The organism is Ruegeria sp. D3 (assembly GCF_056534465.1).
The window spans coordinates 338,061-448,627 of the sequence record NZ_JBQFPK010000001.1 but is presented as its reverse complement, the minus strand read 5'-3'; the positions used below and the strand labels follow the sequence as shown (position 1 = coordinate 448,627).

The window sequence follows — 110,567 nt, the reverse complement described above, 5'->3', positions numbered from 1 at the left end:
AACACCATGCAGGACGCTTCGGCACCTATAACGCATGGACGGGTGCTGAAGATTGCCCTTCCCATCGTGTTGTCAAACGCAACTGTTCCCATTTTGGGCGCGGTCGATACCGGCGTTGTGGGTCAGTTGGGCCAGGCGGCCCCCATCGGAGCGGTCGGTATGGGTGCTGTCATCCTGTCTGCGATCTATTGGATCTTCGGTTTTTTGCGCATGGGCACCACCGGTCTTGCAGCGCAGGCGCGCGGGGCGGGCGACACGGCCGAGACCGGAGCGCTGTTGATGCGCGGCCTGCTTCTGGGCGGTGCGGCGGGTCTTGTCTTTATCGTTACGCAAGTCTGGGTGTTCTGGGGGGCCTTCGCGCTGTCCCCGGCCAGTCCCGAGGTCGAGTCCCTGACCCGCGCATACCTTGAAATTCGTATCTGGGGTGCGCCCGCGACGATTGCGCTTTATGCCGTGACCGGCTGGTTGATTGCTATCGAGCGCACCCGCGGCGTGTTCCTTCTTCAGATCTGGATGAACGGGCTGAACATCCTGTTGGACCTATGGTTCGTTCTTGGGCTAGGCTGGGGTGTCGAAGGTGTCGCTGTTGCGACCCTCATCGCCGAGTGGACCGGTCTGGCGTTGGGTCTATGGCTGTGCCGCAGCGCGTTTTCGGGTCGCCAATGGCGCGATTGGCCCCGGATTTTCGATTCGGCACGCCTGCGTCGGATGGTTCAGGTGAATACAGATATCATGATCCGGTCGGTCCTGTTGACGGGCTCTTTCACCACCTTTCTGTTCGTGGGCTCCGATCTGGGCGATGTCAATCTGGCAGCCAATCAGGTCCTTCTGCAGTTTCTTGAGATTACCGCCTTTGCGCTGGACGGATTCGCCTTTTCAGCCGAGGCGCTGGTGGGTGGCGCAGTGGGTGCGCGGGACCGGTATCAGGTGCGGCGGGCTTCGGTCATGGCGTCGCAGTGGGGGGTAGGGGGTGCTTTCGCGCTGGGCGCGGTATTCTACCTTGCCGGACCTGCGCTGATCGACCTGATGTCTACCTCGCCCGAGGTCCGTCTTGCCGCGCGAGAATACCTGATCTGGGCGGCGCTGGCCCCGGTGATCGGAGTGGCAAGTTGGATGTTCGACGGCATCTATATAGGGGCAACCTGGACGCGGGATATGCGCAACGCGATGATCCAGTCGGTTGCGATCTACGTGGTCGCCCTGTTCTTACTGGTGCCGTCTCTGGGCAACCACGGCCTTTGGGCCGCGTTGATGGTTCTGAACATTGCGCGGGGATTGACCTTGGGATGGCGCTATCCCCGGCTTGAGGCGCAGATCGCTTAAAGCAGGTCCAGTAGGTTCTCGGGCGGGCGTCCGATAGCGGCCTTGTCGCCATTGATCGCCAGAGGGCGCTCGATCAGGATCGGGTGTTTCGCCATGGCCCCGATCAATGCGTCCTCGGACGTGGTTTTGGTCAGCCCGAGTTCCTTGAACTGTTTCTCGCCCGTCCGCATCATGTCGATGGCGGGTACGTTCAAAAGGGCCAGTGTTGCGCGCAACTCATCCGCCGAGGGCGCGTTTTCAAGGTATTTCCGCACCTCGACCTGCGCGCCTTTTTCCTCAAGCAACGCCAGCCCTGCGCGGGATTTCGAACAGCGGGGGTTGTGCCAATATTCGATCATAACCAGTTCTCACGTTTGCTGCCCACGGCTTGCGCGACCGTGTCGAGCCCGTCACGCGCCAGAAGTTTGTCCAACCCTTGCGCGATCTCCGCGGCCAGTGAAATGCCGCCATAAACCATCACCGTGTAGAACTGCACGGCAGAGGCTCCGGCGCAAATCTTGGCATAGGCCTGTTCCGCCGTACTGATCCCACCAACACCGATCAGGGGGATCTGGCCGTCGGTCAACTGGCTCAATCTCGCCAATACGCGGGTGGATTTCTCGAACAGAGGTGCTCCGGACAGACCTCCGGCTTGATCCTTGTGAACACTGCGCAGACCGTCACGGGACAGGGTGGTATTGGTGGCGATCACCGCATCCACGCCGGTTTCGCGAGCGACCTCGGCGATATCCTGCAGCTCGTCTTCGGTCAGATCGGGGGCGATCTTCAGGAACACGGGCAGGGGGCGCAGTAGAGCATCGCGGGTTTCGATCACCCCCGCCAGCAACGCGCTTAGCGCGGCCTTGCCCTGCAGGTCGCGCAGTTTCTCGGTATTGGGGGACGAAACATTGACCGTCGCAAAATCCAGATGCGCTGCGCAATGGGCCAGCACCTTGGCAAAATCGCCGGGGCGGTCGTCGCTGTCCTTGTTCGCACCCAGGTTCAGGCCGATCACCGCGTCTTTGGGACGATCCGCCAGACGTTGGGCCATGACCTCCATGCCTTCGTTGTTGAAGCCAAAGCGGTTGATGGCGGCCTTGTCTTCGCTCAGGCGAAACAGGCGGGGTTTGGGGTTGCCGGGCTGCGGGCGCGGGGTCACGGCGCCGACCTCGATAAACCCGAAGCCCACGCGAGACAGGGGTGTCAGAACCTCGCCGTTCTTGTCGAACCCAGCGGCCAGCCCGACCGGGTTGGGCAGGTCAAGCCCAGCCACCTGCGTGCGCAATCGGGACGAGGTCACAGGGCCGGGCGCAGGGGCAAGGCCCGCTTTCAACGCCTTTATCGACATCCCATGCGCGGCTTCCGGATCCATCCGGTGCAGGGCGGCAAGGCCCAGTTTCTCGGTTAGTTTCATCCGAAGCTCTCTCTGCCCTGGGTCGGAGCGCAACGGATCAGGCGCGACGTGTCCACCGCCGCCTGACGATGCACGACCGCTTTTTGGTAATCCGGGTCTGTGACCATTTCCATGAACGCATGGGCGGTGGGATAGCGGGCGATAAAGACTGCGTTCCAAACCTCGTCCTGCGGGCCGATCAGGGTTGTTTGAAACGCGCCGCTCCAGAGAATATGCGCGCCGATACGAGCGATGATCGGGGCCGTCTCGACCCCGTAGTTGCGATAGGCCTGCGCGCCGGTCAGACCGGCATCGGCCAGATCATGGTCATCCGGGTACGAGGCGTTGGCGCGGAATTTCACCAGATTGAGCATTTCGATCGGATGATCACGGTCCAGATTCTTGAACGCCTCGAACTGAGCGCGCTCGGGGTCGATGTAGCGGGTCATTCCATCTCCTCGGGGAACTGGTGGGCCTGCCCGTCATAGGGCAAAGGTTTAGCCCAAAGCACATCTGTCATCCTGATCTGTCGGTAGAGATGCGGGAACAGCGCGCCACCGCGCGAGACCTCCCACTTCAAGTCGTCGCCCATCGCATCGGCGTCACAAGCCAGCAATGTCAAACCGCCGACCCCGGCGAAGTGCTTGGCGGCTGTCTCGGCCGCCTGTTCCGCTGTCGAGAAATGGACATATCCGTCGGAAACATCAATCGGAGCGCCATCTGTCGCCCCGTTGGATTGCAACGCGGCCCATTCGTCGGACCGGAAAATCTTGTAAATCAGCATAGGGCCGTGATGCCCCGCGCGGCAGGTAGAATCAAGCCGGATTTCCCCCTTTGACTCTTCCCGCAACACGGCGCACCATCACGGCAAATAACAATAGGGAGTTTGAATATGTTCACCCGTTTGCTGACATCGGCCGCCGTTCTGGGCCTGACCGCAGGCATGGCCGCGGCCGAGTACAAGCTGACCATTCTTCACACCAACGATATCCACAGTCGTATCGAATCGATCAACAAATACGATTCAACCTGTGACGCCGAGGACGAAGCCGAGGGTAAGTGCTTTGGCGGTATGGCGCGGTTGAAGACGGCAATTGACGGGCGCCGCGATGCGTTGAACGGACAAAACGTTCTGGTGCTGGATGCAGGCGATCCGTTTCAAGGCTCGCTTTTCTATACCACCTATAAAGGTGCGGCCGAGGCAGAGTTCATGGAGGCCATCGGTTACGACGCGATGGCGGTCGGCAACCACGAATTCGACGATGGCCCCGAAGGTCTGGCGGCTTTCATTGACGCGGTGAGTTTTCCAGTAATTTCCGGCAACCTTGATCTGTCATCTTCGGCAGAGTTGAAAGATCGCGTACAAGGGCATCTGGTTCTGGATGTCGGCGGGCAAAAGGTTGGTATCGTATCCGCTTTGGCAACCGATACCGTAGATACATCCAGCCCCGGCAAGGACGTTCTGTTCCAAGATGAAATCGACAGCCTGACAGCAGATGTAGAGGCGTTGCAGGCCGAAGGTGTCGACATTATCATTGCGCTGAACCACGTCGGTCTGGCCAAGGACATCGAAATTGCCGAGAAGGTCCCGGGGCTTGATTTGGTCGTCGGCGGGCACTCGCATACGTTGCTGTCGAATACGCAGGAAGGGGCCGCCGGATCTTATCCTCTGATGGTAGGTGATGTGCCCGTGGTTCAGGCTTACGCTTATTCCAAGTATCTGGGTGAGGTCACTCTGACTTTTGACGATGATGGAAACCTGGTTTCGGCAGAAGGCGAACCGATCCTGTTGGATGCGTCTGTGACGCCGGATCCGGACATCGCTGCACGAGTCGCCGAGATGGGCGCACCGATTGAAGAGATGAAGAAACGAGTCGTCGCCAGCTCGGCTGCGTCGATCGAAGGCAATCGCGATGTATGCCGGGTTCAGGAATGTGAAATGGGCAACCTCGTTGCAGATGCAATGCTGGCGCGCGTCGCGGATCAGGGTGCCCAGATTGCGATTGCAAACTCCGGTGGCCTGCGCGCGTCAATCGACGAGGGTGAAGTGACCATGGGCGAAGTCCTGACTGTTCTTCCATTCCAGAACACTCTTTCGACTTTCGAGATCAGTGGTCAGGGTGTCATCGATGCGCTGGAAAACGGTGTGAGCCAGGTCGAAGAGGTCAAAGGTCGTTTCCCTCAGGTGGCCGGTATGACCTTTACGTGGGACCCATCGGTTGCGCCTAACGAGGGACGTATCACCGAAGTTATGGTGGCCAAGGATGGCGGCTATGTGCCGATTGATCCGGAAGCGACTTACCTTGTGGTGACCAACAACTATGTTCGCAACGGCGGCGACGGATACAAAATGTTCGAGGGTGACGACAAGAACGCCTATGATTTTGGCCCGGATCTGGCGGATGTAACTGCTGAATATCTTGCGGAAAACGCGCCTTACACGCCGTACGTGGACGGGCGCATCAAGCAGAAGTAACCCGTTATACTATTGGAAAAGGCCGCGCCATGCTGCGCGGCCTTTTTTGGTCAGTCAAAATCGTATTCTGGCCAAAGCTCGGGATCGAGGCCTTGCAACATCGGCTGAAGGTGGTCGGATACACTGCGCCAGCCGCCGATCGACTTAGTTGAAATCTTCTTACGCACCTGATCGATGCTAGCCGTCCTGACCTGCTTGGTGTTTTCCTCCGGATGCATCATCGTCTCGGTCCACTCGAGGTCACAGAACGCAGCAACCTGTTGGCTGTAAGTCTTTGGGTCTTCAACCAGTTTTTCGTATTGGACTGTCAGTATTCGGTCGCCAAACACCGCGTTCCAATGCGTCATGTAGCGTCGATACATATTCGCGGTATGCGCGATCGCCTTTTGGTTCGAGGCATACCGCATTCCACCCGCTGGAAAGCGCCTGATCCATTTTGACAAACCGACGTCCCGCGGATCCCGAAGCATGTTAATGATCTTTGCGTTCGGAAAAGCTGCCAGCAAGAATCCAATTCGCTGGAAATTGTGTGGCATCTTGTCGACAAACGCGACCGATCCTTCTGGGATTGGGGGCATCAGGGCGCGAAAGTCCTGTGCGAACTCGCTTGCATTCTGCGAGCTGAAAGCATGAGACGCCTGCTCAAAATCACGCGAAAGATCGGCGGCCACCGTCAGCTCGCCACATCCTGCAACCCCGGGGGCAGAACTGAGCATCATCTCCATCAAGGTCGTACCCGAACGGGGCTGTCCCAGAACGAAGATTGGTACAGGGCTTTCGCTTATATCAGAGAACGGAAGATCGGTATTTTCACGGAACTGCCCGGTGATCACTTCGAACTTTTGCTCTTCTGCCGCGAAATCGTACGGGATTGTTTCGTGTTGAATTGCGTTCGCGCGCTCGAATTGAGGCAGCGCAGCGTTAAGTCCCTGAGTTTTGGACAGCAAATGTGCCTTCGCAAATTCAAGCTCGGACAGCTTGTGCTCGCTATTTGCAATGGCTGTCTCAACCTTCTCGATTAAGTCGGGCGCACTGTCCTTGTTAGCCATTGTCGACAACTGAAGAAGTGAAAAAACGTGCTCGGGGTTTTGTGCTGTAATCTTACGCAGGATTTCACCGGCGGTTTCCTTGTCGCCGCTCTGGTGCAAATTGATTGCCTTTTGGAACGCGATGCTCTCGTTGTCCGGAGCAAGCTCGAAAGCTCGGGCAATGTCGCGCGTATTTTCTTCAACAAAGCCAATGCGCCCATAAGCTCTGGCGCGAGACGACAACAGGCTGGCATTGTCCGGGTCGCTCTCTAACTTCTTGGTTGCGTTGTCGATGATGGCACGCCAGTTGCTGCCTTTAAGCTCAATTTCGTCAATAACCCGGCTCAACTCTTTGTTATTGGGAAATTTCTGCAGTTTTTGCTCGGCATACTCCAATGCTTTTGGAATTTGCCCGGTCTGCATCAAAGCGTTCGCAAGGTTTTCCGCAAACTGGGGATCGTTTGGCTTTCGTTTGGATGCCTCAACGAAATGCGGAATGGATTTTCGATACTGTTTCAGCTCGGTCAGGACAAACCCGGAAATGGCGTGAAAATCCGTGTCAGCTGGAAATTTCTTCAGACCCAACTGCGCCTTTTTCAGTGCCTGTTGAAGCTTGCCAGCCTCTAAAGCGGCCACAGCCTTGCCTTTTATGGTTTTCGCTGTTTGATTTTGCATGAGACCCCGTGAGAACCTTTGCCCGAACGAAACGAATATTGATGGTTCATCTCCTATGTGCGGACGGTTTGCAATAACTCTTCCAAACGACGCTATGGCGCAGCTGTTTTCAGCGCGGCCCGCGAATACGTTGCCCGCAGTGCCCAACTTTAACGTTTGCCCGACAAATCAAGTGCATGTGGTCCGCTCTGATCAGGCCGGGCGCACCCTTGATCCCTTGCGCTGGGGTTTTATCCCGCACTGGTACAAATCTGAAACGGCCGGGCCGTTGCTAATCAATGCCCGGTCAGAAACCCTGGCTGAAAAACCTGCCTTTCGCGCAGCCTGTCGCGAGAGGCGGTGTCTGATTGTGGCGACAGGGTTTTACGAATGGACGAAAACTCCAAACGGTGACCGCCTGCCATGGTATATTCATCGTCAGGATCACGCGCCGATTGCTTTTGCGGGGGTCTGGCAGAATTGGGGCCCTGACGAGAACCGACAAGGGACATGCGCCATCGTGACCACGCCCGCTAACACGCGTCTTGGGGCCATTCATCACCGTATGCCATTGATCCTTGAACAACAGGACTGGCCACTGTGGCTGGGTGAGACCGGGAAAGGGGCCGCGCGACTTATGACGCCGGGTGCCGAAGATGTCCTGACATACCACCGCGTTGACCCGGTCGTGAATTCGAACCGGGCCAGCGGGTCGTCACTGATCGAGCCTCTGGTCGAATGACGGCTGTCCTTTTCAAGCCCGCTTGCGCAAGATAGATCGTTTGCATGGCTTTGACATTTAACAGTTTGCCCGATCTCTACGCGCACGACTTCGACACTGTGATCGACGTGCGCAGCCCCGCTGAATTCGCCGAGGATCACCTGCCGGGCGCCATAAGCCTTCCGGTTCTGGACAATGATGAGCGCGCTCGGGTCGGTACAATTTACGTGCAGCAAAGCCCATTTCTGGCGCGTAAACTGGGGGCTGCGCTGGTCTTCCGAAATGCCGCAAATCATATCGAAAACAGCCTGTCGCATCACGCAGGCGGTTGGAAGCCGCTGGTCTATTGCTGGCGCGGCGGTCAACGATCCGGGTCGTTTACTTGGATGTTGCAACAGATCGGTTGGCGGGCTGAGGTGGTCGAGGGCGGCTATCGGACATATCGCAGACTGGTGAAGCGGTACCTCTATGATGAACCGTTGCCCCACCGCCTATATGCGCTGGATGGCTATACCGGAACCGCCAAGACGGAGCTGCTTACGCTTCTCAAGGCCCAGGGCGTTCAAGTGCTGGACCTTGAAGGCGTGGCCAATCATCGTGGATCTTTGCTGGGCGAGATGCCCGGAGGACAACCCAGTCAAAAGGCCTTCGAATCCGCGCTGGCCTGTGCTTTGTGCAATCTGGATCCAAGCCGCCCGGTCGTTGTTGAGGCGGAATCGTCTAAAATCGGAACTCTGATCCTGCCGCCTTCGGTCTGGTCTGCATTGCGCAACGCATCGCGCATACTTGTGCGGGCAACGATCGCGGCCCGGTCGGATTATCTTGTGTCCGCCTATGAGGATGTCCTGGCAGATACCGAACGGCTCAAGGATCGCCTGTCGCCATTGCGGTTCCACCGGGGCCATGACGTGGTCGATGGTTGGATCAAACTGATCGAGGCCGGAGACAAGCGTGCTTTGACCAGCGCTTTGATGCAGCAGCACTATGACCCGGCCTATACCAAGTCCAGCCGTACTCGGGTGTCGAATGTGATCGCAAGTATCGATGCTGCGTCATTGGACGCTGTTGGTCTGAGCCATGCAGCGGATCAGATCAAAGCGGTTTTGGACCAGCTATGAAAGCCGCACGCCGGCCGTTTCCGTAATCTGACCGATCACCACAGCTGGATACCCTGCCGCGCGCAGGCGCTCGCAAATTCCATGGGCGTGGTCGGCGGGGACGGCGGCCAATAAGCCTCCGGCGGTTTGTGGATCAAAAAGCAGGTCGGCCTTGCCGCCTTCGGGTAAATCAGGGGTCGCGACGCGATTATCTGCAAACAGGGTCGAGCGCACGCCGGTCCGGGTCAGTTCCAGCGCGCCTTTCATCAAGGGAATTGCGTCCAAATCCAGTGTCGCGCCACACTCCGAGGCCTCGCACATACCCAGCAGATGCCCGGCCAGCCCAAACCCCGTCACATCGGTCATTGCATGGGCGTCGGCCAGAAGCCGGGCGGCCTCACCCTGCGGATGAACCATTTGGTCAAAGGCTTGCGCCACCCATTCACCTTTGGCCATCCCCGCCATTTCCGCGGCCATGATGACACCGCTGCCCAGTGGCTTGGTCAGGATCAAGGCGTCTTGCGTGCGGGCGCCGGACAGAGTGATCGGATCGCGCTCGCACAGCCCTGTCAACGTGAAGCCGATGGTCATTTCATGCCCCATCGAGCTGTGTCCGCCAACGATCTCGGCGCCGGCCTGTCGCATCACTTTATGGGCGGTCGCCATGATCTCGGCCATCGTGCGGTGCTGCAGGTCAGCAGACATACGAGGCAGAATAAGCGTTGCCGTCGCAGCCTGCGGCGCGGCCCCCATCGCCCAGATATCCCCCAACGCGTGAACCGCAGCTATACGGGTCATCATTACCGGATCATCGGTCACAGCCCGCAGGTGATCCGAGGTCATCACCTGGCGCGTGCCACCGGTTGTCAGAACTGCGGCGTCGTCGCCGGGCAGCGATAAGACGTCTGGCCTTTCCCATCGGGGCATCGCCGACAGGGCAGACCGCAATGCGCCACGGCCAACCTTGGCTCCACAACCACCGCACATGGGTTTGTTACCAGCGGTTTCGGCAAGTCCAGCCGCGTGCTGTGCCGGTAGAGCAGTCTGTGCCATTTCAGGCAGGTTGCGGAATTTGTTCATAAAAGACTGGTCGATGTGGTTTTTCCAACGCCACATCAACGGGCCGCTGAACGATGTTCCCAACCTCTCCCCCAGTGCGGATTTTCCGCCCAACGAGATTAGTTTCAAATAGTCTTTTTGGGGTGCATAGCGGCGCATTTTTCCGGCCCCAAGCGCGGCTCGGAGGTTCTTGAACAGGATTGGCGCCTCGCGGACTGCATAAACACCTGCCTTGGGACGGGGGTTTTCGGACAGATGGGCGCAATCCCCGGCCGCAAAAATAGCCGGATCGCTGGATTGCAACTGGCCGTTTACGGAAATAAATCCGTCTTGCAGATCAAGCTCTGTGTCGGCGACCCAGCTGTAAGGGCGTGCGCCTGCTGCGCCGGTTACGAAACCTGCGGGAACTATGCGCCCATCTTTCAGTGCGACATGTTCGTTTGTGATCCTGTCGATTTCGGCGCCTTCAATCACGTCGACGCCAAGCTCAGCCATGGTACGGCGGATAGTGGCGGCTGCCTTTTCCCCAGTCGCGGTCAGAGCTTTCGCATTGTCGATCAGGGTGACCTGCGCCGCTCGGCTTTTGGCCTTTAGGGCGTGGGCCATTGCCATGACCAGTTCTACCCCTGCGACGCCGCCTCCGATCACGGTAACAGCGGCAGGGCCAGTGCCGTCCAGATAGGCCGCCCATTGTGCAGCAAAGGGGCCAAGCGGTTTCGCGGGGATGGCGTGTTCGGCAAAACCGGGCAGTGTCGGCATGTCAGAGGTGATCCCCACATTCACCGACGCCACATCGAACGCGACCGGAGGACGTCCGGGGACATGGACGGTACGGTTTTTGCTGTCGATGCCCTGAACGGCCCCCAATATAACTCGCGCGCCTGCGAAACGGGCCAGTTTAACAAGATCGATATCCAGTTCCCAACGCTCATAGTGACCGGCAACAAACCCCGGCAACATGCCGGAATATGGCGCAGTCGGGCCGGGGTTGATCACGGTGACGCGCGCGCCGGGCAGGGGGTTCATCCCCCACATGCGCAGCAGCAGCGCATGCGTGTGGCCTCCGCCAATGAGAACCAGATCGCGGGTCAGGGGCAGCGGAGGCATGTGCATGGTTATCAGGTCTTGCTGTGGTCCGGGACGTCTTCGACCTGTTCGACCGCGTGGGTGGCCCAAAGCTCATCCTCGCCAGCATCCGGCAGATCGTCAGGCTTTTCATGGCGGTGAATATGCCATTTGGCAATGAACAGGGCCGTGATCGGGGCAGTCAGGAACAAAAACAGAGTGATCAGCAGTTCATGAAGGGACAGCTTGCCTTCCAGAAGTACCGAGTGGCAGATTGAGGCCAGCAAAACGCCGCCCACCCCCAAAGTGGTCGCCTTGGTCGGTGCGTGCAGGCGCGACATCGGGTCTTTTAACTTGATCATCCCAAACGAGCCGACAAATCCAAAGATGCCCGAGATAACCAGAAAGAAGGCGATCAACAGTTCGAAAATGAATGTCATTCCGCCCTCATTCAATAATGTTGCCGCGCAGCATAAAGCGTGCGTAGGCCACGGTTGAGACAAAGCCGAGCATGGCGATGATCATGGCGGCCTCGAAAAAGATCTCGGTGCCGAGATACAGGCCGTAAAGCACAATCAAAGCGATCGTATTGATCACCATCGTATCCAAGGCCAGAACCCGGGTACCCACGCCATCAGCAGTGATGATCCGCCAAAGACACATCATGATTGCGGCCCCGAAACAGACAAAGGCAAATTGTATCGCTAAGTCGATCATTCGAAAATCTCCTTCAGCCGCCGCTCGTAACGTTGTTTGATCTGGTCGCGAACCGCATCCGGGTCCGGCGCATCCAGGCAGTGAACCAGAAGACAGTGACCCTGAGCGGACAGGTCGCTGCTGACGGTTCCGGGCGTCATCGTGATGGTGCCGGCCAGCACAGTGATCGCTTCGGGTGTGCGCAACTCCAGCGGGACACTGATCCAGCACGGTTTCCGGTCCGCGTCACGTTTAAACAGGATGATCATGGCCACTGTGACGTTGGCAACAACGATATCCCACAGCACAATCAGCATATATTCTGCGATCATTGGCCAGTTGCGCAGTTTCGGGCGGTCGGGCCAATAAGGTTGCGTGATGAAGGGTATAATAATTCCCAACAGCAGACCAAACACGACCGAGTTCAACGAACCCGTGTTGGCAAGCAACACCCAGACGACCGTAAGCAGAAACGTCAGGTGCGGGTGGGGGAAAATCCGGCGCAGAAGTCTGATCATTCTTCTCCTCCCAATACAGCTGAGATGTAGGCGTCAGGCGTGTAAAGCTGCTCGGCCGTTTTCGTGGCATAGGTCAGGGCAGGGCCGGCAAAAAGAGTAAGCAGAACCAAACCCAAAACCAGCCCGAAAACCGAGGTCAGAGCAAGAGCAGGATTGGGTTCGGGGGCTGGCTGCTCGGCCACGTCATCCTGGCTGCCATCGCCGATATGCTGCGCGTCGTGGCTTTTCCAGAAGATCAACGTCCCGGCACGGGCCAGTCCGACAATCGTCACGAAGGACCCGATCAGCACGACGGCCCAGATGGCGTTTGCGTCCGGTGCGTCCCGTGCTGCGTCCAGTACCAGCAGCTTGCCGATAAACCCGGACAAGGGCGGCATGCCAGCCAACGCAATCGCACCGACGAAGAACAGGGCCGAGACCAGCCCGCTTTGCGGCATTGGCGCGGTGGGGGCGATCGCCCCGCCGCGACGTTCGACGACCAGATCGGCCACAAGGAACATCAGGGCGGTCGCCAGTGTCGAGTGATAGACGTAGTAGAGAGCCGCGCCAGTTGCCGCTTCGGTGAACAACGAGATAGCGACCAGCAGCGTCCCCATCGAGGCGATGGCGCAGAAGGCCACCATCCGGGCGATGTGCTGCGCGCCAAGGATACCAATCGCTCCGACGGCCAGCGTCACCAGTGCGGCGGGTTGCAACCAAGTCCCGACCAGGCCCTGCGTGGCTTCGACCTCGGGGCCAAAGCCAAGCGTATACATCCGCAGGATCGAATAGGCCCCAACTTTGGTCATGATCGCAAACAAGGCCGCGACCGGCAGTGGCGCATTGGCATAGCTGGCGGGCAGCCAGAAATGCAGGGGCAGAACAGCGGCTTTAATACAGAAGACCAGCAACAGCAGCACCGCGCCCACACGCAACAGAGCAGTATCCTCGGCCGGCAATTCCGCAACGCGCACCGCCATATCCGCCATGTTCAGCGTGCCTGTCACCGCATAAAGCGTGCCCAGCGCGAACAGGAACAGGGTCGAACCCAGCAGGTTATAGGCGACGTATTGTACACCTGCCTTAAGGCGAACCGCGCCGCCGCCATGGGTCATCAGGCCATAGGACGCGATCAGAAGGACCTCGAAGAACACGAACAGGTTGAAAGCATCACCCGTCAGGAAGGCACCACACACGCCCATGAGCTGAAAGTGAAACAACGCATGAAAATGCTTGCCCCTGTCGTCCCAACCTGAGGCGATGGCATATAGCACGATGGGCAGGGCCAGCAGCGCGGTCAGCAGGACCATCATGGCTGACAGCCTGTCCAGCACAAGAACGATACCGAAAGGTGCAGGCCAGTTGCCCAGTTCATAAACCTGGATATCACCGCCTGCAGCTTGCGCCGTGATGGTCAGGGCGATCCCCAGCAGGCCCACCACACCAGCGACCGAGAAGATGCGCTGCAGGTCAAGGTGGTAGCGCAGGACCATGATGATGAATGGGGCCAGGATCGCGGGCAGGACGATCGGCGCTACGATCCAGTGGTTCATGCGTCATCTCCTGCCGGGTCGGTATTGTCTTGCGCGGTCATGTCGATGTGGTCATTTCGCGCCGACAGATAGGCCGATAATGAGATCATTACGATCACCGCTGTCATGCCAAAAGAAATGACGATAGCCGTCAACACCAGCGCCTGCGGCAGTGGGTCGGTGTAAGGGACATCCTCGTATTTGTTCAGCACCGCAGGCGCGTCCAGCGCCAACCGACCAGTGGCAAACAGAAACACGTTCACTGCATAGGTGATCAGCGACAGGCCCAGAATAACCGGGAATGTACGACGACGCAGGATCAGGAAAATCCCGGCAGTGGTCATGACGCCTACGGCAGAGGCAACCAGCGCTTCCATCAGACCTGCTCCTTCTCTTGTTCTTCTTCTGGCGGATCGTCACGCAGCGGGTTGATATCCATCGGGAATTCCTGCGCCATGCCCGGTTGCCACGCAAAACGAGACAGGCTGTCCAGTGCCAGCATGACCGCACCCAAAACCGCCAGGAAAACGCCCGTATCGAACAGGATTGCTGTTGCCCACTCGAACTCTTCGAGCGGGGGCCAGTGAATATAGCCGAAGTCGCTGGTCAGGAACGGGCGTTCATTGAACCAGGCGCCGATGCCTGTTGCCGCAGCGATCAGAACACCCCAACCGATTGTGCCATGGTAGTAGAACCGCTGGCGCTCGATCGCCCAAGTATAGCCGCTGGCCATGTACTGCATCAGGAAGGCGATTGCCACGATCAGGCCGGCGATGAACCCTCCACCAGGCTGGTTGTGGCCGCGGAAAAAGATGTAGGCACCCACCATCAGGGCAATGGGCATCATCATACGCGTCACCACCACCATCATCAAAGGATGCGAATCCCCGGATTGAGGCCAGTGCGGCTTGCGGTTCAGCAGATAGGCCCGAACGTTGGTCGCTAGAACGGATTCCGTCAGCGCAAAGATGATCAAAGCGGCAATGCCCAGCACGATGATCTCTCCGAACGTATCAAACCCTCGGAAGTCCACGAGGATCACGTTGACCACATTGGTTCCCCCGCCACCTTTGTAGGAATTGGCCAGATGGAACTCTGAGATTGTGGGAAAGGCAAAGTCTCGCAACATCAGTGCATAGACCAGAGCGCCTGTACCGATCCCGGCCCCGACCGAGATTGCTGCATCGCGCCACCGCCGCGCCGCGCTGCTATCCCATGGTGTGTCCGTGGGCAGGAAGTTCAGGGACAACAAAAGCAGGATCATTGTCACCACTTCGACCGAGATCTGAGTCAGCGCAAGGTCAGGTGCCGACAGATAGTTGAACGCCATCGAAACAATCAGGCCAACGACGCCGATCAGAACCAGCGACAGCAGGCGGTTGCGGTGGAACCACATGATAGCCAGTGTCGCGGTGACCAGACAGATCCAGCCGACGACCGGAATGATCTCAAGCTTAAGCGGTTCGCGGGTGACCGGACCGATCGTGCCTGTGGCATAGGCATAGTATCCCAAACCCACGGTGAACACGATCAGGATCATGGCATAGCGGCTGATCACGCCATTATGCAGCGAGTCCGTGATGCGGCGGCTAAGCGCAGTCAACGCTGCGATCACAGCTTCAAAGATCACCTTAGCCTCGGGGCGGGGCAGGGCGTTCCAAAGGCTTTCCGCCCGGCGATGCTGCGACAGCAGGAACAAGCCGCCCAGGGTTGCGACGACTGACATGTAAAGTGCAGGCGTGAATCCGTGCCACAGCTTGAGCGAATAGTAAGGCAGTTTTTCGCCGCCAATCACCGCGCTGGAAACCACGGCGACCAGAGCGCCAACAATCGCTGCGGAATACAGGCCGATCAGAACGACCAAAACAATCAAAAACGCAGGGGCCAGCCAAAGACCTACAGGTGGATCATGCGGATGCGCAGGATAGTCGTCGCGTTTTGGACCCAGGAACACATGGCTGACAAAGCGGAAGGAATAGGCGGCCGAAAACAGCGCCGCCAGAAGGGCCAGCCCAGGCACCAGGTAGTGCGAATGCAGCCAGGTGGTGTGGACGGTTTCCTCCAGCATCATTTCTTTCGACAGGAAACCGTTCAACGGTGGCAGACCGGCCATAGACAGGGCCGCTATGGTGCCAATCGTGAAGGTGATTGGCATCAGGTGACGCAACCCGCCCAGCCGCTTTACGTCGCGTGTGCCAGTTTCATGATCGACGATCCCTGCGGTCATGAACAGCGCGGCTTTGAACGTGGCGTGGTTGATGATGTGGAATACGGCAGCCACTGCAGCAAATTTGGTGCCAAAGCCAAGTAGCATGGTGATCAGACCCAGATGCGACACGGTCGAAAAGGCCAGCAACGCCTTTAGGTCATCCTTGAACAGCGCAATCACTGCGCCCATGAGCATCGTCACCAGCCCGGTGGTGGCCACGATATAGAACCACGCATCGGTCCCGGCCAGAACCGGCCACGTCCGCGCCATTAGGAACAGCCCCGCCTTAACCATCGTGGCAGAGTGCAGATAGGCCGAAACAGGCGTCGGGGCGGCCATCGCGTGGGGCAGCCAGAAATGGAACGGGAACTGCGCCGATTTGGTGAAACACCCCAGAAGGATCAGGATCAACGCCGGCAGGTAATAGGGTGAGGCTTGGATCAGCTCTTTGTTCTGAAGGATCACGCTCAGATCATACGACCCGACGATATTACCCAAAATCAGCATCCCGGCGATCATCGCCAGACCGCCCGAACCGGTGACAGCCAATGCCATTCGTGCGCCCTGACGGCCTTCGGGCAGATGTTTCCAATAACCGATCAAAAGGAATGAGCTTAAAGATGTAAGCTCCCAGAAGATAAGCAAAAGAAGAATGTTGTCGGAGAGGACGATTCCGACCATCGCGCCCTGAAACAGCAGCAGATAGGTGTAGAACTGACCCATTGGGTCCTCACGCGAGAGATAGAACCGCGCATAGAGAATGATCAGCAGACCAATGCCAAGAATCAGCAGAGCAAACAGGAAACCAAGCCCATCCAGCATGAAATTCGCGTTCAGGCCCAGAAGGGGTATCCAGTCGAACCGAGCGGATACGACATCCCCGCGCATAACAGACGGAATGTGGATCAGCAGACCAGCAAGGGCCAGAAACGTGGTCAAACCCGCGGCCGAGGCTGCTGCATTTCGTCCTGCCCTGATCAGCAGGGCTGGAAACACAGCGCCGAGAAAGGGAAGGGCCGCGATGAGGAATAGGGACAAGTGCGATACTCCGGTCTTGGCGGTCAATGTATTACTGTTTTTGTAAGGGAAATTTTTCGACTGTCCAGCTATTGCAAGTTTTTCACTTCGTTCTAAAAGCGCAATCAAATGCATTTTTTGAAAAAATCTCTGACAAGAACTTGATCCCTACTCGCAAATTCTGCGCGGAATTGACTGTCTCTGTGTGATAGAACGTCGAAGACCGTTCAGGAGGGTCGGACGTGACAGACAAAACAGTCAAAAACCGCAGGTGGGTATTGGTTGGCGGTGGGGCGCTTGTCGCCACCGGTTTCGCAATCCGGGAATACCGTTTGATCCCGCCCAGCTATGCTGGCGGACATCTCAGTGTCGAAGCCGCGCACCAGCAAGCCCTGTCTGGCGACATTTTACTGCTGGACATCCGAACGCCTCGGGAATGGCAGGCGACGGGCGTGGGCGAAGGGGCCCATCCGCTGGACATGCGTCGTGACGATTTCGTTGCAGCGTTGGATCAATTGACCGACGGGAATAAGAACGCGCCGGTTGCGCTGATTTGCGCGCGCGGAGTGCGGTCTGCGCGGCTCAGCAACAGGCTCAGCGAGGCGGGGTTCACCAATATTATCGACGTGCCGGAAGGTATGTTGGGCTCCGCAGCCGGGCCGGGTTGGGTGCGTGCCGGGCTGCCCGTCGGCGCATATGACGAGGCAGGCCAATGATCCGCGCTGTCGCGATGGCGGTGGCCGCTGTATTTGCGGGGCAGGCCAGTTATGCCGCTTGCGCGGATCAGGATGAGGCGTGTCAGACCGACTCGGGTGCGTATCACATCGAACTGCCCAAAGCAGACAACCCACCTCTGGTCGTGTTTCTGCACGGGTACGGGGGCAGCGGTACTGGCACCATGAAGAACCGCAGTATGGTCAAGCCCCTGCTTGCACGGGGATATGCTGTGATGGCGCCCGAAGGGTTGGAACGACCAAGCCGCCCCGGAATCAAAAGCTGGAATTTCTATCCCGGTTTCGGTGACCGGGACGAGACCGCCTTTCTGACCGAAGTGGTAGATGACGCTGCCGAACGGTTTGGTATCGACAGGGACCGTGTGATTTTGGGCGGATTCTCGGCTGGCGGGTTCATGGTCAATTATCTGGCTTGCGATGCACCCGAGACGTTTTCGGCCTATGTGCCCGTGTCAGGTGGGTTCTGGCGGCCGCATCCCGAAACCTGCGAAGGTCCGGTGCGCCTGTTTCATACTCATGGCTGGATTGACAACGTGGTGCCGCTGGAAGGGCGGCTGTTGGGTGGGGGCCGGTTCCATCAGGGCGATATCTTTGCCGGGCTGGAAATCTGGCGCTTGGCCAATGGCTGCGTTGATACCAAACCCAGCGGTTTTTCGACCACGGGCCCCTTTATGCGCCGCTATTGGAGCGGTTGCGCAGATGGCAGCGCGCTGGAATTTGCGTTGTTCCCAGGCGGACATACCGTACCTAAAGGCTGGTCCGATATGATGGTTGATTGGTATGAGGGCTTGCCCGGCGGGTGATCATTCTGCCGGGGTCATCACGCCTTTGCCCTCGATCACGCGCTTCAACTCGTCTCTGTGACGGCGGGCAGACCGGGTGATCGCGGGTTCCTTGACGTCTTCTCTCATCCCGACCATGCGGCGCGCAGAAGCCGAAGATACCCCGCTGAGCGCAGACAGCGGGATCGCAAAGGCCAGGCTGATCGCTATCGGGGCCAGCCAGATGGACACCAGGCCCGACAGAATGCCCACACTCAACGCAATGCCACTTACCGTTTCCAGTGCGTGACACAGGACCAATGTGCGCAAGCCATAGCTGCCGCCATCGCGCGTCTGCGGAGACCACCCCTTTTGAACACCGAAGGCGGTGCGGAAGACGGCAATCATCTGTTGTACCATCAGGATGGGTGCATAGAGGATTGACAGCACCACTTCGGCAAGAAACGAGGTGACGAATTTCAAGCCACCGCCGAACTCGGCATAGCGCACACCGCTGAGCGGCAGGGCAAGAACGCCCAGCACCTTGGGCGCCAGCAGCATGGCGTACATGACTAGGATGATCAGCACATGGCGGGTTTCCGACATCTCGGGCCATTGCGGGAACAGAGGGTTGTCAGGGCTAAAGTAATACAGGACCGACGCGTCCTCACCCTGACCGATCAGCGCCCACATCACCAGCAGGGCAAACCACAGCGGCGACATCAGATAACCGACTGCGCCGTGGAACATGTGGAAGCGGGACACCGCGCGGAACCCGGTCGAGCCCAGCAATTTCAGGTGTTGCAGGTTGCCCTGACACCAGCGCCGATCCCTCAGCGCGTGGTCGATCAGCGTAGGGGGCGTCTCTTCATACGACCCGCGAATACGGGGTAGGAAGCGCACGGCCCATCCGGCACGGCGCAGCAGGCCTGCTTCGACGAAATCGTGGCTCATGATCAGCTTTTCCTGACCATTGAAAGCGCGCAGCTTAGGCAGACCCGCGCTTGAGGCAAAGGCGCGCGTGCGGATGATGGCGTTGTGGCCCCAATAGTTGCCTTCTTGCCCGCACCAACGGGCCAGGCCTTCGGCAAAGGCGATGCCGTAGACGCCGTTGGCAAATTGCTGCATCCGGGCAAAGACCGATTGCGCGCCGATCAGCTGCGGGTAGCTCTGGATCAGACCGGCTCTGGGGTCACGCGCCAAGGCGTCGGTCAGGCGGGTGATGGCACGACCGGTCATCAGACTGTCAGCATCCAGCACCAGCATGGCGTCCCAATCAGCCCCCCATCGGCTGACCCAATCGGCGATATTGCCAACCTTGCGGTCAGTGTTTTCAGGACGACGGCGGTAATACAGCTCAAGGCCAGGGGCGAGTGTGGTGCGCAGCGCCTCGACGCTGGCCTGTTCCTGTGCGGCGATCTCGGGGTCGCGCGTGTCGGACAGGATGAACATGGCATAGTGATGCTGACCACCGCGCTTACTCAGATCTTCCAGCATGGTGCGGGCATTGCCCAGCACGTTCCATGGCACCTCGTTGTAGACGGGCGTCAAGAGCGCCACGCGCAGGGGCTGAGGGCGGCCTTCGCGTTTCGGCTGTTCCTGCCGAGACAGGGACACCATGCCCAGCAGCACGGTGCAGACAGTGAAAGAAATCCAGAAGAAGTTAAACGAGATCAACGTCAGCAAGATGCCTTCGATCAGGTTGATCCCTTCGGCCCCGAACCAGTCGGACATCACCCAAAGCAGTCCCAGAGTGGCCGCCATCGCAGGCGAAAAGGCCAGCGCACGCCAGAACCCGGCCGAGGCGCGCTTGCCATTCGGCACCTGCGCATCCCGAAACCCGGCGCTGAAATCCTGCGCGGGCATCGCCAGAGGGGCCTCGGGCGGCATGATATGCAGATCGCGGCTCATGTGGTCCAACGGTAGAGCCAAACCTCAGAGGCGGGCTGTTTGTCCTTCAGGAGCTGCGCGCGCAGCTCTACGTGGTTCCGCTCGCCCGGTTGGAACGAGAAGGCTAGCCGCAAGCCGCCGGTATCGGGGTTGCGTTGCAGCACGCCGTCCGAGGTCTCGGCATGGGGCGAGTCAACAAAGATGGTCATCGCATCGGGGTCATCGAACAGGTCCGAGGCCTCAAAATCGATCACTGCCAGACGTCCTTCGCCGAAGGTATTGTCGCCCATCGCGGTGCTGATCACGCGCGGCATGGGCGTGCGCTGGGGTTCTTCGCCCCAGATCAAACGATAGGACATGTCGATCTGGCTGCCGGCGGCATAGGGCTCGGCCGGGCGCCAATAGGCGACGATGTTGTCATATATCTCCTGATCCGCCGGAATCTCGACCAGCGTCACGGTGCCTTTACCCCAATCGCCCTTGGGTTCGACCCACAGGCCGGGGCGCTTGTGATAGTTCGCTTCAAGATCCGCATAGTCCGAGAACTTGCGTTTGCGCTGCATCAGGCCAAAGCCGCGTGGGTTCGTGTCCACGAACGACGAAATCTGCAGGCGGGTGGGATTGGCCAAAGGCCGCCACAGCACCTCGCCCGCGCCATTGCGAACCATTAGGCCATCGCTGTCATGAACGGCGGGGCGGAAATCGTCAAACCGGCTTTGGTTGGTCTGGTCGAACAGGAACATCGAGGTGCCGGGCGCGATGCCCACATGGGGCAGCTCTTCGCGGGGGAAGAGCGTTGCTTCGACATCCATGATGCAGTCGGCCCCGGCGGTGACGTTGAACCGATAGGCCCCGGTCACGCTGGGGCTGTCCATCAGCGCATGCACGACCATGTTTCGCTGGCCGGGTTTGGGGCGTTCCAGCCAGAAGCGGATAAACTCCGGGAACTCCTCCCCATCCGGATCGCCGGTTTTCAGGGCCAGACCACGCGCGGACAGCCCGTAAACCTCGTGCAGACCAATGGCGCGGAAATAGCTGGCGCCTTGCCAGACGCAGAACTCATCGGTCTTACCGGGGCGGTGCATTTCGGTGCGAAGGCGCAAGCCCGAGAACCCCAGCGTGTCGTCGATGGGCAGGGTCGGCACGTCTTCGGATTTGTCGAACATCGACAGATCGAACGTAACCGGGGTGGTCATCCCGTCCTCGACCGTTGAAACCTTAACAGTGCGCGGGAAGTACAGGCCTGGCGTAAAGAAATCTACGTTGAACGGCGTCTGGGTTTCATACCACAGCGCACGGTCCAGCCGGAACCGGATCGAGCGATACTGTTGATACGTCAAGTCCTGCCATTCCTGCGGAACCATTTCACGCTCGGCATAGGGTTGGCTGGCCAGTTCACGGGCCAGCGCGATCACGTCATTGCGGTCAAAGGGGACCTCGCCACTGGCGGCAAAGGTGGCCGGAGCGAAAGCAAGCGCCGAGGTTGAGGCCAGAAATGCGCGACGTGTGAAATTCATTTTTTAGACTTCCAGGGCTGTGACTTGAACCAACCGGCCAGATAGGCCACGCCGATGATCATGGCAAAGCCGATCATGTTGGCGATGAAGACGCTGGCAACATCCCGCCCACTCAGGTCCAGCCCAACGCCGATCAGGCGCGCTGCTGCCATGGAAAAGACGAAGACCGCCAAGGATTGCTGCCCGACCTTGGTGATGACGGTCAGCAGGAACTCCCAAACTTTCGCGGCTGCACCCTGACCGGTTGCGATCAGGCGATGGCCATGCTCACCCGCGACGACCCAGCCCAGATAGGCCAGTGAGAGGAAGTGAACATAGCGCAGCAGGCCAAACTCGGTCTTGCCCCGCAGTTCCGAGGTCAAGGGCCAGCCCTTGCGCAGCACGGCACCTAATTCCGGCGCGGCATTGTTGATCCAGGTGAAGACCTTCCACGATCCAAACGGGGCCGACAGGATCAGGAACAGTACGGCAGCCCAGATCAGGGTTTTCGATACAGGGGGGGCAGGGATCCACCCGCGCATGAAGGCAAAGCCGGTAAAGAACAGCAACTGCCAGCCGAAGGGGTTGAAGAACCACTGACGGTCTGACCAAGGCTCGGCCGGCAGGGCCAGCGCACCGGTTTGTGCGACCAGCCAAATCGCAATCGACGTGGCGGCCACGGCCCAAAACCCGATGCGGTACAGGCCCATGTAAACGGGCATCAGCGCCAGAACCACCAGATACATCGGCAGGATGTCAAAGTAGTTCGGCACGTATGTCAGCGTGAACAGGCCGACCATCTGTGGCGCGGGATCGTTGAAGAAATGCTGGAGGTTCAGCGAGGAAATATATGTTTTCTCGAAGAAACCCGTCTGGTCCAGCGCCGCCATCGACATGGCCACAAAGAAGAACAGGCAGATATGCGCCCAGTAGACCTGCCAGATGCGGAACGCCACGCGAGCCGTCCCCATCCACCAGCCCTTGCGGGCAAAAGCCCCGCCGAACGCGATTGCCGAGGCCATGCCCGAGCAGAACACGAAAATCTCGGTTGCATCCGAATAGCCGAACCGCGCCGGAATCCATCTGGCCCAAGGGTCGTTCGGGATGTGTGCGATCAGGATGATGAACATCGCGATGCCGCGATAGAAATCCAGCCGCGGGTCGCGCACGCGGGCAGGGGCGGCTGCTTGGGCCGCCACAGGCGCAAAATCAGAAGCGGGCGATGCTGTCGCCATACGTGTTCTGTCCTTCTTTGGTCTTTTTTTGTTATTCAGCCGGAACGCTTTGTGCATCCCGGTCATCGCGTGCCGCGTCGATCAATTCGCGGCGCGCAAGGGCGTAATTGTCCTCGCCACCGGCCCGTTTTGCGCGGCGATCATCCAGGATGCGCTCGACCGCATCCAGACGTCCGGCGCGCAGGCCGGAATCAATTGTGATGCGCTCGAATACATCACGTTGCGCGTGACTGCCACCTGCCATCTGCATTCCGTCACGTGCGGTGGTCAGGAAATCAAAGGCTTGACCATATAGTCCGTCACCAAAGGCTTCCAAACCCTTGGCCGCCGCGATGCCCGGATCGGACATGCGGATTGGGGTGTCGCCCTGATTGCGCTGGGCGTCTTTCTGGATGCGTTTCAGCATCTTTCCGGTTGCTTCGTCCCGGTTATCGCCAGTCAGAGCCAGCAAATAGTGCAGGTCGGCAAAGATCAGGCAGCCGTCTTCGGTGCGATTGGCGCTCAGGTCAGCCAGTTCTTCCCAGCGATTGCCGACGTTTACGCCCTCAAGTTCCAAACGGGACAACAACGAGGTCGCGTTCGAGATATCGCGGTAATCGTCGGTTTTGTCCTGACGGATGTAGTTGTCATACAACTCCATCACCTGATCGACCTGGCCCAGATCCAGGTGCATCAGCGCCTTGTGCCACCAGACGTGATAGCGGAAGTTGTTACAATGCGCCCAAGCGTCCTCGCGCCCGGCCAGCCAATCCAGACCCAGCTGTGCGTTGCCGGTCATTTCATGCACGTGGGCCACCGCGTGCAGGCCCCATGCGTCATCTGACACCATCCACAGCGCCTGACGGCCTGCAATCTCGGCCTTCTCATAGGCACCGGTTTCTTCTAGCGCGAAAGAATGGCAGCCCAACAGATATCCACGGCCCGCGTGATCAGGCTCATACGCCGGCATCACACGTTCGATCGAGCGACGCATGCCTTCGGCGTCGCCCAGAACAAAGCGGGTGGCATGGCTAAGCTTCATCGCCAGCGAGTCTTGCGGATGGGCGCGCAGGATTTCCTCGAACTTCTGAACGGCTTGCGAGGGCAGATCGGACAGATACAGCTCCAGCGCTTGTACATAAAGGCGTTCGCGTGCGGTTACCGGTTGACGCTCCATCGCGGCATTGGCAGCGGCCAGAGCATCGACGGCGACTGGCATCATCTCGCGGCGGCCCAGCAGAACCATGAACAGACCTTTGATCGCATGGCCCAGGGCAAAATCCGGCTCGAGCTCCAAGACTTTTCCCAGATGCTGAGGCGTCACCGCCGCATGCGCCATGAACCCGAGCAGCACGCCATCCCATGCCTCGGCGCTTGCCGAATGGCTCAGGGTGTTCATCTGTCCGAAAACGTCTTGTTTCATGCTCGTGGTCCGATCCGTTGAGAATTAGTACATTATTCGACTTATCAGAGACTCTAGCGGGGTCGTATCAGTATCGACCGACCTCTCGAATTGGTGAAATGCTGTGTGTGCAAAACGTGAAAAAAACCGCCGATTCAACGGCATGTTTCAGCAACATGCCGCCGAATTAGGCATTGTGTTTCAGTCTTCAAACGGGTTTTCGGCGTTCAGAACGGCCTGAGTGTCCGCGCCAAAGGTTGGTGGAGCACTGCGATATGTTACAGGCGTTTTGGACAGTTTCAGTGGATTTCCGATCAGATTCACCTGTGCCGGGTCGGCTTGCATGGCGATCTGCATCTGCCTTGCGGCGACCTGATCGGTGGCAAAAATCTGATCCAACGTCTGCACCGGGCCCACAGGCACTTTGCGCGCCTCAAGCTCGGCAATGACGGTTTCAGTGTCATGGTTTTGCACGGCTGGGCGCAGAATTGCATTCAGCGCATCACGATGTTCCAGACGTGATGGGTTGGTCGCAAAACGGGGATCGTCCGCCAAGTCAGGCTGTCCGACGAAGTCACAGAACCGTCTGAACTGACTGTCATTGCCAACGGCCAGGATCACGTGCCCGTCCGCCGTTTGATAGACGTCATAGGGCACAATATTCGGATGCCCGTTTCCACGCCGCTGGGGTACATGACCCGAGGTCAGGTAATTCACACCCTCATTGATCAGCCACGCAATTTGCGCGTCAACCAGCGCAAGGTCGATCTGCTGGCCCTCGCCTGTTTGATCCCGATGGCGTAGCGCGGCCAGAATACCGACGGTCGCGTACATGCCGCACATCACGTCAGCGATGCCAACGCCCACTTTCATGGGCGCGCCCTCGGGATCACCGGTCAGAGACATGATCCCGCCGTAACCTTGTGCCATCAGGTCATATCCGGGCTTCGACGCGTTTGGTCCGTCCTGTCCGTAGCCTGAGATCGAGCAATAAACGAGGCTGGGAAATTCCTGCGACAGAGTTGCATAGTCCAGCCCATACTTCGCCAACCCGCCGGGTTTGAAATTCTCGATCAGGATATCGGCATGCGAGGCGAGACGTCGGATTGCCGCCTGACCCTCGGCTGTTGTGATGTCGATTGCCACAGATTTCTTGTTACGGTTGGCCGACATGAAATAAGCGCTCAGGTCCGATGCATTCCCGTCCGCGTCCGTCACATACGGAGGGCCCCATTGCCGCGTGTCATCGCCGCCGGTTGCTGGGTTTTCGATCTTGATCACGTTTGCGCCCAGATCGCCCAGCAATTGCGTGCAGGTCGGTCCTGCCAGAATGCGGGACAGGTCCAGAACCTTGATGCCCTTCAGCGGCCCCTCAGATCCGGCCATCATAGCCTCCACGGTCGATCTCGGCGGCGATGACGGTAAAGCCGTCGGCCTTGACCGCCGCATCCAGCGCCGCGCGCAGTTCTTCGCGGTTGCGCACCGTGTGGCCGTTACCGCCGAACGCGCGGCCCATGGCGGCAAAGTCGTGGCGGTCGAAATCCACGCCTGTGTTGCCCATCTGGCGCTGGCGCTGTTTCAGCTCAATCAGCGCAAGGCTGGCATCGACAAAAACCAGAAAGATTGGGTTGCCGCCCATCTCGGCGGCGGTCGACAGCTCTCCGGCGACCATCAGGAACCCGGCGTCACCCGAGAAGCTGATCACTGGGCGGTCGGGTTCGGCCAGTTTCAGGCCAATCGCCATCGGCACGGCACAGCCCATGGTACACAGGGCCGAGGATTGGATCAGCCCGCGTTCCTCGGAGCAGTCCCACATCTGGCTCAGCAAAATACGATGCGCGCCGCTGTCGGCGGTCGCCAGCGTGTTGGCGGGCAGGGCAGCGCGGGTTTCGGCGATCACCGCCGCGGGCCCCCAGTCGTCATCAGTGGGAAACGCCTGCGCCAAAGCGGCTTTGACTTGCGCGGGTTCGCCACCCAGCCATGTCTTGCGCGACGGGGTGCCTTTGGCGATGGCCTCCAGCGTCTCGCCGGTATGTGCCACCAAATTCAGCCCCGCCTGATGCATGTAATGGTCATTGGGCACAGCCGAGACGTCGATCACGCGCTTTTCCGCTGGGTCCCAGATCTCACGCCAGCCGGGGCGCATTTCGATCGGGTCATAGCCCAGACACAGCACCAGATCAGCCTGTTCGACCAGCGGAACCAGATGTTTGTCAGCCAGCGGCGAAAGGCCCGCGCCACCTAGGCACAGAGGATGATCCTCAGGCACGACGCCCTTGGCCTTGTATGTCGTCACGAAGGGGATGTCGAAATGCTCCAGAAATGCCTGCACCACGTTGCGCGAGTCGTCATAGAGAACATCCAGCCCGACAATTGCGATGGGCCGTTCGGCCTGCGACACCCATCGGCGGGCTTTCTCGACGCAGTCGCCCGCAGGGGATACAGAGGCAATCTTGGCGCGGCGGCGCGGTTTTACGCCCGACACGCGGGTATCCGCGACCGAGATCGGCACGTCGATATGCACGGGACCGGGGCGCGGCTGATTGGCCAACGTAACCGCCTTATCGGCAATAATGTCTGCGCCTTTGGCGGTCAGTGTAAACGTCCCTTTGGTGATCGAGCGATAGACCTGCGCGTGATCCATCACCTGATGGGTATAGGTCAGCGCCTCATCCGCATCGACGCAGCCGGTCAGCACGATCATCGGCACCCGGTCTTGCAAGGCATTGGCGACCACGTTGATCCCGTTCATCGCACCGGGGCCAAGGGTGGCGACCAGAATGGCAGGCGCGCCATCGCGGTGATGCACGGCCTCGGCCATGAAACCGGCGGCGTTTTCATGCTTGGTCAGATGAAAGGTGATTCCGGCCTGTTCCAGCGCATCGACAAGGGTCAGAACCTCACCACCGGGCATTCCAAAGGCGTGGCGACATCCGGCCTCGTACAAACGTTGGGCCAGAAGGTCCGCTGCGCGGGGCGAGAGGTCTTGCATAAGTCATGCTCCGAAAAACTGTTTCACAGCAGATTGCGGAGGACGGCCCCAGACGCAAGGCGGATCACGCCAGTGTGACTATTTGACTGCTGTTTCAGCGACAGCTTGAAACTTGCCATCTAGTTCCTCGGCGATCTCACGTAAGGGGGCTCCGCCCTCAGAAACGTAGGGCGCAAAGACAAAACTGGGAGTCTTGTAAGACAGGGTGGCGGTGCCGTCCTCATTCTCGGTGACATAAAAGCGGATCGGCGCCTCGATCATCGCGTTCACCGAGGTTTCCAGCACGCGCACGGCGTAGTCGTTATTGAAGGCGCCGATAACCCGATTGCCGGGGATGGTGATCCCGCGCGATGCAGCGGCCTTGGTCGGGCCTGCCTGCGTGACCACGATCAGACCATTGGCCTTGATGGCATCCTTGGTGTCGGCAACCAACGCGTCATAACTTTTGTCGGTTGCGTAGCTGGCCCAGCCCGAGAGGGGCTCGTCTGCCAAAGCAGGGGTCGCTAACAGGGTTATCGCAGTCCAAAGGGCTTTCATCGGGGCCTCCTGTTACGGGGTTGAGACTGTGATGCCAGAAAGCGGTACAGGGCGCATTCACAATCTTGTGCGTTTTCCCGATTGCGCCTGTGGCCGGAAACCCCCAGAAACAGGCAAATGCCACCCGATGAGGTCCGAATTGGATCAGATGCGCCTGTTGATATGTTCGTCCTGTGCCGGTTCCCGCGATTGCGGGGCTGAGGTCAAAGCTGTCGAATTCGCTCTGACTCGCGCGGGGATTGAGGGAAGGGTTTCGGTCGATCAGCACGCCTGTTTCAGCGGATGCTCTGAACCCGTGGCCATCGCGCTGCAGGCCGATGGCGGGGCGTCATATGTGTTTTCAGGGGTCGATGTCGCTTCGGACGCCGATGATATCGTGGCGACCTGCCGGACCTATCTGGAAAGCCCCAAAGGCTGGATCGAAGACGCCCGGCCTTGCGGGCGGCTCCGAATGTGCTTGCGGGCGCGTATCCCGGCGCTTTAGTCGACCTGTAGTGTGACCGCCGCGCTGACGGGGATGTTGTCGACCGTCAGCGGGCTGTGGCCGTTTGCGTTCAGAGAGACCGAGACTTCGACCTCGCCCTGCGGCAGATGGTCGATATGCATCCAGTTACCGTACAGCCGGGCCAGTTTCTCTCCATTTACGTAGACATGTGCATGCCCCTCGCCGTCGACATCGGTCTTTGAGGCATTTTGTGGTGAGAACCGAAAGTTCTGCGGCATGACATGCAGGTTCCAGCCCGCCATAGGATCGGGCGTAAGAGCGATCTCAAGCCCCGGAGCATCAGCGCCAGCAGGCAGGTTGATGGCAGTCGAATGATCGTGTGCGGCTGCCTCGGCGTGAGATGGACTGTGATGTGCAGGATCGCCATGGTCATGGCCGTCGAAAGTGACGCCATTTGCAGCCGCAACCACAAATCCTGCACCACTTCCAAAAACTATGCCGATTGCAAACAGGGCAAGTGAGCGTGCCATTTTATGTTCCTTGATGGTAGTAGAAACACGCCGAGCTGGTCTCGGCGTGTTCATAAGCGTGCTTGTCAGGCCGCAGCTTCGGCACGCTGGCTTTCATGTCGCCAGAAGCACCCGGCGAATGCCCCGACCAGAACCCAGGCTACCAGTCCGATGCCAAAAGCGCGCGCGGCAAACAGCGCGCCGATCTCGGTCGGAACGGGGCCGGTGAACACGTCCGGCTCGGGCGCGCCGATCAGATGTGGGGCCAACAGCAGGGCGGCTGCGATCACATAGCTGATCAGAGTGCCGCCAAAAGCAATCAGCCACATGGCAACACCTGCTGCTGCGACGGTCGCAAACCACCAGATTTGACGCGCAGCGACATCGGCTGCTGCCACGCCGGGCACTTCTGGCGCGAGCGAGAATCCGGGTGCGAGGTGTACGGCAATGAACCCCGCAAGCCCCCACAAAACGCCGGTGCGCCCGTCAATCTTATGGCCGTTGCCCTCAGCCACGGACATCAGCGCAATCATCATCAGCGCATAACCGGTATAGATAAGCATCGTGAAAATGACGCTCAGCGCATCGCGGAACAGGTCCGAGAACATTCCCGGTAGCTCGGGGTGAGCACTTACGACGTCACCGCCGAAATGGATCAATTCGCCCGATTCATACAGTTCCGCGTGCAGCAACACAGGTTGCACAAAGACCAACTGCAGCAAGGCGGCAATCAGCCCCGCTGCAGCACCAGCGAACAACGCGCTGGTCAGGATACGGCTAAACATGGGTTTAGTGGCAGGGGAAGCCGGTCGCGTGGCGCACATCGTGGGCTGCGTCATGCAGGGCCGCGGCCTGAACGTGGCCGGTCAACGTGATGACGCCAAGGCCCAGAACCACAGCGAACATAACCGGCAGGATACCAACGCGTGAGGTCGATGCGGTTGTTGCTTGAGTTGCCATTTTTAGTTCTCCTTTACCGTCGCACCCGACGGTTGGTGTTTTCATTCGTGCCTGGCAGGTCTCCTGGCTGGCGGGTCGATGCCTCTGTTCGCCTTCCCCCTGAAACTTAGGAGTGGCTGGTTGAACAGGGCTCACCGCTTACAGTCGCGGGGGCGGCTGTGGATTCGATCGCGCGCGGTCTCACCACATTCCCTCTTAGCTTGCCGGTATTGCCGACAGGACCAGACAGGTTCATTTAGCCGTTACATCTGCTGTCGCGCAATCGCCATTTGCGACGTTTTAGGTCAGATCACGCGCTTTTTGAGAAGATAAATATCCATGATCCACCCATGATCAGCGCGCGCAGTCGCTCGGGTGTCCAGAATCGACTGTGCAACATCGCTCAGAGGGCCGTTGATCAGGATTTCTTCAGTCATGCCCACATAAGCCCCCCACCAGATGTCATAATCTGCCATCTGAAGATGTTGGAACGAGCACTCACCATCCAACATGACCGCCACGTTTGATGCACCGTCTGGCCACCCTTCGTCGCGAATCCGCCGCCCCGTGGTCACGATGTAGGGGGCACCCAGATCGTTGATCGGAATCGCGTGGGCCGCCGTCAACGCCTGCAGCGCTGTGATGCCAGGGATCACCCGCGTCGTCGGTTGAGGGTCCAACCGCGCCGCGATTCGCAGTGAGCTGTCGTATAGCGACGGATCGCCCCAGATCAGTAGCGCCACGTGCTGTGCGCCGGGATGGGCGGTAATCGCCTCGCGCCAGCGCAGCGCAATCGCGTCGTGCCATTCGTCCACCCCGCGCAGATACCCGTCTTCCGAGCGGCGCTTGGGGATGTCGAAATAGGCGATCTGCGGCGGCGTGTCGGTCACCTGCGCAATGATCTTTTCGCGCAGCCCGGCCAGATCGGCCTTGTTCTCGCCCTTGCGGGGGATCAGGATCAGGTCCGCCGAGCGGATCGCCTGCGCGCCCTGAAAGGTCACGTGGTCAGGGTTCCCGGTTCCAATGCCGATCAAGGTCAGGTCAAACATCGTCAAACTCTGCCAGCGGGCCATAAAGGATCAGCGCCGGGGCGGTGCCTATCTCGTCCGCCAGTTTTTCGGACAGCGCGCCTACAGTACTGCGATGCAGCTTTTGTTCGGGGGTCGAGACGGATTCGGCCATTAGTGCTGGCGTCTCCAGCGGGAGGCCATGGGCGTGCAACGTTTCGACCAGCAGGGGGAAGGTGCGCTTGCCCATGAAGACGACCGTGGTCGCATCGGGGTCGGCCAGCGCAGGCAGGTTCAGGTCCTCAGGCAGTTTGCCGCTGACATCATGACCAGTGACAAACTGTACTCGCCGCGCGGTCAGCCTGCGGGTCAGCGGGATGCCCGCCGCCGCCGCTGCCGCCACGGCCGAGGGGATGCCGGGTATGATCTCGTATTCGATCCCAGCCGCGCGCAGGGCCACCAGTTCTTCTTCCAGACGCCCGAACATGCCGCCATCGCCGGATTTCAACCGCACGACCCGCTGCCCGGTCAGGGCGTAATCCACCAGCAACCGGCTGACATGGTCCTGCTTGGGCGAGGGGCGCCCCGCCCGTTTGCCCACGCCCACCAGATCGGCATCGTCGCGCGCATGGGTCAGGATCGGCCCGCTGCTGAGGTCATCAAACAGCACCGCATCCGCCTTCTGCATCCGGTCCACAGCCTTCAGCGTCAACAGCTCCGGGTCGCCGGGGCCTGAGCCAATGAACGAGACAAACCCACTCATACTGAGGCCTCCGCGATCAGGTGAAAGAACGTGCCGGTCACATTGCCACGCACCGATCCGGTCTGCGGCCCTTCGGCCCCTTCTGCGTCAAACACACGGGCCAAAGGCGCGTCAGGTTGCTCGATGATCGAGGAATAGTGGAACTCATGCCCCCGCAGGCCTGTGCCTACGGCAAAGCCGGGCATCGGGGCCAGCAGTTCGGCGCGGCGATAGCCCAGATTGAACTTGCGCTTTTCATAGGACGTCACCAGCCCCAACAACCCGGCCATCTGGTGCGAGACACCCTCTTTATCGATCAGAGCCTGTCCCAACGCCATATAACCCCCGCACTCCCCATGCACGGGCTTGGTTTGCGCGTGGTTCCGCAACCCTTCCTGAAAGACGGATGCGGCGGCCAGAATGCCTGCATGCAACTCGGGATATCCGCCCGGCAACCAGACCAGATCTGCATCCGCCGCCGGGGCTTCATTCGCCAATGGCGAGAACGGTAACACCTCGGCCCCAGCCGCCCGCCAGCCTTCCAGCAAATGCGGATAGGTGAACGAAAACGCCGCATCGCGGGCCAGCGCGATCCGTTGCGCCGGTGGCCGCGGCAGCGCGGCGGACGATGGCCCATTCGGGCCTGAGGACGCCGCCCGCTTGATCGCCTCAAGATCGACATGTTCGCGCAGAAACGCGGCATAGCCCACAATTGCGCTTTCCAGATCGGGATGTTCAACCGCCTGGATCAGGCCCAGATGCCGCTCGGGCAGGGTCAGGTCTCCACGACGGGGCAGCACGCCCAGAACCGGCAGGCCCGCGCGTTCCATTCCCAACCTCGTCAACCGCTCATGCCGGGGGCTGGCGCAGCGGTTCAGAATCACGCCCGCAAAGGGCAGATCGGGGTTATACATCTTGAACCCCAAAGCCGTCGCCGCCGCCGATTGCGCCTGACCGCCCACATCCAGCACCAGCACCACCGGCCAGCCCATCCGTAACGCGGTTTCCGCACTGGACCCATGACCCAGTTCACCGGGCTTGGCGACGCCGTCGAACAACCCCATCGAACCCTCGGCGACCACAATATCCGCGCCCTCAGCCTGCGCTGAAATCGCGTCCAACAAAGGCTCACCCATGGCCCAGCTGTCCAGATTGAACGAGGCCCGCCCCGCCGCCGCCCGGTGAAAGGCTGGGTCGATATAATCCGGTCCGCTTTTAAAAGGCTGAACGGTCAGACCATCCTCGGCCAGCGCACGTAACAAGCCCAGCATGACCGTGGTCTTGCCCGTTCCCGAGGACGGCGCGGAAATCAAAAGGCCCGGAGGGTTAGTCATCGCGTCATTCATCCTCGGGGCTCCAACTGGACCACGGGCTATCGGCGCTTTGCGGGCGATAGCGGCGGTCGTAATCTTTGGAATAGAGGCAGCTTTCGTCGAACCCTTCGCCCGCCAGCGCTGGGCCGACCATGATCAGGGCGGTACGTGCGATGCTTTCATCCAACACGTCTTTCAGGGTGTCCAAAGTGGCACGGATGATGCGCTCATCGGGCCAACTGGCCCGATAGACCACGGCCACCGGGCAATTAGCCCCATAGGCCGGGGTCAGGTCGGCGATGACCTTGTCCAGATTGCCGATCGAGAGGTGAATGGCCAATGTCGCGCCGGTGCGGGCGAAGTTCTCAAGCGTCTCACCCTCGGGCATCGAAGACGCGCGGCCCGGCGTGCGGGTCAGCACCACCGATTGCGCGAGGCCAGGCAGGGTCAGCTCGGTGCCCAAGGCTGCGGCAGCCGCAGCGAAAGAGGGAACGCCGGGGGTGACGCTGACCGGGATACCCATTTCTTTCAACCGGCGGATTTGCTCACCCATGGCGGACCAGACCGACAAATCGCCTGAATGCAGTCGGGCCACATCTTGACCGGCCTTATGCGCGGCGTCGATCTGGGCCATGATCTGATCCAGATCCATCGGCGCGGTGTTGATGATCTTGGCCCCCTCGGGGCAGTGGCTCAGGATCTCTTCGGGAACCAGCGAACCCGCATAAAGGCACACGGGACAGGACGCGATGATATCGCGCCCGCGCAGGGTCAACAGGTCGGCAGCGCCCGGTCCGGCGCCGATGAAATGAACGGTCATGTCTGTCCTCCGATGGCGATGGCGCAAGTGGCCAGCCGGTCGTCTGATATCTGTCGGGGTGAAAGCAGCCGCGCGCCCAGTCCGGCGGCGGCAAGGGCGGACGCTTCGGCCACGCTGCTGGTGCCGTAACTGGCGCGGCTGCGGGGCGAGCAAGTGAGCGTGCGCTGCCCGGCCAAATCGGCGGGTGCGATGAAATGCAGGGGCAGGGCGGTTTCGGCGGCGAATTCTGCAAGCGCGGCGTGACCTTCCTTGTCCGCGACGGTCGCCAAGGCGCTGACGGGGTGGTCCGCGGCGGCCGCCGTAAAGGCCGCGCGCAGGCTGTCCATGGTGGCGGCGGAGGAAAAGCCAAGGCCCGCGACGATCATAGCGTGACGCTCCACTGCACCACCGGATAGGCAGATTTCCAACCGCGTCGGGGGCCCAAAGGCGCAGCCTGAGCCAGTTCGATCCGCAGAAGGTCGCCGCCTAATGCGTCGTGCCATTGCGCCAGTAACGTTTCGCTTTCCAGCGTCACCGCATTAGCGACCAACCGCGTGCCTTCAGGTAGCGCATCGCGCAACCATGCCAGAAGGTTTGCGTTCAATCCGCCGCCGATAAACACCACATCGGGCAACGCAAGCCCGGTCAGGTCATCAGGGGCAGTGCCGTGGACTACACTCAGCCGATCCTGTCCCAGCGCATCCGCATTGCGGCGAATACGCTCGGCACGATCTGCGCGAGGTTCAATTGTGGTGGCCGTCAGTGTCGGATCACACATCAGCCATTCTATACTGATCGAGCCGGTGCCACCGCCGATATCCCACAAATGCTCGCCGCGCTGTGGGGCCAGCGCAGACAGGGTCAGGGCGCGGATAGGGCGTTTGGTGATCTGTCCATCGGTCTCGAATATCTCATCCGGCTTGCCCGAGGATTTCGGCAGTGCGCGCCCATCACCCGCGACCTCTAGCGCGACGCAGACCGGGTGATCGAACCCGCCCAGCAGCGCCTCGGTCAGGGACACACTGCGGGAACGCTCACGAGGGCCGCCGAGCGCCTCCATCACATGCAGGCGGGTGTCAGCAAAACCGGTCTCGGTCAGGTAAGTCGCCAGTTCCGTCACCGCAGCCCCGTTGCGCAGCAGCAGGATGGCGCGCAGGCCCGGCGACAGGTGTGGGCGCAGCCGGGTCAGAGGGGCGGCGTGCAGGCCAAAAGTCAGTGTTGCCTCCAGCGGCCAGCCCAGCCGGGCGGCGGCCAGCGAAAACGTCGATTGGCCGGGCAGGGCAGTCCATTCCCCGGCTTCGAAATTGCGCGCGATGACAGACCCCGCGCCAAACCAGAACGGATCGCCCGAGGCCAGCACCACGGTGGGCCGCCCCCGGAACCCCGTCAGCACGGGCAGCCCGTCGGCAAAAGGCACCGGCCATTCGACCCGCTGGGCCTGGCTGTCGGGGATCAGCGACAGGTGGCGCGGCGGGCCCATGATGATTTCGGCGCGGTCCAGCACTTGACGGCTTGCAGGCGACAGGCCATCAAGCCCATCCTCACCCAGGCCCAGAACGGTCAGCCACGGAGCTTCATGCATGACACATCTCCTGATCCTTGGCGGCACCACCGAGGCCAACGCCTTGGCCAAAACCGTGGCCGAGTTGGGCATCCCAGCGACCTACTCTTATGCCGGTCGCGTCGGCAACCCGCGCCCGCAGCCGCTGCCGGTGCGCGTAGGCGGGTTCGGGGGCGTTGCCGGTCTGGCCGCCTATCTGCGCGACCATACTGTAACCCATGTGATCGACGCCACGCACCCCTTCGCCGCGCAGATGAGCGCCAACGCGGTGGCCGCCTGCCATCAAAGCGGGGTGCCGCTGGCCGCGCTGACCCGCCCGGCGTGGGTGGAAAAGGACGGAGACCATTGGCAGCACGTTCCGGATATCGACGGCGCGGTGGCCGCCCTGTCCGGTGCGCCGCAGCGGGTGTTTCTGGCCGTGGGCCGGATGCATCTTCAGGAGTTCGCCACACAGCCTCAGCATCGCTACTTGCTGAGGCTGGTCGATGAACCGGGTACTCTGCCGTTGCCTAATTGCGATGTGGTTGTTTCGCGCGGGCCGTTCACTCTGGCCGATGATCAGGCGTTGATGCAGCGTCATGAGATCCAGTTGGTCGTGTCCAAGAACGCAGGCGGCCTTGGCGCGCGCGCCAAGCTGGACGCGGCGCGGGCGCTGGGCCTGCCAGTGCTGATGATCGACCGTCCGGCCCTGCCGCAGCGGGTCGAATTGTCGAGCGTCGCTCAGGTTCTGGACTGGCTGGCTCATTCTGGCGTGAACCTCGGGGTGTAGACGATCGGCGCGCCGTCACGCTCGATCACGCGAGTGCGGGACGAGCCGACGATGACCACCGTCTGCATATCTGCCATCTCGGGTGTGGCGTCGGCCAGTGTCGAAATCCCAATGGCCTCATCCGCGCGCGATACGGCGCGGGCGAACAGGATCAGCCGTTCGGGCTCGCATTCCTCACGCAGGATTTCCAGCGTCTTTACAAAGCCTTCAGGGCGGGACTTCGAGCGCGGATTGTAAAACGCCATCGAGAAATCTGCCTGCGCGGCCAGCCGCAGGCGCTTTTCGATCAAGGACCACGGCTTGAGGTTGTCACTCAGGTTGATGGCGCAGAAATCATGCCCCATTGGCGCGCCCGCACGGGCCGACGCCGCCAACATCGCCGTAATCCCCGGCAGCACGTCAATCTGGATATTACGCCACTCGGACGGGCCATTCTCCAGCGCCTCAAACACTGCCGACGCCATTGCAAACACACCGGGATCGCCCGAGGACACAACGACCACGCGTTTGCCCTCCGCAGCCATCTGCAACGCGTGCTGCGAGCGGTCGATCTCAACCCGGTTGTCACTGGCGTGCGGCGTCAGTCCTTCGCGTTCGGCCACGCGTGCCACGTACGGAATATAGCCGACCACGTCCGTGGCCTCGGCCAAAGCAGCGGTCACCTCGGGCGTCACCAGCGCCTCATCCCCCGGTCCAAGACCGGCGATCTTGACCCAGCCGCTCATGGTCTGCGCCCCTGTCCATGCACGATGATGATCGAGAAATAGGGAGTGATGCCGTCGCAGTTTTCAGACAGCTTGCAGACGCGTTGATTGGGCATCTGGGCATATTCGACGATCCACGCCCGGTCATACAGCCCAGCCGTTTTCAGCGCGCGTTTCACTTTGTCAATATTGCGGCCGATCTTCATCACCACCAGCGCGTCGGTCTGCGCCATCTGTTGGGCCAGAACGTCTTCGGACAACGTGCCTGCCAGAACAGTCAGGATGTCATCGCCCCATGTGATCGGGTCACCTGTCGCTGTCCACGCGCCGGACATGCCAGTGATGGCAGGTACGACTTCAACATCAGTTTTATCGCGCAAGCGATTGTAAAGGTGCATGAAAGAGCCGTAGAAGAACGGATCGCCCTCGCACAGAACCACCACATCCTCGCCATTATCAGACAGCGCCTTCAGATGCGCGGCGCAGTCTTCGTAGAACGCTGCAAGCAGTTCGTTATAGCGCGGATCGGTCAATGGGATTTCGGTCGTGACCGGGTATTCCATCGGGAATTCAACGGCGTTTTCGGGGATCATCCCATTGACGATTTTGCGCGCCTGCCCACTGCGACCGGGCTTGCGGAAAAACGCCACATGGCGCGCATTGCGCAGCAGGCGATCAGCCCGCACGCTCATCAGGTCGGGATCGCCGGGGCCGAGACCCACGCCATAGATGGTACCGCTCATTCCGCGCGGCTCGCGATGGCGTTGATGGCGGCGACGGTGATGGCGCTGCCGCCCAGACGACCCTTCACGATGCAGGACGGTACCGGCTGTGCCTCCCACAAGGCGTCTTTGGATTCGACCGCGCCGACAAAGCCCACGGGACAGCCGATGATCGCGGCGGGGCGTGGGCAGTCGGGGTCTTCCAGCATGTTCAGCAGATGGAACAGCGCGGTGGGTGCGTTGCCGATAGCGACAACGGCACCTTCCAGATGCGGGCGCCACAGCTCCAGCGCAGCAGCCGAGCGTGTGTTGCTCATCTCAGCGGCCAAGGGGCGCACACGTTCGTCATGCAGGGTGCAGATCACCTCATTGTCGGCGGGCAGACGGAACCGGGTCACGCCCTCGCTGACCATGCGCGCGTCACACAGGATCGGCGCGCCGTTTTCCAGTGCGGTGCGGGCAGCGGCCACAAACCCGGGCGAAAAATGAACGAACTCCTCCAACCCAACCATGCCAGCGGCGTGGATCATGCGGACAGCGACCTGTTCCTCATCGGCGTCGAACCGGGCCAGATCGGCCTCGGACCGGATGGTGGCAAAGCTCTCCTTATAGATCGCAGCGCCATCGGTTTCATAAGTATAGGGCATCAGGTGAAGTCCATATTCATAAGTGTTTCTTCGGTCAGGCCGGTCTGGCAGGGCTCATCCCCCGCGCGGCCTTGTTTGACAAGATCAAATCGTCGGGCATTGCCGACCAGGGTTACATCGGCGGGACCCATGCGCGCGCATCCTTTGGCGCAGCCCGAGACATGCAGGCTGCCCGGTACGCGTGCGGCCAAAGCACGGGCGATATCGCGGGTCTCCACTTGCGCTTGCGGGCAATATGGCGCGCCGGGGCAGGCGTCGGTCGTCATAAGCGGGTTGGTGCCATCTGTGACAAAGGCTGGGGCAGGTATCGCCGCCCCGCCCTCCAACAGGATCAGCCGCCAAGGTGTGACCCGCAGGGCATTGGCACCGCTTTGCGCAATCAGCTCTTTCAGGGCACGTGCGGGCAGTTGCCCGAAGGCCGCGCCATAGAGCGTTCCCTGATCGCAGGGACCGGGCTGCAACGGCCTGCCCAAAGGTCCCGGTGCCGTGCCCTGCCACTCTGATGGCAAGTTCGAGACCACGCGCGCCATGCGCCGGCTCTCGGGTGTGTAGGTTTGGGCGAACCATGCGGCTAGGGCGATCAACTGGTCGATGGCCTCGGGTTCTTGGACCAGACGTCCGGTCTCGGCCCCATCGGCGCGCAGGATCAGGCCGTTCGGGGCGGTTTCCAGCCGAATGTCGGCTGAATCCCCAGCTAGCAGGCGCTCAGGTCCGGTGTCGATGGCAAAGCCGAACTTGGCGGGCAGGGCGGGCAGTTCCGCCAGCCGGTCAATAAGTTCTTGCGCCAGCCGAGCGGTCAGGTCTCCGGCTTGGTAAAGAGGTGAGACCAGAATGTTGCGGCGCACCTCGATCCCCGGCTCGGCGTCTAGCAGGTTCAGCGCGGCCAGTTCGGACAGCAGCGATTGATGATCCGTCTCGGATACACCCCGCAGCTGCAGGTTAGCGCGGTTGGTCAGGTCGATGGTGCCATTGCCAAAACGCTCGGCCAGATCACACAGACCCGTGGCCTGCTCAGCTGTCAGTCGTGCCAGCCGAGGCCGCACCCGGACCACCAGCCCATCGCCCGACATCATCGGACGGTGCGCGCCGGGGCACCAGCCCTGTACGACGGGAGCGCTCATCCCAGCCCCTCCAGATCCGCACGGATCGAGTTGCGGCGCGTGTTCCATAACCCCGCCTCAAGCAAAGCGCGGAACCGGTCCTGCATGGCCTGATGGGCCTTCGGGTTGACCTCGGCGAGAAAAGCGTCGACGTCTTCGTTGCCCAACGTGGCATCGTGGTAGAGGTCAAACAGATGCGGCGCGACTGTGCCAGATAGATGCGCGAATGAGGCCATATGATCCAGCGTCGCGGCTATCTCGGCTGCGCCCCGGAACCCGTGGCGTTGCATCCCGGCGATCCAACCCGGATTGGCGGCGCGGGCGTGGACCACGAGGCTGATCTCTTCGGGCAGGGTCCGCGCGCGCGGGGTTTCGGGGTTGGTGTTGTCCAGATGATACAGCTGCGCCGCGCCGCCTGTGATCTTTTTGGCGGCGGCAAATCCGGCTTCATGCGTGGCGTAATCATTGGCCAGTAGCAGGTCGGTCTCGGTCAAATCCTGCAGGTGGACGAAACTGTCGGCATTGGCGACGCGCTGGGTGATGCCGTCCTTGTCCTGCGCGACATGCTCGCCTTCCAACGCGTAAGAGCTGGCATCCAGCCATGCCTCGCCCGCCTGTGTGCGCGCCTCATTGGTATAGATTTCGGACAATTGCGTCATGTTCACGCCATAGCTTCCGGGGGCGGGGCCATAGACGCGGGCGGCGGGTTCCTGACCGGCATAGGGGTTCCAATCGACCGCCTCATCGCGCGCCGACAAGGCCCGGATCGCCTGACCGTACAGCGCCGAAAGCGTCGGGAACACGTCGCGGAACAGGCCCGAGACCCGCAGCGTCACGTCCAGACGCGGGCGGCTGAGGTCGGTGATCGGCAGAACCTCGATGCCCGAGACGCGTTCCGAGCCCTTGTCCCAGACCGGCTTGACGCCCAGCAGATGCAGCGCCATGGCGAATTCCTCACCCGCCGTGCGCATGGTGGCCGAGCCCCAGAGGTCAACGATAAGCCCCTTGGGATAATCGCCTTCCTCTTGCAGGTGTCTCCGTACCAGTTCCTCGGCCAGTTTCACGCCCTGGGTATAGGCAGCGCGGGTCGGGACCGAGCGCGGGTCGGTGGTATAAAGGTTCCGACCCGTCGGCAGCACGTCCGAGCGGCCACGATAAGGCGAACCGGACGGCCCGGCCTCGATCCGTTTTCCGGCCAGCGCATCCAGCAACCCGTTACGTTCGCAATGTGCCGAGGGTCCGGGATCGAAATTACCGGTGACTTCGGGCGCCCGGCCAAAGATGTGCAGACCGTCACCGAACTGGCTTTCCTTGATGTCGCAGACAAAGCGGTCGATGCGAGTGATCGCCTCGGCGGTGCAGGTGGCCTGATCCAGACCCAGATCGCTTTCCAGCCCGATTGCCCGCGCCTCGTCGCGGATATCCTCTTGCAGTCGGTCGCGGCGTTTGGGGTCTAGACCATCGGCGTTCGAGAACTCATCCAGTAGGGATTCCAGCCGGACCATCCGGTCGGGCGTGCCGCTTTCTTTCAGCGCGGGCGGGATGTGCCCCAGCGTGACGGCTCCGATCCGACGCTTGGCTTGCGCGGCCTCGCCGGGATCATTGACGATGAAGGGGTAGATCACGGGCAGGTCGCGGATCAGCGCCTCGGGCCAGCATGTGTTGGACAGGGCGACGGATTTTCCGGGCAGCCATTCCAGTGTGCCATGGGCTCCGATATGGATCAGCGCGTCGGCGTGCAGGCTTTTGCGCAACCACAGGTAGAAGGCGACATAGCTGTGGCGCGGGGTGCGTGACAGGTCGTGATAGTCGTCATCGCGCAGCTCGGGCGTGCCGCGCTCGGGTTGCAGTGCGACCAGAGCTTTGCCCCGGCGCAGCGCGGTGAAGTGGAAGGCACCATCCGCGAAAGCGGGATCACTCTCGGGCGCACCCCAGACGGATTGCAGGTCGATGCGTAGCTGTTCGGGTAGGTCGGCCAGCGCGGCCTGATAGTCGGCAAGGGGCCATGCAATCCGCGCGTCCAACAGCGCGTCAGAAATTGGCTCGGCGGGGGCGGTGTCATAGCCTTCGGCCTGCAGGTCGGACAGCATCGCTTCGGCGGAGGCCAACGCGTCAAGGCCCACCGCATGGGCCATCTGCCAGTCCTTGCCGGGATAGGTGGACAGAACCAGCGCGGGCACCTGATCGGATTTGGGTTTGCCTTGCAAGTTCAGCCAGCCGGTCACACGGTCAAGGATGGCCTCAATCCGTTCCTCCTCGGCCCGGTGGGCAAAGCGGGAATATTCCAGATGCTGGTCGCGCTTGCCCGGCTCCTTGAACGAGGCGATGCCTGCTGAAATCCGCCCGTCCACCTCGGGCAGCACCACATGCATGGCGAGGTCGGCGGGCGAGAGACCGCGTTCCGCTTCGGCCCAGGCTTTGCGGCGCGAGGTGGCCAGTGCGACTTGGAAAACGGGTATATTGGCGGCGTCCAAGGGCGAGGTGCCAGATGCGCCTTTACCCGAGAAGGAGGTGGCGTTGATGATCGCGGATGGGGCCAGAGAAACGATGGTGTCGCGCAGCCAGTCGGCGGCGGTGGGAGCTTTCAGCGAGGGAGCGAATAGGCCCACGGCGTCCAACCCGCGTGCGCGCAGACTGCGGATTAGGGCGGCCACGGGGGCGGTGTCGGCGGATGTCAGATAAGCGCGGTAGAAGGTGACGAGGATGCGTTTCGCATCCCCGGAAAACGCCTGTTCCGCCGGGATCACACCGCGGTCCGGGCACCATGCGCCGCAGTCGGGCAAGGACTTGGCGCCCATCACCGGGCCCGCATACAGACCGGCTGCCAATGCCATCTGCGCCAAAGCGGCTTGTGCTGCAACCTCGCCACCGGTGTCGCAAAGATGCGCCAAGCGGCGCAGGGTGGAGACGGGCAGGGTCGAATAGTCATCCAGCCGCGTATCCTCGCGCCCGTCCGCCGGCAGCACGGCCACAGCAATCCCTTTGGTCTGCGCAAGCGATAGAACCTGCTGCAGTCCGTAGGACCAATAGGGCACCCCGCCGATCAGTCGGATCAGGATGCCCTTGGCGCCCTCCAACGTCTGCTCGACATAGGTATCCACCGAGAGGGGATGTTTCAGCGCCGTCAGATTGGCCAGCCGCAAGGTCGGCATCCGACCCTCGGGTCCGCCGCCACGATGCCAGCCTGCCGCGAAAGCACCAAGGTCGCTGTCCGAGAACGACAGCACCACCAAATCCGCCGGGCTCTGGCCCAGATCGGTTGGGGTTTCGGATTCCTCTAACCCGTGGCTTTCGCGGAAGACGACGTGCATAGTTTACTCGGCAGCCTCGGTGACGCCCACGAGGATGTCGCGAATTTCGGCCTCTTTGATGTCGTCATGCTCGGCAATCACCACCAGACGCGAACGGCGCTCTTCGCCAGGCTGCCACGGACGGTCGTACTGATGACGCACGCGCGCGCCCACAGCCTGAACCAGAAGGCGCATTGGCTTGCCCTGAACAGCGGCATAGCCTTTGACGCGCAGGATGTTCAGTTCTTTGGCAAGACGTTCGATTTTCGCTACCAGATCGGCCGGGTCGGTCTGTTCCGGCAGCTCGACGATGATGCTTTCGAAATCATCGTGCTCGTGATCATGGTGGCCATCGTGATGGCTGGGCCGCGCCTCCATGTCATCCTCAGCGGCAGCCTCAAGACCCAGCACGACGCGCACGTCCACAACGCCTTCGGCCACTTCGACGACCGGCAGAGGGCGCGGGGCCTCTGCGGCGATGATCTCTTTGGCTTTGGCGACACCTTCGGGGCCGGCCAGATCAGGCTTGGTCAGCAGGATGATGTCGGCGCAGGAGATCTGATCCTCGAACACCTCGGACAGAGGCGTTTCGTGGTCGATGGAATCGTCGGCCATGCGCTGGGCATCCACTGCCTCGACATTCGGCGCGAACCGGCCGGCGGCGACCGCCTCGGCATCGGCCAGCGCGATCACGCCGTCCACGGTGATTTTCGACCGAATATCGGGCCAGTCGAACGCTTTCAGCAGCGGTTTCGGCAGCGCCAAACCAGATGTTTCGATCAGGATATGCTCGGGGCGCGGCTCCAGCGCCATCAGCGCCTCGATCGTGGGGATGAAATCATCGGCCACGGTGCAGCAAATGCAGCCGTTTGCCAGTTCCATGATGTTCTCTGCCGGGCAATCGGGGATGGCGCAGGATTTCAGGATATCGCCGTCCACGCCGACATCGCCAAACTCGTTGACCACAACGGCCAGACGCTTGCCCTGCGGGTTCTGCATCAGGTGTCGCACCAGCGTGGTCTTGCCCGAACCCAGAAAGCCGGTGATCACAGTAACGGGGAGTTTTTCCAAAGTGGACATGTCAGGCTCCAATCGGGGGAATGCGCGAGGCGCAGTTTTTGCGGAAATGTTCGGGGCGCTCGCGCCATTTGACCAGACCGTCTTCGGTGGCCAGATACTTGGTGGCACCGTCTACGATCACGTCGACATGATCGACTTCGTTCAGGTTCTCATAAACAAAGGTCCAGCGTTCCGGCCCGCCGCGCAGCACGATGGAACAGCCCTGATCGCAATTCGACAGGCATTCAACAGCCTTCAGCGCCACGCCCTCGGGCAGTTCAGCCTGTTCCAACGCCTTGTGCAGCAACGTGCCGGGGCGTTGGGCGTCATCTTCAATGGGTAGGCCGCGGCGGCAGGTGGTGCAAACCAGCAGCTCGACCGGAGCGGTTTCGGTCATGTCTCTCATCCCCCTAAATCCTCATCGTGGGGGACGGGGTTTCATGCGGGTCGTGCGTGACCCGGCACCGGAACACCCCGTCCGGTTTCAATCGCGGGTGCTGGCAGGTCTCCCGGCTTGCGGATTTCAGGGCGGTTGCCCTGTCGGATGACCCGCCTTCCCGGCCTTGCTGGCCAGTGGCTTGGGCACCCTCTCCGGTCACGGTCGCGGGGGCGGCTGCGTTTGACGGATGACCCGCTGACGCATTCCCTTTTCATCCATCTGCAGATGGACACCAACGGATCGGACATGCGGCACCGGGCAGGCCCTTGTCAAGCGAGTCGCAAACATCTTTCGCACCTCGGGTTAAAAGCGACCTGACAGCGTCGCTGGGCGGCATGACTTTGGGTGGGGCGGCATGGTGCCATGGACAAAACGACGCCAAAAAAGGAGGTGTATCGCATGAAGGTGGGCTTTATCGGCTTGGGCAATGTGGGCGGCAAACTGTCAGGGTCTTTGCTGCGCAACGGGATCGAACTGACGGTACATGATTTGAACTCTGACCTCGTCGACGGTTTCGTGTCACAGGGGGCCAAGGCCGCCGAAAGCCCGGCCCAGCTGATGCGCGATTGCGACGCGGTTATTACCTGCCTGCCATCACCTGCCGCTTCGGACGCGGTGATGCAGGAGATGCTGCCTGAGGTCAGCCCCGGCAAAATCTGGATGGAGATGTCCACCACTGATGAAGCCGAAGTCAAGCGATTGGGCGCTCAGGTGATCGAACGTGGCGGCGCAGCGGTAGACTGTCCTGTGTCGGGTGGCTGTCATCGCGCCGCGACGGGCAATATCTCGATCTTCGCGGGCTGCGACCGGGCCACGTTCGAGCGCATACTGCCCTTTCTGACCACCATGGGCCGACGGGTTCTGCATACCGGTGACCTCGGGACTGCTTCGGTGTTGAAAGTGCTGACCAATTACCTCGCCACCGCCAACCTGATCACCTGCGCGGAAGCACTTGTGACCGCCAAAGCCGCCGGGATGGATCTGAACACCACATATGAGGCAATCAAGATCTCGTCTGGGACATCCTTCGTGCATGAAACCGAAAGCCAAGTCATTCTGAACGGCTCGCGGGACATTTCGTTCACGATGGATTTGGTGAAAAAGGACATTGGCCTGTTTCAGGATGTGGCGGACCGGGCGGGGGTGCCGCTCGAGATCAACCCGGTGATGATGCGTATCTTTGACGACGGCATCGCCCGTTATGGCGACCGAGAGTTTTCCCCTAATATTATCAAGCGGTTGGAAGAGGCCACCGGGCTGGATATCACAGCCCCCGGCTTCCCGTCCGAAATGGAAGACTACGAGCCGGAAGCGTCCGGATTCGAGGTTATTCCTCAGGGACGTCGGGCCGAATGACGCAATTACACTGCGCGAAAACGCTTTGACCAGCTTGGAAAAGAGGCGGCGAGTATTGGGCTCGCTGCCACTTTGTCAGGCCACTGAACTACCTGAACCAACGGGGCAAGAGTCAATTTGTGTGCGGATAGACCCAAGTATGGTGAATAGCCAAACCCTAGGAAAACCTGTTCGAAGACTTCAAATACTAAGTGCCAATCATGTCGCAAGTTACGAGCTTGCATTCCCGCGAGCCGCCCGTTTTCCGTAGATCCGGTACTGCCCGCTTGGTTCATGCCTATGCGTTCAGTAGGATTTCGCCTGCTTATTTCGCGACCACAAGGTCGTGCTAGCATGAATGCCAAGTTGCTTTTTTCCAGTCGCACATCCAAAAACGCCTGTGTCCTGGTGAACATCAGCGTCCTTTGTCAGATCAAGGACCGTATTTGTGACTTTCGCTTGAAAGCGGTAAGCCTAACATCAACAGGCGCACGCCAACGCCGCGCAGTGTTGCCCTGAGTTCAATGGCGCACTCGGCTATCCAGACTGTCACTCATGGTTTCTTAATCCATTCCGGAGGGCGTGGGCGTTGCATAGGGCAACGCAGTAGTATTCGCTCAAGCAACGATATTCTTACAGATGTTCTCTTTTGCTCATAAGACGGAGGGATAGGCCAACGGAAGTAATAAATACCGTGTCTTGAGAGGCTTAAATAGGATGACAGTATCATTGCAGGTGTGTCCCACTTTGTGTCACACCCGAGCACCACAGGGCTAAGTCAATGATTTAGAATAAAATGGAGGCGAGTACCGGAATCGAACCGGTGTACACGGATTTGCAATCCGCTGCGTCACCACTCCGCCAACTCGCCTTTTCAAGTAAAATCAAATACTTGTCGTGGTGTGATCGGCGTTTTAGCAGCTTTCGTCTGGGGCGTCCAGAGGGGTGGGCGCAAATTTCAGTCTGCTTATTTGTCACAGCAGTGCTCTTGTCCTGAATTATTGCCTGATATCGTAAGTTTGAAGGCACTGAGGCGTTGCCGGTTTCTTCTGGATATGGCACAAGCCACGCACACTAGGGAACAGAACGAGCGATCCAATGACAGATTTCGCAGCCCGTCGCCGTACAATGGTTGACACGCAAATCCGACCCTCTGACGTCACGAAATTTCCTATCATCGACGCGATGCTTACCGTCCGGCGCGAGAATTTCGTCCCGGATTCGCAGCGCGAGGCGGCTTATGTCGAGGAGCTGATCGACCTCGGGAACGGTCGCTGTATGCTTGAACCCAGAACTCTGGCTAAGATGCTGGACGTGTTGAATATTTCTAATGATGAAGCCGTGTTGGATATTGCTCCGGCCATGGGGTATTCGACAGCAATTGCAGCGCGAATGGCCGAATTGGTCGTGGCCGTGGAAGACGACGAAGACCTGGCAGCAGAGGCTCAGACCATACTTATGGATGCAGACGCCGACAATGCCATCGTCCATGTCGGGCCGCTCGAGCAAGGCGCGACCGAGCATGGGCCATACGATGTGATCATGGTGCAAGGAGGGGTCGAGCAGATTCCGGACAAGCTGATTGATCAGTTGAAAGACCACGGTCGAATTGCGTGCGTGTTCATGGAAGGTGCACTGGGCACCGTTCGGATCGGTCATAAGTCGAATGGCCGTGTGACCTGGCGTCATGCGTTCAACGCCAATGCGCCGGTTTTGGCAGCATTTTCCACAGAAAGTGTATTTTCGCTATAATTCCGTGATAGTTTTTTCTGTCGCCTTGATTAGTTGAAAACAAACGCGCAAACTGTCGACAGGGCAGCGTAATTTTTGATTTGAGAGGATTTCGTGATGAGTTCCAAAGCGGGAGGTAAACTGGTCAAGGCGATGGCGCTGACGGCCGGAATTGCGCTTAGTGTTTTACCCGGGCGGTTCGCCTGGGCGGATAATCTGACGGATGCGTTCATCGGGGCATACAATACGAGCGGGTTGCTCGAGCAGAACCGGGCTTTGCTGCGTGCGGCTGACGAAGACGTTGCGATTGCGCTGGCAGCTTTGCGGCCGATCATCAACTGGACCGTGCAAATCAGTCAAGACTACACTCGCTCGACTGTTGATGACGTTGTGAACCGTCAGGAACCGACTAACTTCTTTACCGGCCTGACGTTGAGCCAATTGATCTATGATGGTGGTTTTTCGGTACTGGGCAAACAGTCTGCGCAAGAAATCGTTCTGTCCACGCGTCAAAATCTGATTGATATCGAACAAGCCGTTTTGTTCCGGGCTGTGAACGCTTATCTGGATGTAGTTCTTCAAGAAGAAACTGTCCAAATTCAGTTGAACGATGTCGAAGTCTCGGCCGAAGAACTGCGTGCGTCGCAGGACCGATTTGACGTTGGTGAAGTGACTCGTACTGACGTGGCGCTGTCCGAAGCACAGCTTGCTAGTGCACAGGCAGAACTGGCGGTCGCGCGCGGTAACCTCAGCACCGCGCAGGCCGAATATGTAAACGCTGTTGGTAAAGCCCCCGGCGCTACGGCGGGTCAGCCCAGTTTGCCGAGCCTTCCCAATTCAGAATCTGAGGCCATTGCTTTTGCGCAACGCAACCACCCGGCGATCCTGTCATCGCAGCACGAAGTGCGCGCTTTTGATCTGCTGGTTCAGCAGCAAAGGGCCAATTTGGGTCCGAACGTGTCGCTGAACGCCGATGCAGGTATCACCGAGAGCTTTGACAATGATGATGACCTCGAAGATGCAACGATCGCGTTGAACTTCAACCAACCTATTTACGCCGGCGGTGCGTTGGCCGCTCAGGTTCGTCGCGCTATGGCGACACGTGATGCATCCCGCGCCAACTTGCTAAACGTCCAAAAGGACATCACTCAGGGTGTTTCGGCATCTTATGCCAACTTTCAGGCCGCAGCGGCTAGTCTCCGGGCCTCGACAGAACAGGTTCGGGCCTCGCAAGTTGCCTTTGATGGCATCCGCGAAGAAGCAACATTGGGTGCACGGACCACGCTGGACGTGCTCAATGCGCAGCAGGATCTGCTGGATGCGCAGTTGAACGAAGTTGCTTCGCGCACTGAACGGTCGCGGGCGGCATACCAGCTGCTGCAAGCGCAAGGCTTGCTTACCGCTGAACGCCTGGGTCTTGCGGTGCAGATTTATGATCCGACGCTTTACTACAATCTGGTGAAGAAAGCCCCAGCTCAGGTTAGCAGGCAGAGCAAGGATCTGGATCGCGTCCTCAAAGCATTGCGGCGTGATTAAACGCCGCGACTATCTGTTGTGAGGTTGAAAGTGTTTGGCTACACTCAATCCTGAGGAAAGAGTGGTATTCAAGAATGTCGGACAATGTCGCAAACGGGAATGTAGAGGACGTCCTGTCCTCTATTAAGCGGTTGGTAAGCGAAGAAGGCCGCAAAATCCCGGATATCATGCAATCCACTCGTGCGCGTAAGCCTGGCCGGTTGGTTCTGACCGATTCCTTACGCGTAAGCGAATCCCAAGGTGATAAGGAAACTCCGTCTGATGCGAACGTATCAGGCTATGCGGCCGAGGTCTCTGTGAAGCCCATGGTTCTGCGGGCGTCCGACGCAGTGAAAGAAAACGAGCCACGCATTGAAGAGCCAATAGAACGCGTAAACGATCCTGTTGAAAGCCTGAGCTCGAAGATCGAAGCGCTGGAGGCGGCGATCGCCAAGACAGAGGATCAGTGGGAACCCGACGGTGAAGGTCAAGATGCCTATGCTGGGACCTTGACTCAGTCGTTGAGTTGGCAGGCCGAGGCTGACGAAGACGAAGCAGACGCCGCTGACGCACCGCTCGTCTCGGAAACCAAAGCCACTTTCATCCGCGATCCGAAGGTGACGGCGAAGGCTGACCCGGTGCAAGACGTTAAAACGGAGCGCACACCGCTGGATGAAGACGCGCTCCGGGACTTGATCGCACAGGTGGTTCGCGAAGAACTGCAGGGCGTATTGGGTGAGCGGATCACGCGCAACGTTCGCAAACTGGTGCGGCGCGAAATCTACCGCGCGCTGGCTGAACACAAGCCCGACTAACGCTCATGCCCTATGGGGTGTTTCGGCCAGCGAAAGTAGTCGGTCCAAGTCCATGTTCTGTTCCAAATGATCGGCCAACGCGTTCAATGTCTTGTCGACACCGTCCTCATAGGACAGATCGGAAGTTACGCCTAGTTCCAACAAATACCGCGCGCGGAACGCATCCGATGCGAATATGCCGTGCAGGTAGCTGCCGCGGATGCGTCCGGTTGTATCGGTGGCACCTTCGGCGCGACCTGCAACCTCGAGCCAGGCGCGCGCGCAATCGGGGCCATCCGTGCGACCCATGTGGATTTCGTATCCAGTTACCGGCTCGTGACCCGGTAGGGCGCGCGCCGTTCGGAGTGTCACTTTTTTCTGTCCGACCATGACGGTCTCAACATTCAAAAGACCCAACCCTTCGACAGTACCGGGTCGCCCATCCACACCCTCGGGGTCAGAGATGGTCTTGCCAAGCATCTGGTAGCCGCCGCACAGACCCAGCACATGTCCTCCGCGCCGCACATGGGCATAAAGGTCAACGTCCCAACCCTGTGCGCGGAAATAGGTCAGATCACCGATGGTGGATTTGCTGCCGGGCAAAAGCACGAGGTTCGCGTCACCGGGTAGGGGGCGACCGGCTGGAATGACCTCGACCGTGACGCCGGGCTCGGCAGACAGCGGGTCCAGATCGTCGAAGTTTGCCATGCGTTCTAGTTGCGGGACTACAACTTTGCATGCCCCACCGGTGTGAGAGCGGATGTCCATCATGTCTTCGGCGGGCAGCTTCCAGGCGTCTTGGAACCACGGCACGATGCCCAGGCATGGCCAGCCGGTACGTGCGGCGATGTCATCGCGCCCCTCGTCGAACAGGGACACATCGCCCTTGAAACGGTTCACTGCAAAGCCCTTGATCATCGTAAGGTCACGGGCATCCAGCACAGCCTGCGTGCCCACGATCTGCGCGATCACGCCGCCGCGGTGAATGTCGCCGACCAGCACTACGGGTACGCCTGCAGCGCAAGCAAATCCCATATTGGCAATATCACCCTTGCGCAGGTTGGTTTCAGCCGGACTGCCTGCGCCCTCGACCAGGACAAGGTCGGCATCACCGCACAAACGGTCAAAGCTTTCCAGCGCGGCGCTCAACAGCTTGGATTTGTCCTTGCGGTAGTCACCCGCCTTCATCGTGCCGGCCCTTTGACCCTGAACGATGATTTGAGCACCTGTATCGGTCTCGGGCTTCAGCAGGATCGGGTTCATGTCGGTGTGAGTTGGCCTGTTCGCAGCCCACGCCTGCAGCGCCTGAGCACGCCCGATCTCGCCTCCGTTTTCGGTTACGGCTGCGTTGTTCGACATGTTCTGCGGCTTGAACGGAGCCACTCTAAGCCCGCGCCGTGAATAAGCGCGTGCCAGGCCGGCCACGAGAACCGATTTGCCCACATTGCTGCCAGTACCTTGAATCATGATGGCGCGAACCATGATTGATCTCCTATAACCTGACGGGCACATGACCCGATTTGACGGCAGAGGAAAAGACCGGATGAACACACCCGCCCATCTTTTGATCGGAGCCGCCGTCTTTGCCCGCCCGCCGCAAGGGCGCATTCTGCGCGCGGTGTTGATCGGATCAGTTTTGCCGGATCTGTCCCTTTACCTGATGGCTGGTGTGTCGCTGTTCATTCTGGGTATCCCCGAGCAGGTGGTCTTCGGGCGACTGTACTATTCCGATGCATGGCAAACAGTGTTCGCCATCGACAATTCGTTTCTGGTTTGGGGGTTGGCTTTAGTCGTGGCGCTGTGGGTGGGCGCGCGGCCTGTGGTCCTTGGGGCCTCGGCCGGGTTACTGCATTTGATAACCGACTTTGTATTGCATGCCGGGGATGGGCGGCCGCAGTTTTGGCCGATAAGCAACTGGGTCTTTCATAGCCCGGTCAGCTATTGGGACAGTGCGCATCATGCGCAATGGGTTGTTCCCGTCTCGATCACGGCGTGTGCGGCATCCTACGTGATACTCTGGCGGCGCGGGTTAGACGCTTCGACCAAGATGTTCTTTGGGGTGTTGCTTGGAGCGGAAATATGGGTCGCGCGGCAATGGCTGATGTTTTTCTGAGATAGCCACTGTCCAAAAGAAAAGCGCGCTCTGCAATGCACGAGCGCGCTTTTTCTTGGAAACAGCGGCTTAGGTCAGGCGGCTTCGGCCTGCTGAGCAGCGTTACGGCGTTCGCTTTCTTCACGCGACAGTGCAACCGAGGTGCGCACACCACGACCAACGAAATCCATTAAGCCGCTCACAACCCGTTCGTTCGGGTCGATACCGGCGCAGGACAGCACTTCGCGGCCGTCGCGCGAACGTGCCCAGCGGGCAATTTGTTCGGGGCCATTGCCATATTTCTTGTCATCGGCAATAGCATCATCCAGCGCAGCCAACACAACGGCTGCAAAAAGTTTGCGCGCACGGTTGCCTTGTTCGTTGTTAAAGGCGGTGCCGTCAACGAAATCTCTCATCTCGTCTTCCTTGTTGTTCTTGCTCTTGCATTTTCGGCGTGACGGTCCTTATGACCGATAAAGTGTGATTCGGATACAGCTAATATGCATAGTTGCGTTGCGTCATCTGCATGGCTCGCTGCGCCTGCAACACAAGGTTTCGTTGTCTTGCCACGTGTTGCCACGCCAGATATAGGAAGCGCAACTGACGCATCAACCGTTTGTGAAGGATTTATGTCATGCCCAAGATAAATGGGAACGAAATTCGCCCCGGCAATGTGCTTGAGCATAATGACGGTCTTTGGGCCGCTGTCAAAGTTGATCACGTAAAGCCCGGAAAAGGCGGCGCTTTTGCTCAGGTCGAACTGCGCAACCTGCGCAATGGGTCGAAACTGAACGAACGGTTCCGCTCGGCGGACAAGGTGGAGCGGGTGCGGCTGGAACAGAAGGATCAGCAGTTCCTCTACGAATCCGACGGGATGCTGGTGTTCATGGACTCCGAGACCTATGAGCAGATCGAACTGCCATCGGACCTGTTGGGTGAGCGTCGCCCTTTTCTGCAGGACGGCATGACAATTGTGGTCGAGTTCTACGAATCCGAGGCGCTGAACGCCTCGTTGCCCCAAAAGGTGACCTGCAAGATCGTTGAAACCGAACCGGTCGTAAAAGGTCAGACCGCGGCGAACTCGTTCAAGCCGGCCATTCTGGACAATGGCATCAAGGTCATGGTTCCCCCCTTTGTTGGTCAGGATGAGATGATCGTGGTGAACACTGAAACCATGGAATATTCCGAACGCGCCTGATCCGCGTTGAAATCACCAAGAGGCCGCGTCAGCAACGATACGCGGCCTTTTTTATGTGCGGCGCTTGATGCGGCGGTATTGCTCGGGGTTGGAGCCGAACAGTTCCAACATCAGCTCGTACTTGATGCGGTTGGCGCTGACCTGTCGGTAGAAGGCGATCAGAAACGCGGTCGGTCCCTGTATCCGGGCCAACCCGCTTGTCGCAGCGACCACAGTGCCAACATCTGTGCGGCCTTCTAGGACCAGCCAGCCACCCAGCATCAATATGCCAACAGTACCTGCGCCATTGATGACGCTCAGCAGGAATTTGGCGGATAGTTTCCAGATGAACATTTTGCGCCGGGTTTCATAGATTGAATCGAATTCAGTCTCGATCTCGCGCGAGGTTTCCTCGATCTGCTCAGTGGTCAGTCGGTCGGTCGCATTGCGCAGGATGCGGACTCGTTCGGCGACAAAGACGTTCACCTTGCGCTGTGAAACCAGCACGATGACGATCTGCGGAACGATCATCGAGAACGCGATCAGCCCCAGTCCCGGTTGCGTCGATGAGATATAGCCGATCACGCTGATCAACGTCCCGATCTGCACGACGGGGTCAGAAAAGGCACCACCTGCGAATTTGCCAAGCTCTTCGGCCTCGGCGGAAATGGCGGTGGTCATGGTGCCCTTACGTACATCTTCGCCGGTTTCATTCAGATCGGCCGAACGCAACAACAGCCGTTGGCGGATCAGGCGGACCATGTCTTCGCCCAGTGTTCCGGCGCGATAACCCAGAACCCATTTCAGGCCGAGGCTTAGAAGAATGACCGCCATCATACCGGCCCCTAGCCATAACAGGCGGTCAGCCTGCACATCGTCGGTTGTAAGGTGATTGATAATGTCGCGCTGAAATTCAAGCGGTACAGCCGCCAAAGCGGCCACGGCGATCGAAAGAATGATAAGGATGATCTGCCGTCCGGCACTGGCACGCCAGATTGCCCTATATAGTTTGAACATGCCCGCACCCGTCTTGTGACCTGCCCGTATTGTGACAGGGCCAGGGTAGGGGGTGCAATCTATACGCGCTGTGCCGCAGTTCAGCCGTGCCGCTTGCGCAACAATTCAATCGCTTAGACCAACGTTGGCCAGATCGGCCTGCATATCCCCTGTGGCGCGATCCAGTCGCAGATAGGCAATTCCGGCACCGCCAGATTGGGTGAACAAGGTTCCCACTGGCTTGCCGTTTGCAAAGATTTCAGTCCCGACCGGGGCGCTTCCATCTACCGTCACGCGGCGCAGTCCCTTACGCAGCTCGGTTTTGTGCTTCATCCGAGCTGTAACCTCTTGCCCGACATAGCAGCCTTTCTTGAAATCGACACCGTTCAGCAGTTCGAACCCGGATTCAAGGATATAGCTGTCCGACGTCAGTTCGATTCCTGTTTCCGGGATGCAATGGCGAACGCGGATGTCATCCCAATCGGAGCCATCATCACTTTCGGGAGCTGCGGTGTAGGCCCGCCAGCCCATGTCAACGTGACGCGGATCAGGTAAGGCACCTTGTGGTGCCGGGCCGGTGCCTCGCTGCAAGTTCAGCCCACTTTCCTCGATGGTGACGTCTGCACGCAGCTTGTACATCCCAAGACGTTTGACCAGCCCTTCGGCCAAAATCTCGGCCACATCCAGCAGAACAGCATCGTCCTCGCGTTTGAGGAAGAAATCGGCAAGATATTTGCCTTGCGGAGTCAAAAGCGCAGCATAGACCAGGCCATCCTCAAGCCCGCCGATGTCATTTGTCACCAGCCCTTGCAGAAAACTGTCAGTGTCTGCGCCGCTTAGGCGCAGGATGCGGCGATTGGGCATGGGGGTATCCTCGTGCTTTCCCTCGGTCCCGTGATATAGGAGTTCGCGCCGACAAGACCAGAGGGTAATCCACGTGCCAGCACCGATCTCGATTGTCATTCCGACTTTGAACGCGGCTGAGACCTTGCCTGCGACCCTTCAGGCATTGATGGAAGGACTGCACACCGGGCTGATCCGCGAATTGATCGTTACGGATGGCGGATCCACCGACCAAACTCTGGAGATTGCGGATGAGGCCGGGGCCGAGATCGTCACCGGCGCCGCGTCGCGTGGCGGGCAGTTGCGTCGCGGGTGCAAACAGGCGAGAGGCGAGTGGCTGCTGGTTCTGCATGCCGACACGGTTCTCGAGGATGGTTGGACCAAAGCTGTCGGCGATCACCTTCGATCAGGCAAGCCAGCGGTTTTCCGACTGGCGTTTCGCGCTGTGGGATTTGCGCCCGGTTGGGTTGCTGGATGGGCCAATCTGCGCAGCCGGGTGTTGGGGTTACCCTATGGGGATCAGGGGTTGCTGATCCCGCGACGGACTTATGAACAGGCCGGAGGGTTTCCGGATCAACCCCTCATGGAAGACGTTGCACTTATGCGCCGGGTGCGGGGCGTCGCGTTATTGCCTTCTCGTGCGTTTACGAGCGCGGATCGATACCAGAAGGCGGGGTGGATGCGCCGAGGGGCGCGGAATCTGTGGACTCTGTTGCGGTATTTTCTGGGGGCAGATCCTGCAAAACTGGCGCGGGCGTATCGGCGCTGAAGGCAGTGCGCAATTCTACGATCGACTTGCCCAATCGGAACGGGGCGGCGAAGCTGACAAGGCACAAAGCGATAATCTGCAGCACCAGGATATGTGCGTTGGCCTGCAGGTATTCCCATTCGTCTTTCAACTTCCCGACTTGCGCAATCAGATCCTCATAGCTTCGGGCAAGGATCAGATAGTCACCGGCAATCGCGGGCACCTTGCGGCGCATGTTGTCGATGGCAATCTGGGTCTTGTCGTCTACGGTCGTAAAGACAAGAAACTGGTCAATGTCGAAAGCGTTGGCCTTTGCGGCCATCGCGCGTGCGTCGTCCATATCGTCTTTTGCCTGACGTCCGAATAGGAAGTGCAACCCTTGCAGCGGCGCGACTTCGTTGGTCACGGCGATAAACAGGGGCAGGTCAGCGTTGCTGGCGGTTGAGGCTGATAGGAACTCCACCTTTTCGCACAGAACACCAATGTCATCATCATAGGCCGGGTCGCAAAACCGCAGGCGAAAGCGGGCAGCGTCTCGGTCAAAGGCCAGGGTTGCGGCATAGGCTACGTCGATCTGCCGGTCCAGCCGAGAACTGTCGGCGGTGTAAAGACCGGCCAAAACGGCAACCAACGCACCGATACCGCCCAACACGACCCAGACCAGATCGGCCAGTTTCCACGCCCGATGCCCCGCAGGTTTGCGGAACAGAAACCCGGTGCCCACGAGTCCGACCAGAAAGAACAGGATCAGAAGCGGCAGTTGGTTGTCGGCGATAAAGCTCATGCCCATAAAGTGAACGCACGGCCCCGAAGTGGCAACACTGATCACGGGCAGTTGTAAATTATAGCAATTTCAGATGTTAAGAACTCGAGCTTTGGCCGAATTTACGGAACAGCTTGGTGCGGTCAAAGGCGGCCTCAAGCTCGTCGGTGCGGTTCTTGACTGAGTCCCAAAGGCGTTCCTGAACCTCGGCGATGGCGCATTCCATCAGTGTCAGGATCGACGCCATCGAATCCCAAGCGGACGGCACCGCGATCCGTGCGGCAAAGGTATGTTTGGCCAGCCGGTGAATGGGGGAACGCCACTGGTCTGTGAACAGCACAATCTCGGCCTCGCGTTCCTGGCAGAGCTGCCCGATAAGCATGGTCGAGTTTTCATACCGTCGCACGTCCAGCGCGATCAGGACATCATCTTTGCGCACATCCAGCAGATCATGGGTCCATGACGCAGCCACCGGTAGCATTCGGACGTCGGGACGGATCATTTGCAAATGCAGGTACAGGTACTGCGCCATTGTACCCGTGATGCGCCCCCCAGTGATGAAAATGCGCCGATCGGGATCAGATAACAGGTTGCAAAAACTATCGAATTCTTCCGGGTCAACCTCATCAATCGTGCGCTTTTGATTGGCGAGGGATTGCTGGGAGTAGCGGTTGAGTATGTGTTCCTCGGGCAAGTCGTTTTGCCAGACGTCGCGCTTGGCGATGGGCCCCGAGATCATCTCTTTCACTTCGCCCCGCAGGGCGGCCTGAAATTGCGGATAGCCGTCAAACCCGGTCTTTTGCAACATCCGCGCAACTGTGGTGGTCGAAACCGAGGCGGTGCTGGCCAGTTCGGTAATGCTGCCCAGCCCGGCCATTGGATAGTCATCCAGCAGAACACTGACCAGTTGCCGTTCCGAAGGCGTCATCTTGTCCCGATGGGCCAGCAGCCTGTCCGTCACCCGCACTGAACGATCCTCCTTTATGCGACAAAGGCATAATGTGAGTAATTTTTCATCAAGATCAAGTGTGGAGAAAATTATACAGGAAAATTATTGACAGGTGATCGGACTGTGTGGAAATTTTTCCGCAATGAGGATTTTGGGAATCGCAGGGCAGTAGGTTGGATTTCGGAACAGTCGTTCACACGGATATGGCAGACGGTGCGCCAAAGGTCGTTCTTGTCTGCGAGCACGCGTCGAACCGGATCCCGGCGTTTCTGGGGGATATGGGGCTAAATGCTGAGGCACGTGAAAGCCACATCGCATGGGATCCCGGAGCTTTGGCGGTGGCCAAGCGGATGTCGGTGCAAATGGCTGCACCGCTGGTACATGGTGGTGTGTCGCGGTTGGTCTATGATTGCAACCGGCCGCCCGAGGCAAAAGGCGCTATGCCGTCGCGCAGTGAAGATATCGACATACCCGCAAATACTCGGATGACGCAGGATCAACGGCAGGCGCGGATTGAGGGCGTCTACGAACCTTTTCGCCAAGCCCTCTCCAAGCTGATCCTGCAGCACCGGGGAACGCTTGAGCTGATGGTGACGGTCCACAGTTTCACTCCGGTCTATTTGGGCAAGCGCCGACAGGTCGAACTGGGTATCCTGCACGGTGCCGATGACCGGTTTGCAGCAGCGATGATGGCGCATAAGGCGGTTGAAAACCCTTATGTTACCATGTTGAACGAGCCATACTCGGCGGCTGATGGTGTTGCACACACTCTGGATGCGCAGGCTTTGCCGAATGGTTTGCTGAACGTGATGATCGAGGTTCGAAACGATCTGATCCGCACGACCGAGCAGCAAAATGCGGTCGCGGGCTGCCTTGTTGCTTGGATATCGCGAACCCTTTCGGGGTTTGAAGAAAGGGCGGCAGAATGATCCGGGCCATGCGCGTATATGTCCGTGTTGTTGACGCGGTCAATTACAGGATCGGACGGGTGATGATGTGGGGTCTGTTCGTTATGATGGGCATCCTGCTGTGGTCGTCGATCTCGAAAACCTTCTTCCTGCCATCGCTATGGACTTTGGAAATGGCGCAGTTTGCCATGGTGACCTATTACATTATGGGCGGGCCGTACTCGATCCAGCTGGGCTCGAACGTGCGGATGGACCTGTTCTATCACAACTGGAGCCACAAGAAAAAAGCGTGGTTCGACGCCTTCACCGTTCTGCTGTTGATCCTGTATTTGGGCGTGCTGTTTTACGGCGGGCTGGGGTCCACCGCCTATAGCCTTGGATATTGGGGGGATTCTCCGATCTCGTACTTCACTGGTCTGTTGACCGGCAGTGAAGAGATCGGGCGGCTGGAACGCTCTTCCACCGCATGGCGGCCTTACATCTGGCCTATCAAGGCGATCATGGTGCTGGGCTTCTTCCTGATGCTGCTGCAGGCAATTTCGGAATTCTTCAAAGACATAGCCCGGATCAACGGGCAGGAAATCGGGGTCGCTCGAGCATGAGCCAGGAATACATCGCCATTTTCATGTTCGCGTCGATGATGCTGATGCTGTTCACAGGTCAGCGTGTGTTTGGCGCGATTGGGGCGGTCGCCACTGTTGCGGCGCTGGCCCTGTGGGGCACAGGCGGGCAGGACATCACGTTCTCGGCCGCGATGAAGCTGATGAAATGGTATCCGCTGCTGACGCTGCCGATGTTCATCTTCATGGGCTATGTGTTGTCAGAAAGCCGTCTGGCCGATGATCTGTATCGGATGTTCCATGTCTGGATGGGTCCGGTGAATGGCGGGCTCGCGATTGGCACGATTGGCCTGATGGTGCTGGTATCGGCCATGAACGGGCTGAGCGTCGCGGGGATGGCCATTGGCGCGACCATTGCGCTGCCGGAACTGCTACGGCGGGGCTATGACAAGACGATGGTCACGGGTGTCATTCAGGCGGGGTCCAGTCTGGGCATCCTTGTACCGCCCTCGGTCGTGCTGGTTCTCTATGCGATGATTGCGCGGCAACCGGTGGGGCAACTGTGGCTGGCGGGGATCGTGCCGGGGCTGCTGATGGCGGGTATGTTCATCCTCTATATCTGGATCCGTTGTCGCATTCAGCCCGAGCTTGGCCCCGCGATGAAAGACGCCCATGAAGTGCCACGCGCGGAAAAGCTGCGGCTGCTAGGCGCGGGCGCACTGCCGCTGATCATCTTTGCCGCTATGATGGTGCCCTTTGTGAATGGCTGGACCTCGCTGGTGGAAAGCTCGGCCATCGGGGCGCTGACGGCGCTGGTGGTGTCAGTCGTGAAACGCCGCATGACGTGGAAGATTTTCGAAGACTGCACCAAGCAGACACTGGCGATTTCGTGCATGTTTATGTGGATCATCCTTGCGGCTCTTGGCTTTGGCGCGGTGTTCGACGGGCTGGGTGCGGTGAAAGCCATCGACAACCTGTTCACCGAACAGCTTGGCCTGTCGCCCTGGGTGATCCTGATCCTGATGCAGCTCAGCTTTATCGTCATGGGTACGTTTCTGGACGACACAGCAATGCTGGTCATCGTGGCGCCGCTCTATGTGCCTTTGGTGGGCGTGCTCGGATTTGACCTGATCTGGTACGGGGTGCTTTATACGATCACCACCCAGATCGCCTATATGACGCCGCCCTTCGGCTATAACCTGTTCCTGATGCGCGCGATGGCCCCGCCCGAGATCACGCTGCGCGACATCTATCGCTCGATCTTCCCGTTTGTGGCGGTGATGGTGCTGGCGCTGACGATAATCATGATCTTCCCGGAACTGGCCCTGTGGCTGCCCGGATATGTCTACGGAAATTAACAAGAATGCCCGCTCAAGAGGCACGCAAACCTGCAACAGAGAGGAAATGACATGACAACAAGACGTAAGTTTCTGAAAACAGCCGGGGTCGGCGTTGCCGCTGCCCCTCTGGCCGCGCCGGCATTGGCGCAAAGCACGATCACATGGCGGATGCAAACCTATGCCGGTCCTGCGCTTGCTGCTCATGTGATCGACCCCGCGATCGAGATGTTCAACAAGATCGCTGGTGACCGGATGCAGATCGAGCTGTTCTATGCTGATCAGCTGGTTCCCACCGGAGAACTGTTCCGCGCCATGCAGAAGGGCACGATTGATGCGGTTCAGTCAGATGACGACTCGATGGCGTCGCCCACCGATGTGACCGTGTTCGGCGGCTATTTCCCATTTGCCTCGCGCTACTCGCTGGACGTGCCGGTGCTGTTCAACCAATACGGCTTGAACGAGATCTGGGATGAGGAATATTCCAAGGTCGGCGTCAAGCACATCAGCGCGGGTGCTTGGGATCCGTGCCACTTTGCCACCAAAGATCCGATCAACAGCCTGGCCGACCTGCAGGGCAAGCGCGTCTTCACCTTCCCGACAGCGGGCCGCTTCCTGTCGCAGTTCGGTGTTGTGCCAGTCACTCTGCCGTGGGAAGACATCGAGGTCGCAGTGCAAACCGGCGAGTTGGACGGCATCGCGTGGTCGGGCATCACCGAGGATTACACCGTGGGTTGGGCCGATGTGACCAACTATTTCCTGACTAACAATATCTCAGGTGCATGGGCCGGGTCGTTCTTTGCCAATATGGACCGCTGGAACGAGCTGCCCGAAGACCTGCAGATCCTGTTCCGCGTTTGCTGTGACCAGTCGCACTACTATCGTCAGTGGTGGTATTGGGGTGGCGAGGCCAGCCTGCGTGTCAATGGCGACAAGATGCAGCTGACCACGATCCCCGATGAAGAATGGGCGCAGGTCGAAGAGGCTGCCGTTGCCTTCTGGGATGAGATCGCGGCTGAATCCGAAACCAAGGCCAAGGTTGTCGAGATATTCAAGCAGTATAACGCCGACATGCTCAAGGCCGGACGGCCTTATCGCTACGGCTAAATTCCATACAATTTCGGCGCGCGGCCTCGGTCGCGTGCCGGTATTGGACCTCTGGACCCCCGACCTCCGATGCTAGGCTTGCCTCTGATACAGACAAGAACACGCTGGTCGCGCTTTGGCGTGAACCGGGCGAGGGGGGTATAGGCCAATGGCGATAGCTGGGTTCCTGATCGAGATTTTTGCGGCGACCATGTTGCTGCTGTTTGCGGTGCGGCTGGTCCGTACGGGCATCGAAAGACGTTTTGGCGCATTGTTCCAGTCGCTGTTGACGCGTCATTCCAACACGTTTGTTGCCGGTGGGGCCGGCATGGTTCTGGCAACGATCCTGCAAAGCTCGGCTGCGGTTACAGTTTTGCTGACCGGTTTTGCGGCGGCAGGCATGGTCAGCTTTGGCCTTGCATTGGCCGGGGTGCTGGGCGCGGATCTGGGTGCAGCGCTTGTCATTCAGGTTCTGTCTTATGATCTGGGCTGGCTGCAGCCCGTGCTGCTGGCGCTGGGCGGGTGGCTGTACCTCAAGTCCGACCGCGCCAATGTGCGGCTGATCGGGCGCATTGTTCTGGGCATCGCGTTCATTCTGGTTTCATTGCAGTTCTTGCGCGATGCGGTTGATCCGATCCGCGAGAGCGCCTTTTTGCCCGCCATCGCGGGCTATCTGGAAAGCGACTATTTCAGCGCCTTTATCGTGGGCGCGGTACTGGCCTTTATCATGCACAGTTCGGTTGCGACGATCCTGATGTGCGTGACACTGGTTCAGATCGGAGCTATCCCTTTTGCTGCCGGGCTGTCGCTGGTTCTTGGGGCCAATCTGGGCTCGGCCTTTATTCCGATCTGGCTGACCCGTGACTTGACGGTTTCCGCGCGTCGTATTCCACTGGCCAACCTTCTGCTACGCGGCAGCGCGGCGCTGGTGATGCTGATTGTGGTCAACGTGACCGGCACGCATCAGACGTTGATGGTCGCGGGGGCAGGGCAGTCGTTGATCCTGGCTCATATCGGATTCAACCTCGCCGTTTTTGTGCTGGCCACAGGGTTCGTGAACTGGATGGAGCGACCGATGGCGCTGCTGCTGCCCGAGCCCGAGGTTAAGGCGCACGCGATGGACCACTTCTCGGACGCGCTTAGCCCACTGAATGATCCCAGCGCTTCGGGGGCGAATGTTGCGATGTCCTCGGTCCGGCATGAGCTGTTGCAGATGGTCACACAGGTTGAGCGCATGTTCCGCCCGGTTCTGGATATCTATGAGCAGGATGACAGCGATGCGATCTCGGCCCTGTGGCAGCAGGATGAGAGGGTGAACGCGCAGCTGACCGAAATCCGACGCTTTGTTGCCCGACTGCCGCGCCAGAACATGAACAAAGCGCAGATCAAGGCGGCGCGCGGCCTGGTCGAATACGCGATCCGGCTTGAGGCGGCGGGCGACGTGGTGTCGAACCGCATGACCCGAACCGCGCAGATCAAACACACCGAACGCACCGATTTTTCGGCACAGGGCTGGAAAGAACTCAAGGATTTGCACGCGGCGGTGCTGGCCAGTTTCTCTCTGGCTCGTCATGTGCTGCTGGTGGATGACATGGATTGCGCCCGGCGTCTGGTGCTGGACAAAGCCGAGGTTAAGCGCCTGTCGCGGAACAGCCGAAAGGCGCATTTGAAGCGGCTTGAGAGGGGGCAGACCGAAAGCTTTGCCTCAAGCGATCTGCATCTTGAGACGTTGCGCGCCATGCGCGACCTGCACGGGCATATCGCCGCCATCGCCTATCCGATCCTCTACCAAAGCGGGCAGGTTCTGGAGACACGTCTGGTGATGGAAATGGATAACGAAACGGTCGAGGACTAAGGCCGAGGGCAAGAGCTTGGGACAACAGTCCCGGAAAGTGACAAAGGATGAACGGGATGGGCAATGAAGCACGTTTGAACGACCTGAAAACCAAGGTCGAAGCCGGTGAGGTCGATACCGTGCTGGTCTGCATGGTCGACATGCAGGGGCGTCTGATGGGCAAGCGGTTCCACGCGGGGCATTTCGTGGCCGGTGCGTGGGAAGAAACCCATTGCTGCAACTACCTGCTGGCAACCGATCTTGAGATGGCGACACCCGATGGCTATGCCGCAACCAGTTGGGAGCGCGGCTACGGCGATTATGTGATGAAGCCCGACCTGAGCACTCTGCGCCCGATTCCGTGGCTTGAAGGCACCGCCATGGTTATGTGCGATGTGCTGGATCACCACACGCATGAGGAAGTACCCCACGCACCTCGGTCCATCCTGAAAAAGCAGGTGAACCGGCTGAAGGCCATGGGCTATGACGCCATGTGCGCTACCGAGCTGGAGTTTTTCCTGTTCGAGAAGAGCTTTGACCAGATCCGCAAGGAAGGGTTTCGCGATCTGGAGCCGATATCGGGCTATAACGAAGACTATCACATCCTGCAGACCACCAAGGAAGAGCATGTGATGCGCCCGATCCGCAATCATCTGTGGAACGCGGGGATTCCGGTCGAGAACTCCAAAGGTGAGGCTGAGACCGGGCAGGAAGAGCTGAACATCAAATACGCCCTCGCGATGGAGACGGCCGAGTATCACTCGATTGCCAAGAACGCAGTGAAAGAGATCGCGTGGCAGCATGGCCATGCCGCGACATTCCTTCCGAAATGGCATCATGAGAAAGTCGGTAGCTCGTCCCACGTGCATCAGTCGCTTTGGGCGGATGGGGTGCCAGCCTTTTTCGATGAAAAAGATCCGCTCGGGATGTCGGGTATTATGAAAAGCTATATGGCGGGTTTGCTGAAATACGCCGCTGATTACACCTATTTCATGGCCCCCTATATCAACAGCTACAAGCGGTTCATGAAGGGCACGTTTGCGCCAACGCGGATCATCTGGTCGGTGGACAACCGCACGGCGGGCTTCCGTCTGTGCGGGGATGGCACCAAGGCAGTTCGGGTGGAGTGCCGGATTCCGGGCTCGGACATGAACCCCTATTTGGCGATGGCGGGGATGCTGGCTGCTGGGATTGCCGGGATCGAGGAAGCGCTGGAATTGCAGCCTCCGACACAGGGCGACGTCTACCAGGGGGAAACGGGCATGATCCCTGGCAATCTGGGTGCGGCGCGTGATGCGTTGCATGGGTCGGCCATGTTGCGCGCGGCCCTGGGGGATGACGTGGTCGATCACTACGCCCGCGCGGCAGAAGTCGAGATTGAAGAGTTCGAGCGTGTGGTGACCGATTGGGAAATCGCGCGCGGGTTTGAGCGGGCTTAGAGGTGGAAGCGAGGGGCCAGCCCCTCGCGCTCCCCGAGGTATTTTTGGCCAGATGAAGCAGGGATCCTGTTTCTTTCGGAAATGGAGTGAAGATGGGGCAGATGTTGAAATGTGTCTCGCCGATTGATGGATCGGTTTATGCAGAGCGTGAAGTGCTGTCGGCTGAGGCGGCATTTGAGGTCGCCGCGCGGGCACGTACCGCGCAGGCGGAATGGGCAGCGCGGCCATTGCAGGAGCGGGTTGATCTTGTGATGGCAGGTGTGGCTGCAGTGGGCGCGATGAATGATGAGATCGTGCCAGAGCTTGCGCATATGATGGGCCGACCGGTGCGCTATGGCGGTGAGTTTGGCGGGTTCAATGAGCGCGCGAGTCATATGGCCGAAATTGCCTCAGACGCTCTGGCCGATATCGCCGTGGGTGAGGATGAGACCTTTAAACGCTATATCAAGCGCATCCCGCACGGGGTCGTGTTTGTGGTGGCACCCTGGAATTACCCCTACATGACGGCGATCAACACGGTTGCGCCTGCGCTGATCGCGGGCAATGCGGTGGTGTTGAAACACGCCACGCAGACCTTGCTGGTGGGTGAGCGTATGGCGCAGGCGTTCCATGCGGCGGGTGTGCCCGCAGATGTGTTCCAGAACGTGTTCCTCAGCCATGACGTGACCAATGATCTGATCGCGGGCAAGGCGTTTGATTTCGTGAACTTTACCGGCTCGGTCGGTGGCGGGCAGGCGATGGAGCGCGCGGCGGCGGGCACCTTTACCGGCGTTGGCACCGAACTGGGTGGCAAGGATCCGGGTTATGTCATGGAGGATGCCGATCTGGATGCGGCGGTCGATACGCTGATCGACGGGGCCATGTTCAACTCGGGCCAGTGTTGCTGTGGTATTGAGCGGATTTATGTGCATGAGAGCCTTTATGACGATTTCGTCGCCAAGGCGGTAGAGGTCGTAAGGGGCTATAAGCTGGGCAACCCGCTGGACGAGGAGACGACGATCGGGCCGATGGCCAATGTTCGTTTTGCTGATGAGGTACGCGCGCAGATTTCTGAGGCGGTCGCGGCAGGTGCCGTCGCTCATATCGAGACCTTCGCCGAGGACGATGGCGGTGCCTACCTGACGCCGCAGATCCTGACCAATGTCAGCCATGACATGCGCGTGATGCGGGATGAGAGCTTTGGCCCGGTTGTGGGCATAATTAAAGTGTCCTCGGACGAAGAAGCCATCGCGCTGATGAATGACAGCGAATTTGGCCTGACTGCCAGCCTCTGGACCCGCGATGTGGATCGTGCGGCGCGGGTGGGGGACCAGATCGAAACCGGTACCGTGTTCATGAACCGCGCAGATTACCTGGACCCGGGCCTGTGCTGGACCGGCTGCAAGAATACCGGGCGCGGGGGCGGATTGTCGGTCATCGGCTATCACAACCTCACACGTCCCAAATCCTACCATCTGAAAAAGGTGACATCATGAGCCTTGTTGGAAACTGGTCTTACCCGACCGCGATCAAATTCGGCGCTGGCCGGATCAAGGAATTGCCCGAGGCCTGCGCGGCTGCCGGGATGAAACGCCCTTTGCTGGTGACCGACAAGGGGTTGGCCGATCTGCCGATCACCACCGCCACGCTGGATATCCTCGAGGCTGCTGGGCTGGGACGAGGGCTGTTCAGCGATGTGGACCCGAACCCCAATGAAAAGAACCTCGAAGCCGGGGTTGCCGCCTATAATGCGGGCGGTCACGACGGGGTGATTGCCTTTGGTGGCGGTTCGGGGCTGGATCTTGGCAAGATGGTTGCCTTTATGTGCGGCCAGACCCGCCCTGTGTGGGATTTTGAGGATATCGGCGACTGGTGGACTCGCGCCGATGCTGACGCCATCGCACCGATCATCGCCGTGCCCACCACCGCCGGGACAGGGTCCGAGGTGGGGCGCGCCAGCGTCATCACCAACTCGGAAACGCACGCCAAGAAGATCATCTTCCATCCCAAGGTTCTGCCTGCGGTCGTGATCTGCGACCCCGAACTGACCGTCGGGATGCCCAAGTTCATCACCGCAGGCACGGGTCTGGACGCGTTCGCCCATTGTGTTGAGGCGTTCAGCAGCCCGCATTATCACCCCATGTCGCAGGGTATCGCGCTGGAGGGGATGCGGCTGGTCAAGGACTACCTGCCGCGCGCCTATGCCGATGGCACTGATATCGAAGCCCGGGCCCAGATGATGAGCGCGGCGGCGATGGGGGCGACGGCGTTCCAAAAGGGCCTCGGCGCGATCCATGCCATGAGCCACCCGATTGGCGCGGTGTTCAACACCCACCACGGCACCACAAACGCGGTCTGTATGCCTGCGGTTCTTGACTTCAACTCGCCCGCCATCGCGGACCGGTTCCAGCAGGCCGCGGCCTATTTGGGCATCGAGGGCGGTTTTGACGGCTTCCGAACCTTCGTGCAGGAATTCAACGACAGCTTTGCCATCCCGCGCAAACTGTCCGATCTGGGCGTGACCGAAGCATCGATCCCTGAACTGGTCAAAGGTGCGATCACCGACCCGTCCTGTGGCGGCAACCCGATTGAGCTGACCGAAGACAACCTGACCGCGCTGTTCAAAGCCGCGCTGTAACAGGGTTGCAGACCCGCTCCCTCACCTCGCATACTGTGTGCAGGTGAGGGAGATTTTCATGACCAAAGAGATTGTTCTGATCCACGGGGCCTTTGCCGGGCCGTGGTGTATGGAGGATTACGCGGGTTTCTTGCGCGCGCGCGGTTGGACGGTTCACACCCCCGCGCTGCGCTATCACGGCGGAGACCCAAAGGCCGAGCCCGATCCCGGCCTGACCGACGCCAGCGTTATGGACTACGCCGACGACATAGCCGCGTTCGTGCAGGGGCTGGACAGCAAGCCAGTGCTGCTCGGCCACGCCATCGCGGGGGTTGTGGCGCAGCAGGTGGCGTCTCGCGGGCTGGCCAGCGCCATTGTTCTGATCAACCCGAACGCTGCCTGGGGGACGTTGCCTGAAACCGATGATGAGCGCGCCGTGCCGCGTGCGTTGATGGAGGGCGGGGCGTTCTGGAAACAGCCCATGCGGGTTGATTTCGACCTGATGGCGCCCTTTGCGCTGAATAAAATGCCCGAAGCGCAGCAGCATGAGGTGTTCGACCAACTCGGCCCCGAAAGCGGGCGAGTGATGTTCGAGATGTTCTTTTGGATGTTCGACGACCACCACGCGATGAAGGTGGATATCGACAAGGTCGACTGTCCCGTCCTGATCGTTTCCGGCACCGAGGACCGGGCCGTGAACCCCAACACCTGCCGCGCGTTGGCGAAACTCTACGGCGACCGCGCAACCTTTCTACCCGCCGAGAACCACGCGCATTTTCTGTTTATGGAGCCCGGCTGGGAAGGACCGGCCGGACAGATCGCGGATTGGCTGGATCAGACGCCGGGTGTCACCGACTGATCTGAAAGCTGCTTTGGGGTTTCCAGCTGAGTGAGCCGTCGTCGTTCTTGACACAGCGCAGTAGGTGCTCTTCACGGGTACTGATCGTGTCGGTCACAGTATTGTCGCCGAAGATCACGACAAAAGCGTCCTGTGAATAGGCCATGCCTGCGTAATAGCAAAACCGGGTTTCAGCCCCGTCAGGGATCGGGGATGCGGTGGTCAGGGTTTGCTGCGCGGTCACTTGGCTGGCCAGCAGGGCCAGCGCCAGCCCAAGGGTTACTGTCTTCATGTCGTCCTCCCGTTGATAAATCAGTTGGTCAGATGGGTCGTGGACGCTCGGGAACCTCAAATGTCGTTCTTGAATGACGGGTTGAGGGTAAGTGTGAACGAGATCAACGGGTTAGGCAAGGGGGCGTATTACTATAGTATTGTTAGCTTGCACCCGACGCCCTACTCTTGTGAACTTTTAGAACTGCCGAGGGATTTTCTTGGAATGGAAAAAGCTAACGCTGCGCTTGAGTAAATCAATATCGGCTTCATCCTTTTGTTTGTGTATCATTCGATGACAAGTCGGACAAAGCACTAGGAAGTCCTCTGGAATTTGATACCTGCGCGTCTCACCTTCTGACAGCTCTCTGATGGGCTTTGTATGGTGCACATCCAGCGGAATGTTCTTAATTGGACCTTCGCAGCGATAATGCTCAATTGGCTCTAAACCGCATCCTTCGCATTTCAGCCCGCGACGCTCCAATACGCGCACTCTTACGTTTTTTGCGCGCTCAATTCGCCTTGAAAGAATGTATCTCCTAGTTTCAAGGATATCTGTAGTTCCAGCTTCCTCCATCATGGTGTCGAAAGGCGTTCTGCCTCCTCGGTCTACAAGAGCCTTGTAAGCCGCTAACATCACTTCAAGATCTTCATAGAATTGCTGGGGATCAATTGCATCTGCCTGATAGACTCTTCCGAACGCATGCCCCGCAACATATCCTGTTGGAAGATTTTCGCTCGAACCGAGATCAATGGGGTCAGCAGAAAATTTTTCGGAAAACTCAGGAACCCGCTCCGTCAAGTCGACAGCTCGACGAGCCAGAATTTTCCGCCCTTTATCGTTTTCTCCGAATTCTCGGTAAACCTCTGTTGTGCCCTGATTTAGCGAAAGCACGATCTCTTCAGTTTGTGCATTAATCAAGTAAACGACATAAAACCCACGTGTCGCAGTGTCCGTAATGAGTGGATCAAAGAATGCTAGCCAAGGTACCGCCGCCCAACGAGATTGGCCGACGCTCGCCTTTACCTCGACTTCGTATGGCAGAAACAAAAGTCGCTTTTTGGCTTCTATTGCAATGTCGTGTCGAACGAAGTTTCCGAATTCACTTCCTGAAAAATTTTTTGACCGTTCAAATACGTAGTCACGCGCAAGTCGCGACAAATACTCATGAAGCATTTAGGTTACTCAAACATCCAACTCCTCCACGAACCGCGCGTTCTCCTGAATATATTGGAACCGCAGTTCGGGTTTCTTACCCATCAGACGCTCGACCAGATCGCCGGTCTCGCCGGGTTCGTCCTCGTCAATCGTAACGCGGATCAGTTTGCGCGAGGCCGGGTCCATCGTGGTCTCTTTCAGGTCCTTGGCGTCCATTTCGCCCAGACCTTTGAAACGTGAGACGTCGATCTTGCCCTTGCCGCCCAGACCCTTCTCAAGCCATTCGTCGCGCTCGGCCTCGTCCAGACAATAGACGCGCTTGGCGCCTTGGGTCAGGCGATACAGAGGCGGGCAGGCCAGATACAGGTGGCCCGCGTCGATCATGGGCCGCATCTGGGTGAAGAAGAACGTCATCAGCAAGGACGCAATATGCGCGCCGTCCACATCCGCGTCGGTCATGATGATGACCTTGTCATAGCGTAGGTCGTCGACGTTGAACTTGGTGCCAAGGCCCACACCCAGCGCTTGGGTCAGATCGTTGATCTCGGCATTGGTGCCCAGTTTCGAACTGGCCGCGCCCAGCACGTTCAGGATTTTGCCGCGCAGGGGCAGCAGGGCCTGCGTTTTGCGGTCACGCCCCATTTTGGCCGAGCCACCGGCCGAGTCGCCCTCGACAATGAATAATTCGGTGCCGTCCCGTGTTGAACTACTACAGTCCACCAGCTTGCCGGGAAGACGAAGTTTTTTAGTGGCGGATTTACGTTGTGTCTCTTTCTCGGCTCGTCGGCGCAGACGTTCCTCGGCTCGGAGTATCACAAAGTCGAGGATCGCGCCGGCAGATTTCGTGTCCGCGGCCAGCCAGTTATCGAAATGGTCGCGGACCGAATTCTCAACCAGTCGCTGGGCCTCGACCGTGGCCAGACGGTCTTTGGTCTGGCCGACGAATTCTGGCTCGCGGATAAAGCAGGACACCAGCGCGCAGCCGCCGGTGATCAGGTCTTCGCGGGTGATCTGCGCGGCTTTCTTGTTGTTGATCAGCTCACCATAAGCCTTGATCCCCTTGAGGATCGCGGCCCAGAATCCCGCCACGTGTGTGCCGCCTTCGGGGGTGGGGACGGTGTTACAGTAGGATTGGATGAACCCATCGCGCGAAGGTGTCCAGTTGATCGCCCATTCGACCTTGCCCGGTGTCCCGAACTTCTCGGTGAAGTCCACGGTGCCTGCGAAGGGCTGCTCGGCATAGGTGGACGAGCCGTTCATCGTCTCCTTGAGGTAATCAGACAGGCCGCCGGGGAAATGGAACGTGGCCTCGGTCGGGGTTTCGCCGTCGTCGATGGCGGATTTCCAGCGGATTTCCACGCCTGAGAATAGGTAGGCTTTGGAGCGGATGGATTTGAACAACCGCGCCGGTTTGAACTTGTGGTGGCCAAAGATTTCCGCATCGGCGTGGAATGTCACGGTGGTGCCGCGCCGGTTGGGAGCCGCGCCGATTTTCTCGACCGGTCCCAAGGGGATACCGCGCGAGAAGCGTTGTTCGAACAGCGTCTTGTCCCGCGCCACCTGTACGACCATCGAGTCCGACAGGGCGTTCACCACCGAGGCACCAACCCCATGCAGACCGCCCGAGGTCTGATAGGCCTTGCCCGAGAATTTACCACCCGCGTGCAGGGTACACAGAATGACCTCAAGCGCGGACTTGTCCGGGAATTTCGGATGCGGATCAATTGGGATACCGCGCCCGTTGTCGCGCACGGTCAGCGCGTAATCTGCGTGCAGCTCGACCTCGATCCGGTTGGCGTGACCGGCAACCGCCTCGTCCATCGAGTTGTCGAGGATTTCGGCCACCATGTGATGCAGCGCGCGCTCATCCGTGCCGCCGATATACATGCCGGGGCGTTTGCGAACGGGTTCCAGCCCTTCAAGCACCTCGATCGAGGAGGCGTCATAGGTGGAAGTCGCTTCAGGCGTCAACAGATCGTCGGGCATCGGTGCTGCTCTTGTTTTTGAGTTTTATCCATTATGGCAGGTGATGTGGTCCGGGGGAAGAGGGGCGCGAAGTGTTGTAGAAAAATGCGAGGATCACGCGGGTTTTCGCATATGGCCTGTTTTCGACTAAGATGGGGGCAGTTTGTATTTTCTATCAACTAGGGGCAATTGGATGACGGCAAATTCCGCAGAGTTTATTGGTGACATTCCGACATATTATGACACTGGTCTTGGACCAAATATTTTCGTCGATTACGCACAACACTTGGTCGAGACATGTTGCAGCGAACCCGCTAGCGAAGTGGTCGAACTTGCAGCCGGAACCGGCATAGTCAGCAGAATGCTCCGAGATCAGTTGCCTGCAGCAGCAAACTTGCTGGTCACTGATTTGAACGCGCCGATGTTGGATGTTGCCAAGACTAAGTTTTCTAGCTCGGAAAACGTTCGTTTTGACGTTGTCAACGCGATGGAACTGCCATTCGAAACACCAAAGTTCGATTTGATGGTGTGTCAGTTTGGCGTGATGTTTTTTCCCGACAAAGTCGCCTCGTTCCGTGAGGCCGCGAGAGTGCTGAAACCCCAAGGGCGTTACGTTTTTAATGTCTGGAGTTCTATGGCTGAAAACCCGGTTTCGCAGATGGCTCAGGACGTTGTTGCGCAGGTCTTCCCGGACGACCCTCCGGGCTTTTACCAAGTTCCGTTTCACTACGGAGACCCGCAGGCCGTATTGGCTGACTTGTCCGCCGCCGGTTGGCACAATGTGACATTCCAGACGAAACGGTTGAGTAAAAAGATCCTGGATCCCGCGGCATTCTCGCGCGCTTTGGTGTTCGGAAACCCTTTGGTGGACGAAATAAAAGAGCGGGGCGGTGCCGATCCCGAGGAGGTCGCGGTGGAAATGGCAAAGGCATTGGATCAGCGTTTTGGGTCAGAGGATATGGTGATGCCCTTGTCGGCCACGACTTTTGTCGGACAAATGGATTAACCCCACCTTTGAAATCGAAGCTTGCCTCCTGGGGCATCGCCGGTAACAACTCAATCTGTGATTGACGCGACCAAAATCGTAAGGAAGTGGAATGAGTTGGATCAAGACGGTGCCCTTCGAGCAGGCAACAGGTCGATTGAAGAAACTGTATGAACGGGTCACCGGGCCGGGGAACAACGTTGACAACATCATGATGGTGCATTCCCTGCGCCCGCATTCGATGGAAGGCCACATGGCGTTGTACAAAAACGTGTTGCACCATTCGGCCAACACCATTCCGAAATGGTTTCTCGAGGTTCTGGGCGTCTGGGTCAGTTCGTTGAATCGTTGTGGATACTGTGTCGAGCATCACTTCAGTGGTCTACAGCGTTTGCTGGACGATCCTGCACGCGCAGAAGCTATTCGTGCAGCGATTGAGGCCAAAGCGCCAGATACCGCCCCTTTGGATGCCGCGCAGGTCGCGGGGATGCATTATGCGCGCATGTTGACTCAGGCACCGGCGGATATGACAGAAGCAGATATCGACGCGTTACGCGCGGCGGGGTGGGATGACGGCCAGATACTCGAGATTAATCAGGTCTGCGCCTATTTCTCGTATGCCAACCGCACTGTTCTGGGGCTGGGGTGCGACACCGATGGGGATGTTTTGGGACTATCGCCCAACAACTCCGAGGACCCGGCGGATTGGGGGCATCGCTAGGCCGTCAGGCACCGCTCCAGTCCAGAATTTCCTGCGCCATTGCATCAGGTCGTTGGTGATGCAGCCAGTGATCGGCACCGGGAATGTCGACACGCTTCAGGTCGGGCGCGAAGGTTTCGAGCCCAAAGGTCGCCTCTGGCAGCAGCGCTTTGTCTTCCGGTCCCCAAAGAAGCAGATGCGGGCATCGGACCATCAGGCGCTCTACCGGCAACTCGGGCAGGTCCGTCAAAGGCTCGCCCGGTTTAGCCACCACCAAAGGAGAAGCGCGATACCAGTTCAACATAGCGTTCAACCGACCGGGCCGACCCCATTCGGTGCGATAGTCTTGCATCTGATGATCAGACAACCAATCCAACCCCATGCCGTATCTGAAGAAACGTTCAAGCAGGGCGAAGTTATTGGCTGAAAATCGATCGGCTGCGTCCTCGGCGCGCAGGTCATTGATATATTGCGAGGCCGCGGACTGCGCACCTCCGGCCGCCATGGCGCGCTGAAACGGAACCGGATGAACTCCGTTCGCGATAATCAGGCGGTCGACCAGTTCGGGCCGAAACATAGCCAGGCCATAGGCCACCGAAGCCCCCCAATCGTGACCCAGAACCGTTACAGGCCCGCCCTGCGTTTCGATCAGTGCGGCCATGTCCGTCACCAGGTTGGACAGGGTGTAGTGGCCAACGCTTTCCGGCACCCAGCTTTGCCCGTAACCGCGCTGATCGGGCGCAACACAATGGTAGTGCTGGGCGAGGTGCGGTGCCAGATCGGCCCATGCGCCGCCATATTCTGGAAAGCCGTGCAGCAGCAGCAGCGTGGGCAAATTTGGATCACCCCAGCTGCGTAGAAAAAACGGCTGACCGTTGAGTGTGACAAACCTGCTGTTCATGGGGCTAACCCTATGGTCTGAAATCGAAATACAGAGCACATAAGATACAGCAATTTGACACCAATCAAAGCGCGAAGTGCCGGTCCCTGTTAGCCTTTCATCTAACAAGCTTAGCAAGGAGAAACTGAATGGAAACAGCGGCACAGATAGAAAAGACAGAAACGCCCGTTACTGTGGTGCCTGCCTCTGCAGCGCCCAGTCCCGAGAAAATTCGTCTGGCTTTTGAAAGCGGCAAATACCCCTATGGTCGCAAAATGGCGCGCAGGACGTATGAGGCGCAAAAGGCCGAGTTGCAGGCCGAGTTGCTGAAGGTTCAGCTGTGGGCGCAAGAGACGGGTCAGCGGTTTGTGTTGTTGTTTGAAGGCCGCGACGCTGCTGGAAAGGGTGGTACGATCAAACGGTTCATGGAGCACCTGAACCCGCGTCAGGCCCGTGTGGTCGCGTTGAACAAACCCACCTGGGAAGAAAAGGGTCAGTGGTATTACCAGCGCTATATTCAGGAACTGCCGACCGTGGGCGAAATGGTGTTTTATGACCGCTCCTGGTACAACCGCGCGGGTGTTGAGCGGGTGATGGGCTTTTGTTCGCCCAATGAGTATCTGGAGTTCATGCGCCAGACCCCGGATTTTGAGAGGATGCTGGTGCGCTCGGGCATTCAGCTATACAAATACTGGTTCTCGGTCACGCAGGAAGAGCAACAGCGCCGGTTCAAAAGCCGTGAAACCGACCCGCTTAAACAGTGGAAATTGTCGCCGATCGACAAGGCGAGCCTTAGCAAGTGGGACGACTACACCGAGGCGAAGGAGGCGATGTTCTTCTACACCGACACGGCCGATGCGCCCTGGACGATCATCAAGTCCAACGACAAGAAACGTGCCCGTCTGAACACGATGCGCCACTTCCTGTCGACGCTGGACTATCCCGGTAAGAACCATGACATCGTAAGCGATCCGGATCCGCTGATCGTCGGGCAGGCACATCACGTGATCCATCGGTCCGAGCACATACTGGGTACGTCTCTGCATCCGGACGCTTGAAAGGGCCATTCGAAGCTGATTACCGGCTCTTGATTGAGAGTCTCACCTTGAAATTTCGTTGATCTGGTCTTGTCCCGGCTTCTGGCCGGGCATAAGGCTGGGGCAATGAATAAGGTGATGACATATCGCGGCCACTTCCGGGCCATCGCCGTGCTCGGCCTGCCGTTGGTGGGCGGGCATCTGGCGCAGTTCGCGATCGGCTTGACCGATACAATCATGCTGGGCTGGTACGGGGTCGAGGCTTTGGCTGCTGTAACCTTGGCCAGCAGCTACTATTTCGTGCTGTTTCTGTTCGGGGCCGGGTTCGGCTGGGCCGTTATGCCTATCGTCGCCACGGCCGCTGCGGAAGAGGACGAGACGAGTATTCGCCGCTCGACCCGCATGGGGTTGTGGCTGTCACTGATCTATGCGGCTCTTATGATGCCGTTGCTATGGTGGTCCTACCCGATCCTGATTGCTTTGGATCAAGACCCTGATGTTGCGCGAACGGCTTCCCAGTACCTGCGGGTCGCAGGGTGGGGCCTGTTCCCGGCGCTTATCGTGATGGTCTTGAAGTCTTATCTGGCCGCGTTGGAACGGACCCAGATCGTTCTTTGGATCACGGTAACAGCCGCCGTGGTCAACGGCCTAACTAACTATGCGCTGATCTTCGGGAACTGGGGCGCGCCCGAGATGGGCGTGATCGGCGCCGCCGTCGCCTCGGTGGTTACACAGATCGTTTCGCTGGTCTTTGTGGTGATCTATGCGGTGCGTGTCTTGCCCGAACACAGCCTGTTTCAGCGTTTCTGGCGCCCGGATTGGGAGTTCTTCTTCAGCGTCCTGCGTCTGGGCGTGCCCATCGGATTGACTACTCTGGCCGAGGTTAGCTTGTTTGCGATGTCCGCGATCATGATGGGGTGGCTGGGTCAGGTGCCGCTGGCGGCGCACGGGATCGCGCTGAATTTGGCTTCGGCCACGTTCATGGTGCATCTGGGCCTGTCGAACGCAGCCACGATCCGAGCGGGTAATGCGCTAGGCCGCAAGGACCGGGCGCATCTGGAAAAAGGCGCGATTGCCGTAACGGGCATGTCTTTGGTGATGTCGGTGCTGACGGTCATCCTGTTCCTGACCTGCGCCGAGCCGTTGATCTCGTTGTTTATGGAAACAGACGATCCGCAGCGGTGGGAAATCCTGTTGATTGGCACCGGGTTGCTGGCCATGGCGGCCCTGTTCCAACTGGTGGATGGCGCGCAGGTGATTGCGCTGGGCCTGTTGCGTGGTTTGCAGGACGCCAAAGTGCCGATGGTAATGGCGGGGCTTAGCTATTGGGTCGTGGGCATTCCAGCGTCGTATTACTTTGGTTTTGTCCGGGGGATGGACGGAATTGGAGTCTGGCTGGGTCTTGTTCTGGGGCTGGCTTGTGCGGCGGTGCTTCTGATGGCACGGTTCTGGATGCGATCGGTTCGGTCTGTACCGGTGGCGGCTTAGCCCTTGCTGAGTCGATCCGCCTTTTTGCGCACGAGGACGCTGCGCAGGTCATGCATGGCCATCAACAATCTGTCGGTCACATCCTCAAGCTGATCATCGGTCGCCTTTGACTGTGCCCATTGAGTCGTCAGGTTCAGGTAATCCACGGCCCGGTGGATATCATCAATGTCGCGCTGGGCCAGCAGGGCCTTGCGCGCCTGCATCCAGCGCGCGATTTCGGCTCGGTCGGCTTCGGTCAGGGTGCGCTGGCCTTGCGGTTTGACCTCGCCATTTCGGATGTTGATGACGGCGATCTGGTCCATCTCGATCCGTTGCTGGCGGTTTTCCGTGTCGATCCGGAATACCGCAGCTCCATTCTCGCGGATACGGAAATAGTATTCGGGCAGTTCAGTCGCCATACGGCCTCCGGGCTCAGGTCAGTGCAGCGCAGAAATTTTGGATGCGGGTGCAAGCCTCGGTCAGCGCCTCATCCGATGTAGCATAGCTGACACGGAAATTCGGAGACAAGCCAAACGCGGCACCAAAAACAACGGCAACGTCCGCCTCTTCCAGCAACGCTGTGGCAAACGCCTCGTCTGATGTGATCACGGTACCCGCCGGCGTTGTTTTTCCGATCAGACCCGTGATCGAAGGATAGACGTAAAAAGCACCTTCGGGCGTGGGGCAGGTGATGCCGTCGATCTGATTTAGCATCTTCACCACAAGATCGCGGCGTCGTTTGAATGTCTCGGCATTGGGGGCCAGAAAATCCTGCGTGCCGTTCAGCGCCTCGACCGCAGCCCATTGGCTAACCGAACAAGGGTTCGAGGTCGACTGCGATTGGATCTTGCGCATCGCTGCGATCAACTCGGCCGGGCCTGCGGCATACCCGATCCGCCAGCCGGTCATGGCATAGGCTTTGGACACACCGTTACAGGTTAGTGTGCGCTCATACAGGCCGGGTTCGACCTCAGCCGGGGTGCAGAATTCGAACCCGTCATAGGCGAGATGTTCATACATATCATCAGACATGATCCAAACATGTGGATGACGCATCAGCACATCGGTTAACGCCTTTAGCTCGGCCCGGCTGTAACCCGCACCAGTAGGGTTGGACGGAGAGTTGAAGATGAACCACTTGGTGTTCGGCGTGATCGCGGCCTCAAGCTGTTCGGCCGTCAGCTTGAACTGGTTTTCCAGGGTTGTTTCCACTACGACCGGCGTACCGCCTGCCAGCAGAACCATATCGGGATAGCTGACCCAGTAGGGGGCGGGGATGATCACCTCATCGCCGTCGTTCATGGTGGCCATCAAGGCGTTATACAGCGTCTGCTTGCCGCCGGTACCTACCGAGATCTGGGCGGGCGAATAGTCCAACCCGTGATCACGTTTCATTTTGGCACAAGCCGCCTGTTTCAACTCGGGGATGCCATCGGGCGCGGTGTATTTCGTTTTCCCCGCGGCAATGGCGACGACAGCCGCGTCCTTGATGTTCTGCGGCGTATCGAAATCGGGTTCGCCCGCGCTCAGTCCGATGACGTCGCGCCCTGCGGCCTTCAATTCGGCGGCTTTCGCTGTCATTGCGATGGTCGGTGATGGTTTTACGCGTGACAGTGTCGCAGACAGGAAACTCATGATCGGCCTCGGTTTGTATGTTCAACCTGTCTGTCATAGGGTGCGCCCGAATGACGATCAAGCGATATGCACAGTGGAATTGGAGACGCGAATGAACGACGAAAGCGACTGGTACGGCCCGGAATCAGCAACTTTTGGCGACCGGCTGGCAGGCGCGCGTGAAGCGGCAGGTATGACGCAATCGCAGCTTGCGCGGCGGCTTGGCGTCAAGAAGGCCACGATCGTCGCTTGGGAAAACGACCTGTCTGAGCCGCGCGCCAACCGTTTGTCGATGATGGCTGGAATGATCAATGTCTCGATCATGTGGCTTTTGACTGGCGAGGGTGAGGGCATGGATGCCCCGGTTGAGGTGGTGGAAAACGCGCCTGAGCTTGTTGAAGTCGTGACCGAGTTGCGCGCTATCCGTGGCGAGATGCGGGCCAGCGCCGAGCGGGCCGCCAAGTTGGAGAAACGCGTGCGCCTGATGTTGGAGCGAAATCAATGACCGAGCCGCGTGACGTTCAGATCAAGCGATTGAAAATGCGCTCCATGCGCCGGGGGATCAAGGAAATGGACCTGATCCTGCAGGCGTATGCCGAACGCAATTTGGCGGCGATGGACAGTGCGGGGTTGGAAACCTATGACGCGCTGCTGCACGAAAATGATCAGGACCTGTATCAATGGGTGACTGGGCAGGTCGCCGCCCCAGAGCGGTTCGGGGATCTGATAACTGATATCGCACAAACATTTCAAAAATAAAGAAAAAGACGGTTTAACCGAATTTTCGGTTTTTCGATTCATTCTGCCTGAAACAGCGCGATTGAATCGGAGGATCGGATGAGTATGGAAATGCAGGTCTCCGCGCACGGGGCCAAAGGCTTCATGACCAGTTATCTTGAGGCGCTTGCCCTTGTCGAACGGCTGCACCGTTTGCTTTTGGACGTCATCAAGGACGAGTTCGAACGTGTCGGCGTACTTGAAATCAACGCGGTTCAGGCATTGCTGCTTTTCAACATCGGCGATCATGAAGTCACGGCAGGTGAGCTGAAAAGCCGGGGATACTACCAGGGCAGTAATGTCAGCTATAACCTGAAAAAGCTGGTTGAGATGGGCTATATGCACCACCAGCGTTGCGAGATTGACCGCCGTTCGGTCCGTGTGCGTCTAACGCCGCGTGGACGTGAAATTCGTGACACTGTGTCCGAGCTGTTCGCGCGCCATGCCGATGGGTTGCAGTCACGTGGCGTGTTGGGGCTTGAGGGGATCGAGGACATCACCACCTCTCTCCGTCGGGTTGAACGCTATTGGACTGACCAGATCCGCTACATTTACTGATCAGGGTCGGGTGTATGGCCCGGCGTCGGACAGGACCAAGCCCTCAAGCTCACGGATTAGCTTGCGGGTCATCGCATCCTCATAGGCTTCGAACCCGACGGCAACCTCGACAAAGGCGTCGGGGCCTAGAATGACCCAGGCATTGTAGTAAGCGGATAACTCACTGATCTGTACGTCGCGCTTGTCCCCGACATTGGCGTCATCGGGGCCGATGACTAGTCCGTTGATGGTGATCCCGCTGACTTGCAGTGCTTGTTTCACCTCGCGGGGGTGAGGGCCAATGTTGTGCTTTCCGTCGCCAGAAAGGTCCAGCGTTTGCTTCCAGCACTCGGGCTGTTGGGACAGTAATTCAGCCCCAAACAGCATTGCCGATCCAACTGCTGTCCCCTGAGGCGCCGAGCTGCGCGTTACCGAGTCTAACAGGTTTGAAATGCCAGCTAGTTGTTCGTCGGATCGGATTTCTGTCCAGTCCAGCAGCATGCGCTGATGACTGGCCTCACTCCATTCGAATACGGCGAGCCGCACCGCAGGGCCAAGGCCCGAAAGAAGCAGTTGCTTGACCTTGGGTCGTTGCAGGGCAGCGGCCAGACCACCGAGTTGCAAACTGTATTCGGCGCTATCGACCGAGCCAGAGACATCCAGACCCAATGCCAGAGCCTGTCTGCACTCAGACAGGGCGGGTGTTCCCAAAAAGGCTGCGACAGCGGCAAGGTACCGGATCATTTTGGCGCTTCACCGGACAGAGCGCCGATTTGCAGGCCCTGCAATTCCCTCTCAAGCTTCCGGCGCATGGCGCGCTCGAAGTCTTCGAAACCTTGCGCCACTTCAAGAAAAGCGCCGGGGCCATGCAGGACATTGTTCTCGAAAAACGGGATAAGGAACAGCTCGCCTTCGAAATCAGCAGCGTTGATGACCAGCCCGTTCACCACGACGTCCTGAAACGGAAAGTGGCGGTAGGCCGAATCCGGCCCGTACCCGTCATTGTTCGACCCATCACCAGACAGATCAATGGTCTGGAAAAGGCAGGGCGGGGCTTGCTGCATCAGTGTCGCGCCAAAAGCCAACGCATATCCCATCGCCGTGGCCGATCCGCTGTCGGAACGAACTGATTGCTGTATCGTCGTGGCTGCAGCCAGCAAATCCGCCCGTGTACGGATCATCGACCAGTTCAGAATGACGCGCTGCGTGCTGCGCCCGCTCCATTCATAGACCGCAAGCGCAACGGGCATTGGCGATGAGAAAAACGCTTCGGTCACTTCAGGCGCGACAAGAGCCGCGGCCAGACCCTGCCTTTGCAGTGTGTCTTCAGTGGCGTCCACCGAGGTCGATATGTCCATCGCCAAGGCAAGCGCCAGTCGGCAGGTCTCGGCCCGCAAGGGGCTGGCCAATACGGCCAAGCCCGAGGTTGCCAGCCAGCGGATCACCAATGACCGGTGCTCTCCATGCTGGCCCAGGGTTCGGCGGGGTCCAGCGCTTCGCCGTTTTGCAGCAGCTCGACCGAAATGTTGTCTGGCGAGCGCACAAACGCCATGCGCCCATCGCGCGGCGGCCGGTTGATCACCACGCCATTATCCTGAAGCAGTTGGCACATTTCGTAGATATTATCGACCCCGTAGGCCAAATGACCGAAATGGCGGCTATCGCCAGGTAATCCGTCGTCGCCATCCCAGTTATATGTCAGCTCGATCGGACGATCTTCTTGCCCCGGAGGCGCCATGAAGATCAGCGAAAATCGCCCCTGTTCACTGTCATACCGGCGGGTTTCTTGTAGCCCCAGCAGTTCGTAAAACGCCATGGATTTCTCAAGATCTTTCACACGGACCATGGTGTGGAGGTATGTCAGCCCCATTGCGGTTTCCTTTTTTGTTCAGGTGATGCCATGCACCTTAGCGCGCTAACGTAGTCTGTCGAGGGGCGCAGCGGACACAATTTAGAGTTTGCGCAAGTTAGCGCACATATCGCGGTTCCTGTCGTGGTTTTGCCGATATATAGTGGTCTGCGACTCATTCGCTGGAAAGGAAATTTCATGCCGCTGTCCTCTGACCAACTGACCGAGATCGAAGCGCAACGGGCGCAATCGTATCAAACGCGTCGTGTTGTTGCCCCGGGGATGGAGGATCACCTGTACACCGCGCATCAGGTTCTGGACCACGGTTTTGTGCGTGTGATCGACTATATGGGCGACGACGCGGCGATTTGTCAGGCTGCCCGTGTGTCCTATGGCAAGGGTACCAAATCCGTACAGAATGATGAGGGCCTGATCCGTTACCTGATGCGTCACTGGCACTCGACCCCTTTTGAAATGTGCGAGATCAAGCTGCATGTGAAACTGCCCGTCTTTGTGGCGCGGCAATGGATCCGACATCGGACTGCGAATGTGAATGAATACTCGGCGCGATATTCTATCCTGGACCGCGAGTTCTATATCCCCGCGCCCGACCATGTCGCGGCACAATCCGAGGTGAACAACCAGGGCCGGGGCGACGCGCTGCAGGGCGAAGAAGCCGCGCGCGTACTTGAGATGCTCAAGGCAGACAGTGCCCGGTGCTATGACAATTACGAGGCGATGATCAGTCAGGATGGTCAGCAGGGTCTGGCACGTGAACTGGCGCGGATGAACCTTCCGGCGAATATCTACACTCAATGGTACTGGAAGGTGGACCTGCACAATCTGTTCCACTTCCTGCGGCTGCGAGCGGACCCCCACGCGCAATATGAAATCCGTGTATATGCGGACACGATGTGCAAAATCGTCGCCGACTGGGTTCCTTTCGCTTACAAGGCGTTTGAAGATTACCGTCTTGGCGCGGTGAATCTATCCGCGCAGATGGTCGACTGCCTGCGGCGAATGTTGTCTGGGGAAACCGTTTCTCAGGAAAATTCGGGAATGACCGCCCGCGAGTGGCGCGAGTTTGAGGCCGTCATCCGCGAAAGCTAATCGCATATCGTTTGTCTATACGTTTTGTCGTGAAGCTGTTACATTGGCTTCATGACATGTCTTTCTTACATCCGATTTGCATGCCTCTTTTGCTTGCTTGGCGGCCCGGTTTTCGCCAAGTCTCCGATTGCCGAGGTATTGTGTGAACCGACATCCCGAATGCACGACAAGCTTGAACGTCAGTTCGGCTCGCAGCGCGCGGCCACCGGGGTGCGCAGTCCCGAACAGATCATGGAAGTCTGGACTAGCGAGAAAGGTGATTGGACGATGGTTGTCACTTATTCGACCGGCACGTCCTGCATCGTTGCGATGGGTCAAGACTGGTTCACGCACGCCGACACAGATCCGGCGCGCGGTTAACATTGGTCGAACCATTATTGGTCAACGGCCGGAAATTGGCCGTTGCCCTGCTTTGTCTTCCCGTCGGGAGGGGGCCTTACAACGGTTTCAAATCGGCGGCCATCTGGCGACCGTCGCGTCCGTCCTGCAATTCGTATGAGACTTTCTGATTGTCTGCGAGCCCGGTCAGACCTGACCGTTCAACAGCCGAGATATGTACAAATACGTCCTTGCCACCTTCATCGGGGGCAATAAACCCATAGCCTTTAGTGGTATTAAACCATTTCACGGTGCCAGTTGGCATTTCCCGTGTCTCCTTCTACTTACACGTTGTCCCACAAATTGGTGGGGGAAGTGATTGACGCCACCGCCTTTCATCACCGCCGCGCCCACACGCTTCGGCCCGAATTGCGTATTTCGTCTTTTTCAACATTGCACGGTGAAGTAAAAAATCAAGAATTACCGGAACACCTTGGCGAATTTGCCTAAAATTCACACAAGCATAGGAAGCCCCCTAAAATGCGCCTATATGGACTAAAGAACTGTGATACCTGCCGTAAGGCACTGAAATCATTGGGAGGTGTTGATTTTGTCGACGTGCGAGCGGATGGGGTGCCCGAAACAGTGCTGTCACGGGCATTTACACAATTCGGCGAGGCTTTGTTCAACACCCGGTCCACGACATGGCGGGGCCTAAGCGAAGATGAGCGCGCGCGGGCACCGTTGGAGCTGTTGCACGATCATCCGACCTTGATGAAACGTCCTTTGATCGAGCGTGACGGGCAGTTTTTTCTTGGTTGGACGGCGGCGACGAAGGCTGCTCTTGGCGTCGACTGAGCGGATGCTTATCTGCAAAGGCGCAAGCAAGAGGGCGAAAGATGCGTAACGCAGCGATGATTTTGGGTGTGATTGCCGGGCTAATCGGCATGTTGGTCGGTTTTGTCGGCTATGGATATGTCGAACTGATCGACCGGTTCGGAGAGATCGACGGCCTTGCCGAGCAGGTGGACAACGCGCAGCTTATCCAGGCTATGTCGATCCTGGCACCTTTGCTGGCGATTACCGGAGGGGCTATGGCCAAGGCGAGGGCATTGATTGGCGGGGCATTGTTGCTAATTTCAGCCGGCGGCATGTATTACGCGTTTGGGTTCAATGCCTTTACCATGTTCCCGGTTGCATTTGCCGGGGTGGCAGGGGCCCTTGGGCTGGCCGCAGGTAGACCGGACGAGCCCAAGGCGCATTTCTAACTCACTTTAGACGCAAGATGCGGTCTATTGAAATGGGGCCTGCACCGTTGATCACGATGACCAGGAACAGGAAAGTCCACATGACGCGCTGGTCCATCAAGGTGATGGCATTGTCGAACAGCCCACCCAGTTTCACACCGTGACCGGCGACATCAACGATGGTTTGAACCCATACGAAGCCGATCATGGCCAGGGCCGCGACGCGGGTGAGTAGACCCACCAGCAGCAATGCCGGCAGAACAAACTCGGCCACGGTGCCTAAAAAGATCACGATACGCTGGAAGAAGGTCATCTGGGTGACGTCATACAAAACGGCTTCAGCCGCTTTGGGGAAGATCTGGCCAAAGGCACCGGCTGACGCCGAGAAGATCGACCCGTCAATCTTCAGAGTGGCCGAATTCCAGTAGTAAACAAGCAATACAGCAACAAAAACAAGCCGTGCCAGGGTCGGTGTCAGCCAGTTGGCCGAGCTGTCCAGCCGTCCCAGGACATTGTTGTGAAGAGAGATCAGGGCAGTCATTGTGCCAGCCTTTCGATAGTCACAGAAGTAATGGCGCCACCTTGAAGCAGAGGCGCCAGAGTGGCCCCAAGGTCAAACTCGGGGGTGGTAGCGGATACGCTTTCGAATGCTTGACCGATCGTATGACCAGTCTGCATCTTAGATATCCAATCTGCGCCGCCTGCAGGCAGCAGATGCGGCGCGGGATCAAATTCGGGGCGGGTGACCAGCACGTCTTCAGCACCGGGCTGGGGTTTGGGGGCGTCGTCCATGGTGTTGAATCGCCACAAAGAGAATATTGGCCACTCAGAGCGGACCACCTGCATTGATGGTGCGAATTCCAGCTTGGCCCGCATGACCTGTTCTGGGTCCACGGCCAGTGCGTCACCCGGTGCAGGCGTGCTGTCCGCCGCGTGGTAGGAGCGACGCAGGGCCAGTTCCAACCGGGCAACGTCGGGCAAATATCCCAGGTGCGAAAGCTGCTCCATTCCCGCCAGAAATTCAGGGAACGCTTCGCCGTAGAACATCATCATCGGCGTCGTCGGGGGATGCTGGCGTAGGAAAATTGCCGACAGACCATCCATGTTCTGAGCGCCTAACAGCTTCGCGATTACCGGGAAGGCCTGATGCATTGCCTCGGTCAGTGACACCGCAACATTGTTGCGATAAACGCTGAACCGTCGGCCTGCCGGTTGGGCGCGGGCATCCACCAACCCCTCTGGAACCGCCTCAGACGGGTTCAAAAGGGCAGTGTGAAAGGTGGATTGAGACACGCTCATGCCGGGATGCGGTCCAATGCCGCTTGTGCCCGGTCAGCCTCGGCTCGAAGAACAGGCCAGTCGGGAACATCTGTATCCCATTCGATCAGGACTGGTTTCGGACCCGATCTTTCCAGCACGTAGTCCAGCAAGGCCCAGACGGGGTCCACGACCTCGCGCCCGTGGCTGTCGATCAGCAGGGGGCGACCGTGGTCGTCCTCGTCTTCGTCGTGGCCGCCTAGATGAATTTCGCCAACTTTTTCCAGTGGATAGGCGTCAATGTAGCCCTGTGGTGAAAAGTCCAGGTTGGTGGCCGAGACAAAAACGTTGTTCACGTCTAGCAAAAGGCCGCAGCCAGTGCGGCGCGAGATTTCGCGCAGGAAGTCAGGCTCGGACCACGTACTTTCCTCAAACGCCAGATAGCTGGAAGGGTTTTCCAGTAGCATCTGCCGCCCGACAACCTCTTGCACCTGATCGATGTGTTCGCAAATCCGGGCAAGTGTTACGTCAGTATAGGGCAGAGGCAACAGGTCGTTCAGGAAGTGACTGTCATGGGTTGACCACGCCAGATGCTCGGAGAAACTAGCCGGGTTCAGCCAGCCGACCAGATGTTTCAGACGGGCCAGATGATCGGGGTCCAATGGGCCTTCGCCGCCAATGGACAGGCCGACACCGTGCACAGAAACAGGAAACTGTTCCGACAGGTGGCGCAGCTGCGCCAGCGGGCGTCCGCCATCGCCCATGTAATTCTCGGCATGGATTTCCAGCCATGCCACCGGATGCGCGTGATCCAGAATCTGTTGAAAATGCTGGGGTTTGTATCCGACACCCGGCGCTGCGGGCAGTCTGTTTGATCGAATAGCGTTGTCCAGCATTACAATAGTCTCCGGTTCGCGACAAAGAGGCGGGCGACAAGGCCCGCCCCTTCGGTTTTCCTAAGCGCGGGCTTATGCCGGCAGGTCGCGGTCCAGCGGCTCGAGCGAGCCTTTGCGGTCCGAACCGTCTGCGGTCTGGGGCAGCTCGATATCGGCGCAGGTGCCTGCGTCGACCAGCGTCCATGCGTTACCCTGATAATCAACGGTCGAAGTACCGGCGCAGGTGGTGCCGGGGCCGGCTGCGCAATCGTTTTCACCTGCCAGCGAAACGCCATAGCACTTTTCTTTGGCTTGGGCGGTTGCGGTGGTGGCGGCACCGGATACGGCGGCTGCGACTGCGGTTGCGATAACCAGGGATTTAGCGGTGTTCGACATCTCGGTAATCCTTTTGATGACTGCGTATGTCCGTGTTTGACACTAACAAAGGTAGTAGCTTGCGGGGCAGAGTTGAATTCACGAGCCCGTGTCTCACAACCCCGTCAGGCACTGTCATGCCCTATTGCAAGTTAACACATTGTTTTTGAAATCTAAAAAGGAAAATATTTCAACCCGGCCCCTATCTTGGGGCCGGATCAGCGGTGAATTTTCACCGAATGTTACAGCAGATCGGGCGGAGTTGCCGACTTGGAAAGTTCAATTGTTACAGCCTCAAGTGATTGAACCTGTGTTTGTTTCTCACCCAGACGGCGAACGCTGACGGTGCGTTCCTCAACTTCACGGTGTCCGATGGCCAGAATGACAGGCACTTTGCCGACTGAATGCTCGCGGACCTTGTAGTTGATTTTCTCGTTGCGAATGTCGGCCTCGGCCCGGACACCGGCGGCGCGCAGGGTTTCGACCACTTCGTTGACGTAATCATCCGCCTCAGAGGTGATCGAGGCGACAACCACCTGACGCGGGGCCAGCCAGAAGGGCAGTTTGCCTGCGTGCTCTTCGATCAGAATGCCGATGAAACGCTCGAACGATCCCAGTGTTGCCCGGTGCAGCATGAAGGGGAGATGTTTTGCGCCATCTGCGCCGATAAAGCTGGCATCCAGACGCTCGGGCAGGTTGGGGTCAACCTGCAGCGTGCCGCATTGCCACGTCCGCCCGATCGCGTCGGTCAGGGTGAATTCCAGTTTGGGTCCGTAAAACGCGCCTTCGCCTTCGAGGATCTCATAGTCATACCCGGCGGCTTTACAGGCATCGCCCAAGGCTTTTTCCACCAGATCCCAGCTTTCATCCGACCCGATCCGCTTTTCGGGACGGGTGGACAGTTTGATGGTCCAGTCATGGAAACCCAGATCGGCATAGACCTTTGAGAGGAAGGCGATGAACTTTGCGGTCTCAGATTCGATCTGATCTTCGGCGCAGAAGATATGGCCGTCATCCTGCGTAAAGCCGCGCACCCGCATGATCCCGTGCAGCGCGCCCGAGGGTTCGTAGCGCGCGCAGGAGCCGAACTCGGCCATGCGAAGGGGCAGATCGCGGTAGGATTTCAGGCCCTGATTGAACACCTGAACGTGACAGGGGCAGTTCATCGGTTTCAGGGCGTTGATCGCCTTTTCGCGGGCGTGATCTTCGTCAACCTCGACGATGAACATGTTTTCCTGGTATTTGTCCCAGTGGCCCGAGGCCTCCCACAGCTTACGGTCGACGACCTGAGGCGTGTTCACCTCGACATAGCCGTCACGCTCCTGCATCCGGCGCATATAGTCCTGAAGGGTGGTGTAGATTTTCCAGCCGTTGGGATGCCAGAAGATTTGGCCGGGGGCCTCTTCCTGCATGTGGAACAGGTTCATCTCGCGGCCCAGCTTGCGGTGGTCGCGCTTGGCGGCCTCTTCCAGCATATGCAGGTGGGCTTTCAGCTTTTCCTTGCCGGTAAAGGCCACGCCATAGATGCGTTGCAACATCGCTCGGTCGCTGTCTCCGCGCCAATAGGCACCGGCGATGGACATTAGCTTGAACGCATCGCCGGGTAGTTGGCCGGTGTGCTGCAGGTGCGGGCCGCGGCACAGGTCCTGCCAGTGGCCGTGCCAATACATGCGCAGTGGCTCATCGCCCGGAATGGATTCGATCAACTCGACCTTATAGGGCTCGTTATTGGCCTTGTAGAATTCGATCGCGCGGTCGCGGTCCCAGACCTCGGTGGTGACGGGGTCGCGCTTGTTGATGATCTCTTTCATCTTTTTCTCGATGAGGCCGAGATCTTCGGGCGTGAACGGCTCTTCACGGTCAAAGTCATAGTACCAGCCGTTTTCGATGACGGGGCCGATGGTGACTTTGGTCGCGGGCCAGATTTCCTGCACGGCGCGGGCCATGACATGCGCCAGATCGTGGCGGATCAGCTCATTGGCCTGTTCCTCATCCTTCATTGTGTGGATGGCGATTTGTGCGTCGGCCTCAATAGGCCATTGCAAATCCCAATGCTTGCCATCGACCGTGGCCGAGATTGCCTTTTTGGCCAGCGAGGTCGAGATATCGGCTGCCACCTGCGCAGGTGTGATGCCTGCGTCATAGGATCGTGCATTGCCATCGGGGAAGGTGAGTGAGACGGATTTTGAATCCAAGGCCATGTTGGCTCTCCTCGTCGGTTTGGCGCCCACTGAACGCCCGGTTGCGGGTTATTTGCGTCTGGCTGCTTTGGCAGGTGGGTAAGCGTGTGTCAAGTGTTGGAGCGAGGGGCGCTGCCCCTCGCGCACCCCGAGGTATTTTGGGCCAGATGTAGGGCGGATCAGGGAATTGCGGTTGGGGTTGGGACGTGCATGATGTTGGTAAAGCAAAGAGGGTTTTATGGCAGTGGTTGAATTTATGGACACCGCGCAGGGGCGGCGGTTGGCGTTTCACAAAAGCGAGGGGGTGGGGCCCACTGTCGTTTTTCTGGGCGGGCTGAAGTCGGATATGGAGGGCACCAAGGCGGTGCATCTTGAGGCGTGGGCACAGGAACGCGGGCAGGCGTTTTTACGGTTCGATTACTCTGGGCACGGGGAAAGTTCCGGCACGTTCGAAGAGGGATGCATTGGGGACTGGCATGAGGATACAGTTGCAGCGATTGAGGCGCTGACCGAAGGGCCCTTGGTCGTTGTGGGATCGTCGATGGGCGGATGGCAGGCGTTGCTGTTGGCAAAAGCGATGCCGGAACGGATCGCCGGGATGGTCACAATCGCTGCTGCGCCGGATTTTACCGAGGACGGGTATTGGGCCTCGTTCAGTGATGAGCAGAAGGCAGCGCTGGAGACGGTGGGGCACGTGGAACTGCCTTCGGACTACATGGAGCCTTACGTCATTACCAAGCGGATGATTGAGGACGGACGGCAAAGGCTGGTCTTGCGCGCAGCGCTGAATTTGCCCTTCCCAGTTCGGTTTTTGCAAGGCACTGCGGATACTGCCGTGTCCACTGAAACTGCCGCTCGTCTGCTGGAGCACGCTGACGGGCCGGATATGAGGCTATTGCTGGTCAAAGACGCCGACCATCGATTTTCGGATGGCCATTGTCTTGAGCTGATCGAACAGGCGGTACTTGACGTGATGCCATCACAATGAAGCGCGCATTGGTTTGGACTGGTCTGCTTTTAGTCGCAGTAGGTTTCGGGACCTATTGGTTTGGTACACGCGAACCGGTGGAACTCAACCCCACATTCGAGTCACGCAAGTTCGGGGAAGGTGTTCAGGTCTATTTCGAAAGCACAGAATCGGCATATGACGATATCGTACCCGGTGTCGAAAAGCGCGTGATCTGGCAGGACGGTTTCAAAGAGCAGCGCACACCTGTTTCCATTTTGTATCTCCATGGGTTTTCAGCTTCATCCGAGGAAATCCGCCCGGTCCCTGATATGGTGGCCGATGCGCTTGGGGCCAATCTGGTTTACACTCGGCTTCAAGGTCATGGCCGCAGTGGCGAGGCAATGGCTAAGGGCACGGCCTCGGGTTGGATGCAGGATGTCGCCGAAGGATTGGCCGCAGCCCGCGCCGTTGGGGAAAAGGTTGTAGTGATCTCAACCTCAACCGGCGGGACACTTGCAGCAGCAGCAGCCTTAAACCCTGAGTTTAGCCAAGATGTAGCGGGGATGGTATTCGTGTCACCGAATTTCGGTGTGAATGCGCCGGGGGCTTGGATTCCTGGTCTGCCATGGGCTCGAAGCTGGTTGCCTCTGTTGATGGGTGAAACCCGAGATGTCTCGGGGCCAGACGAAGAAAAGAACACCTATTGGTCCGCGTCCTATCCTTGGGAAGCAGTGGTTCCCATGACTGTATTGGTGGACGTGGTCTATGCGCTTGATTTTTCGGATGCGCAGGTGCCGGCATTATTCTGGTTCTCGGATGACGATCAGGTGGTGCGCCCTGATCTAACCCACAAAGTTGCGCAAGCCTGGGGCGGACCCGCTGTGGTCGAACTGGTGACTATGGGCCCCGAGGATGATCCCGCATCGCATGTCATAGCCGGCCGCCTGATGTCGCCGGGGCAAACCGATGCGACCGTGTCGGGCATTCTGGCATGGCTTAAAACTCTGGGGGTCGAATAACCGTGCGCAAACCGGGCAGCATGTGGAGCCTTGAGACGCTGGGCCGCGTGCGACTGTCCAAACATTTCTACATGCGCGATTTCCTGTATTCCGAGATCGGGAATTTCCATGAAAAACAAAACCTTCCCGACAACCCCAATCTTACCATAGAAACAGGTCAAGCCCTGTGCCAAACCTTGCTGGATCCTATAGAGGAAACCTTTGGGCGTGTCGCCGTACGCTCGGGCTATCGGTCGCCGTCGCTGAACCGGTTCGGCAATGAAAACCGGCTGAATTGCGCGCGCAACGACAATCCATTGGAGTGCCACATCTGGGATCGGGGCGAAGGGGACGCGCGCATAGCGGGGGCTTCGATCGTGGTTCCTTGGTTTGCTGATCAGTATGACGCAGGCCGGGATTGGCGGGATCTGGCGTGGTGGATACACGATCATCTGGACTATTCCGAGATATGGTTTTTTCCCAAACTCTGCGCGTTTAATTTGGTCTGGAGGCCGATCCCCCACAAGCGGATCGACAGTTACATTGCGCCGCGCGGATGCCTGTTGCGACCCGGCGCCGAGCCTGCAGAAAATCAGCATCGACGGCGCGCACGCTATGCAGATTTTCCGCCGTTCAAGGGGATCGCTTATCCCTGAACTTTTGCTTGCCCAGTTCAACAAAACTACGCATCTTACGGAAAACGTAACACAAAGTGGTCGATTTCAAGGAGGCCCTGTGTGATTGAACCGTTGGTATTTCTGCCCGGGTTTATGTGTGATGCAAGGTTGTTCGGCGCCCAGATTTTGCAGATTTCTGGTGCTCGTGCTGTGACGGTCGCCCCGGTATCGGGCGGCGAGCGGATCGAGGAAATAGCCTCGGGGTTGTTGGACCAGTTGCCACATCGCTTTGCGCTCTGCGGGTTTAACATGGGCGGGGTCGTTGCTTTGGAACTTGTCCGTAGGGCTCCTGACCGGGTGACGCGTTTGTGTCTGATGTCTACCGACGCACAGGCCGATACACCCCAGATTGCTGCTGACCGAGAGGAGTTGATCGTAGGGGCCAAATCAGGCCGGTTCGAAGAGGTCATGCAGCGCTTGATTGGAACGGAGACGCTTGCTCCGGGGCCGGGGCGCGTGCCGATTTTGAACGAGGTTATGGCCATGGCAAAGGATCAGGGGCCAGAGCTGTTTGAACGGCAGATGCGGGCGCTGCAGAGGCGCACGGATCAGCAACCTGCGCTTAGGCACATAAACGTGCCGACACTGATCATTTGCGGGGCACATGATCAGCTTACGCCAGTTAAGCGGCACCGGTTCATGGCCGAGTTGATCCCAAGCGCCGAACTGAAGGTTATGGAAGACGCAGGGCACTTGCCCCCTCTAGAGACGCCCGCAGAAGTCACGCAAGCGCTGGAAGAATGGCTGAATATTAGAGTCGGGTTGCCTTACTTATAAAGTGCTGAACGTTCAGCCTTGGTTAGGATAACAGGGGTTCTGATCGGATCACCCGTGCCGATGTCAAAAAACGGAGTGTGCTTCCAGCTTCCTTTCAAAAGAGATTTGAGTACCCGAGAGACAAGCCCGAAAGCCGCGTATCCCAGCTTTTCATGCTCTTGCTTGCCGCCGGGATTTGGAACAAAGCCACGTGTGGTGACAGGGCCGAGGGCGGATGTATCCAACATGCGCGCGACAATGAATCCTGCGAATGGGAATTTCGCTGTGCGTGACGTGGTGGCCAATGGGGCATCACAACAACTGGCGTACCAGCGCAGCATTCCTTTTGGGCTGAGTTGCATCAATGCCAAATGTTCGGCACCGGTTTCGATACGAACTTCTTCGGGCAACATCTGCAGAACTTCGACCGGCCCGGGCGCGGGATCGGGTTGGTTGAAATACAGCTGGGCCGCGCGGCAGTCGTTGCAATAGCAAACGACATGTGTCGAAGACGTTATACCTGCCGCGGTAATATGACCTCGCAGGCAACCACACGAACAGGCAAAGGCTGTATCCACTGCCTTTGCCTTACGCATCTTGGTCAGGCGACCTTGTTTTTATTTGCCGGGCGACGTTGAGGCTTGCGCGTGTTGGCGTTCATGAAATCGATAACCAACGGACGAATATTGTCGCGCCAGCTTCGCCCTGCGAAGATGCCGTAGTGGCCAGCGCCGGGCTCGACGTGGCTGGCTTTTTTCGAAGCGGGCAGGCCGGTGCAAAGTTCAAGCGCTGCGATACACTGGCCAGGCGCAGAGATATCGTCATTCGCGCCTTCAACCGTTTTAACTGCTACGTCAGTGATCTTGCCGATATCTACTTTGTGTCCCGCTACAATGAATTCGTTCTTTGCAATTTCACGGTTCTTAAAGATGCGCTCCACGGTGGACAGGTAGAACTCGGCCGTCATGTCCATCACTGCAAGGTACTCATCGTAAAAGCGGTTATGTGCGTCATGGTCCGACGCCTCACCGCGCATGACGCGCTGAATTTGGTCCGAGAACGCCTTGGAGTGGCGATCCCCATTCATCGACATGAATGAGGCAAGCTGCAGCAGGCCGGGATAGACCATACGCCCGACGCCTTTGTACTTGAAGCCCACGCGTTGAATCATAGTTTCTTCCAACTGCCCCATGGTCACGCGGCGGCCAAAATCGGTGACGTCAGTTGGCGTTGCATCCGGGTCCACTGGTCCTCCGATCAGCGTCAGGGTGCAGGGTTGTGCCTTTGGCTCGACTTCGGCCAAATAGGCTGTCGCGGCCAAGGTCAAAGGAGCAGGTTGGCAGACGGCAACTACATGCGTTTCAGGGCCGAGCTCCTTCATGAAATCAACAAGATATAGCGTATAGTCCTCTACATCGAACTTGCCCTCAGACACAGGGATGTCGCGCGCATTATGCCAATCGGTGACATACACTTCGCAATTTACCAGCAAGCTTTTGACTGTGGACCGCAACAGGGTGGCGTAGTGCCCGGACATGGGCGCAACCAACAGAACCTTGCGAGGTTGTTCTATTCGTCCGTTGACGCGGATGTGGATCAGGTCACCGAAAGGACGCTCCAACACAGGCACGATGTCTACCAAATGGTCTTTACCATCTTCGCAGGTGAAGGTGCGAATGCCCCAGTCGGGTTTAACAATCATTCGCTGAAATGTCCGTTCGGTCACTTCGCCCCAGGCAGCCATCATGCTGAACGCGGGATTGGGTACCATTGCAAACAGCGGGTACGAAGCCATCGCACTTGCTGTCGCGCCCATCCATTGGTTGGTATTGCGCATGGTTTCCATCAGATCGTAGGTCATCATGTAGCGCATGGATTGGGCTCCCTATGAGTGTCAGCCTGTACGTAAGGACTTTTCGTCGCTTTGCCTTATAGTTTCCGCGACGTTATTCTGCATAGCAGAAAATAGTAGGGGGGAATTGTTAAAATGACAACAACCGAAGACCGATCGCCAGAGCTGACCGAGGAACACCTTGAACGGCTTAAAGAAAATATGAACAAAGTCGAAGCTTTGTCGAAGCGGCTGGTTGAAGTCATGGCTGGAAAAACTGCGCATTCCCCCGCGTTAGATGGCCCGAATCAAGATCTTTTTGCAAAAGCAGCAACGGCCTATATGACCGAGGCATGGCAAAATCCTGCCAAGCTGTTGGAGCATCAGATCGAGTTTTGGGGAAAGTCAGTTCTGAACTTTGCCGAAGCGCAGCAGGCTCTTGCGTCCGGAAACCCCGATGCTGCGGAACCCGGCCCGAAGGACAAGCGGTTTTCCAATCCGATGTGGGACACAAACCCCTATTTCCGCTTTGTACGTCAGCAATACCAGACAAACGCCCAAGCGATCGCTCAGGCGGTCGCATCAGTTGACGATATGCCCGAAAAAGACAAGCAACGGCTTCAGTTTTTCTCGCAGCAGATCATCGATATGATGTCCCCTACGAATTTTCTGGCCACAAATCCCGATGCCTTGGAAAAGGCGGTTGAGACCGAAGGTCAATCCTTGATTAAAGGTCTGGAGAATCTCGTCTCAGATCTCGAAGCCAACAATGGCGAGATGGTCGTACGTCTGGCCGATGACAGCGCGTTCGAGATTGGAGGCAATATTGCCACTACACCGGGTGAGGTGGTCTACCGCAATGATTTGATGGAGCTGATCCAGTACAAACCCGCGACCGAGACCGTTTTCGAAACACCGATTATTCTCTTTCCGCCTTGGATCAACAAGTTCTACATTCTGGACCTCAAGGCGCAGAACAGCCTGATCAAGTGGGTGACTGAACAAGGCTATACGCTATTCGTTGTCAGTTGGGCGAACGCGAATGCCTCCCACGCGGATATCGGGATGGGCGACTATATCGAGCAAGGCTATCTGACCGCGATTGAGCAGGTGAAACAGATCTGCAAGGTCAAGCAGGTCAACGCTGTAGGCTATTGTATTGCGGGAACGACGCTTAGCCTGACCTTGTCGCTGCTCAAACAGCGCGGGGACAAGTCGATCAAGTCGGCCACATTCTTCACCACCTTGACCGACTTCGGAGATCAGGGCGAGTTTACCCCGTTCCTCCAGAATGACTTTGTCGACGGGATCGAGGATCAGGTCGGCAAAGACGGTGTTCTCAAAGCCTGGGTGGTTGGGCGGACGATGTCTTTCCTTCGGTCCAATGACCTGATCTATGGTCCTGCAATCCGTAGTTATATGATGGGCGAAACCCCCCCGGCCTTTGATCTGTTGTTCTGGAACGGGGATGGAGCAAACCTGCCCGGTCGAATGGCAATCGAATACCTTCGGGGTCTTTGCCAAAGCAATGATTTCGTCAATGATGGGTTCGAGCTATTGGGGCATAAGCTGCATATCCGCGATGTGGATGTGCCATTGATGGCCATAACATGCGAAACGGATCACATCGCGGCATGGAAAGCCTGCTACCGTGGCGTGCAGCAGATGGGCTCGCGGTCAAAAACGTTTGTTGTCTCGCAATCCGGCCATATCGCGGGGATTGTCAATCCGCCCAGCAAGAAGAAATACGGACACTATACCAATCCCGATCTAAAGGCGGATGCCGATGATTGGATGAAAGAGGCAGATTTCCATGAGGGATCGTGGTGGCCTCTTTGGGAAGCTTGGTTGAAAAAGCGTTCTGGCAAGCAAATCCCAGCGCGTGAACCGGGCGATTCGGACCATCCGTCTTTGTGTCCGGCACCCGGAAGTTATGTTTTGGTCAAGGCAACCGATTGATTTATCAGGGAACCCGAAGTTTTTTCTGCATCGCAGCAAGAAAATTCTTGTAATGCTGCGATGCAGCAATCATATTGTCCTCAAGCTGATGAAAACCGGGGCAGGCCCGGTTCGGCAAAAAGGATTTGGACAATGGCTAAGACACAAGACTTCACCGCTGCTCTGAAAGACATCATGGGCGCGTTTCCCGTTGACACCACCGCACTGGAAGGTGCGTTCAAGTCGACCGCAACCCTGAACGAAAAACTGTCGGGCGTTGCTCTGGAAGCTGCAGAGAAATCGGCAGAAATCTCGAACAAATGGACCAAAGACACTCTGGCCAAACTGACCGAGATGTCGAAAGCAAAAGCAGAGCCTGCTGACTACGCAAAAGCCGCAACCGACTTCGCAAGCGCGTCGGCTGAAGTTGCCGCTGAAAACATGGCTGCTTTCGCTGAAATCGCGAAAAAAGTCCAGAGCGAAACTGTCGAGCTGCTGATGGCTGCCGGTAAAGACGCTGCAGAAGACGCAACTGCTGCTGTCAAGAAAGCCACCAACGAGGTGACTGCTGCTGCCAAGAAAGCAACAGCTGCCAAGTAAGTAAGGCCGCGAGGCGCACCCATCCTCCCATCTGGTGCAATCGCGTCGGGCAGGTCGAAAGACCTGCCCTTTCTTTTTGTTCTGCAGTCGCATAATCTCTGCTGCAACGCATCATCCTTGGGGAGGGTAAACGGTGTCAGAACAAGAAAAACCGTTGTTGATCAAACGCTATGCCAGCCGTCGGCTGTATAACACCGAGACCAGCGACTATGTCACGCTAGAGGATATCGCCGTGTTCATCCGCGATGGACGCGAAGTGCAGATTATCGACCTGAAGACAGGGGATGACCTGACACGCCAATATCTGTTGCAAATCATTGCGGAACACGAAAGCCGGGGCGAAAACGTTCTGCCGGTGAACGTGCTAAACGATCTGGTCCGCAGCTACATGCTGCCGGGCGGGGGTATGATGCCTCAGTTCCTGCAAAGCTCGTTCGAGATGCTGCGCGAAAGCCAGTCGAAGATGATGGAAAACATGAGCGCCATGAACCCGATGTCGCAGATGCCGGGGTTCGAAGCTATGCAGGCGCAGCAACAGGCGTTTTTGAAGGCGATGACCGGTGGACTTTCGGGCAACTGGTCCGGCCCGGACAAAGAAGACCAGCCTGCGACAGAACCCAAAGAGGATCTGGACGAAATCAAGAAACAACTGGCTGAGCTGCAGCAAAAGCTATCCAAGCTGAATTGACGCGACCGGTAATGCTCTGGCTTGTTTTGGGTGTCGCTTTGGCGTGGTCAAGCCCTGCGCTGTCGCAAGGTGTTTATTCGGATGATTGGTCCGAGGTTTGCAGGTTGGGCAGCGCGGCCTCACTCGGTTGCGATGTTGTGCGTGAACGACAGATCCAGGACGCGACGCAAGTGCCCTGGCGCGCAGTCGGGCGGGTCAATTTTGCAGGTCGGGACCAACGATCACATTGCACTGGCACTCTGGTGGCAGAGCGTTTGGTTCTGACTGCGGCGCATTGCCTTTTCAACACGGCACGCAACCGTTGGATCCCACCCGCCAGCATACGGTTCGCAGCTGGTTATCAGCGAGGAGAAGCGGTCGCGGTCTCGAACGTTTCGAGCTATCGGCTGCCGCCCGGGCAGGGACCAACAACATTCAACCGGCGCGCGGATCTGGACTGGGCGCTGCTGGAACTGACCGAGCCTCTTGGACAACAGATCACACCGGTGCCTTTAGCGAAAACCGCTGCGCCCTCATCCTATCTGGTGGGCTATCCCGGTGTGCGGCCGCATGTCCTGAGCCGCACCCCGTCATGCCCGCCAACCCGCGCAGAGCAAGGAATTTTAGTGGCTATTTGCCCCGTGATGATGGGGGATTCGGGTGCGCCGCTTTTGGTGGATGGCCCTCAGGGGCCAAAGGTGGCGGCTGTTCTGTCGCGTGTGGCCGCGACCGCGCAAGGGGTCACGGCGCTGTTTGTCTCGTCGGACCTTGTTGGTCCTCAAGGCAACTAGCAGTTAGGTGCCATAGACCGGAACTGGCCCGGTTACTTCACCAACCGAAGCCAGTAGGATGTCGGCGATCACGTCCAGTTCCTCACGTGTCAGGCGCACGGGCAGGCGCACGTCACATGCCTTCATCAGCATGTCACGAGTCTGCGGCAGTTCAAACTGTTCCGGCAGGAACTGCCAGTTCCAGAAGGCGCGAGCGTTATCTTCGCTTTGACCAAAGACCTGAACCTTGACCCCACGCGCCTCGGAGGCTTCGGCAAAGGCGCGAATCTCGTCATCGCTGAGGCCCACCAGATTGAACTGGATCGAATCCGGTGCGCGGCGCTCGGGCGACAGGGGGGCAGGGACGTCGATGAAATCAGAGCCATTCAGACGCTCGGCCACATAGTCATGATTGGCCAAGCCATCCTTGACGCGGCGCGCCAGTTCGGGGATCTGGGGCCGGATCACGGCGGCGCTGAGGTTGCTCATCCGCAGGTTATACAGCGGAAGCTTGTTCTGCCAGCGGGCAAAGGCCTGCTCCAACTCGGGCGAGTTGTCGCCGTGCGGGGTTTTGTGTTTCTTCCAGTTATGCTCATACGCGCCCGACATGATCACGGCTTGCGCCACCAGATCGGCGTCATCGGTGATCAGAATGCCACCTTCGCCCGCGTTGATCATCTTGTAGGACTGGAACGAGAAACAGCCGACTTTGCCAATCGTGCCGATATTCTTGCCGTGCCATGTGGTGCCCAGCGAATGCGCCGCATCCTCGACAACCGGAATGCCACGCGCGTTGCACAGTGCCATGATCACATCCATGTCCGATGTATGGCCGCGCATATGGCTGATGATGACGGCCTGAACACTGTCCAGCTTGGCCTCGAAATCGGCCATGTTGATGCGATAATTCTCGCCCACTTCGCACAAAACCGGAATGCAATCCGTATGAACGACCGAGGACGGCACGGCCGCAAAGGTAAATCCGGGGATCAGCACCCGCGCATCCCGCGGCAGGCCCAACGCCTTGAGCGACAGGAACAAAGCGGCCGAGCAGGACGATACGGCTAGCGCGTATTTCGCGCCCAAAAGGGCCGCGAATTCGCTTTCCAGAAGCGCGACCGGCGCGTCTTGCGGCGCGGTATAACGGAACAGGTCGCCCGATTGCATCAGGGCGTCGATGGCCTCACGTGCGGCGGCAGGGATGGGTTCGGCGTCATGAACGTTAGGAGGAAGCGTCATATTTGATTTTCCCAAATTCTATCTTTGGAAAAGATAAAGCTAAAAGAGCGTCAATCCAAGCCCCTACGTGTCCATGCAGCAAAATTTCACCTAACTGTCGCAATCCAGAGGATAACTTCGTTCCGACTCCGGATTGCGCCTTGCGTCCGTTGGGGAATCCGGGTGGCAATAGGACAATCTAAACATTGCATTTCACGGTCCGGATTTTTGCCACCATGCTTGCTAGACTTGCTTTTTCACTGTCCATTCTCGCTCTGCCAGCTCAGGCGCAATACGTCCTGTCCGACGGAACCGAGGTCGCACCGCTTGAGATGTTTCAGGAATGCGACGTCTGCCCCGAGATGATCGTGTTGCCCATGGGCGAGTTCCTGATGGGCGGGCCGCCGGGTGAATCTCGTTTGAATATTCACTTGGGCGCGAATCCTATGCGGTGGGCCACTCCTGAGGATCCCTATATCGCGTACCACGAGGGCCCTGTTCATCCTGTTAAGATTGATATGCCAATTGCTATTGGCCGAAATGAAGTGACGCATGAACAGTGGATGGCGTGCGTCAATGACGGTGGCTGTGGAGGGCATGTTCCGCGCGATTGTATATTACAGCGCGATGCTCTCTGCGTAGATGTTCGGGGCAACTACCCGGTTGTTGATGTCTCTTATTCCGACGGCGTGGCTTATACAAAATGGCTCAACGACAAGATTGGCGCCGATGTGTACCGTTTGCCAACCGAAGCAGAGTGGGAGTATGCAGCACGCGCCGGAACGCAGACCCCATTTGCTCAGGGTGAGGAAGTAAACACCGATCAAGTCAATTTCCACGGCAAACCCACCGAAGAGATGTTGGGTGTCAAGCGTCCGGAACTGGCACGGCGTGGTCATCCGGTTCGGGTTGATGATCTCGACGCAGCAAATGCGTGGGGATTGCGACATATGTCAGGAAATGTCGTCGAGCGTACAATGTCGTGCTGGTCTCTAACTCACATAGGACTGGCGACTGCGAGTGAATATCTGCTGCACGCTATGTCGTCTGGGTGTACAGACCGCGTCGGGAGAGGTGGCGCGTATTGGACCGCAATGGACTTCTCACGGGTCGCTTCGCGCGGACGAGCAGATGAGGATGCAAGGCTAATGACCGCTGGGTTTCGAGTGCTACGCGATTTTTGATAGTCTGCAAGACCTCAGTTAACTGGGGGCTCGATCACAATCCCAACCGATCCCGCAACGCAAACCACGTCATCGCCAGCACCAGCAGAGGGCTGCGCAGGGCGGGGCCTCCGGGGAAGGGCAGGGCAGGGACGCGGGCCATGGTGTCGAACCCTTCGGCCTGTCCCTGAATGGCCAGCGCCATCAACTGCCCTGCGTGGGTGGCAGTGCCGACCCCGTGCCCGGAATAGCCCGAGGCTGACAGTATGTTGGGTGCAACCCGCGTCAAATACGGCATCCTCCGCATGGTAATCGCCAGCGTGCCGCCCCAGGCGTAGTCGATTTTGACGTCGCGCAGATGCGGGAAAATCTCGACCATTGGTTTGCGGACCTTGGCGGCAATGTCTGCCGGGAAGCGATAGCCATAGCTTTCGCCGCCGCCAAATAGCAGCCGGTTGTCAGCGCTAAGGCGGAAATAGTTCACCACGAATTTCGTATCGGCCACCGCCACGTCTCGGGTCAAAACACGGGCGGCATCGGTGCCTAGCGGTTCCGTGGCAGCAATGAAATTGTTGATCGGCATGACCCGCGCGGCGACCTTACTGTTCAGGCCACCCAGATATCCGTTGCAGGCCAGAATGACATGATCGGCCGTGACCTTGCCCTGCGCGGTGTGGATGATGGCGGGCGAGGTTTCCTCGATCCCCGTCACCTCGGTGCCCTCATAAATCCGCACGCCTGCCTTGGCCGCCGCCTGCGCCAGTCCAAGCGCGTAGTTCAGCGGATGCAGATGCGCGGCACCCATGTCCAGATACCCCCCGCGATAGGCGGGTGAGGGGCAAAGACCGTGGCTCGCGCCTTCGTCCAGCAGCTCCATCTGGTTATAGCCATAGCGGTCGGACAGGTGCGCCGCGTGGTCGTGCAATTCCTGCTGTTCGCCAGCCGACAGGCCCAGAACGGCAACGCCCGGTTTCAGGTCGCAGTCGATCTGGTGCTTGGCGATCAGCGATTTGACCAGCGCCTTCGCGTCCTCGGCCAGATCCCACAGCTTGGCGGCGTCGTCGTCGCCAACCAGCCGCTCAAGATCTTCCTGATCCATCCGTTGGGCGCTGCCCAATTGCCCGCCATTGCGGCCTGATGCGCCAAAGCCCACACGATGCGCCTCAAGCAGCACAACGCTGAACCCGGCCTCGGCCAGATGCAGCGCGGCGGACAGGCCGGTATAACCGCCGCCCACCACGCAGACGTCGGCTTTTTCATCGCCTGCAAGAACAGGAAAGCGGTCAATCGAATTGGCCGTAGCCGCGTACCAGCTGGCCGGGTATTCAGCCTTGCGGTCGTTGGAATAAAGCAGGTTCATCGCGGATCAGACGTTCAGCAGCAGATGCTCACGCTCCCACGGAGAGATGACCTGCAGGAACTCTTCATACTCGGCGCGTTTGACGATGCCGTAGACGCGGGCAAATTCGGGGCCCAGAACCTCATGCAAGGCGGTCGCTTCATCGAACAGGTCCAGAGCATTGCCCATGACCTGAGGGATATCGCCTTCGCCTTCGTAAGCGTCGCCATAGAACTGACGGCGCGGGCGTTCCTGTTGGACCAGGCCCAGATAGCCGCAGGCCAGAGACAGGGCGATGCCCAGATAGGGGTTGCAGTCCATCCCGGCGATGCGGTTTTCGACCCGGCGCGCCTCGGGCCCCGACAGAGGCACGCGGATGCCGGTGGTGCGGTTGTCGCGTGCCCATTCCAGATTGATCGGGGCGGCGTGATCTTTCACGTAGCGGCGATACGAGTTCACATAGGGCGCCATCACCGCCAGCCCCGAGGGCAGGTGGTTCTGCAACCCGGCGATGAAGTGATAGAATGCGTCCGTTTCGCCCCCTTGCGGTCCCGAGAAAATGTTCTGCCCGGTTTCCATGTCGATGATCGAATGGTGGATATGCATGGCCGAGCCCGGCTCATCCACGATCGGTTTCGCCATAAAGGTGGCAAAACAATTGTGGCGCAGCGCGGCCTCGCGGATCAGGCGTTTGAAATAGAACACCTCATCGGCCAGCTTGACCGGGTTGCCGTGGCGCAGGTTGATTTCCAACTGGCCTGCGCCGCCTTCCTGCGTGATGCCGTCAATCTCGAAACCCTGATGTTCTGCGAAATCATAGATGTCATCGATCACCGGACCAAACTCGTCCACGGCCGTCATCGAGTAGGCCTGCCGCGCCGCCGCCGGACGACCCGAGCGGCCCATCATCGGCTTGATGCTTTGCGCAGGGTCCACATTGGGGGCGACCAGAAAGAACTCCATCTCGGGCGCGACGACGGGTTTCCAGCCTTTGTCGTGATACATCTGGACCACGCGTTTCAGCACGTTCCGCGGGCTGAACGGGATCGGGTTGTCATCACGGTCATAAGCGTCGTGGATCACTTGCAAAGTCCAGTCGCCCGTCCACGGCGCGGCGGATGCGGTCGTGAAGTCGGGCTTCAGGATCATGTCCCGTTCGATGAATCCATCCTCACCCGCGGCCTCGCCCCAGTCGCCCGTGATGGTCTGGTAAAAGATGCTGTCGGGCAGGTGGAAGTAGGATTGCTTGGCAAATTTCGAGGCAGGTACCGCCTTGCCGCGCGCGATGCCGGGCAGGTCCGAGATGATGCACTCAACCTCGTCCAGTCGGTGGCCGTCGAAATAGCTGCGGGCTGCCTGCGGCAGTTGGTCTGTCCAGTTGGCCATCAGGCCCTCTCTTTCTTCAAAAACTCCGCCATGAATTGCCCGATTTTGGGGTTGTCGTCATTGGCGGGCAGGCGGTCAGTGGCCGCTTGCATCAATTCATCGGGGACCACGCCCTTGCCGCGTGTCTCGATCAGGCCCTGGATAAAGCTGTCACCATATTCGGGGTGGGCCTGTACGGTCCAGATCGTGTCGCCATAAGCCACCATGGCGTTGCGACAGAAATCGTTGGTACCGGTGACGCGCGCGCTGTCGGGTAGGGCGACTACCTGATCCTGATGCCACGCATTCAGCGTAACTGTCTGGCCATCAAGGTCATAGTCGGTGCGCCCAACGGCCCAGCCTCCGGTGAACTTTTCAACCTTTCCGCCCAGCGCCTGTGCTATGATCTGGTGGCCAAAGCAGACGCCAATAAGCGGCTGGCCTTTGTCGCGGATCGCGCGGATCAGATTTTCCAGCGGGGGGATCCACGCGTGATCCTCATACGCCCCATGGCGCGAGCCGGTGATGACCCAGCCGTCGGCGGAGTCTGTGCCGTCAGGGAACTGGCCGTCCACCACGTGGTAGGTCTGAAACGTAAAGCCGTTGCCGCCCAGCAAGGTACGGAACATGCCGTCATATGTGCCGAAGTCTGAACGCAGCTCATCCGGAGGGTGGCCGGTTACAAGGATGCCGATTTTCATAGGTCACCAAATTTGATCAAATTCATTCTAGCGAACCAAAAGGGGCCGGGCAAGGGGGGTCAGACGGCCTCGACGTAGCTTAGCCAGTGCTCTTCTGGGGGGCGCTCGGCGAAGCGTCGGATTTCCTGCCGTTTGGTCATCGCCAGAAAGCGGATCATATCAGCGGGGAAGATACGCGCCACGTGGGGGTCGGATTCGAAGGCAGTTATCGCGGCCTCCCAATCGCCCGCCAGTTGGGGCAGGCCGTCGATATCATAGGCGTTGCCGGTGATTGGGGCGGGCGGGTCGGTTGCATCCTCGATCCCGTTCATCGCAGCACCCAGAACGGCGGCCAGCATGAGGTAAGGGTTGATGTCGCCTCCGGCCACACGATGTTCAATCCGGCGGGCAGCAGGGGCACCACCGGGAATGCGAAGGGCAGCAGTGCGGTTCTCATAAGCCCAGCTAGCGCCGGTGGGCGCGTGGGCGCCGGGAACCAGCCGGGTATAGGAATTGCCATGCGGCGCAAAGATCAGTGTGCTGCCGGGCATCGCCGCCAGACAGCCTGCAATGGCGTAGCGCAGCGTGTCCGTCCCCTCGGGGCCTCCATTGTCAAACACATTGCGGCCCTGATCGTCCACAACCGAGAAATGCACATGCATTCCGTTGCCTGCGTCATCGGCATAAGGTTTGGACATGAACGTCGCGGTGAACCCGTGTTTGCGGGCAAGGCCGCGCGTCAACACCTTGAAAAGCCATGTATCATCGGCGCAGCGCATGGCTTCCTGATGGTTCAGGTTGATCTCGAACTGACCAATGCCGCTTTCGGAAATGGCGGTCTGGGCGGGAATACCCATTGCGGCGCAGCCATCGTAAAGCTCGGTGAAAAAGGCATCGAACGCGTCCATCTCGGCCATGGACAGCACGGCCTCATCCACCAACCTGCGCCCGGTTAAGGGGTTTATCGGGGGGCGAGGCTGCGTGCCGGATGAATCCAGCAGTGTGAATTCCAGCTCGGTCGCTGCGATCACGGACCAACCGCGCTGGGCATAGCGGTTCAGTACAGCGCTCAGCGCGTGGCGGGGGTCTCCGGCGAAGGGGGTGCCGTGGTCGTCGTACAGACACATCGGCACCAGTGCGGTGTCCACCTCAAGCCAAGGCATAGGGACCGCACCGCGATCGGTGGGTAGCAGCACACCATCGGCATCACCGGATTCAAACACCAGCGGACTGCCGTCAATATCCGCGCCCCACAGGTCAACATTCAGCGCCGAGAACGGCATCCGCACGGAGCCTTTGTCCAGCTTGTCGGAATACGAGGGCGGCACGCGTTTGCCCCGCAACTGACCGTTCAGGTCACAGGCTGCAACGCGAAAACTGTGCAAGGCGCTCAGGTCCATCGGGGGCTCCATCATTGTGGTTCCCCCGAGGTTTAGTCGACACGACGCGCCTTGTCACGAAATTTGATCAAATTAACCCCGCGCCGGGTTCAGGCGGCGCGGGGCAGGGGGTCAGGCGAAGCTGACACCGTTTTCGGCCATTGGATGCTCGGCCACCAGAATGCCCGACATCGCGTGGATCGCATTTGCCAGCGCCGGTGCGGACGGGGGCGTTCCGGGTTCGCCCACGCCAGTCGGCGCTTCTGCGGACGGCACGATATGCACGTCGATGGCGGCGATATCACTGATCCGCAGCGGCTCGTAATCCGGGAAGTTGGACTGATCGACCGCGCCGCTGGTCAGGGTGATCTGGTCGCGCATCACATGGCCGATGCCATAGCCTATGCCGCCTTCCATCTGCGCCTTGACCACATCGGGGTTCACCGCGATGCCGCAATCCACGGCACAGGTGACCTTTTCGATCTTGATGCCATCTTCCGGATCGCCCGAGATTTCAACGACTTCAGCCGCGTAAGACCCAAAGGATTTATGCACCGCGATTCCTTGCGAACGGCCAGCAGGCGCATTGCCCCAGCCCGCTTTTTCAGCGGCCAGTTTCAGTACAGCAGCCTTCCGCTGCTGATCGGGGTTGGCGCTGTCGGAGAGGTGGGCCAGACGGAATTCAATCGGGTCACGACCTGCAGCTTCGGCCACCAAGTCCATCATGGTTTCCATCGCATAGGCCGTATGGGTATGACCCACCGAGCGCCACCACAAAACCGTGGTCGCCTTGGGCGTGTCGGTCAGGCCAACGGCCATGCCGGGGATGGCATAGGGGCTGTCAGCCACACCTTCGACCGAGCTGTGATCGACGCCGTCATGGACCAGAACGGCCTCGAACGCGGTGCCTTTTATCACCGATTGCCCGGCGATCTGATGTTGCCAGCCCACGATATTGCCATCCGCATCCAGACCCACGCGGACTTTATGGCCAAAGGCAGGGCGATAGTAACCGCTGCGAATGTCATCCTCGCGCGTCCAGACCAGTTTCACCGGGCGTGAGCGATCGGTGACCACAAAGGCCAGCGCCGCTTCGACCTGATAATCCGCATCGGGCGTGGCGCGGCGACCAAAGGAACCACCAGCCAGCATGGTCTTGATGTGGATCTTCTCGGGTGGCAGCTGGAAGATTTGCTGATAGGCCATATGCGGACCGGTTGGCATCTGTGCGCCGTCATGCAGGACGATGTCACCCTCGGCGGTCTGTTCGATGGTGCAGTTCAACGGCTCCATCGGTGCGTGAGCCAGCAGTGGGAAGTAGAAGGTCTTTTCAACCACCTTATCCGCGCCATCGATGGCTGCTGAAACCGCTGCAACATCCGCCTTGTTCACGTTGTAGGTGGGCTCTGCATCCAGCGCGGCCATGATCTCGGACCTAATCTGATCTGAATCGCGGGTCTCCGCGCCCGACATGTCCCAATCGACCTCAAGCGCGTCGCGGGCCTGGATCGCGGCCCAGGTGTTTTCGGCATAGACCGCAACACCTGCCTGATTGGGCAGAACAGCGGCACTGATATAGCCTTTGACCTCTTTCGAAGCGCTGTCGTCAAAGCCAAGTGCGATACCACCTTTGGATTCCGGGCGCTTGATCATCGCGACCATCTGGTTCGGCAGATGCACATCCATCGCATACATCGCTTGACCGTTGCCCTTGATGGCCGAGTCCTTGCGGCGTACGGCTTCATTGCCGATCAGGCGGAATTCGGACGGGTCTTTGAGGCGCGGCTCGGCCGGCGCTTCTAGCTGCGCAGCGGCTGCCACGAACTCCGCAATCGGAGCGGATTTGTTGCCAGCTTTAACGATGCCTTCCTCGATGGTAATGCCCGACGCATCCGCGCCCCAGCTTTGGGCGGCGGCGTTGATCAGCATTTCGCGCGCCGCGGCACCGGCCTGACGGTATTGCAGCCACGAGTTCGCCATCGCGGTCGATCCGCCTGTGCCCTGGAACGGGCCGAACAGCAGGTTGTTATAGACATTCGGGTCCGACGGCGCGAATTCATATTCGATCTGATCCATGGTCAGGCCGATTTCCTCGGCGATCAGCGTCGGCAGGCCGGTGGCCGGGCCCTGACCCTTTTCAAAATGCTTTACGATGGCCGTCACGGTGCCATCCGCGTCGATTTTCACGAATGGGTTGAATTGAGCGGTCTCGGACGAAGCCGCCGCCAGCGCGCCATCGGGGCGGGCACCGACCAGCAGCACGGCACCGGCAGCAGCGGCACCTTTCAGAAATCCACGGCGAGAGGTGTTGATGGTCATAGATCAGGCCTCCAGAATCTCGGATGCGCGCTGGACGCCGGCGCGGATGCGTTGATAGGTGGCACAGCGACAGGCGTTGCCATACATGTACTCGTCGATTTCCTCGGCCGAGGGCTTGGGGTTTTCGGACAACAGCCCGACAACCGACATAACTTGACCCGACTGGCAATAGCCGCACTGAACCACGTCCAGTTCGACCCAGGCTTGCTGGACTGCGGCGCCGATTTTGTCGTCGCCCACGGCCTCGATCGTGGTGATCTCGGCATCTTCGACGTCTTCGATGTAGGTTTGGCACGAACGCACGGGCTCGCCGTTCAGATGCACGGTGCAGGCCCCGCAGGACGCAACGCCGCAGCCGAATTTGGTTCCGGTCAGCTTAAGCTCATCCCGGATCACCCAAAGCAGGGGGGTGCCGGGTTCGGCGTCGACCGTGTGGGTCTGGCCGTTCAGTTTCAAGGTCAGTGACATGAGGGGGGATACTCCATGTTGGGCTGGCTACCTGAATCGGTAAACTTGCGGGTTTACCATAAGTGACGTTTTCAATCGTGTAAACCCGTGGGTTTACCTAGTGTTTGACCTTGTCATGTCAATGGGACTATAGCTTTCAGACATGAACGAATGCAGCGCGCCGAATGCGGCCAAACACGCTCAGATCATCGAGGCTGCGGTGGCCGAGTTCCAGGAAAAGGGGTTCGCCGCCGCCAGCATGGACCGTGTTTCCGCCCGCGCCGAAGTGTCCAAGCGGACGCTGTATAAGTATTTCGAAAGCAAGGAAAACCTGTTTCGCTCTATTGTGGTCGAGCTATCAAACCGCTTTGCCGGTGTGCTGGATATCCGCTATGAAAAAGACCGTGATATCCGGGAGCAACTGATCGAACTGGCATGGGCCGAAGGGCGCATCCTGATGTTGCCCGAGGTGATGGCGATGTCCCGAATGGTTATCAGCGAAACTTTGCGCAACCCCGATCTGGCGGCAGCGGCGCAGGGCAAACTGGATAAGACTGCGATATTTGTGTCGATGTTGAAGGACGCGGCAGAAGACGGGCAGTTGCGGATAGACGATCCTCAAAGTGCCGGGCAGGAGTTCATCGGGTTGATCAAGGCCAAGGCATTCTGGCCGATGGTCTTCACTGGCAGCGTCCTGAGTGAGGCCGAAATGACGGCCACGATTGACAGCAGTGTTGAGATGATACTTAGCCGTTATGGCATTTGACCCGCCTTTGCTGTCCGCTTGGATGGCTTTGCCTGTGGCGTTTATGGTCTAAACAGTGCTAGACGCCCCCCTCGTAAGATGTGTTTCGAGGTAAAAGCCAGGAAAATGCCAGAGGTTCAGATCGCACATTCAAACCACGCCAAAACTCGGCGGGCGGCGCGGCTCTCGGTTGCGCCGATGATGGATTGGACGGACCGTCATTGCCGGTATCTGCATCGACTGCTGAGCGGTCAGACTTTGCTCTATACGGAAATGGTAACGGCCCCGGCGTTGGTTCGGGGTGGGGCGATGCATCTGCTGGACTACAGCCCGCAGGAACACCCTGTGGCGTTGCAACTGGGCGGCTCGGACCCGCAAGAGCTGGCGCAAGCCGCGCGGTTGGGGTCCGAGGTAGGTTATGATGAGATCAACCTGAATTGCGGCTGCCCGTCCGACCGGGTGCAATCTGGCACGTTTGGTGCGGTGCTGATGAAAGATCCCGCGCGTGTAGCCGAATGTGTTGCGGCGATGCGCGAGGCTGTAGGCGTCGAGGTCACCGTGAAGTGCCGGATCGGAGTAGATGATCAGGATCCTGACCTCGTGCTGCCAGCGTTTCTGGATGCGATCCACACTGCGGGTTGCCAGAGGGTTACAATCCACGCACGTAAAGCGTGGCTTCAAGGGCTGAGTCCAAAGGAAAACCGCGATATCCCTCCGCTGGACTATCACTTGGTGCACCGCATGAAGGCGTTGTTTCCCGACATGCATATCTCGATCAACGGTGGAATAAACTCTTTGCAGGAGGCGCGCACGCATTTGGATGCCGGCCTTGATGGGGTTATGATCGGACGCGCTGCCTATCACCAGCCTGCAGACATCCTGGCAGGGGCAGATCCTTTGATCTTTGAGGCTGGGCAACCTGCGGACCCGTTCGAGGTGGTTCATGAGATGGTGCCTTACATCGAACAACACCTTGCCAGCGGCGGGCGTTTGCATCAGATCACCCGTCATATGCTTGGGCTGTTTGCAGGGCGGCCAGGGGCGCGTGCATGGCGGCGTGTCTTGTCCGAAGGTGCCGTTCACGAGGGGGCAGGCCCAAAGGTTCTGCTGCAGGCGCTGGACCGGGTCGCGCCCGACGCGCAGGTCGAAGTGAGTTAAAAAGCGGCCAACCGGCCGATATGGGGGGGGAATGCCCGAAACGTTTTTGCTGGCCCAGATGCTGGGCCTATTGCTGGTGATCGGCGCATTGGCCGGAGTTCTGGCGGGCTTGCTAGGGGTTGGCGGCGGCATCGTATTGGTGCCTGCATTTTTCTATGCGTTTCAAACCCTTGGCTACGGCGGCCCGCAATTGATGCAATTGTGTCTGGCGACGTCTCTGGCGACCATCATCGTGACCTCGGTCCGGTCCGTGATGGCCCACAACAAAAAAGGGGCCGTAGACTGGGAAATTTTGCGCGGCTGGGGGCCGGGTATAGCAATCGGGGCAGTGATCGGAGTTACCGTGGCTTCGGCCCTACGCACCGAGGCACTGCAGGCGCTGTTCGGCATTCTGGGGATGGTGATTGGTGCTTATCTGGGTTTCGGAAAATCTGAATGGCGGCTTGGGGACGCGATGCCCAAGGGGCTCCGCCGGGCCGCTTTGTCACCGGGTGTAGGGTTTCTGTCGGTATTGATGGGGATCGGAGGCGGCAGCTTTGGTGTGCCCTTGATGAGCCTGTTCAACACGCCCATTCACCGGGCCGTTGCGACGGCAGCTGGCTTTGGGGTGATCATCGCGGTTCCGTCCGTCATCGGGTTTCTGTTTTTGAATATCGCACCTGAACACCGCCCGCCAATGACCATTGGCGCGGTGAATTTGGTGGCATTTGCGATTGTTGTGGCGATGACAATGATCACCGCCCCTTGGGGGGTTAAGCTGGCCCACGCGATGGACCCCAAACCGCTCAAACGTGTTTTTGCCGTTTTCCTGACGCTGGTGGCCCTTAACATGCTGCGCAAAGCGATGGGCCTTTGACGACGTTTTGGCATAAAGGCTGGGTAAAGTTCCCCTTTGACCCCGCCGTCGCTGAATGGGTAGCACACGCTCTGCCAGCTGCTCGGGCTGCAGTCGTTGATCCGGCCCATGCCGAATGGATGGACTGCGAAGGCACATGGTTCATCGGTGTTGATGCGCTGGACAATGATGCAGAGGGCAGGGTGGGGCGATCAGGGCCGCTGCAGGGCCAGGCGCTGGAATTCGTGACCGAGCATTATGGAACTCTGCCGCTGCACAAGGGGCAGGTATCTGTGATGTATCCCGGCTACCCCAAGCCACGCCGCGGCGAAAGCGAGGCAGCCGGGCGTTACCGACGCAACCGTGATGCAGCGCATGTGGATGGGTTGCGCCTTATGGGTCCTGACCGTCGCCGCAGAGTGGACGAACCGCACGCCTGGATACTTGGCCTTCCGCTGACCGAAGTGAGCGCTGATGCTTCGCCGATGGTTTTATGGGAAGGCAGCCACAAGGTCTTGCGGGCAGCTTTCGAAAAGGCTCTGCATAGTAGACCGCGTGATACGTTGCACGAGGTGGATGTTACAGACATCTATCAGTCTGCCCGACGCGAGGTGTTCGAGACCTGCACTCGCCTGGAATTGCCCGCCAGTCCTGGTGAGACGTATCTTTTGCATCGTCACTGCCTGCATGGGGTGGCCCCTTGGTCGGACAGTGCTTCGGCTGGGCCAGATGGTCGGATGATCGCCTATTTCCGCCCGGAATTCCAAGGCGGT

General features: G+C 58.8%; 113 protein-coding genes, 1 tRNA gene, 1 pseudogene and 2 riboswitches (1 of these 117 only partly in view). Of the genes and pseudogenes, 49 read left to right on the top strand and 66 right to left on the bottom strand.

The annotated features are described in order from the left end of the window. Window positions 1-6: 6 nt before the first annotated feature. Complete coding sequence (locus tag ACR0DX_RS02235) at window positions 7-1,323, top strand: MATE family efflux transporter (protein WP_170354700.1); 1,317 nt, start codon at window positions 7-9, stop codon at window positions 1,321-1,323. On the opposite strand, the gene arsC is transcribed toward ACR0DX_RS02235, so the two are convergent. From arsC to ACR0DX_RS02215, 4 genes are read right to left on the bottom strand one after another with little or no spacing between them, the layout of a single operon-like run. After that, window positions 1,320-1,661 (bottom strand): arsenate reductase (glutaredoxin), encoded by a 342-nt coding sequence (gene arsC / locus ACR0DX_RS02230; RefSeq protein WP_170354699.1) that lies wholly within the window; start codon window positions 1,659-1,661, stop codon window positions 1,320-1,322. The two genes, ACR0DX_RS02235 and arsC, sit on opposite strands and share 4 nt — an antisense overlap. After that, complete coding sequence (locus tag ACR0DX_RS02225) at window positions 1,658-2,716, bottom strand: quinone-dependent dihydroorotate dehydrogenase (RefSeq protein WP_170354698.1); 1,059 nt, start codon at window positions 2,714-2,716, stop codon at window positions 1,658-1,660. Before ACR0DX_RS02225 ends, arsC begins: the two co-directional genes overlap by 4 nt. Further along, window positions 2,713-3,144, bottom strand: a complete 432-nt coding sequence (locus tag ACR0DX_RS02220; protein WP_170354697.1) for a DUF1330 domain-containing protein — start codon at window positions 3,142-3,144, stop codon at window positions 2,713-2,715. Before ACR0DX_RS02220 ends, ACR0DX_RS02225 begins: the two co-directional genes overlap by 4 nt. Continuing rightward, the gene (locus ACR0DX_RS02215; protein WP_170354696.1) at window positions 3,141-3,479 is read right to left on the bottom strand and encodes a DUF952 domain-containing protein; all 339 of its coding nucleotides are present in this window, start codon (window positions 3,477-3,479) and stop codon (window positions 3,141-3,143) included. The genes ACR0DX_RS02220 and ACR0DX_RS02215 overlap by 4 nt, the downstream gene beginning before the upstream one ends. A 108-nt stretch (window positions 3,480-3,587) precedes the next feature. On the opposite strand from ACR0DX_RS02215, the gene ACR0DX_RS02210 reads away from it, so the two are divergent. Continuing rightward, window positions 3,588-5,171, top strand: coding sequence for a bifunctional metallophosphatase/5'-nucleotidase (locus ACR0DX_RS02210; RefSeq protein ID WP_170354695.1), 1,584 nt, complete (start codon window positions 3,588-3,590; stop codon window positions 5,169-5,171). 50 nt (window positions 5,172-5,221) lie between these two features. Here the strand turns inward: ACR0DX_RS02210 and ACR0DX_RS02205 are convergent, their stop codons facing one another. Continuing rightward, window positions 5,222-7,021: a tetratricopeptide repeat-containing sulfotransferase family protein gene (locus tag ACR0DX_RS02205; protein ID WP_353390495.1), complete on the bottom strand. Its 1,800-nt coding sequence runs from the start codon at window positions 7,019-7,021 to the stop codon at window positions 5,222-5,224. Between ACR0DX_RS02205 and ACR0DX_RS02200 the strand changes: the two genes are divergently transcribed. Further along, a complete protein-coding gene (locus tag ACR0DX_RS02200; protein ID WP_170354694.1) occupies window positions 6,930-7,595 on the top strand; it encodes an SOS response-associated peptidase in 666 nt (221 codons plus the stop codon). The two genes, ACR0DX_RS02205 and ACR0DX_RS02200, sit on opposite strands and share 92 nt — an antisense overlap. 44 nt (window positions 7,596-7,639) lie before the next feature. Then, the gene (gene mnmH / locus ACR0DX_RS02195) at window positions 7,640-8,692 is read left to right on the top strand and encodes a tRNA 2-selenouridine(34) synthase MnmH (protein ID WP_480845024.1); all 1,053 of its coding nucleotides are present in this window, start codon (window positions 7,640-7,642) and stop codon (window positions 8,690-8,692) included. Here the strand turns inward: mnmH and selD are convergent. From selD to ACR0DX_RS02160, 7 genes are read right to left on the bottom strand one after another with little or no spacing between them, the layout of a single operon-like run. Beyond that, a complete protein-coding gene (gene selD, locus ACR0DX_RS02190; protein ID WP_170354692.1) occupies window positions 8,687-10,843 on the bottom strand; it encodes a selenide, water dikinase SelD in 2,157 nt (718 codons plus the stop codon). The two genes, mnmH and selD, sit on opposite strands and share 6 nt — an antisense overlap. 5 nt (window positions 10,844-10,848) lie before the next feature. Beyond that, on the bottom strand, window positions 10,849-11,235 hold the full coding sequence (locus tag ACR0DX_RS02185; RefSeq protein ID WP_170354691.1) for a Na+/H+ antiporter subunit G: 387 nt from the start codon (window positions 11,233-11,235) through the stop codon (window positions 10,849-10,851). A 7-nt stretch (window positions 11,236-11,242) separates the two neighbouring features. After that, entirely contained in the window at window positions 11,243-11,512 is a 270-nt protein-coding gene (locus tag ACR0DX_RS02180; protein WP_170354690.1) for a K+/H+ antiporter subunit F, read from the bottom strand. Beyond that, window positions 11,509-12,009: a Na+/H+ antiporter subunit E gene (locus tag ACR0DX_RS02175; RefSeq protein ID WP_174821829.1), complete on the bottom strand. Its 501-nt coding sequence runs from the start codon at window positions 12,007-12,009 to the stop codon at window positions 11,509-11,511. Before ACR0DX_RS02175 ends, ACR0DX_RS02180 begins: the two co-directional genes overlap by 4 nt. After that, on the bottom strand, window positions 12,006-13,541 hold the full coding sequence (locus ACR0DX_RS02170) for a monovalent cation/H+ antiporter subunit D (protein WP_170354689.1): 1,536 nt from the start codon (window positions 13,539-13,541) through the stop codon (window positions 12,006-12,008). The genes ACR0DX_RS02175 and ACR0DX_RS02170 overlap by 4 nt, the downstream gene beginning before the upstream one ends. After that, window positions 13,538-13,897, bottom strand: a complete 360-nt coding sequence (locus ACR0DX_RS02165) for a Na+/H+ antiporter subunit C (RefSeq protein ID WP_170354688.1) — start codon at window positions 13,895-13,897, stop codon at window positions 13,538-13,540. Before ACR0DX_RS02165 ends, ACR0DX_RS02170 begins: the two co-directional genes overlap by 4 nt. Then, on the bottom strand, window positions 13,897-16,767 hold the full coding sequence (locus ACR0DX_RS02160) for a monovalent cation/H+ antiporter subunit A (RefSeq protein ID WP_170354687.1): 2,871 nt from the start codon (window positions 16,765-16,767) through the stop codon (window positions 13,897-13,899). Before ACR0DX_RS02160 ends, ACR0DX_RS02165 begins: the two co-directional genes overlap by 1 nt. Before the next feature lie 221 nt (window positions 16,768-16,988). Here ACR0DX_RS02160 and ACR0DX_RS02155 point away from each other — a divergent pair, with 221 nt between their 5' ends. Beyond that, window positions 16,989-17,462, top strand: coding sequence for a rhodanese-like domain-containing protein (locus ACR0DX_RS02155; RefSeq protein WP_170354686.1), 474 nt, complete (start codon window positions 16,989-16,991; stop codon window positions 17,460-17,462). Continuing rightward, window positions 17,459-18,283, top strand: coding sequence for an alpha/beta fold hydrolase (locus ACR0DX_RS02150; protein WP_170354685.1), 825 nt, complete (start codon window positions 17,459-17,461; stop codon window positions 18,281-18,283). The genes ACR0DX_RS02155 and ACR0DX_RS02150 overlap by 4 nt, the downstream gene beginning before the upstream one ends. On the opposite strand, the gene mdoH is transcribed toward ACR0DX_RS02150, so the two are convergent. From mdoH to ACR0DX_RS02115, 7 genes are all read right to left on the bottom strand, one after another. Continuing rightward, window positions 18,284-20,152: a glucans biosynthesis glucosyltransferase MdoH gene (gene mdoH / locus ACR0DX_RS02145; protein WP_170354684.1), complete on the bottom strand. Its 1,869-nt coding sequence runs from the start codon at window positions 20,150-20,152 to the stop codon at window positions 18,284-18,286. Next, window positions 20,149-21,648, bottom strand: coding sequence for an OpgD/OpgG family glucan biosynthesis protein (locus ACR0DX_RS02140; RefSeq protein ID WP_480845020.1), 1,500 nt, complete (start codon window positions 21,646-21,648; stop codon window positions 20,149-20,151). The genes mdoH and ACR0DX_RS02140 overlap by 4 nt, the downstream gene beginning before the upstream one ends. Then, window positions 21,645-22,862 carry an OpgC domain-containing protein gene (locus tag ACR0DX_RS02135; RefSeq protein ID WP_170354682.1) on the bottom strand — a complete coding sequence of 406 codons (1,218 nt, stop codon included), beginning with the start codon at window positions 22,860-22,862 and terminating at the stop codon, window positions 21,645-21,647. Before ACR0DX_RS02135 ends, ACR0DX_RS02140 begins: the two co-directional genes overlap by 4 nt. Before the next feature lie 31 nt (window positions 22,863-22,893). Further along, window positions 22,894-24,264 carry a tetratricopeptide repeat protein gene (locus ACR0DX_RS02130; protein WP_170354681.1) on the bottom strand — a complete coding sequence of 457 codons (1,371 nt, stop codon included), beginning with the start codon at window positions 24,262-24,264 and terminating at the stop codon, window positions 22,894-22,896. 180 nt (window positions 24,265-24,444) lie between these two features. After that, window positions 24,445-25,629: a CoA transferase gene (locus ACR0DX_RS02125; protein WP_170354680.1), complete on the bottom strand. Its 1,185-nt coding sequence runs from the start codon at window positions 25,627-25,629 to the stop codon at window positions 24,445-24,447. Next, on the bottom strand, window positions 25,616-27,235 hold the full coding sequence (locus tag ACR0DX_RS02120) for a thiamine pyrophosphate-binding protein (protein WP_170354679.1): 1,620 nt from the start codon (window positions 27,233-27,235) through the stop codon (window positions 25,616-25,618). Before ACR0DX_RS02120 ends, ACR0DX_RS02125 begins: the two co-directional genes overlap by 14 nt. A 78-nt stretch (window positions 27,236-27,313) precedes the next feature. Then, window positions 27,314-27,772, bottom strand: a complete 459-nt coding sequence (locus ACR0DX_RS02115; RefSeq protein ID WP_170354678.1) for a DUF302 domain-containing protein — start codon at window positions 27,770-27,772, stop codon at window positions 27,314-27,316. Window positions 27,773-27,899: 127 nt separating this feature from the next. On the opposite strand from ACR0DX_RS02115, the gene ACR0DX_RS02110 reads away from it, so the two are divergent. Then, window positions 27,900-28,256, top strand: a complete 357-nt coding sequence (locus ACR0DX_RS02110) for a DUF1636 family protein (RefSeq protein WP_353390465.1) — start codon at window positions 27,900-27,902, stop codon at window positions 28,254-28,256. Here the strand turns inward: ACR0DX_RS02110 and ACR0DX_RS02105 are convergent. The 9 genes from ACR0DX_RS02105 to cbiE form a co-directional block, all read right to left on the bottom strand. Next, window positions 28,253-28,747 (bottom strand): hypothetical protein, encoded by a 495-nt coding sequence (locus tag ACR0DX_RS02105; protein WP_170354677.1) that lies wholly within the window; start codon window positions 28,745-28,747, stop codon window positions 28,253-28,255. The genes ACR0DX_RS02110 and ACR0DX_RS02105 overlap by 4 nt on opposite strands. Before the next feature lie 65 nt (window positions 28,748-28,812). Continuing rightward, window positions 28,813-29,511: a CbtA family protein gene (locus ACR0DX_RS02100; protein ID WP_170354676.1), complete on the bottom strand. Its 699-nt coding sequence runs from the start codon at window positions 29,509-29,511 to the stop codon at window positions 28,813-28,815. Between the two features lie 4 nt (window positions 29,512-29,515). Beyond that, on the bottom strand, window positions 29,516-29,686 hold the full coding sequence (locus tag ACR0DX_RS02095; RefSeq protein WP_170354675.1) for a CbtB domain-containing protein: 171 nt from the start codon (window positions 29,684-29,686) through the stop codon (window positions 29,516-29,518). A gap of 36 nt (window positions 29,687-29,722) precedes the next feature. Continuing rightward, window positions 29,723-29,927, bottom strand: a riboswitch (cobalamin riboswitch). A 43-nt stretch (window positions 29,928-29,970) separates the two neighbouring features. Further along, entirely contained in the window at window positions 29,971-30,714 is a 744-nt protein-coding gene (gene cobF / locus ACR0DX_RS02090) for a precorrin-6A synthase (deacetylating) (RefSeq protein WP_170354674.1), read from the bottom strand. Next, entirely contained in the window at window positions 30,707-31,435 is a 729-nt protein-coding gene (gene cobA / locus ACR0DX_RS02085) for a uroporphyrinogen-III C-methyltransferase (RefSeq protein ID WP_170354673.1), read from the bottom strand. Before cobA ends, cobF begins: the two co-directional genes overlap by 8 nt. Continuing rightward, window positions 31,432-32,760: a cobyrinic acid a,c-diamide synthase CobB gene (locus ACR0DX_RS02080; RefSeq protein WP_170354672.1), complete on the bottom strand. Its 1,329-nt coding sequence runs from the start codon at window positions 32,758-32,760 to the stop codon at window positions 31,432-31,434. The genes cobA and ACR0DX_RS02080 overlap by 4 nt, the downstream gene beginning before the upstream one ends. After that, window positions 32,753-33,547, bottom strand: a complete 795-nt coding sequence (cobM, locus tag ACR0DX_RS02075) for a precorrin-4 C(11)-methyltransferase (protein ID WP_170354671.1) — start codon at window positions 33,545-33,547, stop codon at window positions 32,753-32,755. Before cobM ends, ACR0DX_RS02080 begins: the two co-directional genes overlap by 8 nt. Further along, window positions 33,544-33,912: a cobalamin biosynthesis protein gene (locus ACR0DX_RS02070; protein WP_480845058.1), complete on the bottom strand. Its 369-nt coding sequence runs from the start codon at window positions 33,910-33,912 to the stop codon at window positions 33,544-33,546. Before ACR0DX_RS02070 ends, cobM begins: the two co-directional genes overlap by 4 nt. Continuing rightward, the gene (gene cbiE, locus ACR0DX_RS02065) at window positions 33,909-35,108 is read right to left on the bottom strand and encodes a precorrin-6y C5,15-methyltransferase (decarboxylating) subunit CbiE (protein WP_170752366.1); all 1,200 of its coding nucleotides are present in this window, start codon (window positions 35,106-35,108) and stop codon (window positions 33,909-33,911) included. The genes ACR0DX_RS02070 and cbiE overlap by 4 nt, the downstream gene beginning before the upstream one ends. Between cbiE and ACR0DX_RS02060 the strand changes: the two genes are divergently transcribed. Then, the gene (locus ACR0DX_RS02060; protein ID WP_170354669.1) at window positions 35,107-35,856 is read left to right on the top strand and encodes a cobalt-precorrin-6A reductase; all 750 of its coding nucleotides are present in this window, start codon (window positions 35,107-35,109) and stop codon (window positions 35,854-35,856) included. The genes cbiE and ACR0DX_RS02060 overlap by 2 nt on opposite strands. On the opposite strand, the gene cobJ is transcribed toward ACR0DX_RS02060, so the two are convergent. The 7 genes from cobJ to ACR0DX_RS02025 are packed head-to-tail and all read right to left on the bottom strand — an operon-like array spanning window position 35,829 to window position 43,775. Then, window positions 35,829-36,581, bottom strand: coding sequence for a precorrin-3B C(17)-methyltransferase (gene cobJ, locus ACR0DX_RS02055; protein WP_170354668.1), 753 nt, complete (start codon window positions 36,579-36,581; stop codon window positions 35,829-35,831). The genes ACR0DX_RS02060 and cobJ overlap by 28 nt on opposite strands. After that, window positions 36,578-37,303, bottom strand: coding sequence for a precorrin-2 C(20)-methyltransferase (locus ACR0DX_RS02050; protein WP_170354667.1), 726 nt, complete (start codon window positions 37,301-37,303; stop codon window positions 36,578-36,580). The genes cobJ and ACR0DX_RS02050 overlap by 4 nt, the downstream gene beginning before the upstream one ends. Continuing rightward, on the bottom strand, window positions 37,300-37,929 hold the full coding sequence (locus ACR0DX_RS02045; RefSeq protein ID WP_170354666.1) for a precorrin-8X methylmutase: 630 nt from the start codon (window positions 37,927-37,929) through the stop codon (window positions 37,300-37,302). Before ACR0DX_RS02045 ends, ACR0DX_RS02050 begins: the two co-directional genes overlap by 4 nt. Next, window positions 37,929-39,050: a precorrin-3B synthase gene (cobG, locus tag ACR0DX_RS02040; RefSeq protein ID WP_170354665.1), complete on the bottom strand. Its 1,122-nt coding sequence runs from the start codon at window positions 39,048-39,050 to the stop codon at window positions 37,929-37,931. Before cobG ends, ACR0DX_RS02045 begins: the two co-directional genes overlap by 1 nt. Continuing rightward, complete coding sequence (cobN, locus tag ACR0DX_RS02035; protein ID WP_480845010.1) at window positions 39,047-42,340, bottom strand: cobaltochelatase subunit CobN; 3,294 nt, start codon at window positions 42,338-42,340, stop codon at window positions 39,047-39,049. Before cobN ends, cobG begins: the two co-directional genes overlap by 4 nt. Window positions 42,341-42,343: 3 nt before the next feature. Continuing rightward, window positions 42,344-43,399 carry a cobalamin biosynthesis protein CobW gene (gene cobW / locus ACR0DX_RS02030; RefSeq protein ID WP_480845008.1) on the bottom strand — a complete coding sequence of 352 codons (1,056 nt, stop codon included), beginning with the start codon at window positions 43,397-43,399 and terminating at the stop codon, window positions 42,344-42,346. Window position 43,400: 1 nt separating this feature from the next. Continuing rightward, window positions 43,401-43,775, bottom strand: coding sequence for a DUF1636 family protein (locus ACR0DX_RS02025; RefSeq protein ID WP_170354662.1), 375 nt, complete (start codon window positions 43,773-43,775; stop codon window positions 43,401-43,403). Window positions 43,776-43,860: 85 nt separating this feature from the next. Continuing rightward, window positions 43,861-44,069, bottom strand: a riboswitch (cobalamin riboswitch). A gap of 111 nt (window positions 44,070-44,180) precedes the next feature. On the opposite strand from ACR0DX_RS02025, the gene ACR0DX_RS02020 reads away from it, so the two are divergent. Then, window positions 44,181-45,173, top strand: coding sequence for an NAD(P)-dependent oxidoreductase (locus ACR0DX_RS02020; protein ID WP_170354661.1), 993 nt, complete (start codon window positions 44,181-44,183; stop codon window positions 45,171-45,173). Window positions 45,174-45,949: 776 nt separating this feature from the next. Here the strand turns inward: ACR0DX_RS02020 and ACR0DX_RS02015 are convergent. After that, window positions 45,950-46,023, bottom strand: a tRNA-Cys gene (locus ACR0DX_RS02015). Window positions 46,024-46,250: 227 nt separating this feature from the next. Here ACR0DX_RS02015 and ACR0DX_RS02010 point away from each other — a divergent pair. The 3 genes from ACR0DX_RS02010 (at window position 46,251) to ACR0DX_RS02000 (ending at window position 49,213) form a co-directional block, all read left to right on the top strand. Continuing rightward, window positions 46,251-46,904 carry a protein-L-isoaspartate O-methyltransferase family protein gene (locus ACR0DX_RS02010; RefSeq protein ID WP_170354660.1) on the top strand — a complete coding sequence of 218 codons (654 nt, stop codon included), beginning with the start codon at window positions 46,251-46,253 and terminating at the stop codon, window positions 46,902-46,904. Window positions 46,905-47,000: 96 nt separating this feature from the next. Beyond that, a complete protein-coding gene (locus ACR0DX_RS02005) occupies window positions 47,001-48,419 on the top strand; it encodes a TolC family outer membrane protein (RefSeq protein ID WP_170354659.1) in 1,419 nt (472 codons plus the stop codon). A gap of 74 nt (window positions 48,420-48,493) precedes the next feature. Next, window positions 48,494-49,213 (top strand): hypothetical protein, encoded by a 720-nt coding sequence (locus ACR0DX_RS02000; protein WP_170354658.1) that lies wholly within the window; start codon window positions 48,494-48,496, stop codon window positions 49,211-49,213. A gap of 3 nt (window positions 49,214-49,216) precedes the next feature. Here the strand turns inward: ACR0DX_RS02000 and ACR0DX_RS01995 are convergent, their stop codons facing one another. Next, a complete protein-coding gene (locus ACR0DX_RS01995; RefSeq protein WP_170354657.1) occupies window positions 49,217-50,674 on the bottom strand; it encodes a cobyric acid synthase in 1,458 nt (485 codons plus the stop codon). Window positions 50,675-50,735: 61 nt separating this feature from the next. Here ACR0DX_RS01995 and ACR0DX_RS01990 point away from each other — a divergent pair, with 61 nt between their 5' ends. Next, a complete protein-coding gene (locus ACR0DX_RS01990) occupies window positions 50,736-51,305 on the top strand; it encodes a cobalamin biosynthesis protein CobQ (RefSeq protein ID WP_170354656.1) in 570 nt (189 codons plus the stop codon). A 74-nt stretch (window positions 51,306-51,379) separates the two neighbouring features. On the opposite strand, the gene ACR0DX_RS01985 is transcribed toward ACR0DX_RS01990, so the two are convergent. Further along, a complete protein-coding gene (locus ACR0DX_RS01985) occupies window positions 51,380-51,700 on the bottom strand; it encodes a DUF6280 family protein (RefSeq protein WP_108785849.1) in 321 nt (106 codons plus the stop codon). Window positions 51,701-51,918: 218 nt separating this feature from the next. Here ACR0DX_RS01985 and efp point away from each other — a divergent pair, with 218 nt between their 5' ends. Then, the gene (gene efp, locus ACR0DX_RS01980) at window positions 51,919-52,482 is read left to right on the top strand and encodes an elongation factor P (protein ID WP_170354655.1); all 564 of its coding nucleotides are present in this window, start codon (window positions 51,919-51,921) and stop codon (window positions 52,480-52,482) included. Between the two features lie 51 nt (window positions 52,483-52,533). Here efp and ACR0DX_RS01975 read toward each other — a convergent pair whose 3' ends face one another. After that, window positions 52,534-53,478 carry an ABC transporter transmembrane domain-containing protein gene (locus ACR0DX_RS01975; protein ID WP_170354654.1) on the bottom strand — a complete coding sequence of 315 codons (945 nt, stop codon included), beginning with the start codon at window positions 53,476-53,478 and terminating at the stop codon, window positions 52,534-52,536. A 105-nt stretch (window positions 53,479-53,583) separates the two neighbouring features. Beyond that, the gene (gene ygfZ / locus ACR0DX_RS01970) at window positions 53,584-54,321 is read right to left on the bottom strand and encodes a CAF17-like 4Fe-4S cluster assembly/insertion protein YgfZ (RefSeq protein WP_170354653.1); all 738 of its coding nucleotides are present in this window, start codon (window positions 54,319-54,321) and stop codon (window positions 53,584-53,586) included. 73 nt (window positions 54,322-54,394) lie between these two features. On the opposite strand from ygfZ, the gene ACR0DX_RS01965 reads away from it, so the two are divergent. Beyond that, the gene (locus ACR0DX_RS01965; protein ID WP_170354652.1) at window positions 54,395-55,069 is read left to right on the top strand and encodes a TIGR04283 family arsenosugar biosynthesis glycosyltransferase; all 675 of its coding nucleotides are present in this window, start codon (window positions 54,395-54,397) and stop codon (window positions 55,067-55,069) included. 7 nt (window positions 55,070-55,076) lie between these two features. On the opposite strand, the pseudogene ACR0DX_RS01960 reads toward ACR0DX_RS01965, so the two are convergent. Together ACR0DX_RS01960 and ACR0DX_RS01955 are read right to left on the bottom strand one after the other, a co-directional pair. Then, window positions 55,077-55,832: pseudogene (locus ACR0DX_RS01960) on the bottom strand (hypothetical protein); the annotation flags it as partial. Window positions 55,833-55,908: 76 nt separating this feature from the next. After that, the gene (locus ACR0DX_RS01955; protein ID WP_170354651.1) at window positions 55,909-56,778 is read right to left on the bottom strand and encodes a MurR/RpiR family transcriptional regulator; all 870 of its coding nucleotides are present in this window, start codon (window positions 56,776-56,778) and stop codon (window positions 55,909-55,911) included. Window positions 56,779-56,933: 155 nt separating this feature from the next. Here ACR0DX_RS01955 and ACR0DX_RS01950 point away from each other — a divergent pair, with 155 nt between their 5' ends. From ACR0DX_RS01950 to ACR0DX_RS01910, 9 genes are all read left to right on the top strand, one after another. After that, complete coding sequence (locus ACR0DX_RS01950; protein ID WP_480845002.1) at window positions 56,934-57,689, top strand: N-formylglutamate amidohydrolase; 756 nt, start codon at window positions 56,934-56,936, stop codon at window positions 57,687-57,689. Next, window positions 57,686-58,270 carry a TRAP transporter small permease subunit gene (locus tag ACR0DX_RS01945; protein ID WP_170354650.1) on the top strand — a complete coding sequence of 195 codons (585 nt, stop codon included), beginning with the start codon at window positions 57,686-57,688 and terminating at the stop codon, window positions 58,268-58,270. Before ACR0DX_RS01950 ends, ACR0DX_RS01945 begins: the two co-directional genes overlap by 4 nt. Beyond that, complete coding sequence (locus ACR0DX_RS01940) at window positions 58,267-59,586, top strand: TRAP transporter large permease (RefSeq protein ID WP_170354649.1); 1,320 nt, start codon at window positions 58,267-58,269, stop codon at window positions 59,584-59,586. Before ACR0DX_RS01945 ends, ACR0DX_RS01940 begins: the two co-directional genes overlap by 4 nt. 51 nt (window positions 59,587-59,637) lie before the next feature. After that, the gene (locus tag ACR0DX_RS01935; protein WP_170354648.1) at window positions 59,638-60,672 is read left to right on the top strand and encodes a TRAP transporter substrate-binding protein; all 1,035 of its coding nucleotides are present in this window, start codon (window positions 59,638-59,640) and stop codon (window positions 60,670-60,672) included. Window positions 60,673-60,820: 148 nt separating this feature from the next. Further along, window positions 60,821-62,506, top strand: a complete 1,686-nt coding sequence (locus ACR0DX_RS01930) for a Na/Pi cotransporter family protein (RefSeq protein WP_170354647.1) — start codon at window positions 60,821-60,823, stop codon at window positions 62,504-62,506. 56 nt (window positions 62,507-62,562) lie between these two features. After that, window positions 62,563-63,924: a glutamine synthetase family protein gene (locus tag ACR0DX_RS01925; protein WP_170354646.1), complete on the top strand. Its 1,362-nt coding sequence runs from the start codon at window positions 62,563-62,565 to the stop codon at window positions 63,922-63,924. A gap of 92 nt (window positions 63,925-64,016) precedes the next feature. Continuing rightward, window positions 64,017-65,399 carry an aldehyde dehydrogenase family protein gene (locus ACR0DX_RS01920; protein ID WP_170354645.1) on the top strand — a complete coding sequence of 461 codons (1,383 nt, stop codon included), beginning with the start codon at window positions 64,017-64,019 and terminating at the stop codon, window positions 65,397-65,399. Further along, window positions 65,396-66,541, top strand: coding sequence for an iron-containing alcohol dehydrogenase (locus tag ACR0DX_RS01915; protein ID WP_170354644.1), 1,146 nt, complete (start codon window positions 65,396-65,398; stop codon window positions 66,539-66,541). The genes ACR0DX_RS01920 and ACR0DX_RS01915 overlap by 4 nt, the downstream gene beginning before the upstream one ends. A 58-nt stretch (window positions 66,542-66,599) precedes the next feature. Further along, window positions 66,600-67,379, top strand: a complete 780-nt coding sequence (locus tag ACR0DX_RS01910) for an alpha/beta fold hydrolase (RefSeq protein WP_170354643.1) — start codon at window positions 66,600-66,602, stop codon at window positions 67,377-67,379. On the opposite strand, the gene ACR0DX_RS01905 is transcribed toward ACR0DX_RS01910, so the two are convergent. The 3 genes from ACR0DX_RS01905 to parE form a co-directional block, all read right to left on the bottom strand. Continuing rightward, entirely contained in the window at window positions 67,369-67,650 is a 282-nt protein-coding gene (locus ACR0DX_RS01905; protein WP_170354642.1) for a hypothetical protein, read from the bottom strand. The genes ACR0DX_RS01910 and ACR0DX_RS01905 overlap by 11 nt on opposite strands. Window positions 67,651-67,827: 177 nt before the next feature. After that, window positions 67,828-68,805, bottom strand: a complete 978-nt coding sequence (locus tag ACR0DX_RS01900) for an MrcB family domain-containing protein (protein WP_170354641.1) — start codon at window positions 68,803-68,805, stop codon at window positions 67,828-67,830. A gap of 9 nt (window positions 68,806-68,814) precedes the next feature. Further along, complete coding sequence (gene parE, locus ACR0DX_RS01895; protein WP_170354640.1) at window positions 68,815-70,773, bottom strand: DNA topoisomerase IV subunit B; 1,959 nt, start codon at window positions 70,771-70,773, stop codon at window positions 68,815-68,817. 172 nt (window positions 70,774-70,945) lie between these two features. Between parE and ACR0DX_RS01890 the strand changes: the two genes are divergently transcribed. Both ACR0DX_RS01890 and ACR0DX_RS01885 read left to right on the top strand, forming a co-directional pair. Beyond that, a complete protein-coding gene (locus tag ACR0DX_RS01890; protein ID WP_170354639.1) occupies window positions 70,946-71,758 on the top strand; it encodes a class I SAM-dependent methyltransferase in 813 nt (270 codons plus the stop codon). Window positions 71,759-71,849: 91 nt separating this feature from the next. Further along, window positions 71,850-72,458, top strand: a complete 609-nt coding sequence (locus ACR0DX_RS01885) for a peroxidase-related enzyme (protein ID WP_170354638.1) — start codon at window positions 71,850-71,852, stop codon at window positions 72,456-72,458. 4 nt (window positions 72,459-72,462) lie between these two features. Here the strand turns inward: ACR0DX_RS01885 and ACR0DX_RS01880 are convergent, their stop codons facing one another. Beyond that, complete coding sequence (locus tag ACR0DX_RS01880) at window positions 72,463-73,338, bottom strand: alpha/beta fold hydrolase (RefSeq protein WP_170354637.1); 876 nt, start codon at window positions 73,336-73,338, stop codon at window positions 72,463-72,465. Between the two features lie 128 nt (window positions 73,339-73,466). On the opposite strand from ACR0DX_RS01880, the gene ppk2 reads away from it, so the two are divergent. After that, window positions 73,467-74,375, top strand: a complete 909-nt coding sequence (gene ppk2, locus ACR0DX_RS01875) for a polyphosphate kinase 2 (RefSeq protein WP_170354636.1) — start codon at window positions 73,467-73,469, stop codon at window positions 74,373-74,375. 105 nt (window positions 74,376-74,480) lie between these two features. Beyond that, complete coding sequence (locus tag ACR0DX_RS01870) at window positions 74,481-75,842, top strand: MATE family efflux transporter (RefSeq protein ID WP_170354635.1); 1,362 nt, start codon at window positions 74,481-74,483, stop codon at window positions 75,840-75,842. Here the strand turns inward: ACR0DX_RS01870 and ACR0DX_RS01865 are convergent. Together ACR0DX_RS01865 and ACR0DX_RS01860 are read right to left on the bottom strand one after the other, a co-directional pair. Next, on the bottom strand, window positions 75,839-76,240 hold the full coding sequence (locus tag ACR0DX_RS01865) for a hypothetical protein (protein WP_170354634.1): 402 nt from the start codon (window positions 76,238-76,240) through the stop codon (window positions 75,839-75,841). The genes ACR0DX_RS01870 and ACR0DX_RS01865 overlap by 4 nt on opposite strands. A 13-nt stretch (window positions 76,241-76,253) precedes the next feature. After that, window positions 76,254-77,456: a pyridoxal phosphate-dependent aminotransferase gene (locus ACR0DX_RS01860; protein WP_170354633.1), complete on the bottom strand. Its 1,203-nt coding sequence runs from the start codon at window positions 77,454-77,456 to the stop codon at window positions 76,254-76,256. A gap of 91 nt (window positions 77,457-77,547) precedes the next feature. Here ACR0DX_RS01860 and ACR0DX_RS01855 point away from each other — a divergent pair, with 91 nt between their 5' ends. From ACR0DX_RS01855 to ACR0DX_RS01845, 3 genes are all read left to right on the top strand, one after another. Beyond that, the gene (locus ACR0DX_RS01855; RefSeq protein WP_170354632.1) at window positions 77,548-77,940 is read left to right on the top strand and encodes a helix-turn-helix domain-containing protein; all 393 of its coding nucleotides are present in this window, start codon (window positions 77,548-77,550) and stop codon (window positions 77,938-77,940) included. Beyond that, window positions 77,937-78,194 carry a succinate dehydrogenase assembly factor 2 gene (locus ACR0DX_RS01850; protein WP_170354631.1) on the top strand — a complete coding sequence of 86 codons (258 nt, stop codon included), beginning with the start codon at window positions 77,937-77,939 and terminating at the stop codon, window positions 78,192-78,194. Before ACR0DX_RS01855 ends, ACR0DX_RS01850 begins: the two co-directional genes overlap by 4 nt. Before the next feature lie 78 nt (window positions 78,195-78,272). Continuing rightward, entirely contained in the window at window positions 78,273-78,770 is a 498-nt protein-coding gene (locus tag ACR0DX_RS01845; protein ID WP_170354630.1) for a MarR family winged helix-turn-helix transcriptional regulator, read from the top strand. Here ACR0DX_RS01845 and ACR0DX_RS01840 read toward each other — a convergent pair whose 3' ends face one another. The 3 genes from ACR0DX_RS01840 to ACR0DX_RS01830 are packed head-to-tail and all read right to left on the bottom strand — an operon-like array spanning window position 78,771 to window position 80,619. Further along, entirely contained in the window at window positions 78,771-79,493 is a 723-nt protein-coding gene (locus ACR0DX_RS01840; protein ID WP_170354617.1) for a DUF1194 domain-containing protein, read from the bottom strand. Then, complete coding sequence (locus tag ACR0DX_RS01835) at window positions 79,490-80,194, bottom strand: DUF1194 domain-containing protein (RefSeq protein WP_170354616.1); 705 nt, start codon at window positions 80,192-80,194, stop codon at window positions 79,490-79,492. Before ACR0DX_RS01835 ends, ACR0DX_RS01840 begins: the two co-directional genes overlap by 4 nt. Continuing rightward, window positions 80,191-80,619 carry a VOC family protein gene (locus ACR0DX_RS01830; RefSeq protein WP_170354615.1) on the bottom strand — a complete coding sequence of 143 codons (429 nt, stop codon included), beginning with the start codon at window positions 80,617-80,619 and terminating at the stop codon, window positions 80,191-80,193. The genes ACR0DX_RS01835 and ACR0DX_RS01830 overlap by 4 nt, the downstream gene beginning before the upstream one ends. 177 nt (window positions 80,620-80,796) lie before the next feature. Between ACR0DX_RS01830 and thyX the strand changes: the two genes are divergently transcribed. Beyond that, window positions 80,797-81,708, top strand: coding sequence for an FAD-dependent thymidylate synthase (gene thyX / locus ACR0DX_RS01825; RefSeq protein ID WP_170354614.1), 912 nt, complete (start codon window positions 80,797-80,799; stop codon window positions 81,706-81,708). 159 nt (window positions 81,709-81,867) lie between these two features. Continuing rightward, window positions 81,868-82,068 (top strand): hypothetical protein, encoded by a 201-nt coding sequence (locus ACR0DX_RS01820; RefSeq protein ID WP_480844989.1) that lies wholly within the window; start codon window positions 81,868-81,870, stop codon window positions 82,066-82,068. Between the two features lie 76 nt (window positions 82,069-82,144). Here ACR0DX_RS01820 and ACR0DX_RS01815 read toward each other — a convergent pair whose 3' ends face one another. Continuing rightward, entirely contained in the window at window positions 82,145-82,351 is a 207-nt protein-coding gene (locus ACR0DX_RS01815) for a cold-shock protein (protein WP_008758035.1), read from the bottom strand. 50 nt (window positions 82,352-82,401) lie between these two features. Here ACR0DX_RS01815 and ACR0DX_RS01810 point away from each other — a divergent pair, with 50 nt between their 5' ends. Genes ACR0DX_RS01810 through ACR0DX_RS01800 form a run of 3 tightly spaced genes read left to right on the top strand, consistent with a single transcriptional unit; the run spans window position 82,402 to window position 83,294 of the window. After that, window positions 82,402-82,536, top strand: coding sequence for a hypothetical protein (locus tag ACR0DX_RS01810; protein WP_269149578.1), 135 nt, complete (start codon window positions 82,402-82,404; stop codon window positions 82,534-82,536). 30 nt (window positions 82,537-82,566) lie between these two features. After that, window positions 82,567-82,884, top strand: a complete 318-nt coding sequence (locus ACR0DX_RS01805) for an ArsC/Spx/MgsR family protein (RefSeq protein ID WP_170354612.1) — start codon at window positions 82,567-82,569, stop codon at window positions 82,882-82,884. A 41-nt stretch (window positions 82,885-82,925) separates the two neighbouring features. Beyond that, window positions 82,926-83,294 (top strand): hypothetical protein, encoded by a 369-nt coding sequence (locus ACR0DX_RS01800; protein ID WP_170527049.1) that lies wholly within the window; start codon window positions 82,926-82,928, stop codon window positions 83,292-83,294. Between the two features lies 1 nt (window position 83,295). On the opposite strand, the gene ACR0DX_RS01795 is transcribed toward ACR0DX_RS01800, so the two are convergent. From ACR0DX_RS01795 to thrS, 5 genes are all read right to left on the bottom strand, one after another. After that, a complete protein-coding gene (locus ACR0DX_RS01795) occupies window positions 83,296-83,814 on the bottom strand; it encodes a DoxX family membrane protein (protein WP_170354610.1) in 519 nt (172 codons plus the stop codon). Next, entirely contained in the window at window positions 83,811-84,572 is a 762-nt protein-coding gene (locus ACR0DX_RS01790; protein WP_170354609.1) for an HvfC/BufC family peptide modification chaperone, read from the bottom strand. The genes ACR0DX_RS01795 and ACR0DX_RS01790 overlap by 4 nt, the downstream gene beginning before the upstream one ends. Further along, the gene (gene bufB, locus ACR0DX_RS01785; RefSeq protein ID WP_353390395.1) at window positions 84,569-85,426 is read right to left on the bottom strand and encodes an MNIO family bufferin maturase; all 858 of its coding nucleotides are present in this window, start codon (window positions 85,424-85,426) and stop codon (window positions 84,569-84,571) included. Before bufB ends, ACR0DX_RS01790 begins: the two co-directional genes overlap by 4 nt. A gap of 72 nt (window positions 85,427-85,498) precedes the next feature. Then, a complete protein-coding gene (locus tag ACR0DX_RS01780; RefSeq protein WP_170354607.1) occupies window positions 85,499-85,801 on the bottom strand; it encodes a BufA1 family periplasmic bufferin-type metallophore in 303 nt (100 codons plus the stop codon). Window positions 85,802-86,022: 221 nt separating this feature from the next. Continuing rightward, window positions 86,023-87,981: a threonine--tRNA ligase gene (thrS, locus tag ACR0DX_RS01775; RefSeq protein ID WP_170354606.1), complete on the bottom strand. Its 1,959-nt coding sequence runs from the start codon at window positions 87,979-87,981 to the stop codon at window positions 86,023-86,025. A gap of 217 nt (window positions 87,982-88,198) precedes the next feature. Between thrS and ACR0DX_RS01770 the strand changes: the two genes are divergently transcribed. The 4 genes from ACR0DX_RS01770 (at window position 88,199) to ACR0DX_RS01755 (ending at window position 91,361) form a co-directional block, all read left to right on the top strand. Then, entirely contained in the window at window positions 88,199-88,948 is a 750-nt protein-coding gene (locus ACR0DX_RS01770; RefSeq protein WP_170354605.1) for an alpha/beta fold hydrolase, read from the top strand. After that, window positions 88,945-89,928, top strand: coding sequence for an alpha/beta fold hydrolase (locus ACR0DX_RS01765; protein WP_170354604.1), 984 nt, complete (start codon window positions 88,945-88,947; stop codon window positions 89,926-89,928). The genes ACR0DX_RS01770 and ACR0DX_RS01765 overlap by 4 nt, the downstream gene beginning before the upstream one ends. Window positions 89,929-89,948: 20 nt before the next feature. After that, on the top strand, window positions 89,949-90,563 hold the full coding sequence (locus ACR0DX_RS01760) for a hypothetical protein (RefSeq protein ID WP_170354773.1): 615 nt from the start codon (window positions 89,949-89,951) through the stop codon (window positions 90,561-90,563). A gap of 81 nt (window positions 90,564-90,644) precedes the next feature. Further along, window positions 90,645-91,361, top strand: a complete 717-nt coding sequence (locus tag ACR0DX_RS01755; protein ID WP_170354603.1) for an alpha/beta fold hydrolase — start codon at window positions 90,645-90,647, stop codon at window positions 91,359-91,361. On the opposite strand, the gene ACR0DX_RS01750 is transcribed toward ACR0DX_RS01755, so the two are convergent. Then, the gene (locus ACR0DX_RS01750) at window positions 91,352-91,936 is read right to left on the bottom strand and encodes a DUF6151 family protein (protein WP_170354602.1); all 585 of its coding nucleotides are present in this window, start codon (window positions 91,934-91,936) and stop codon (window positions 91,352-91,354) included. The two genes, ACR0DX_RS01755 and ACR0DX_RS01750, sit on opposite strands and share 10 nt — an antisense overlap. A 5-nt stretch (window positions 91,937-91,941) precedes the next feature. Further along, window positions 91,942-93,213 carry a polyhydroxyalkanoate depolymerase gene (gene phaZ / locus ACR0DX_RS01745; RefSeq protein WP_170354601.1) on the bottom strand — a complete coding sequence of 424 codons (1,272 nt, stop codon included), beginning with the start codon at window positions 93,211-93,213 and terminating at the stop codon, window positions 91,942-91,944. A gap of 114 nt (window positions 93,214-93,327) precedes the next feature. Here phaZ and ACR0DX_RS01740 point away from each other — a divergent pair, with 114 nt between their 5' ends. From ACR0DX_RS01740 to ACR0DX_RS01725, 4 genes are all read left to right on the top strand, one after another. Next, window positions 93,328-95,130, top strand: coding sequence for a PHA/PHB synthase family protein (locus tag ACR0DX_RS01740; protein ID WP_170354600.1), 1,803 nt, complete (start codon window positions 93,328-93,330; stop codon window positions 95,128-95,130). A gap of 132 nt (window positions 95,131-95,262) precedes the next feature. Beyond that, on the top strand, window positions 95,263-95,709 hold the full coding sequence (locus tag ACR0DX_RS01735; protein WP_170354599.1) for a phasin family protein: 447 nt from the start codon (window positions 95,263-95,265) through the stop codon (window positions 95,707-95,709). Between the two features lie 133 nt (window positions 95,710-95,842). Further along, window positions 95,843-96,397: a polyhydroxyalkanoate synthesis repressor PhaR gene (gene phaR / locus ACR0DX_RS01730; RefSeq protein ID WP_170354598.1), complete on the top strand. Its 555-nt coding sequence runs from the start codon at window positions 95,843-95,845 to the stop codon at window positions 96,395-96,397. A gap of 11 nt (window positions 96,398-96,408) precedes the next feature. Further along, a complete protein-coding gene (locus ACR0DX_RS01725; RefSeq protein ID WP_170354597.1) occupies window positions 96,409-97,167 on the top strand; it encodes a trypsin-like serine protease in 759 nt (252 codons plus the stop codon). Between the two features lie 3 nt (window positions 97,168-97,170). Here the strand turns inward: ACR0DX_RS01725 and ACR0DX_RS01720 are convergent, their stop codons facing one another. Beyond that, on the bottom strand, window positions 97,171-98,385 hold the full coding sequence (locus ACR0DX_RS01720) for an aminotransferase class I/II-fold pyridoxal phosphate-dependent enzyme (RefSeq protein ID WP_170354596.1): 1,215 nt from the start codon (window positions 98,383-98,385) through the stop codon (window positions 97,171-97,173). Between the two features lie 215 nt (window positions 98,386-98,600). Between ACR0DX_RS01720 and ACR0DX_RS01715 the strand changes: the two genes are divergently transcribed. Next, window positions 98,601-99,548, top strand: coding sequence for a formylglycine-generating enzyme family protein (locus ACR0DX_RS01715; protein WP_170354595.1), 948 nt, complete (start codon window positions 98,601-98,603; stop codon window positions 99,546-99,548). Window positions 99,549-99,582: 34 nt separating this feature from the next. Here the strand turns inward: ACR0DX_RS01715 and ACR0DX_RS01710 are convergent, their stop codons facing one another. The 6 genes from ACR0DX_RS01710 to ACR0DX_RS01685 all read right to left on the bottom strand — a co-directional run bounded on the left by ACR0DX_RS01710 (window position 99,583) and on the right by ACR0DX_RS01685 (window position 107,077). Then, a complete protein-coding gene (locus ACR0DX_RS01710; protein WP_170354594.1) occupies window positions 99,583-100,887 on the bottom strand; it encodes an NAD(P)/FAD-dependent oxidoreductase in 1,305 nt (434 codons plus the stop codon). Window positions 100,888-100,893: 6 nt separating this feature from the next. Next, window positions 100,894-102,252: a glutamine synthetase family protein gene (locus ACR0DX_RS01705; protein WP_170354593.1), complete on the bottom strand. Its 1,359-nt coding sequence runs from the start codon at window positions 102,250-102,252 to the stop codon at window positions 100,894-100,896. Beyond that, complete coding sequence (locus ACR0DX_RS01700; RefSeq protein ID WP_170354592.1) at window positions 102,252-102,932, bottom strand: type 1 glutamine amidotransferase; 681 nt, start codon at window positions 102,930-102,932, stop codon at window positions 102,252-102,254. The genes ACR0DX_RS01705 and ACR0DX_RS01700 overlap by 1 nt, the downstream gene beginning before the upstream one ends. A 59-nt stretch (window positions 102,933-102,991) precedes the next feature. Then, window positions 102,992-104,311, bottom strand: coding sequence for a glutamine synthetase family protein (locus ACR0DX_RS01695; protein ID WP_170527138.1), 1,320 nt, complete (start codon window positions 104,309-104,311; stop codon window positions 102,992-102,994). 111 nt (window positions 104,312-104,422) lie between these two features. Further along, window positions 104,423-106,609 carry a xanthine dehydrogenase family protein molybdopterin-binding subunit gene (locus ACR0DX_RS01690; protein WP_170354591.1) on the bottom strand — a complete coding sequence of 729 codons (2,187 nt, stop codon included), beginning with the start codon at window positions 106,607-106,609 and terminating at the stop codon, window positions 104,423-104,425. Window positions 106,610-106,612: 3 nt separating this feature from the next. Then, window positions 106,613-107,077: a (2Fe-2S)-binding protein gene (locus ACR0DX_RS01685; protein WP_170354590.1), complete on the bottom strand. Its 465-nt coding sequence runs from the start codon at window positions 107,075-107,077 to the stop codon at window positions 106,613-106,615. 142 nt (window positions 107,078-107,219) lie between these two features. Here ACR0DX_RS01685 and ACR0DX_RS01680 point away from each other — a divergent pair, with 142 nt between their 5' ends. The 4 genes from ACR0DX_RS01680 to ACR0DX_RS01665 form a co-directional block, all read left to right on the top strand. Next, window positions 107,220-107,822: a TetR/AcrR family transcriptional regulator gene (locus ACR0DX_RS01680; protein WP_170354589.1), complete on the top strand. Its 603-nt coding sequence runs from the start codon at window positions 107,220-107,222 to the stop codon at window positions 107,820-107,822. A 105-nt stretch (window positions 107,823-107,927) separates the two neighbouring features. After that, on the top strand, window positions 107,928-108,959 hold the full coding sequence (dusA, locus tag ACR0DX_RS01675) for a tRNA dihydrouridine(20/20a) synthase DusA (RefSeq protein WP_170354588.1): 1,032 nt from the start codon (window positions 107,928-107,930) through the stop codon (window positions 108,957-108,959). 31 nt (window positions 108,960-108,990) lie between these two features. Further along, complete coding sequence (locus tag ACR0DX_RS01670) at window positions 108,991-109,815, top strand: sulfite exporter TauE/SafE family protein (RefSeq protein WP_170354587.1); 825 nt, start codon at window positions 108,991-108,993, stop codon at window positions 109,813-109,815. Continuing rightward, a protein-coding gene (locus tag ACR0DX_RS01665; protein ID WP_480844977.1) for a hypothetical protein crosses the window boundary here: on the top strand, window positions 109,812-110,567 show its 5' portion. 27 nt of this gene lie beyond the right edge of the window; the window shows 756 of its 783 coding nt (coding positions 1-756); its start codon is at window positions 109,812-109,814; its stop codon lies off the right edge, out of view. Before ACR0DX_RS01670 ends, ACR0DX_RS01665 begins: the two co-directional genes overlap by 4 nt.

Excerpts from the sequence above, each read along its gene's own strand:
- ACR0DX_RS02235 (WP_170354700.1), top strand. The coding sequence starts at position 7 with ATGCAGGACGCTTCGGCACCTATAACGCATGGACGGGTGCTGAAGATT.
- arsC (WP_170354699.1), bottom strand. The coding sequence starts at position 1,661 with ATGATCGAATATTGGCACAACCCCCGCTGTTCGAAATCCCGCGCAGGG.
- ACR0DX_RS02225 (WP_170354698.1), bottom strand. The coding sequence starts at position 2,716 with ATGAAACTAACCGAGAAACTGGGCCTTGCCGCCCTGCACCGGATGGAT.
- ACR0DX_RS02220 (WP_170354697.1), bottom strand. The coding sequence starts at position 3,144 with ATGACCCGCTACATCGACCCCGAGCGCGCTCAGTTCGAGGCGTTCAAG.
- ACR0DX_RS02215 (WP_170354696.1), bottom strand. The coding sequence starts at position 3,479 with ATGCTGATTTACAAGATTTTCCGGTCCGACGAATGGGCCGCGTTGCAA.
- ACR0DX_RS02210 (WP_170354695.1), top strand. The coding sequence starts at position 3,588 with ATGTTCACCCGTTTGCTGACATCGGCCGCCGTTCTGGGCCTGACCGCA.
- ACR0DX_RS02200 (WP_170354694.1), top strand. The coding sequence starts at position 6,930 with ATGTGCGGACGGTTTGCAATAACTCTTCCAAACGACGCTATGGCGCAG.
- mnmH (WP_480845024.1), top strand. The coding sequence starts at position 7,640 with ATGGCTTTGACATTTAACAGTTTGCCCGATCTCTACGCGCACGACTTC.
- selD (WP_170354692.1), bottom strand. The coding sequence starts at position 10,843 with ATGCACATGCCTCCGCTGCCCCTGACCCGCGATCTGGTTCTCATTGGC.
- ACR0DX_RS02185 (WP_170354691.1), bottom strand. The coding sequence starts at position 11,235 with ATGACATTCATTTTCGAACTGTTGATCGCCTTCTTTCTGGTTATCTCG.
- ACR0DX_RS02180 (WP_170354690.1), bottom strand. The coding sequence starts at position 11,512 with ATGATCGACTTAGCGATACAATTTGCCTTTGTCTGTTTCGGGGCCGCA.
- ACR0DX_RS02175 (WP_174821829.1), bottom strand. The coding sequence starts at position 12,009 with ATGATCAGACTTCTGCGCCGGATTTTCCCCCACCCGCACCTGACGTTT.
- ACR0DX_RS02170 (WP_170354689.1), bottom strand. The coding sequence starts at position 13,541 with ATGAACCACTGGATCGTAGCGCCGATCGTCCTGCCCGCGATCCTGGCC.
- ACR0DX_RS02165 (WP_170354688.1), bottom strand. The coding sequence starts at position 13,897 with ATGGAAGCGCTGGTTGCCTCTGCCGTAGGCGTCATGACCACTGCCGGG.
- ACR0DX_RS02150 (WP_170354685.1), top strand. The coding sequence starts at position 17,459 with ATGATCCGCGCTGTCGCGATGGCGGTGGCCGCTGTATTTGCGGGGCAG.
- mdoH (WP_170354684.1), bottom strand. The coding sequence starts at position 20,152 with ATGAGCCGCGATCTGCATATCATGCCGCCCGAGGCCCCTCTGGCGATG.
- ACR0DX_RS02140 (WP_480845020.1), bottom strand. The coding sequence starts at position 21,648 with ATGAATTTCACACGTCGCGCATTTCTGGCCTCAACCTCGGCGCTTGCT.
- ACR0DX_RS02135 (WP_170354682.1), bottom strand. The coding sequence starts at position 22,862 with ATGGCGACAGCATCGCCCGCTTCTGATTTTGCGCCTGTGGCGGCCCAA.
- ACR0DX_RS02130 (WP_170354681.1), bottom strand. The coding sequence starts at position 24,264 with ATGAAACAAGACGTTTTCGGACAGATGAACACCCTGAGCCATTCGGCA.
- ACR0DX_RS02125 (WP_170354680.1), bottom strand. The coding sequence starts at position 25,629 with ATGGCCGGATCTGAGGGGCCGCTGAAGGGCATCAAGGTTCTGGACCTG.
- ACR0DX_RS02120 (WP_170354679.1), bottom strand. The coding sequence starts at position 27,235 with ATGCAAGACCTCTCGCCCCGCGCAGCGGACCTTCTGGCCCAACGTTTG.
- ACR0DX_RS02115 (WP_170354678.1), bottom strand. The coding sequence starts at position 27,772 with ATGAAAGCCCTTTGGACTGCGATAACCCTGTTAGCGACCCCTGCTTTG.
- ACR0DX_RS02110 (WP_353390465.1), top strand. The coding sequence starts at position 27,900 with ATGAGGTCCGAATTGGATCAGATGCGCCTGTTGATATGTTCGTCCTGT.
- ACR0DX_RS02105 (WP_170354677.1), bottom strand. The coding sequence starts at position 28,747 with ATGGCACGCTCACTTGCCCTGTTTGCAATCGGCATAGTTTTTGGAAGT.
- ACR0DX_RS02100 (WP_170354676.1), bottom strand. The coding sequence starts at position 29,511 with ATGTTTAGCCGTATCCTGACCAGCGCGTTGTTCGCTGGTGCTGCAGCG.
- ACR0DX_RS02095 (WP_170354675.1), bottom strand. The coding sequence starts at position 29,686 with ATGGCAACTCAAGCAACAACCGCATCGACCTCACGCGTTGGTATCCTG.
- cobF (WP_170354674.1), bottom strand. The coding sequence starts at position 30,714 with ATGTTTGACCTGACCTTGATCGGCATTGGAACCGGGAACCCTGACCAC.
- cobA (WP_170354673.1), bottom strand. The coding sequence starts at position 31,435 with ATGAGTGGGTTTGTCTCGTTCATTGGCTCAGGCCCCGGCGACCCGGAG.
- ACR0DX_RS02080 (WP_170354672.1), bottom strand. The coding sequence starts at position 32,760 with ATGAATGACGCGATGACTAACCCTCCGGGCCTTTTGATTTCCGCGCCG.
- cobM (WP_170354671.1), bottom strand. The coding sequence starts at position 33,547 with ATGACCGTTCATTTCATCGGCGCCGGACCGGGCGCTGCCGACCTGTTG.
- ACR0DX_RS02070 (WP_480845058.1), bottom strand. The coding sequence starts at position 33,912 with ATGATCGTCGCGGGCCTTGGCTTTTCCTCCGCCGCCACCATGGACAGC.
- ACR0DX_RS02060 (WP_170354669.1), top strand. The coding sequence starts at position 35,107 with ATGACACATCTCCTGATCCTTGGCGGCACCACCGAGGCCAACGCCTTG.
- cbiE (WP_170752366.1), bottom strand. The coding sequence starts at position 35,108 with ATGCATGAAGCTCCGTGGCTGACCGTTCTGGGCCTGGGTGAGGATGGG.
- cobJ (WP_170354668.1), bottom strand. The coding sequence starts at position 36,581 with ATGAGCGGCTGGGTCAAGATCGCCGGTCTTGGACCGGGGGATGAGGCG.
- ACR0DX_RS02050 (WP_170354667.1), bottom strand. The coding sequence starts at position 37,303 with ATGAGCGGTACCATCTATGGCGTGGGTCTCGGCCCCGGCGATCCCGAC.
- ACR0DX_RS02045 (WP_170354666.1), bottom strand. The coding sequence starts at position 37,929 with ATGCCCTATACTTATGAAACCGATGGCGCTGCGATCTATAAGGAGAGC.
- cobG (WP_170354665.1), bottom strand. The coding sequence starts at position 39,050 with ATGAGCGCTCCCGTCGTACAGGGCTGGTGCCCCGGCGCGCACCGTCCG.
- cobN (WP_480845010.1), bottom strand. The coding sequence starts at position 42,340 with ATGCACGTCGTCTTCCGCGAAAGCCACGGGTTAGAGGAATCCGAAACC.
- cobW (WP_480845008.1), bottom strand. The coding sequence starts at position 43,399 with ATGTCCACTTTGGAAAAACTCCCCGTTACTGTGATCACCGGCTTTCTG.
- ACR0DX_RS02025 (WP_170354662.1), bottom strand. The coding sequence starts at position 43,775 with ATGACCGAAACCGCTCCGGTCGAGCTGCTGGTTTGCACCACCTGCCGC.
- ACR0DX_RS02020 (WP_170354661.1), top strand. The coding sequence starts at position 44,181 with ATGGACAAAACGACGCCAAAAAAGGAGGTGTATCGCATGAAGGTGGGC.
- ACR0DX_RS02010 (WP_170354660.1), top strand. The coding sequence starts at position 46,251 with ATGACAGATTTCGCAGCCCGTCGCCGTACAATGGTTGACACGCAAATC.
- ACR0DX_RS02005 (WP_170354659.1), top strand. The coding sequence starts at position 47,001 with ATGAGTTCCAAAGCGGGAGGTAAACTGGTCAAGGCGATGGCGCTGACG.
- ACR0DX_RS02000 (WP_170354658.1), top strand. The coding sequence starts at position 48,494 with ATGTCGGACAATGTCGCAAACGGGAATGTAGAGGACGTCCTGTCCTCT.
- ACR0DX_RS01995 (WP_170354657.1), bottom strand. The coding sequence starts at position 50,674 with ATGGTTCGCGCCATCATGATTCAAGGTACTGGCAGCAATGTGGGCAAA.
- ACR0DX_RS01990 (WP_170354656.1), top strand. The coding sequence starts at position 50,736 with ATGAACACACCCGCCCATCTTTTGATCGGAGCCGCCGTCTTTGCCCGC.
- ACR0DX_RS01985 (WP_108785849.1), bottom strand. The coding sequence starts at position 51,700 with ATGAGAGATTTCGTTGACGGCACCGCCTTTAACAACGAACAAGGCAAC.
- efp (WP_170354655.1), top strand. The coding sequence starts at position 51,919 with ATGCCCAAGATAAATGGGAACGAAATTCGCCCCGGCAATGTGCTTGAG.
- ACR0DX_RS01975 (WP_170354654.1), bottom strand. The coding sequence starts at position 53,478 with ATGTTCAAACTATATAGGGCAATCTGGCGTGCCAGTGCCGGACGGCAG.
- ygfZ (WP_170354653.1), bottom strand. The coding sequence starts at position 54,321 with ATGCCCAATCGCCGCATCCTGCGCCTAAGCGGCGCAGACACTGACAGT.
- ACR0DX_RS01945 (WP_170354650.1), top strand. The coding sequence starts at position 57,686 with ATGATCCGGGCCATGCGCGTATATGTCCGTGTTGTTGACGCGGTCAAT.
- ACR0DX_RS01940 (WP_170354649.1), top strand. The coding sequence starts at position 58,267 with ATGAGCCAGGAATACATCGCCATTTTCATGTTCGCGTCGATGATGCTG.
- ACR0DX_RS01935 (WP_170354648.1), top strand. The coding sequence starts at position 59,638 with ATGACAACAAGACGTAAGTTTCTGAAAACAGCCGGGGTCGGCGTTGCC.
- ACR0DX_RS01930 (WP_170354647.1), top strand. The coding sequence starts at position 60,821 with ATGGCGATAGCTGGGTTCCTGATCGAGATTTTTGCGGCGACCATGTTG.
- ACR0DX_RS01925 (WP_170354646.1), top strand. The coding sequence starts at position 62,563 with ATGGGCAATGAAGCACGTTTGAACGACCTGAAAACCAAGGTCGAAGCC.
- ACR0DX_RS01920 (WP_170354645.1), top strand. The coding sequence starts at position 64,017 with ATGGGGCAGATGTTGAAATGTGTCTCGCCGATTGATGGATCGGTTTAT.
- ACR0DX_RS01915 (WP_170354644.1), top strand. The coding sequence starts at position 65,396 with ATGAGCCTTGTTGGAAACTGGTCTTACCCGACCGCGATCAAATTCGGC.
- ACR0DX_RS01910 (WP_170354643.1), top strand. The coding sequence starts at position 66,600 with ATGACCAAAGAGATTGTTCTGATCCACGGGGCCTTTGCCGGGCCGTGG.
- ACR0DX_RS01905 (WP_170354642.1), bottom strand. The coding sequence starts at position 67,650 with ATGAAGACAGTAACCCTTGGGCTGGCGCTGGCCCTGCTGGCCAGCCAA.
- ACR0DX_RS01900 (WP_170354641.1), bottom strand. The coding sequence starts at position 68,805 with ATGCTTCATGAGTATTTGTCGCGACTTGCGCGTGACTACGTATTTGAA.
- parE (WP_170354640.1), bottom strand. The coding sequence starts at position 70,773 with ATGCCCGACGATCTGTTGACGCCTGAAGCGACTTCCACCTATGACGCC.
- ACR0DX_RS01890 (WP_170354639.1), top strand. The coding sequence starts at position 70,946 with ATGACGGCAAATTCCGCAGAGTTTATTGGTGACATTCCGACATATTAT.
- ACR0DX_RS01885 (WP_170354638.1), top strand. The coding sequence starts at position 71,850 with ATGAGTTGGATCAAGACGGTGCCCTTCGAGCAGGCAACAGGTCGATTG.
- ACR0DX_RS01880 (WP_170354637.1), bottom strand. The coding sequence starts at position 73,338 with ATGAACAGCAGGTTTGTCACACTCAACGGTCAGCCGTTTTTTCTACGC.
- ppk2 (WP_170354636.1), top strand. The coding sequence starts at position 73,467 with ATGGAAACAGCGGCACAGATAGAAAAGACAGAAACGCCCGTTACTGTG.
- ACR0DX_RS01870 (WP_170354635.1), top strand. The coding sequence starts at position 74,481 with ATGAATAAGGTGATGACATATCGCGGCCACTTCCGGGCCATCGCCGTG.
- ACR0DX_RS01865 (WP_170354634.1), bottom strand. The coding sequence starts at position 76,240 with ATGGCGACTGAACTGCCCGAATACTATTTCCGTATCCGCGAGAATGGA.
- ACR0DX_RS01860 (WP_170354633.1), bottom strand. The coding sequence starts at position 77,456 with ATGAGTTTCCTGTCTGCGACACTGTCACGCGTAAAACCATCACCGACC.
- ACR0DX_RS01855 (WP_170354632.1), top strand. The coding sequence starts at position 77,548 with ATGAACGACGAAAGCGACTGGTACGGCCCGGAATCAGCAACTTTTGGC.
- ACR0DX_RS01850 (WP_170354631.1), top strand. The coding sequence starts at position 77,937 with ATGACCGAGCCGCGTGACGTTCAGATCAAGCGATTGAAAATGCGCTCC.
- ACR0DX_RS01845 (WP_170354630.1), top strand. The coding sequence starts at position 78,273 with ATGAGTATGGAAATGCAGGTCTCCGCGCACGGGGCCAAAGGCTTCATG.
- ACR0DX_RS01840 (WP_170354617.1), bottom strand. The coding sequence starts at position 79,493 with ATGATCCGGTACCTTGCCGCTGTCGCAGCCTTTTTGGGAACACCCGCC.
- ACR0DX_RS01830 (WP_170354615.1), bottom strand. The coding sequence starts at position 80,619 with ATGGGGCTGACATACCTCCACACCATGGTCCGTGTGAAAGATCTTGAG.
- thyX (WP_170354614.1), top strand. The coding sequence starts at position 80,797 with ATGCCGCTGTCCTCTGACCAACTGACCGAGATCGAAGCGCAACGGGCG.
- ACR0DX_RS01820 (WP_480844989.1), top strand. The coding sequence starts at position 81,868 with ATGCACGACAAGCTTGAACGTCAGTTCGGCTCGCAGCGCGCGGCCACC.
- ACR0DX_RS01815 (WP_008758035.1), bottom strand. The coding sequence starts at position 82,351 with ATGCCAACTGGCACCGTGAAATGGTTTAATACCACTAAAGGCTATGGG.
- ACR0DX_RS01805 (WP_170354612.1), top strand. The coding sequence starts at position 82,567 with ATGCGCCTATATGGACTAAAGAACTGTGATACCTGCCGTAAGGCACTG.
- ACR0DX_RS01800 (WP_170527049.1), top strand. The coding sequence starts at position 82,926 with ATGCGTAACGCAGCGATGATTTTGGGTGTGATTGCCGGGCTAATCGGC.
- ACR0DX_RS01795 (WP_170354610.1), bottom strand. The coding sequence starts at position 83,814 with ATGACTGCCCTGATCTCTCTTCACAACAATGTCCTGGGACGGCTGGAC.
- ACR0DX_RS01790 (WP_170354609.1), bottom strand. The coding sequence starts at position 84,572 with ATGAGCGTGTCTCAATCCACCTTTCACACTGCCCTTTTGAACCCGTCT.
- bufB (WP_353390395.1), bottom strand. The coding sequence starts at position 85,426 with ATGCTGGACAACGCTATTCGATCAAACAGACTGCCCGCAGCGCCGGGT.
- ACR0DX_RS01780 (WP_170354607.1), bottom strand. The coding sequence starts at position 85,801 with ATGTCGAACACCGCTAAATCCCTGGTTATCGCAACCGCAGTCGCAGCC.
- thrS (WP_170354606.1), bottom strand. The coding sequence starts at position 87,981 with ATGGCCTTGGATTCAAAATCCGTCTCACTCACCTTCCCCGATGGCAAT.
- ACR0DX_RS01770 (WP_170354605.1), top strand. The coding sequence starts at position 88,199 with ATGGCAGTGGTTGAATTTATGGACACCGCGCAGGGGCGGCGGTTGGCG.
- ACR0DX_RS01765 (WP_170354604.1), top strand. The coding sequence starts at position 88,945 with ATGAAGCGCGCATTGGTTTGGACTGGTCTGCTTTTAGTCGCAGTAGGT.
- ACR0DX_RS01760 (WP_170354773.1), top strand. The coding sequence starts at position 89,949 with ATGTGGAGCCTTGAGACGCTGGGCCGCGTGCGACTGTCCAAACATTTC.
- ACR0DX_RS01750 (WP_170354602.1), bottom strand. The coding sequence starts at position 91,936 with ATGCGTAAGGCAAAGGCAGTGGATACAGCCTTTGCCTGTTCGTGTGGT.
- phaZ (WP_170354601.1), bottom strand. The coding sequence starts at position 93,213 with ATGCGCTACATGATGACCTACGATCTGATGGAAACCATGCGCAATACC.
- ACR0DX_RS01740 (WP_170354600.1), top strand. The coding sequence starts at position 93,328 with ATGACAACAACCGAAGACCGATCGCCAGAGCTGACCGAGGAACACCTT.
- ACR0DX_RS01735 (WP_170354599.1), top strand. The coding sequence starts at position 95,263 with ATGGCTAAGACACAAGACTTCACCGCTGCTCTGAAAGACATCATGGGC.
- ACR0DX_RS01725 (WP_170354597.1), top strand. The coding sequence starts at position 96,409 with ATGCTCTGGCTTGTTTTGGGTGTCGCTTTGGCGTGGTCAAGCCCTGCG.
- ACR0DX_RS01720 (WP_170354596.1), bottom strand. The coding sequence starts at position 98,385 with ATGACGCTTCCTCCTAACGTTCATGACGCCGAACCCATCCCTGCCGCC.
- ACR0DX_RS01715 (WP_170354595.1), top strand. The coding sequence starts at position 98,601 with ATGCTTGCTAGACTTGCTTTTTCACTGTCCATTCTCGCTCTGCCAGCT.
- ACR0DX_RS01710 (WP_170354594.1), bottom strand. The coding sequence starts at position 100,887 with ATGAACCTGCTTTATTCCAACGACCGCAAGGCTGAATACCCGGCCAGC.
- ACR0DX_RS01705 (WP_170354593.1), bottom strand. The coding sequence starts at position 102,252 with ATGGCCAACTGGACAGACCAACTGCCGCAGGCAGCCCGCAGCTATTTC.
- ACR0DX_RS01700 (WP_170354592.1), bottom strand. The coding sequence starts at position 102,932 with ATGAAAATCGGCATCCTTGTAACCGGCCACCCTCCGGATGAGCTGCGT.
- ACR0DX_RS01695 (WP_170527138.1), bottom strand. The coding sequence starts at position 104,311 with ATGGACCTGAGCGCCTTGCACAGTTTTCGCGTTGCAGCCTGTGACCTG.
- ACR0DX_RS01690 (WP_170354591.1), bottom strand. The coding sequence starts at position 106,609 with ATGACCATCAACACCTCTCGCCGTGGATTTCTGAAAGGTGCCGCTGCT.
- ACR0DX_RS01685 (WP_170354590.1), bottom strand. The coding sequence starts at position 107,077 with ATGTCACTGACCTTGAAACTGAACGGCCAGACCCACACGGTCGACGCC.
- ACR0DX_RS01680 (WP_170354589.1), top strand. The coding sequence starts at position 107,220 with ATGAACGAATGCAGCGCGCCGAATGCGGCCAAACACGCTCAGATCATC.
- dusA (WP_170354588.1), top strand. The coding sequence starts at position 107,928 with ATGCCAGAGGTTCAGATCGCACATTCAAACCACGCCAAAACTCGGCGG.
- ACR0DX_RS01670 (WP_170354587.1), top strand. The coding sequence starts at position 108,991 with ATGCCCGAAACGTTTTTGCTGGCCCAGATGCTGGGCCTATTGCTGGTG.